The following is a 114,598-nucleotide window of genomic DNA, read 5'->3' as shown; positions in this document are numbered from 1 at the left end:
TTCGCGCTCGCCTTCCCGTCGGTGAACATCGCCGCCACCGACGGTGTGGCCGACGAGGAGCAGGGCCTGGCCTCCGGCCTGGTGAACACCGCGATCCAGGTCGGCACCGCGGTGGTGCTGGCGGGGGCGACGGCGATGATCACCGCAGGGAGCGCCGGGGGCGACAGCCCGCAGGCGCAGCTGGACGGCTACCGGCCGGCGCTGGTGTTCGTCACGGCGGTCGCGCTGCTGGGCTTCCTGATCGCCCTCGTGGGCGCCCTGCTGGACCGGCGAAGGAAGTCAATCACCGTTCCAGTAGCGGATTATGATTATCCGTCAGCCGGTCTCGACACCACCAGGGCGGAAGTTTTGACCAAGCGCTGACCGTTGACCCCGAGCCCTCGACCGACCCCTCGTCATCGGGCATTGGCGCCGGCTCCACCAAACCCCCGTGTTGGTGGAGCCGGCCGTCTTCGTACCGGCCGCCGTGCGGCGCCGCCGACCCGGTTCTGCGGATCGGCCACCGGCTCCGCCAGTATATTGGCCGGGAGCCAACGAACGTTCGGAGCAGACACGATGGCACCTCGCGGGGATTCGGTCAATGAGGAAATGCGCCAACGCTCGCGCCGGCGCATCATGCGGGCCACCGTCGAGCTGGTCGACCAGCACGGATACGCGGGCACCACGCTGACCGACATCGCCGAGCGAGCCGGCCTCGCCCGCGGGCTGCTGTCCTACTACTTCGACGGAAAACGGCTGCTCATGCAGTCCGCGACGCACCGGATGATGCACCAGTCGCTCAGCCGCGCGCTGGCCGAACTCGCCCCGGACGCCTCGCCGGAGGCCCGGCTGGCCCGCGCCATCGACGCCGTGCTCGGGCTCGCCCTCGACCACCCCCGGGTGATGCGCTCCCACCTCGCACTGATCCTCGACCCGGACACCGGCGCCTTCGTCCAGGATCCGGAGCAGCAGCAGCTCGGCGCGATCCTCCAGGGACTGCTGCGCGACTGGGGCGCGCCGGACCCGGTCGCGGAGCACGCGGTGCTGCGCAGCGCGCTCATGGGCGGCTGCATAGGCGTGCTGCTGCCGGGTGCCGAGCTGCCGCTGGCGCCGATCCGCGCCGACCTGTTCCGGCGCTACGAGTTGGCGTGGGAGCTGGGCTGCCCGCCGCAGCCGCTGCCGCCGGAACGCGAACGGCCGCCGGCCCGCGGCTGACAACGTGTGGGCGATGGCGGCAACCGAGGCCGTCCGACGGAGCGTTCAGGATCCACCGGGCAAGGGCTCAGCGTTCTCTCGGAGTTCAACCTCGCTTGTGAAGGTCGACGCCCGTTGAGAACTTCTACGCCCCTCGAGGAGTTCAGCGTTCCTTCAGGATCGAGGCGAGCAGGTCTATCGTGCGCTCGGGCGTGAGACTGTCCACGCAGAGCCGCTCCATGACCTGGATGTAGGCGTCGACGTCGTCCCGCTTGTCGAGGTAGAGCGCGCTGGTGAGCTGCTCCAGGTAGACCACGTCGGCGAGGTCCTGCTCGGGGAAGCGCAGAATGGTGAACGCGCCGGACTCGCCCGCGTGCGCACCGAAGCGGAACGGCATGACCTGGATGACGACGTTGGCCTGCTCGGCGACGTCGATCAGGTACTGCACCTGGCCGCGCATCACCTCGGGCCCGCCGACCGGGCGGCGCAGCGCGGCCTCGTCGATGACGGCCCACAGGCGGGGGCTGGTGCCCTCGGTCAGCAGCTTCTGGCGGCGCAGGCGGAGGCTGACCCTCCGCTCGACCTCCTCCTCGCTGATGACCGGCCGACTCTGGCCGAAAACGGCCCGCGCGTACTCCTCGGACTGCAGGAGTCCGGGGATGAACTGCACTTCGTACGTACGGATCAGCTGCGCGGCCTCCTCCAGGCCGACGTAGGTCTGGAACCAGCCCGGCAGCACGTCGTTGAAGCTGTGCCACCAGCCGGACTTGTTGGCCTCGCGGACCAGGCCGAGCAGGGCCTCCCGCTCCAGGCCGTCGTCGACGCCGTAGAGGCTGAGCAGATCGGCGACGTCGCGCTCCTTGAAGCTGACCCGGCCGAGCTCCATGCGGCTGATCTTGGACTCGGAGGCGCGGATCGCGTAGCCGGCGTCCTCGCGGGTGATGCCGCGCGCTTCACGCAGGCGGCGCAACTGTGAGCCGAGGAGGATCCGGCGGACCATCGAGCCGCCGCCCGGCTGAACTGTGGTCATGCGGTCGAAACCTCCACCTAGGGCAAACAGCGCACAGTCTGCCATCAGTTGAGCGCTCACGGTGCCGATACTGACGGATGTTCCTATCAGTTCTGCACTCCACACACCAGGATGCACGTGCATCCGGCGCTTGCATATGCCAATAGTGCGACTGCACGTGAATCGACTCTTGCATCTGCAGTGAGCGCAGAGGACCATGGTGCACGTGCACCTGCACACCCCTGGCAATCCCGCGGGCTCCGCGTCGACCCCACGCGCGACTCCGTGCACCAGCCCGGCAGCGCCCCCCGCGCCACCGGGCGTTTGTGCGCGCGCGCCTGGTCGCGGGGGCCGTGCGGCCGAGCGAGTCGGAGGTGACCGGCATGACCCCGGCGGGTCCAGCCGTGTCCGCCCCCTTATGGGAGGAGCTCTTCATGAGCACCGGTACGGCTTTGGCGGTTGACCCCCTTGTGGTCACCTGTACGCTCGCTCCTCGCTTCGAAGCCGTCAGAACAGCGCGCGACTTCGCCAGAACCGCTCTTCAGCGCTGGGGCCTGATGGAGTTGTTCGACGATGTCGCGCTGGTGGCGTCGGAGCTGGTGACCAACGCCCTGCGGCATGCGATCGGCGCACGGCCCGACCCGTCGGGCGGCGCCCTGGGCGAGTACGACTTTCCCACACACGCGAGCGCGGACGGCCGGCTACCGATCCGAATAAGCCTCGTGCACCGTGCGCCCCAGATCGTCTGCGCGGTCAGCGACCCGAGCAGCATCGGCCCGGTCGCCCGGGAGGCCGACTTCGTGGCCGAATCGGGCCGCGGGCTGCACCTGGTGGACTCGTTCAGCCGCTCCTGGGGCTGGCACCCGCTGGGCGGCGGCAAGGTGGTCTGGGCACTGTTCGAGGCCGAACCGGAGGCGGCGATCCCCGAACTCGGCGGCCGGCACCGGCGTTCCGCCTAGCACCGGGCGAGCGCATCCGCGCGGAGGGAGACCCCGGGAGGCCCCCTGGGCCCGGCGGCCCGGCACTCCTCTGCGACCCTGGCACTCCCCGGTGGGCATTCCTCAGCCCCGGCTCACCCCCGAAAGGCCGGCCCCGAGGACCGGGCCCGAAAGCCCGAAAGACAAAGGCCGTCGCGGTGTCGGCACCCACGACGGCCCCCCGATGGCGGAGCGAAGGCCGGTCAGACGGCCAGGTGGTCGAACTCCCCGTCCTTGACCCCCAGCAGCATGGCGGCGATCTCGGCCCGGGTGTAGATGAGCGCCGGACCGTCCGGGAAGCGCGAGTTGCGCATCGCCACGTCGCCCCCCGGCAGGGCGGCGAACTCGACGCAGTTCCCCTGGGAGTTGCTGTGCAGGCTCTTCTGCCAGACCACTCCCGTCAGATCGGCTGCGGCCATCCCGTTGTACGCGCCGTGCTCGCCATACGAACCGTACGAGCCGTGCGTGTCCTGCGAGTCGTGCATAGAAGTCTCCCGAAGAGCCCCGGAGTTGCGGTCCAGCGCGGCGCCCCCGGCAGCCGCCGAACAAACGGGCCGGCCCCGTACCAGCCCGGCACAACGCCTCACTTGACGCGATGATAGCTGCTGTGCACGTGCATCAGCACGAGACATTGCAGGTGCACGAGGCCTTTCAATACCCGGCCCGAACTCTTCACGGACCCTTCCCCGACGACACGTAAAGGGACATAGCAGACTGAATCGGCAGGCTCCCGATGACCCGCCGTGAGCGGCTCCCCGCTGAATGTTGATCTTCGAGAGCCGGGAGTCGCACTCTCGTGACGCTCCGTCAGTTCAGCCTCGGACTGTGAGACATCTCACGCGCCGCCGGTGCAACGCAACCCCTCGCCGGGTACGTCTTCAGGAGATACCGGTGGGCGCGCGGGGGTTGGGGCAGGTATGCCCGGAATGCAGTGAATCATCCCGTGCGTACGGCCCCCTCGCCCGGCGCGCACACCACGCTCGCGCGAAACCGGCACGGCAGCCGACTGCAGCCCTGACGGGCCGATGTCCTACGATCTCCGCCATGAGCACCGCAGCCATTCCGGGCGCGCCATTGCCCGTCCGCACTCCAGGCTCCCGTGCGCGGGGGCGCCATCGCCGCCCCGAGCGCCCTGAGATCCCGGCCGGTTCCCCGGCCCTGGTGCTCGCCGTACCCGCGACCGCGGGGCCCGAGTCCCGCTCGGTCGTCGAGGAGCTGCTGTCGATCGTCCGCAGTGAGCAGAACGGCGTGCAGACCGCGGCGGGTTACCTCCCCGGCGACGCGGACGAGGACGAGGGCGGCCACGAGCACACCGTCGCCGAGCTGCTGGCCGAGGCCGCCGAGGCCGGCCTGCCCGCGCCGATCCTGGTACCGCTGGTACCCGGCCCGCACGGCTTCCTGACCGAGCTTCACGCGCTCGCCGCCGAGGCCGGCGCCCAGGTCACCGATGCGCTGGGCCCGCACCCGCCTGCTCGCCGAGGCCGTCCACGTGCGCCTGTCCGAGGCCGGGCTGGCCCGCGCCGACCGTGCCCGGCTGTTCGCCATCGCGACCGCCGCGGACGGCGTCGTGCTGACCACCGTCGGCGGCGAGGACGCCGCCGCCGCGGCCGGGATCACCGGCGTGCTGCTGGCCGCCCGGCTGGCCGTCCCGGTCGTCGCCGCCGCGCTCGACGTGCCCGGCTCGGTGGCCGCGGCCGTCGCGCACCTCAAGGAGACCGGCTCGGAGCGTCCCGCGCTGGCCCCGCTGGTGATCGGCCCAGAGGCGGACGCCGAGCTGCTCGCCGCGGCCGCCGAGGAGACCGGCTGCCCGTCCGCCGCGCCGCTGGGCGCATACCCGACGGTGGGCCAGCTGATCGCGTCCACGTACCTCGCCGCGCTGCCGGCCCCGTCGCCCGAGGCGCTGGCCGCGCTGGCGGAGGCCGAGGCGGCGGCTGCCGCCGAGGCCGAGGCGGCCGCTGAGGCCGAGGCGGCCGCTGAGGCCGCTCAGGGCGCCGAGGAGACTGCCGGCGAGTAGCAGGCCCACGCACAGCCCGAAAGGGCCCGGAACGGTGGCGTTCCGGGCCCTTTCGGCTTGCGGCGTACGGGAGTTAAGAGCTTAATGCGCTAGATGTCCGTTCTGTCGATGTTTGCCCATGGATGTTCTTCGACAACGGGAGCGGGCGAATCGCCGCCGCGACGCCTCCCGGGCGCGCACGCCGGAGCGCGACTCGACGCGCCGTCACCCATCTCCTGAAGCACAGACAGTTGTGCGCATCCACAGGCAGATTCCCGAAAGACGATCATTTCCGATCATGATGAGCGGCAGTTTTGGCACTTCCCACCAATCGGTGATGCGCGTCACAGCTATTTGCAGTTTGAACTTAAGTCTGCTTAACGTGCTCCCCGTTCGTGACCACACGGACCCAGTTCATCCGCAACGCCGAGTCCTGCCGTCGGGTGCACTGGCAGCGCGAAAACGCACCACGGCAGGAGCGGGGGACCCACAGGTAAGTCGCCCCGGACCATTCCTCGGAACGGTCCAGGGCTAGGGGTGAAGCCGCGCCCACGCGCGGCCGGGCAACTCCGGCCCGAATCCGACAGCTCACCTCGCAGGCGTGGGAGAGGACCGCGTCTTCATGCTGCCCACCAACGGCACTCGCCTGTCCAACCGCGCCCGCCGCGCGATCGCCGCCCTCGGCGTCGCAGGCATCGGTCTCACGATCCCCTGCCTCACCTCCGGCACCGCCTCCGCCGCCACCGTCGCCACCTGGGACAAGGTCGCCCAGTGCGAGAGCAGCGGCAACTGGAGCATCAACACCGGCAACGGCTTCTACGGCGGCCTGCAGTTCACCAACAGCACCTGGGCCGCGTTCGGTGGCACCTCGTTCGCCCCGCGCGCCGACCTGGCCACCAAGGACCAGCAGATCGCGATCGCCGAGAAGGTGCTCGCCGTGCAGGGCCCCGGCGCCTGGCCGGTGTGCTCCATCCAGGCCGGCCTGACCAAGGGCGGCGCCCCGGCCGCCGTCAACACCTCCGCCGCCGCCGCCAAGCCGGCCGCGCAGACCCCCGCCCCGGCCGCCAAGCCGGCCGCCGCCCCGGCCAAGGCCCAGACCCCGGCTCAGGCCCCCGCCCAGGCCCAGGCGTCCGCCGACGCGGCCAAGGGCACCGGGTCGCAGAGCTGGCAGGGCAAGAGCCAGAGCGCCCAGGCCCAGGACTACACCGTCGTCGCCGGCGACTGGCTGTCCGCGATCGCCGACAAGCACCACGTCCAGGGCGGCTGGCAGAAGCTCTACGACCTCAACCGCAGCACCATGACCGAGGGCGCGGACCGCATCTACCCGGGCCAGCGTCTGCACCTCGCCGACTCCGCCCAGAGCTCCACGGACGGCCACGCCGGCCAGAGCTTCAACTGGTTCAACCGCTCCTCGCAGTCCGGCCAGACCGCCACTGCCACCGCCGCCAAGCCGGCCGCGCAGGTCCAGACCATCGCCGCGAAGTCCGCCGCCCCCACCCAGGCGCAGGTGCAGGCCGCGGCTCCGGCCGCCGCCGGCAGCATGGCCGCCGCGGTCGCCTTCGCCGAGTCGAAGGTCGGCCAGGCCTACGTCTACGGCGGCACCGGCAACGGTGGTTGGGACTGCTCCGGCCTGACCCAGGCCGCGCTGCGCGCCGCGGGCGTCAACATCCCGCGCGTCGCCGCCGACCAGGCCGCCGCCAGCACCCACGTCTCGCTGGACAGCCTGCAGCCGGGTGACCTGCTGTTCTGGTCCAACAACGGCAAGGACTCCGGCGTCTACCACGTCGCGATCTACGTCGGCGGCGGCAAGTACGTCGAGGCCGCCAACCCGAGCGCGGGCGTGCGGATGCAGACCATCGCCAACTTCGCGCCGGACTTCGCCGGCCGCGTCTGAGGACAGTCGGCGGGAGCCGTGGTCACGGGCGAGGTGACCGGCGACGGTGACGGGTCACCGGTCGCCAGGGACGGCTAACAGATGACAGCGAACAGCTGACAGATAACAGATGTTGAAATCTGTTATCTGTCAGCTGTCGTCTGCTAGCGGTCGCCCCGGGGAGAGGGCTGGTCGCTCCTCCCCGGGGCTTCGGCCTATCCGCGTGGTCAAACCTCCGCCCGACGGGCATGCTGCTGCTCTGCACCCGAGGAGGAGTCACCATGGCCCTGGTCACCGTCACGCTCGACGCGAACCTCGCGATCGACGCGATGATGCTCTCCGGTACCAAGAACCCGCAGGACGCCGTCGAACTGGTCCTGCGCGACTACCTGGCCCGCGGCCGCCGTACCGAGGCCCGTACCGGCGACGCCGCCGACAGCCAGCGGCTCACCGCCGACCGCCCGCCGGTCCAGGAGGGCTGAGCCGGCAACCCGACCGGACACGGCGAAGGGCCTGGAGAGCAACCGGCGGTTTCTAGTGGTCGTTGCAACACGTGGTCGGTTGTCTAGGCCGCGAGGAGTTTAGCCAGACGCTCGGCTGGGGTTTCCCAGCCGAGCGTTTTGCGTGGGCGGCGGTTGAGCTGGTCGGCGACGGCGGCCAGGTGCTCGGGCGTGTGGACCGACAGGTCGGTGCCCTTGGGGAAGTACTGCCGCAGCAGGCCGTTCGTGTTCTCGTTGGAGCCGCGCTGCCAGGGACTGGCCGGGTCGCAGAAGTAGACCGGGATGTCGGTGGCCAGGCTGAACTCCGCGTGCCTGGCCATCTCGCTGCCCTGGTCCCAGGTCAGGGACCGCTTCAGCTGGACCGGGAGTGTCCGGGCGGTGGCCACTAGGGCGTCGCGGACGGTCTCGGCGGTGTGGTCGCCGGGCAGGTGCAGCAGCATCACGTAGCGGGTCGAACGCTCGACCAGGGTGCCGATCGCGGACTTGTGCTCCTTGCCGAGGATCAGATCGCCCTCCCAGTGGCCGGGGACGGCCCAGTCCTCGGCCTCGGCGGGGCGCTCGCTGATCATGACCATCGGGTCGGTGAAGCGGGAACGCCGGCAGTTGGCCTGCCGCTGGGGCCTGCGGCGGGCCCGGCCTGAGCGCAGGGCACCGGCGAGCTCGCGCCGCAGCTCGCCGCGGCCCTGGACGTAGAGCGCCTGGTAGACGGTCTCGTGGACCACGTGCATCTCCGGCCGGTCGGGGAACTGTCGACGTAGAGCGTGGCAGATCTGCTCCGGGCTCCACTGCTCGTCCAGCATCGCCTGGACGGCGGCGTGCAGCTCGGGGTTCTCGGTGATCTTGCGGGCCTTGGGGCGGGGTCGGCGAGCGTCCGCCCTGGCCTGGGCGGCGTGCGGACGGTAGTGCCACTGCCCGCGAGTGCCCTCGGTGCGGTTGCGGCGGATCTCCCGGCTGATGGTGGACGGACTGCGGCCCAGCTCCGCGGCGATGGCCCGCACGGTGGCCTTCTCCCGCAGCCGGTCGGCGATGTGGATCCGCTCGTCCTCGCTCAGATACCGGGAGACACCGGAAGGCGGCACCACCATGCGAATCGGTGGTGCCGCCTTCTGCCGCTGCTCGGCTCCGCGGCCGTGACGCCACTTCTGGCCGGTCCGGCGGGCGATGCCGACGATCCGGCACGCCTCGGTGTTCGTGTAGCCCTGCTGCATGAGCCGGGAGTATGCCTCCCGTTCCCGGCGCAGCTTCACAGGCCCCTGGGCCGTCCGGTCCTTGCGGATCTCGAAGTCCAATGCATCCCCTGAACTGGGGTGTTGCAACGACTCCTAGAACCCAAGACCGCTCCCCAGGCCCTTCGAACAGCCCGCGTCAACCCGCGGCACCGACGACGGCCCGCGCTCAGCGAGCGCACGCCCCCGTGGACCCGCGCATGACCAGCTCCGGCTGGAACATGAACTCCCCGCGCTGGGCGGCGTTCCCGCCGACCTCCTCCAGCAGCGCGTCCACCGCCGCCGTCGCCATCGCCTCGACCGGCTGGCGGATCGTGGTCAACGGCGGCTCGGTGAAGGCGATCAGCGGCGAGTCGTCGAAGCCGACCACCGACACGTCGTGCGGCACCGACAGCCCGCGCTGGCGCACCGCCCGGATCGCGCCGAGCGCCATCATGTCGCTGCCGCACACGATAGCCGTGCACCCCTTGTCCAGCAGCGCGCCGGCCGCCGCGTGCCCGCCCTCCACGCTGAACAGCGTGTGGTGGACGAGGTCCTCGGCCTCCTCCTCCGTCCGCCCGAGGACGGACTGCATGGCCGCCGTGAAGCCCTCGATCTTGCGCAGCACCGGCACGTACCGCTTCTGCCCGACCGCCAGCCCGATCCGCTCGTGCCCGAGCTCGGCCAGGTGCTGGACGGCCATCCACATCGCGGCTCGGTCGTCCGGCGAGATGAACGGCGCGGAGATCCGCTCGCTGTAGCCGTTGATCAGGACGAACGGCACCCCGCGCCCGGCCAGCCGGGCGTACCGGTCGTGGTCGGCGGTGGTGTCGGCGTGCAGCCCGGAGACGAAGACGATGCCCGCCACTCCCCGGTCGACCAGCATCTCCACCAGTTCGTCCTCGGTGGACCCGCCGGGCGTCTGGGTGCACAGCACCGGGGTGTACCCGTGCCGGCTGAGCACCTGCTCGATGACCTGCGCGAGCGCGGGGAAGATCGGGTTGCTCAACTCCGGCGTGATCAGCCCGATCAGCCCGGCGCTGCGCTGGCGCAGCCGGGTGGGCCGCTCGTACCCGAGCACGTCGAGCGCCGCCAGCACGGTCTGCCGGGTGGCGGCCGAGACGTTCGCCTTGCCGTTGAGTACGCGGGAGACGGTGGCTTCGCTGACCCCCGCCTGCGCCGCGATGTCTGAGAGTCGCGCCGTAGTCACGTTCCCAGAGCCTATTGCAACCACGTCAGACCGCCCACCAGCCGGTGCTGTCCGGTGCGAGCACCGTCTCGCCGCCGTCGACGACGAGCTCCACGGAGGAGAGCAGCAACTTCCCGGGTGCGGGGATCCGCACCGGCTCGCCGGTGGTGTTCACCGTACAGACGAAGGAGCCGCGGCGGAACGCCAGGGTGCCCTCGCGCGCGTCCAGCCACTCGACCTCCGTGCCGGCGCCGAGGTCGGGCTGTGCCCGGCGGACGGCCAGCGCGCTGCGGTACAGCTCCAGCGTGGAGGTCGGGTCGCCGGCCTGCGCCTCGACGCTCAGCTCGGCCCACTCGGCCGGCTGCGGCAGCCAGGACGGGCCGCCCGCCACCGGGCCGAAGCCGTACGGGGCCTCGGTGCCGGACCACGGGATCGGGACGCGGCAGCCGTCACGGTAGCCGTCCTGACCGGCCTGGCGGAAGAAGGACGGGTCCTGGCGGACCTCGTCCGGCAGGTCGGTGACGTCCGGCAGGCCGAGCTCCTCGCCCTGGTAGATGTACGCGGAGCCGGGCAGCGCGAGCATCAGCAGGGTGGCGGCGCGGGCGCGGCGCAGGCCGAGTTCGCGGTCGCCGGAGGTGCGGATCTGGGTGCCGAGGCCGGGCGCGTTGGCGAACCGGGTGGCGTGCCGGGTGACGTCGTGGTTGGACAGCACCCAGGTGGTGGGGGCGTCGACCGGGCGCATCGAGTCGAGCGAGACGTCGATCACCTCGCGCAGCGCGGCGGCCTCCCAGTCGGTGCCCAGGTACTGGAAGTTGAAGGCCTGGTGCAGTTCGTCGGGGCGGACGTAGTTGGCGGTGCGCTGGACGGTCGGGGTCCAGGCCTCGGCGACGCCGATCCGCTGGCCCGGGTACTCGTCGAGGATCTTCCGCCAGCTGCGGTAGATCTCGTGCACGCCGTCCTGGTCGAAGAACGGCATGACGTCGTTGCCGAGCAGCTTGAGCTGGTCGGCGCCGCCGAGGTCGGGCAGGCCGGCGGCCTTGACCAGGCCGTGGGCGACGTCGATGCGGAAGCCGTCCACGCCCATGTCGAGCCAGAACCGCAGGATCGAGCGGAACTCGTCGGCGACGGCCGGGTTCTCCCAGTTGAAGTCGGGCTGCTCCGGGGCGAACAGGTGCAGGTACCAGTCGCCGGGGGTGCCGTCCGGGTTCTCGGTGCGCGTCCAGGCCGGGCCGCCGAAGATGGACTCCCAGTCGTTGGGCGGCAGTTCGCCGTTCTCGCCCTTGCCGGGGCGGAAGTGGTAGCGCTCTCGCAGCGGGGACGCAGGACCCTCGCGCAAGGCGCGCTGGAACCACTCGTGCTGGTCCGAGGAGTGGTTGGGGACGAGGTCGACGATGATCCGCAGGCCCAGCGCGTGCGCGTCGCGGATCAGCGCGTCGGCGTCCAGCAGGGTGCCGAACATCGGGTCCACCGCGCGGTAGTCGGCGACGTCGTAGCCGGCGTCGGCCTGCGGCGAGGCGTAGAACGGCGAGAGCCAGACGGCGTCCACGCCGAGGTCACGCAGGTAGGGCAGGCGGCTGCGGATGCCGGGCAGGTCTCCCATGCCATCGCCGTTGGAGTCGGCGAAGCTGCGCGGGTACACCTGATAGATGACCGCGTCCCGCCACCAGCCTCTGGACGCGCTGACGTTCGCCTCGTGAGCGGTGTCGGCGGCAGGCCGGGAGGTGTCGGCCAGGTTCTGGGTCATGGACGGTATCCCTCGGGGACTAGAGGAGCGCTGCGGGAGCGCCGGAGAGCGGGAAGCGCGGGGGCGTTACGACTTGGAGGCGCCGGCGGTCAGGCCGGTGACCAGGTGTCGCTGCACCAGGTAGAAGAAGGCCGCGGACGGGATCGCGATCAGTACGGCGGTCGCGGCCATCAGGTTCCACTGGGAATCGTGCTCGCTGACGAAGGTCTGCAGGCCGACGGCCAGCGTGTACTTGTCGGAGCTGAGCATGAAGGTGGAGGCGAAGGGCACCTCGGCCCAGTAGGTGAGGAAGGAGTAGAACGCGGCCACCGCCAGGCCCGGACGGGCCAGCGGCAGGACCAGCCGCCAGAAGGTACCGAACGGGCTGAGTCCGTCGACCCGGCCGGCCTCGTCGATCTCCACCGGGATGGTGTCGAAGTAGCCCTTGAGCAGCCAGCCGCAGTACGGCACGGTGGTGGTCGAGTAGACCAGGATCAGGCCGGTGTAGCTGTCCAGCAGGCCGAGTTCGGAGAGCATCGTGTACATCGGCACGATCAGCACCGCGATCGGGAACATCTGGGTGACCAGCAGCGACCACATCAGCGGCTTGTGCCCGGGGAACTTCATCCGGGAGACGGCGTAGCCGGTGGTGGCGGCGAGCATGACGCCGAACACCGTGGTGATGCCGGAGACCAGGAAGGCGTTGCCGAACCAGGTGAAGAAGCCGGTGTCGGACAGCACGTGCTGGTAGTTCGCCAGCGTGATCTTGCCGAGGATCCCGCCGGGGTGGAGGTAGTCGGTCTTGTCCGGGCCGAGCGAGATGTAGAGGATCCACACGACCGGGAACAGCGCGATCAGGCTGGCCAGGATCAGGGCGCCGTGCGACAGCGCCTTGGCCAGCGGGCCGCTCTCGCCGCGGGGGCGGACCTTGGCGGGCCGGGCGGCGGGGGCCACGGCTGCGGCCGCGGCGGGGCGTTCGGTGGTGGTGCTCATCGGGATTACCTGCCTTCGTGGGTCAACTGGGTCCGCGGCCTCAGCCGTTGGCCTGCTCGTTGCGGGCGAGCCAGCGCCGGTAGAAGGCGGTGAAGACGATCAGGATGGACAGCAGGATCACGCCGTACGCGGCCGACTGCGCGTAGTCGCGGGGCTGTTGGCCGAAGCCGAGCTTGTAGGCCCAGGTGACCAGGATCTGCGCGTCGGGCGCGCCGGTGCCGAACAGCAGGAAGATGACGCCGAACTGGTTGAAGGTCCAGATCACGCCGAGCAGCACCACGGTGGAGGAGACGGTGCGCAGCCCGGGCAGGGTGACGTACCGGAAGCGCTGCCAGGGGGTGGCACCGTCCATCTCGGCGGCCTCGTACAGCTCGGCCGGGATGGACTGGAGGCCGCCGAGCAGCGAGATCATCATGAACGGCACGCCGACCCAGGTGTTGACCAGGATCGCGGCGGCCTTCTGCGCCCACGGGTCGGTGAGCCAGCCGGGCTCGGGCAGGTGGAGGAAGGAGAGCAGGCCGTTGACGGCGCCGCCGTCGGAGAGCATCAGGCGCCAGGAGAAGACGGTGACGAAGGTCGGCACGGCCCAGGGCAGGATGAGCACCATCCGGTAGACGGCGCGTCCGCGCAGCTTCTTGTTGAGCAGCAGGGCGAGGCCGAGGCCGAGGGTGTAGTGCAGGACGACGCAGATCACGGTCCATGCGATGGTCCACACGAAGTGCGACCAGAAGCGGTCGTACGAGCCCGGGCCCCACAGGATGTCGGCGTAGTTGTCGAAGCCGACGAACTTGTAGCTGGCCGGGATGTGGTTGACGCCGATGGTCCGGGCGGAGTTGAGGCTGTTGGCGTTGGTCAGGGTGAGCCAGATGCCCTCGACGAGCGGGTAGAGCACCAGCACGCCGAGCACCAGCACGACCGGGGCGATCATCGCGTAGGCGTACCAGTGCTTGGCGTAGGAGCGCTTGACGCGTTCCACCAGGCCCGGACGCGATTCGCGCTCCCGGCTGCCCTTGCCGGTGGCGCCCTGCACGGCGACTGACATCGATTCACACCTTCTCGGGGAATTCTCGGGGGAAGCGGGTCCGGCCGCCGGGCCCGCCGGGGTGACGGATGACAGGTGACGGATGACAGACGACAGTGAACAGATGATGAAATCTGTCATCTGTTCGCTGTCATCCGTCCGCTGCCATCCGCCACCCGAGGTGGCGGGCCGGGCGGCTGGGGACTACTTGGCGAAGCCGGGGAGGAGCTTGGCGTAGTCCGTGGCAACGGTGTTCAGCGCGTCCTGGGTGCTGGTGCCCTGGACGGCCTTGCCGAGGTTCGTGCCGAGCGAGGCGAACAGCGAGCTGTACTCCGGCAGTTCGGGGCGCGGCTTGGCGCTGGGCAGCACGGCCTGGAAGCCGGCGATGCCCGGGTCGGCCTTGACGTCGGGGGTGAAGGCGTCGGAGCGGGTCGGCAGGGTGGAGTTCTTCTGCGCGATGAACGCCTGGCTCTCGGCCGAGGTCATGAAGGCGGCGAACTTCTCCGCGGCGGCCTTGTGGGCGGCGTCGGCGCCGGCGTAGACGGAGATGTTGTGGCCGCCGGTGGGGGCGCCGGCCTTGCCGCTGGAGCCGGCCGGAACGGCGGCGATGCCGAGGTTCTTCTTGTCCGCGAACGCGGAGCCCTTGTAGATGTTGGTGATCTCCCAGGGGCCCTGGATGATGGCCGCGACCTTGCCGCTGTTGAAGGCGTCCATCATGTGCGCGTAGGCGTCGGTGGTGACGTCGGCCTTGGCCATGCCGGGCGAGGTGAACATCGACTTGTAGGTCTCGATGCCCTTGGCGGCCTCGGGCGAGGTGATGGTGATCTTCTTGCCCGCGGCGTCGACGGTGTCGGTGCCCTCGCCGAACAGGAACGGCATCGCGTAGTAGCCGTCGGCGGCCTTCAACCAGAAGCCGTCCACGCCGGCCTTGTCCTTGATTGCGGCGGCGTCGGTCTTCAGCTCATCCCAGGTCTTGGGGGCGTCGGTGATCCCGGCCTTGGTGAACAGCTCCTTGTTGTAGAGCAGGCCGAGGGTGTCGGTGACCAGCGGGACGCCGTAGAGCTTGCCGTCGTACTTGGCCTGCTGGAGCAGGCTGGGCTGGAAGGCGGAGGTGTCGGCGGCGGCGGGGGTGCCGTCCAGCGGCTCCAGGTAGCCGGCCTTGGCGAAGGCGGCGGTCCAGCCGACCTCGGAGCGGAAGGCGTCCGGAGCGCCCTTGGCTCCCATGGCGGTCTGCAGCTTGTTCTGCGCCTGGTCGAACGGGACGTTGACGAAGTTGACCTTGATGTTCGGGTTGGCAGCCTCGAACTTCTTCACGAGTTCCTGGTAGTTCGGCGCCTCGTTGGTGGCGTTCGACGTGTCCCAGTAGGTGAGGGTGACCGGCCCGTCGGCCTTGCCGTCCGAGCTGGAGCCGCTGCTGCCACAGGCAGCCATCGAGACCGCGAGGGCCACAACGAGGGCAGAGGCCGCGATGCCACGCCGCATGAGAACTCCTTGGGAGGGTGGGGGTGCCCGAGATGTTCGGAGACAGGCGCATAATGGCTGCCTCGTGCCGACTGCACCTTCGCTGCCGTCGGGCTTGGGAAGGAAGTTAACAGCGGCGCAATCATCGCGGAAAGCCCTTGCAGAAAGTTTCTGCAAGAAATGCCGATCGTTACAGCCACGTGTCCTGGACGTAGCCGCTCGGTAGTCGACAGTGGCCGGCAATGCCCGGGTTTGCCTGTTTCTCTCCGGCGGTCTGTGGCCTGGAACACCACCGTGCGTGGTCGAAAGGCGCTTGCAGCGGACTGGCTGCAAGCGCCTCGGAGCCGCCGAAGGAGCACTGTCGCTGCTGCGCGGCTCGGAACGGGCCGCCGGGCGTACCGCGGGCCGCGTCCCGGCTCGGGACCTAGTTGGTCCCCATCCGCAGCACGGTCACCGAACGGAACTCCTCCCCCGGCCGCAGCACGGTGCTGGGGAAGTCCGGGTGGTTCGGGGAGTCAGGGAAGTGCTGGGTCTCCAGCGCGATACCGGCGAACGGCCCGTACGGCACGCCCCTCACGCCGGTGACCGCGCCCTGGAACTTGTTGGCGGTGTAGACCTGGATGCCGGGCTCGGTGGTCAGCACCTCCAGGGTGCGGCCGCTGACCGGTTCCTCCAGCAGCGCCGCCCGGGCCGGGGTGCCGTCGGCCGGGCGCGGGTGCAGCACCCAGTTGTGGTCGTAGCCGCCGGGCCCGGCCAGCTGCGGGTGGGCGTCGTGCACCGCCTTGCCGATGGGCGTGGCCGAGGTGAAGTCGAACGGCGTGCCGGCCACCGGCTCGGTCCGCCCGTTCGGGATCTGCCGCTCGTCGGCCGGGGTGTACGCGTCGGCGTCGAGGGTGAGCAGGTGGCCGAGGACGTCGCCGCTGCCTTCGCCCGCGAGGTTGAAGTACGCGTGGTTGGTGAGGTTGACGAGGGTCGGCTTGTTGGTGACGGCGCGGTAGGCGATCGTGAGGTCCCCGGCCGGGTCCAGGGTGTAGGTGACGGTGACGTCCAGCGTGCCGGGGAAGCCCTGGTCGCCGTCCGGGCTGTGCAGAAGCAGCCGCACGCCGCCGTCGGCCGCCTCGGCCTGCCACATTCGGTGGGAGAAGCCGTCCGGCCCGCCGTGGAGGGTCATGCCGCCGCCGGTCGGGGCGAGCCGGTACTCCTCCCCGTCGATGGTCACCTTGGAGCCGTCGATCCGGTTGGCGAACCGGCCGATCACGGTGCCGTAGTGCCGGGCGGGGCCGAGGATCTGGGCCAGCTGGTCGGTGGTGAGCAGGAGTTGGGCGGGGCGCCCGGAGCGGTCGGGCGCGGTCAGGGTGTGCAGGGTGGCGCCGAGGGTGAGCACGCTCGCCTCGTACGGGCCTGCGGTGAGCGTCCAGCGTTCGATCGCCGCACCCGCGCCGGAGGCTTCGAGGGGTTGGTGGCGCACGCTGGTGGCCTGGGTCGCCATGCCCTGCTCCTCACTGGCGGCCACGGCTTGCCGTGGTCGCCCCCGTTCCGGTCCGTCCGGGTCCGCCGCGGCGGCCCCCATGTCCGTCAGCCTAACGACGGCGACGGCCGCGGGGGCGCTCCCGAGCCCCCGCGCGCCGCCTGCGCACCACAGTCCGCCGGGCACGCACAACGGCCGTCGCGCCGAACGAAACCCCGCCACTTCCGGCAGCGCGCTCGCCGGGCGGCGGCTACTCGTCGCCGTCCTCCGTCTCGCGGCCTGGCCGGGTGGCCTGCCGCTGCTGCCCGGGCAGGCCGAGCGCGCTGGCGAGGCCGTCCGGGCCACTGCCCGCCTTGCGGTACACCGCGGCCAGCCGGCGGTTGACCAGGCTGAGCTGAACCCCGAGCTCCTCCGCGATCCGCTGCGGCGGTACGCCCCGCACGGCCAGCTTGGCGACGTCCCACTCGGACTGGCTGAGCGTCTCCCGGAAGTCCCCCAGCCGGTTGGGCCGCAGGCCGTAGTTGGCCAGCTCCCGCCGCGCCTGCTCGACCAGGCCCTCCGCCGAGCAGTGCTGGGCCAGCTCGATGCCCTGGTACAGGTACTCCTGGGCGTCCTCCAGCCGCCCGACCCTGCGCAGCGCCGCCCCGAGCTCGACCAGCGCGACGGCGTGCTCGTACCCGGCCGGGGACTGGCCGAGGTGCATCACGGCCTGTTCCAGCAGCTCGACGGCCTGCTGGCCGTCCTCGATCTGGGCCTGCAGACGCAGTGCGGTGCCGATCGCCGAGGCGGTGCCGAAGGTGCGCGCGTCCCGGACGGCCTTCTGCGCGTACTCGCGGGCGCGCTCGGGCTCGTCCTGGGCGATCGCGATGGCGAGGTGGCCGGCCCACGGCGCCCAGACGGTGTTGTGCCAGCCGCGAGCCTCCAGCTGGGCGCCGGCCTCGGTGAGCGCGGCGGCCGCGCCCGCGTAGCGCCGCTTGGCGACCAGCAGCTTGCCGTACAGCGAGGGTGCGTCCGGCAGCACCATCGCGGTGTCGTGGTAGGGCGGCTGGAAGCCGAAGCCGGTGGCGAGCTCCCAGGCCTCGTCGACCCGGCCTCGGGCGAGCATGGTGTCCACCAGCACGCCGACGGCGTCCCAGGCGAGCGGCAGCTTGGAACCGATCCGCTCGGAGAGCCGCAGGGCGCGGCGCAGGAAGTCCTCGGCCTCGGCGAGCAGGCCGCGGCGGAACCGGGCCAGGCCCATCAGGAAGTAGGCGAAGCCCCGGTGGGCTCCGCTCCACCCGGCCACCTCGAACTGGATGATGGCGTCCGCGAACAGCCGCTCGGCCTGGGCGATGCGGTCGTTGTAGGTGTAGGTGAGGCCGAGCATCGAGGGGAGTTCGAAGCCCCAGGTGCTGTCGGTCCAGCCGAGGCCCTTGGGCAGGCGGCCGGCCTCCAGGACGTCGTCCGCGTAGGCCAGCGCGTCGGCCGAGGGGGCGCCGCGCAGGGTGAGGTCCCAGGCGCGCATGGCGAGGACGGCCCGGTCGGCGGCCTCGCGGCCCGTGAGGCCGTCGCACAGCTCGCCGAGCCGCCGGGAGCGCCCGGGGCCGTCCTCCTCGGACCTGCGGAACGCGTGCCACATGAACGAGGCGGCCTGGAGCCGGAGTTTGCCGTCCCGGTCGCCGGTCACCGCGGCCTCCTCCTGGCAGACCAGCGCGGCCTTGCGGATCTCGCCGCTGTGCGCGAGCACTTCGGAGAGCCGGAAGGTGGCGTCGACCCGCAGCTCGGGGCGCAGCGGTCCCTCGTCCGGGTCGAGGGCGAGCTGCAGCTGGTTGACGGTGGCGCTCGGGTCGGTGAGCAGGGCGGAGCAGCCCAGTTCGTACAGCACCTCGGCGCGGATGTCGTCGGCGGGCGGCTCGTTGAGGGCGCGGTGCAGGCAGCGTTGGGCGGCCTCGGGGGCACCGATGAGCAGGTGTTCGGCGGCGGCCTTGCGGAGCTTGCGGACGGTACGGTCATCGCCCTCGCCCGAGAAGGTCTCGACCAGGTGGCGGGAGGCGGCCAGCAGGCCGAGTCCGGCGTTCTCGATCTCGGCGGCGGCGACACCGTGCATGCCGGTGCGGGTGGCCTCCGGCATGGTGTTGTAGATCGAGCTGGCGATCAGCGGGTGGACGAACTCCAGGTTCCCGTTTGGGGTCTGGGTCAGGACGCGCTGCTTGCGCAGTTGCTTGATGGACTCGCGGGCGCCCTCGGCGCTCTGGGTGGAGATCCGGGTGGCGAGGTCGATCCGGATATCGGTGCCGAGCATGGCGCAGGCCCAGGCGAAGCGCAGGGTGCTGGCGCCGAGCCGGTCGAGCCAGCTCTTGAGGGTCATCCCGTTGGCGTCGACGGCGAGTTCGCGCAGCTGGCGGGAGTTCTCCTCCAGCGGGTCGAGCTCCTGCTCACGGACCTGCTCCAGCAGGGCGACGGCCTCGTAGGGGTTGCCGTTGACGACGCTCCAGAACTCGTAGCAGAAGGCGTCCTCCGCCTTGTCGCCGAGTTCGGCGCGGATGATGTCGGTGATGGACACCAGGGAGAGCCGGTTGAGCTCGTGCTTGCGGGTGGCGAGCTTGAGCACGGCGCCGTGGTGCTGCCGGGCGTCGGTCTGCCAGTCGCTCTCGTCCTCGCGGAACGCGAGCACCAGCAGGACGGGCAGTTCGCGGGCACGGACGGCGAACTGGGTGAGCCAGGACAGGGATTCGAGGTCGGCCCAGTGCAGGTCGTCGACGATCATCACCATCGGGGCGCGGCGTGGCGCGAGCTGGGTGAGCACGTAGTCCAGGCCGTCGCGCACGCCCTGCGGGTCGAGGCGGCGGGCGCCCGCCTTGGGCTGCTTGAGGCCCATGGCCGGTCCGACGACCTCCTCCCAGGTGCCCATGACCTGGCGGAACTCGTCCGGTTGGAGGCTGGTGAGCGCGGGCTGGAGGAGCTGGCGCAGTACGTGGTACGGCTCCTTGATCTGCTGCTCGCCGCCGCGCGCGAACAACACGGTTGCGCCGTCGCGGAGTTTGGCGATCCGGCGGACCTCGTGCAGGAGGCTGGTCTTGCCGATGCCGGGGCGCCCGGAGAAGGTGAGCAGTTCGCCGATCTCGGTGCCGCCGGCGGCGAATTCGCGGCACAGCTTGTCAAGGGAGGTCACGGCGGAGCGCAGTTCCGCGTCGCGGTCGCGCAGCCTGACCCGTGGGGCGGCGCCGTCCCCGTCCCGGCCGGGGCCGGTTCCCGCCCGAAGTCCGATGCCCTGCTCGGTCACGTCGCGCCTCCGACTCGCTACTGCTCGCTGCTCGTGGAGCCGAGGTTAGCGCTGTCGGAGGCGTACCGTGCTGCATTCGCGCAGGCCGTGGCGGACGGTGAGGGTTTGGACGACTTGCCAGGGGCAGTTGCCGTATAAACCTAACGTCCGATCATTGCATCAGATACCCTACGGCCCGCGAGGCGAAGATGATCTTGCCCCGCCACCCTCACGCCAGAAGCCTCGCCGCGCCAACTCCCCCCGCACCTCGCGTTTCGAACCGCTGGCGCCCCCACCCTCCGCTGCACCGGGAGTCCGATGTCTGACGACACCTCACTTCAGATCCCGTTCCCGTACCGCCGCAGTCCGCACGGCCCCCGTGCGGCCGCCCTGCACCGCGACTGGCTGGGCCGGTACCCGCTGCTGCCCGACGTCGACCACCCCGGCTACACCCACTGGGAGGTCGTCGAACTCGCCGCACTCGGGTACCCCGACGCCGAACCGGACGAACTCGCCCTGGCCGCCGACCTGATGGGCTTCTACTTCCTGTTCGACGACCAGTTCGACGGCCCGCTCGGCCGCCGCCCCACCGAGGTCGCCCCGATCTGCAAGAGGCTGATCGCCATCCTGCACGGCGCCCGCCCCGACCGGAACTCCCCGGTCGAGACCGCATTCGCCGACCTCTGGGACCGCAGCGCGCTCGGCATGCCCGCCCGCTGGCAGGCCCGCGCCGCCTACAACTGGGAGTGGTACCTGGCCAGTCACCCCGCCGAGGCGGCCGGCCGGATCTCCGCCCGCCCCCCGGACCGGGACGGCTACCTCGTACTCAGACGGGGCACCGCCGCCATGGAGACGATCTTCGACATGGTCGAACGGCTCGGCCAGTTCGAGGTGCCCGCCGCCGTCCTGCACCACCCGGTCCTGCGTCAACTACGGCAGCTGGCAGCGGACATACCCTCGCTGAGCAACGACGTCCGGTCGTTCCCGCTGGAGGCCCTGCGCGGCGACGTCAACAACCTGGTGATGATCGTCCAGCGCGAGCGCCGCTGCTCGGCCGAGGAGGCGTGCGCCGTCGTCCTCGCCGAGGCACAGCTGATGGTCGAGCGCTGCTACGACCTCAACGAACAACTCCCCGAGGTCTACCGGGAGCTGGGCCTGTCCCGCGTCGAGCGGATCGTCGCCCAGCAGTACGCGGACGGGCTGCTCACCTGGCTGGCCGGCTACCTGCGCTGGGAGTCCCGCACCGGGCGGTACCACGCCGCCTGAAAGCGCGGCCTGAAACAAGGACCTGATAGTCCAACTGAATGACCGTTCGAGGCCGGTCTTCCTGGCCCCGGGCCCGACCGCCGGCCCCGGGAACGGCCGGAACGCGAACCCTCCGTACTCGGGTGACGTACGGACCGTAGCCGCGCCGCGCGTCCGCGGCTATCGTGCTCGACGGCGGGCGCCCCCGGCGGGGCGCCCGGTCCCAGTGCGTGTCCGTACCCTCCCGCCGGGCCGTCCGCGACCGGACGGCCCGGCGCGCCGCCCCAGGCCCACGGCCGGGCGGTGCCCGACGTCGCGAGGAGACACCAGAGCATGACGGTCTACCAGCCCCCCGGCTCCCCCGGCAGCATCGTCGCCTACCGCCACCGCTACGAACACTGGATCGGCGGCGGCTGGGTGCCGCCGGTGCACGGCGAGTATTTCGGGGACCCGACCCCGGTCACCGGCGAGATCTTCACCGAGGTCGCCCGCGGCACCGCCGAGGACATCGAGGCCGCGCTGGACGCCGCCCACGCCGCCGCCCCGGCCTGGGGCCGCACCCCGGCCGCCGAACGGGCCCAGGTGCTGCTGCGGATCGCCGACCGGATGGAGGCGAACCTGGAGCAGCTGGCCGTCGCGGAGAGCTGGGAGAACGGCAAGCCGGTGCGCGAGACACTGGCCGCCGACCTCCCGCTCGCCGTCGACCACCTGCGCTACTTCGCCGGCGCGCTGCGAGCCCAGGAGGGCGGCCTGTCCCAGCTGGACGAGGACACCGTGGCGTACCACTTCCACGAGCCGCTGGGCGTGGTCGGCCAGATCATCCCGTGGAACTTCCCGATCCTGATGGCGGTCTGGAAGCTCGCCCCGGCGCTCGCCGCCGGCAACGCGGTGGTCCTCAAGCCCGCCGAACAGACCCCAGCCTCGGTGCTGCTGCTCGCCGAGCTGACGGCCGACCTGCTGCCGCCCGGCGTGGTCAACATCGTGACCGGCTTCGGCGAGGAGGCCGGCGCCCCGCTGGCGTCCAGCAACCGGATCCGCAAGATCGCCTTCACCGGCGAGACCACCACCGGCCGGCTGATCGCGCGCTACGCCAGCGACAACCTGATCCCGGTCTCGCTGGAACTCGGCGGCAAGAGCCCCAACCTGTTCTTCGGCGACGTCGCCGACGCCCCGGACGCCTTCTACGACAAGGCCGTCGAGGGCTTCGCGATGTTCGCCCTCAACCAGGGCGAGGTGTGCACCTGCCCGAGCCGGGCGCTGATCCAGTCCTCGGTCTACGAGCGACTGCTCGCCGACGGCCTTGACCGGGTGACCGCGATGCGCCAGGGCGACCCGCTGGACACCGAGACCCAGGTCGGCGCCCAGGCCAGCGCCGAGCAGCTGAAGAAGATCCTCTCCTACTTCGAGATCGGCCGGGCCGAGGGCGCCAAGGTGCTGGCCGGCGGCGAGCAGGCCGACCTCGGCGGTGCCCTGTCCGGCGGGTACTACGTGACGCCGACGGTCTTCGAGGGCGACAACCGCATGCGGATCTTCCAGGAGGAGATCTTCGGCCCGGTCGTCTCGGTCACCCGCTTCGCCGACTTCGACGAGGCGGTCGCGCTCGCCAACGACACCCAGTACGGGCTCGGCGCGGGCGTCTGGACCCGGGACCTCAACACCGCCCACCGCGCCGGGCGGGCGATCCAGGCCGGGCGGGTGTGGACCAACTGCTACCACGCCTACCCCGCGCACGCCGCCTTCGGCGGCTACAAGAACTCCGGCATCGGCCGGGAGAACCACAAGGCACTACTGGAGCACTACCAGCAGACCAAGAACCTGCTGGTCAGCTACTCCCCCGACGCGGTCGGCTTCTTCTAGTGTCCTGCGCCGGAGATCCGTCGTTAGTTGTGTGTGAGCTCTTCTTCTCCTGATCTCCCGGTGCGCCGTCGTGGTCCCGCCTTGGAACCGTTGTTGCTGTCCGACGAGGAACGGGCCACGCTGACGTGGTGGGCCCGCAGAGCCTCGTCCGCCCAGGCGTTGGCTCTGCGGGCCCGGATCGTGCTGGCCTGCGACGGTCCTGATGTGCCGTCGATCGTCGGCGTGGCAAGGGAGTTGGGCATCACTGCGGACACGGTCCGCAAGTGGCGACGCCGGTTCCTCGCCGAGAGGCTGGACGGCCTGGTAGACGAACCCCGACCGGGCCGGCCGCCCACGATCGCGGTCGACGAGATCGAGGCGGTCGTCGTGGCGACGCTGGAGGAGATCCCGAAGAACGCGACACACTGGTCCCGGAGCTCGATGGCCGCCCGCAGCGGCCTCTCGAAGTCGACCGTCGGACGGATCTGGCGGAAGTTCCAGCTCAAGCCCCACCTGGTCGGCACCTTCAAGCTGTCCACCGACCCGCTCTTCATCGAGAAGGTCCACGACGTGATCGGCCTGTACTTCGACCCGCCCGAAGGTGCGGTGGTGCTGTCGGTCGACGAGAAGTCGCAGATCCAGGCCCTCGACCGCTCCCAGCCGGTCCTGCCCATGATGCCGGGCATGCCGGAGCGTCGAACCCACGACTACGTGCGCAACGGTCTGACCACCCTGTTCGCCGCGTTCGACACCAGCAGCGGGAAGGTCATCACTTCACTGCACCGCCGGCACCGTGCGGCGGAGTTCAAGAAGTTCCTCGTCAAGATCGACCGCGAGGTTCCCGACGGGCTCGACATCCACCTGATCTGCGACAATTACGGCACCCACAAGACCCCGGCCATCCGTGCCTGGCTGGCGCAACATCCCCGATTCCATATGCACTTCACCCCGACCGGGTCCTCGTGGATCAACCAGGTGGAGCGGTGGTTCGGCTTTCTCACCGACCAGATGATCCGACGTGGTGCCCACAAGAACGTTCAGGCCCTTGAGAGGGACATCCGCGCCTGGATCAAGAACTGGAACGAGGACCCCAAACCGTTCACCTGGACCAAGACCGCCAACGAGATCCTCGACTCCCTCGCCCGATTCTGCCGACGGATCTCCGGCGCAGGACACTAGCCCTTCTCCGGCCCTGTTTCCGGGCCTCATGGCGCAGCGGGAGGCCGGTCTCCGTCCTCCCGCTCCGCAGCACTCCCCCTGGCCCGCGTGCCGGTCCGGGCACACGAATGACCGATTTTCCGACGCGCCTTCTCCGACGCGCCCCCGACATGCCCGGACACGCCCGGTGGACGGCCTAGACAGGAGGTCCCGTCCCTTCCGACCCGGGAGTCCTCGATGACCATCGCCACCGCCAAGCTCTCCGACCCCGCCGTGCGCACCTTCGTCGCCGCGATCAACGCCGGCGACCGCGACGCCTTCCTCGCCGTCCTCACCCCAGACGCGACCATGTCCGACGACGGCTCCGACCGCGACCTCCGGGACTGGATCGACAAGGAGATCTTCACCGTCCGCGGCCGCATCGACGTCCAGACCGAGTCGGACGGCGGGCACGCGCTGATCGCCAACTTCACCAACGAGACCTGGGGCGAGATGCGCACCGCGTGGCGGTTCACCATCGACGGCGGGAAGATCAGCCGCTTCGACACCGGCCAGGCCTGACGCTACGCGGCCAACCCGAGACACCCGCGCACCGCGCGGATCAGGTTGCGCGAGCGGATGTCCCCGGTGACGCCCGGCTGCATCCCGTTGGTGACGTAGCCGAAGCCCAGCCCGAGGTCCGGGTCGGCGAAGCCCAGCGAGCCGCCCCGGCCCGGGTGGCCGAAGCTCGCCGGGGAGGCCATCGGCGCGGTCGGGCCGTGCCGCCAGAAGCCCAGGCCGAACGTGGAGTTGACGATCAGCACCCGGTCAGGCCCGTTCACCGCCGGCGTGACCGCCCGGGCCAGCACCTCCGGCCCCAGCAGCGGCGGCAGCGAGCCGCCCGACCCGTCCGACCGGTCGACGGCGCCGACCAGCGCCGCGTAGAACCGGGCCAGCGAGCGGGCCGTCCCGATGCCGCCCGCGCCGGGTATCTCGGCGGCCTGCACCGCCGGATCGTTGAGGTCCACCCCGGGGCGCACGGAGGCGAAGGAGCGGGCGGTCAGCGAGGCCGGGTCCTGGTAGGCGTCCCGGACGGACTGCTTGGGCCGCAGCCGCAGCCCGCTCGGCCCGGACCGGGCCTCCTCCGGGGCGGGCAGGTCGACCAGCCGCCCGACCCGGGACTCGGCGCCGGCCGGCAGCCCGATCCACAGGTCCAGGCCGAGCGGCCGGGCGATCTCCTCGGCGAAGTAGCGGCCGATCGTCCGCCCGCTCGCCCGCCGCACCACCTCGCCGACCAGCCAGCCGAAGGTGTACGGGTGGTAGCCGTGCGCGGTGCCGGGCTCCCAGGCGGGCGCCTGCGCGGCGACGGCGGCGGCCGCGCGCTCCCAGGTCAGCACGTCCTCCAGGCGCAGCGGCACGTCCAGCGCGGGCACCGCGGCCTGGTGCGAGAGCAGCCAGCGGACCGGCACCCCGCCCTTGCCGGCTGCCGCGAACTCGGGCCAGTAGGAGGCCACCGGCGCGTCCAGGTCGAGCTGCCCCTGTTCGGCCAGCAGCAGGGCGGCGGTGGCGGTCAGGCCCTTGGTGACCGAGCGCAGCACCTGCGCGGTCTCCGCCGTCCACGGGACGGCCGGCGCGGGCCGCCCACCGACCTCGGGCCGGGCTTCGCCGCCCCACAGGTCGACCACCTTGCGGCCGCGCACGTACAGCGCGAAGGCGGCGCCGAGCTCGCCGTAGTCGCGGAAGTTCCGCGCGAAGGCCGCCCGTACGGGCTCGAACCCCTCGGCCGTCTCGCCCCAGATCTCCACCATCGCGCGCCGCCCTCAGCCTCTCCCGGATCCGTCTTCGTCCACACCCGCCCGATCATCGTTCGACACGAGCCCGGAAACCCTAACCTGTCGGTCATGACCAACCCTGCCGAGGAACTGCTGGACGTCGTCGACGAGCACGACCACGTGATCGGGACCGCCGTGCGCGGGGAGGTGTACCGCCGGGGGCTGACCCATCGGTGCGTCTTCGTCCTGGTCCGCGACCCGGCCGGGCGGATCTTCGTCCACCGGCGCACCGACACCAAGCTCTTCGCCCCGGGCGCGTACGACATGTTCGTCGGCGGCGTCGTCGGCTCCGGCGAGACGTACGCCGCCGCGGCCGTCCGCGAGGCCGAGGAGGAGCTGGGGGTGAGCGGGATCGAGCCACGGCCGCTCTTCAAGTTCCTGTTCCGCCAGGACCACCTCTCGTGGTGGTGCGACCTGTACGAGGCCGAGTGGGACGGACCGGTCGCCCCTCAGGAGTCCGAGGTCGCCTGGCACGCCTGGCTCACCCCCGCCGAACTGGCCGACCGCCTCGCCCGCGACGACTTCGTCCCCGACGGCCGCGACGCCTACCGCCGCTACCTGGAGTTCCACGCCGGCCGGGGCACCGGCGCGGAGGCCGGATAGGGTGGCGCGCATGGCCTCCCGTACGCCGTCGCCGACGGCCGCCCGCCCCGAACGGAACCCCGCTCCGGGCCCGGCGGCCCCGGACCCGGCCGGCGCTTCCGCGAGCGAGCGTCCGCGCCGGCGGCTGAGCGTGGACGAGCGGCGCGAGCAGCTGATCGCCGTCGCGCTGGAGCTGTTCAGCCTGCGCCCGCCGGAGGAGGTGTCGATCGACGACATCGCCGCCGCCGCGGGCGCCTCCCGGCCGCTGGTCTACCACTACTTCCCGGGCAAGCAGGCGCTCTACGAGGAGTCGCTGCGGCGGGCCGGCCGCGAACTCGCCGGGCGGTTCGAGGAGCCGGCCGAAGGGCCCCTCTCCGAACGGCTCCACCGGGTGATGGGCCGCTACCTGGACTTCGTGCAGAGCCACGGGCCCGGCTTCGCGGCGCTGCTGCGCGGCGGCTCGGTGGCCGCCAGCGCGGGCACCTCGGCGGTGATCGACGAGGTCCGGCAGGCCGCCCACGAGCAGATCCTCAGCCACCTGGCCATCCCCGATCCGAGCCCCGGCCTGCGGCTGACCGTCCGGGCCTGGATCGCCAACGCCGAGATCACCTCGCTGGAGTGGCTGGCCGAGCGCTCGCTGCCGCTGGAGGAGCTGCAGCTGCACCTGGTGCAGGAGTTCGTCGCCTCGCTCGTCCTCACCGCCGCCCGCGAGCCCGCGCTGGCCGCCGAACTCGCCTCCTTCTTCGCGGACGAGCGGCCGGACGGGCCGACCGGGCGCCTCGTCCAGGACCTCGCCGGACTGCTCGCCGCCCCCGGGATCGCCGAAGCCGTCACGGCGCTCGCCACCCCGGCCCCGGGCGAGCCGTCACCGCAGGCCACGGATTGATCCACTAGGTTCTCACCGGGTCCTCACCAGGTGCTCTCCGGGTGATCCGCCGGTTCTGCGGTGACGGCGGGCTCTGATAGGAATGACCACGGATCTGACGGCGCGACGCCCGGTGCGTGCGCCCGGTCCCACCCGGACACGGACCGCAGACGGAGCAGAGCGGGGGGCTCATCAGTTGACCCAGGACGGCCAGTTCAACGCGGAGGCCAACCCCTTCGCAGCCGCCGAGCAGGTCAGTGCGACCCTCGGCACCCTCACCGACGCCCTCTTCGACGAGCACACCTCGCGCCACCCGGCGTCCTCGCTGAGCGCCCTGCGATCGGGCCCGGCAAGCCAACACCCCGCCGCCGAGGCGCTGTTCGGCCTACCGCTGGCCCCCAACGGACCGGTGCACGCGGCCGTCGACCGGCTCGGCACCGTCATCACCGCCGGCACGGCCCGCCCCGGCACCGGCGCCCCGCGCGCCGACCGGGCAGCCGCCGCGCTGCTCGCCCGCTACGGCGGCGGGTCGGTGCGCGGCGCGATCGCCGACCGGGGCACCACCTCGGCCGCACTCTTCCAACTGCCCGTCAGCGGCGAGATCGCCGACCCCAAGCTGCGCCCGCCGTTCGCGCCCGCGCTGGCCGCGCTGGCGGGCGGCCAGCAGACCCTCCAGCCGGTCGAACTGGCCACCGGCTCCGGCACCGAGGTCCGGCTGGTCGTCCCACCCGGCTTCCACCCGTTCACCTCCCCCGGCGGCCCGGCGGGCGTCTCCGCCCGTACGGTGCCCCCGCTGCCGGCCGGCGCGGACGGAGCCGACCCGGCCGCCGTCGCGGCCGCCGACGAACTGACCCGCCATCTGGCCGAAGTCGCCGAGGAGTTGTTCAGCGCCACCGGCCCGACCCCGCGCCGGGACTTCGCCGTCATCGCCGCCACCCTCGCCGACCTCGTCCACGCCTCGGGCACGGTCTACGCGGGCGTCTGCGCCCTGGAGGCCGACGGCCGGGCCACCGAGGCCACCCTCGTCGTCTCGCTCACCCGGCACCCGCTGCCCATCACCGCCCTCGCCACCGAACTCGCCACCGTCCGGCGGCACGCCGAGGTGTGGACGGTCCTGCTGCCGGCCGGGCCGGCTGCCGTCCTGGTCGAGGGCCGGACCGTTCCGGTGCCCGGGGCGCTGGCCGCGGACGGGCAGCGGCGCTGGGTGGTCACCTCGGTCGTCCAGGCGTTCGTCCCGCTGCCGGACGGCGTCTCGGTGCTGTGCGTCCAGCTCTCGACGGCGCAGCCGGAGGACTGGGAGCTGTACACGGAGGCGTTCGCGGAGCTGCTGAAGAGCGTCCAGTTCGGCTGGGACGGTGTGGCGGGCGTGCCCGCTCCTGTTTCGCCCCCTGCACAGGCTCATGCTCCGACTCCGACTCCCGCTCCGGTGGCGGAGCAGGTGCAGGAGGAGGCCCCGGAGGAGGCGCCGGTCCACCTGCGCGGCACGCCGGTGCGCGTCCCGCCCGCGGACTTCAACCCGTTCGCGCCGCTCGCCGACGCGCCCCCGGCCGAGGACCAGGAGCCGGCGCTCCGAGGCACGCCCGTGATGATCCCGCCGCCGGACTTCAACCCCTTCGCCCCCGAGAGCCTCCCGGCCCTCCCCGACGACGCGTCGACCGCGCCCGCCGGAGCCCCCGACCCGTTCGGGACGGCGACCCCGGCCGATCAGCCGAGCGATCCGTTCGGCACCACGCTCGCGTCACAGGGGCCGGCGATCCCTCCGCCGCCCTCGGTGCCGCCGCGCATCCCCGCCCCGGCCGATCCGGCACCGGAGGAGCCGCCGCTGCTCAAGGGCACGCCCGTGATGATCCCGCCGCCGGACTTCAACCCCTTCGCCCCCGAGAGCCTTCCGGCCCTCCCCGACGAGGCGCCGGCGGCCGATGCCCCGGCGGCCGCGGGCGCGGAGACCAGCCCGTTCGGCTGAGCCGCCTCCGCCGGCGGTGAGGCCGACGCCTCGACGAACAGATGACAGCAAACAGATAACAGCTAACAGACTTCAGATTCTGTTAGCTGTTATCTGTCATGTGTCTGCGGCCCGCCGAAGCCAGGCCCCCGCTCGATCGTCGCGTCAGCCCGGGCGCCGGGCCAGGTGCACCACGTCGGGCACGCCCCGGGCGACCGGGATCTCGTGCGTGACGACGTCCGAGAAGCCCGCCGCGCGCAGCGCCTCCTCGAAGTCCGGGGAGGGCTGCGCGCTCCACATCGCCAGCACGCCGCCCGGCTGCAGCCGGTGCCAGAGCACGGCGAGCCCGTCCGCGCCGTACAGCCCGGCGTTGGAGTCGGTGACGGTCCAGTCCGGGCCGTTGTCGATGTCCAGGCACAGCGCGTGGTAGCGCTCGCCGTCGGCCGCGGCCAGGTACTCCAGCAGGTCGGTGTGGAGCACCGCGACCCGCTCGTCCTCCAGCGCGCCGCCCGAGAACGCGCCCAGCGGCCCGGTCCGGTGCCAGTCGATGATCGCGGTCTCGCGCTCGACGATGGCGATCCGCCCCCAGCGCGGCTCGGCCACCGCGTACGCCAGCGAGAAGCCGACACCGAGGCCGCCGATCAGCACCGAGGGCCGCTCGACGGTGGTGCCGGTGCGGTCCAGCTCGTCCAGCGCGGCCTGGATCAGCAGCCGCTCCGAGCGGCCGTCGGCGGTGTCCATCAGGAAGCAGCCGTTGGCGATGATCTCGAAGTGAGGCCCGCGTTGCCGCAGTACCACCTCGCCGAACGGCCCCTCGCGCCGGTCGAGCGTCACGACGACCGCGCGGCCGTCCCGTTCGGGCAGTGCGGTGGACATGCGCATTCCTCGGCTAGCTCGGGTGCAGGACCAACGGACCGTCCCAAAAGACGGACACCCGGCCGACAATAGCGGACGCCGCACCCGCGCTCGTCACGTTGTGAGCAGCACCCCGGCGTACGAGACGCCCGCGACCATCACCCAGGATCCGAGCCCGAGCAGGGCGATCCGCCCGCCGGTGCGGACCATGGTCGGCAGGTGCACCGCGCTGCCGAGCCCGAACAACGCGGCGGCCAGCAACAGCTCCTGGGCGTCCCCGGCCAACGTGAGCGCACGCTCCGGCAGCACCCCGGTGGTCCGCAGAACGATCATTGCAAGGAATCCCGCCACGAACAGCGGGAGGATCGGAGGCCGACTGTCGCTTTTGACCGAACTTTTAGAGGTTCGTTCACCAATGTTCTTTTTCACCCACTGCTGGTTCCGCCGGACCGCGACCGCCACACCGGCGACCAGCGGCGCGAGCAGCACCACCCGCATCAGCTTGACCAGGACGGCCTCGCGAAGCGCCCCGGCCCCGCCGGTCTGCGCGGTGGCGACCACCTGCCCGACGTCGTGCACGCTCGCGCCGACCCAGCGTCCGAACTCCGCCCCGCCGAGGCCGAGCGGGTGCTGGAGCAGCGGCAGCACGGCGATCGCGAGCGTGCCGCAGAGCGTCACGAGAGCGACGGAGGCGGCGACGTCCTCCTCCTCGCTGCCCGCCGCCTGGCTGACCGCGCCGATCGCCGAGGCGCCGCAGATCGAGTACCCGGTGGCGACCAGCAGCGGCTGGTCCCCGGGCAGCCCGAGCCGCCGGCCCAGCCACAGCGTGCCCACGAAGGTCGCCGCGACCACGGCGAGCACCATGGCGACGGTCGCCCAGCCGAGGCCGAGCACGTCGTCCAGGCTGAGCTTCAGCCCGAGCAGCACGATCCCGAGCCGCATCAGCCGCTTCCCGGCCAGCGAGAGCCCGGGCCGGGCCACCCCGCGGACCACCGGGCGCAGCCCGGGCAGGTGGGCCGCCGCCATGCCGAGCACGACGGCGGCGGTGAGCTTGGGCACGGCCGGCACGGCCGCGTGGACGGCCAGCGCGGCGGCCACCCCGGCCGCGGCCAGCAGCAGGCCGGGGGCGTCTCCGCCGAGCGGGGGCAGCAGGCGGGTGCGGGCGCCGGTGCGCCGCTCTCGTACGGTCAGTGCCACGCCGCGCTCACCGCTGCTGGTCTGCGGGAAGCCGGTAGACCCGCCGGATGCTGGTGCCGAGCCGCGACACGTCGGCGCCGTACACGTGGATGGAGATGGCGGTGGTGCTGCACGCGTTGCGCACCAGGTGGATGTCGCCGGGCGGGGCGAAGGCGGCGACGGTCCCGGCCGGGCCGGCCACGTGCTCGGTCTCGACGAGCCGGGCGGCGCGTCCGTCGGAGACGAGCCGGTAGCGGGTCTCGCTCTCCTGGCCCTGGTGGACGCCGGCCACGCACCAGGAGACGTGGTCGTGGATCGGGGTCTGCTGGCCGGGCAGCCAGACCAGCGCGACGACGGAGAAGCTGCCGTCCTCCTCGGCGTGCACGACGTGCTGCCGGTAGCGCTGGGGATCGCCCTCGCGCTGGGCGGGGGTGAGCAGCGCGTCGGGCCCGTCGGGGTCGACCAGCAGGTGCGGGGCGAGGCGTTCGCCGACCAGGTAGGCGGTGAGTTCGGGCGGCAGTCCGCGGTCCACGACGGCACGGATCTCGCCGATCAGGGCGGTCATCCGCTGGGTGAGCCGGTCGCTGCCGACCGTGGCTGAGGGTGTCATGGCAGCAGGTTCGACCCAGCAGACCTATCACGTCCAACGAGGGTTCTTAAGCACTCTCCCAAAGTCCTCTTATGAGTCGGTCGCCGATCAGCTCAGCATGAAATCAGTTCAGCCTGAGGCCAGCTCCGCTTGAACAGGCTCAGCACCCCACCCGGCTCGCGGCCGCCTGCCGCAGGTGATCCAGGACGAGCGCCGTGGCCGGAATCCGCCGGTGCTCCCGCAGCACGTAAGCGCTCACCTGCCGCCGCAGGTGCGGCTCGACGGCCCGCCCGGTGACCTTGCGGTGGCACATGAAGGAGAGCACGAGCGCCGGCATCAGCGCGATCCCGACCCCGGCGGCGACGAGGCTCTGCACCGCGAGGTTGTCGTCCGTCGAGAACACGATGTCCGGCGCGAAGCCCTCCTCCGCGCAGACGTGCAGCAGGTTGGCGCGACAGCGCGGGCAGCCGGCGATCCAGCGCTCGCCGTCGAGATCGGCGAGCCGGACGGCGTGCCGGCGCCCGAGCGGGTGCCCGACCGGCAGCAGCACGGTGAGCAGGTCCTCCATCAGGGGGATCTCGTCCACCCCGTCCGGTACCTCGGTGGTGCCGCCGGGATAGCGGAAGGCCAGTGCGATGTCGCACTCCCCGCGCAGCAGCCGCTGGACGGAGTCCGGCGGCTCGGCCTCCAGCAGCTCGACCCGTACGCCGGGGTGCTCGGCGAGCAGCCGGGCCATCGCCTCGGGAATCAGGGTGGCGTTGGCGCTGGGGAAGGCGCAGACCCGGACGCGCCCGGCGCGCAGCCGGGCGAGTGCGGCGAGCTGCTGCTGGGCGGCGGACATGCTGCCGAGGATCAGCTCGGCGTGCCGGGAGAGCGCCTCGCCGGCCTCGGTGAGCCGCAGTCCGCGCCCGGCCCGGGTGAACAGCGGGACGCCGACGGTGCGTTCGAGCGCCTTCATCTGCTGGGTGATGGCGGGCTGGGTGTAGCCGAGTTCGCGGGCCGCCGCCGAGTAGGAGCCGGCCCGGACGACCTCGTGAAACGTCCTGATGTGCCGTGAGTCGAACACCGGCTCCATGGCCCCTCCGTCCGGTCGTCTGCCTCCAGCCCCCGCAATCATAAGAGGAAATTGGAGGTGCCGGATCTAACCTCACCCGCACCTATGGTTCAACGTCGAAACAACCTTCCCACCGCCGCGGCCGGATTCACCGCTGCGCCGATGACGACAGCCCACCCCGCTCGGAGGCGGTGCTCACCGGGTGCGCCGTCCCTTCAGCAGCCAGCCCAGCGCACCGCCCGCGACCAGGGTGGCCAGCAGGGCGATCCAGAGCGGCGTGGTGACGGTGAAGACCCAGAACTGGATCTTCACCTTGTCGAGGTTGGCGAACAGGAACCACACCGCGAGGATGACGATGACGCCGATCCCGATGTACCGGGTGGGGATCCCCCCGATCTCACTGCGCTTGGGGCCGGACGAGCGGTCTGAAGTCTTGGTCACCGGAGCAGTCTGCGGGCATGAGCACCGGTCTGCCCGGTTACGCGCCCTTCCACACCGGCGGAGCAACCCGCACGGGGCAATCACGCCTCGTGCGGGTTCAACTGTGACCGCCCTAAACCGTGACCGGCCTACCGCTCGTCCCGCCAGGAGCGCCAGAGCGCCGCGTACGGCCCACCCGCCGCGACCAGCTCCGGGTGGCTGCCGTACTCGCTGATCCGCCCGTCCTCGACCACCGCGATCACGTCGGCGTCGTGCGCGGTGTGCAGCCGGTGCGCGATGGCGATCACCGTCCGGCCCTCCAGCACGCGGGAGAGCGAGCGCTCCAGGTGCCGGGCGGCACGCGGGTCGAGCAGCGAGGTGGCCTCGTCCAGCACCAGAGTGTGCGGATCGGCCAGCACCAGCCGGGCCAGGGCTAGTTGCTGGGCCTGTGGCGGGGTCAGCGCGGCGCCGCCGGAACCGACCTCGGTGTCCAGGCCGTGCGGCAGCGCGGCCACCCAGTCCCCGGCGTCCACCGCGTCCAGCGCGGCCCGCAGTTCGGTGTCCCCCGCCCCGGGCGCTGCCAGCCGAAGGTTGTCCCGCAGGGTGCCGACGAACACGTGGTGCTCCTGATTGACAAGGGCGACCTCGGCCCGGACCCGCTCCGCCGGCATCCTCGCCAGCGCCGCCCCGCCGAGCGTCACGCTGCCCCGGCCGGGCGCGTAGATCCCGGCCAGCAGCCGCCCGAGGGTGGACTTCCCCGCCCCGGACGGCCCGACCAGCGCCACCCGGCTGCCGGGGGCGACGTCCAGGCTGATCCCGTGCAGGACGTCCGCGCCCTCGCGGTAGCCGAACCGCACGTCCCGGGCCTCGACCCGGCGGCCTGCCGGCCGGGTGGACTCGTCGCCCTCGTGCGCGGGCACCTCGCGGACGCCGACCAGCCGCGCCAGCGAGGCCTGCCCGATCTGGAGCTCGTCGTACCAGCGCAGGATCAGGTCGACCGGGCCGGTGAGCATCTGGGCGTACAGCACCCCGCTGGTCAACTGGCCGACCGTGATCCACCCGTGGAGCGCGAACAGGCCGCCGAGCACCAGGGTGGCCAGGACAGCCGCGGTGTAGACGGCGTCGATGGTCGGGAACCAGACCGACCGCAGCCACAGCGTGTACCGCTCCCAGGAGAGCCACTCGGCGAGCCGGCGGTCGGTGAGCCGGACCCGCTGCTCGCCCAGGCGCAGCGCCTCGACCGTCCGCCCGGCGTCCACCGTCTCGGCCAGCACGCCGTTCACGGCCGCGTCCGCCGCCGACTCGTTGCGGTACGACTGCGGCGCGCGCCGGAAGTACCAGCGGGAACTGACCAGCAGCAGCGGCAGACCGATCAGCGCGGTCAGCGCGAGCATCGGCGAGGTGACCACCAGCGCGCCCAGCACCAGCAGCAACGACACGACGGCTACGGCCAGTTCGGGCACGGCCTCGCGCACCGACTTGTCCAGCCGGTCGATGTCGGTGGTGCCCCGGGAGACCAGGTCCCCGGTGCCGGCCCGCTCCAGCACACCGGTCGGCAGCGCGACCGAGCGGACCAGGAAGTCCTCGCGCAGGTCGGCCAGCACCCGCTCGCCGAGCATGGCGCCGCGCATCCGCGACCACCAGGTGAACGCGGACTGCACCACCAGCGCCGCCAGATACCAGCCGACCGCCGCCGCGAGCGCGCCCTCGGCGGTGTCGGTGGCGAGCGACTCCACCAGGGTGCCGAGCACCCACGGCCCGACCAGCCCGGCCAGGGTCGCCACCGAGTGCAGCGTCACCACCGCGGCGAACCCGCTCCGGTGCCGCCGGGCGAGCAGCCGCAGGTACGCGCGTACGGCCGCCGGGGAGCCGACCGGCAGGGTGGTGGCCGGCCCCTGTTCATGATGGACGGGGGGCTTCATGTCCTGCTCCTCAACTCTCCTGGACGGCCGGACTTTCCTGCACGGTCGAAGTCTCCTGTGAAATACAGGAGTTGGGCCTTCATCCACCCTCCCCCACGACGGCCGGCTCCACGGCGCGGGTGACCACGGCGCGGTAGGCCGGTTCGGTGTCCATGAGTTCGCGGTGCCGCCCGGCGGCGACGGCCCGGCCCTCGTGGACCAGCACCACCCGGTCGGCCCGGTCGAGCAGCAGCGGGCTGGTCGCGAAGACCACGGTGGTCCGGCCCGCCCGGTTCTCCCGCAGCCCGGCGGCGATCCGCGCCTCGGTGTGGGCGTCCACCGCGCTGGTCGGCTCGTCCAGCACGAGCACGGGCGGGTCCGCGAGCAGCGAGCGGGCCAGCGCCAGCCGCTGCCGCTGGCCGCCGGAGAGCGAGCGGCCCCGCTCGGTGATCCGGGCCCGCATCACGTCCCCCGCGCAGTCCGGCGAGCCGTCCACCAGGGCCTCCAGCACGTCGTCGGCCCGGGCGGCGGCCAGCGCCTCGGCGGCCGCCACCCGGCCCGAGGCCGGGATGTCGAGCAGCCCGGCGAGGGTGCCGGAGAGCAGCACCGGCTCCTTGTCGTGGACCAGCACCGCCGCCCTGGCCTCGGCGAGCGGTACGGCGTCCAGCTCGGTGCCGCCGAGCCGGACGGAGGGCTGCGCCGGCTCGCCCTCGGTGCGCGGGACGTGCCCGCCGAGCCGCTCGGCGAGCGCCCCGGCGAAGTCCGGGTCCCCGCAGACCACGGCGGTCAGTTCGCCTGCCCGCGCGGTCAGCCCGGTCGCCGGGTCGTACAGGTCGCCGCGCTCGGCCCGGCCGAGTACCGACCCGGGCGAGTCACCGGCCACCGCCTCGTCCGCGCGGTCGAGCGAGAGCAGGCGGACGGCTCGCCCGCCGGAGACCCGCGCGACGCTCCACGCGTGCGCGGCCTCGCCCAGGATCCGCAGCGGCCCGGCCAGGTAGACCGTCGCCCCGTACACCGCGACCAGGGTGCCGACGGCGAGCCGCCCGTCGGCTGCCAGCCTGGCCCCGTACCACGTCACCCCGACCACGAACAGCCCGGGCAGCAGCACCTGCTGGGCCTGCATCAGCGACCAGATCCGGGCCGAGCGGACGGCCGCGGCCCGAACCTCCTGGGACGCGGCCCGGTAGCGGGCGAGGAACAGCTCCTCGCCACCGATCCCGCGCAGCACCCGCAGCCCGGCGACGGTGTCGGCGGCCAGCGTGGTGGCCTTGCCGCCCAGCGCCCGCTGCTCGTCGTAGCGCCGCTCGAACGGCCCGAGCAGCGGCCAGACGGACACCGCCAGCACCGGGACGCCGAGCAGCACGGCCAGGCCGAGCAGCGGCTCGACCACCAGGATCACCGCACCGACGGCCAGCCAGACGAGCACCGCGGCCCGCAGGCGTGCGGTCAGCTCGACGTACCAGCCGATCTTCGCGACGTCCCCGCTGCCGACCGCCACCACCTCACCGGTGGCGATCCGCCGGGACAGCGCGCCACCGAGCTGCGATGCCTGCCGGGCGACCGACTGCCGTACCTGGGTGACGGCGTGGAGCCAGTTCCAGACCGCCTGTCGGTGCAACAGCACGGTGGCGAGCGAGGTCACCGCGGCGAGCGCGATCACGGCGGCACCGGCCCGCCAGATCCCGGCCGCGTCGCCGTCCACGGCGGCCTGGACGCCGTACCCGAGCGGTATCGGCAGGGCGGCCTGACAGCCCATCTCCAGCAGCGCCCAGCAGGTGGAGAGCACCTGCCCGCGCCGCTGGCTTCGCCGAAGCCAGCGCAGGAAGGCCAACGATGAGGAGAGATCGGGACGGCCGGGATCGGCCAGGGGCAGGGACGCGAGCGGCATGACACTCCGATGCGTGGTTCGGGGTGGTTCGAGGTGGTTCGGGGCAACACGTGACACACAGCCACGCGGCAACGGGAACGCGTCCGGTGGAGGAAGCAGCGGAACCGGACGGACATGGGAAGGGCACGAAGGGCCCGGATCTCAGGAGGCCATGGCCGCGAGCCTGCCAACCGCAATGTGATCCACGCAACAGGTTTTCCGCGCTCCCGCCCGCGGACCCCGGCCAGGGCGACCCCGGCGCCCGCGAGATTCCCCCGAATGGCGGGAACAATCCCGCCCGAGCGCCAGTTGCCCCACTGGAACCCAAAGACGACCAGGAGGGCACCCCTTCTCGTGAGCAGCATCCCCAACGTGACGCTGAACGACGGCACGCAGATCCCGCAGCTCGGCTTCGGCGTGTGGCAGGTCCCGGACGGCGAGGCCACCCCCGCCGTCCGCACCGCGATCGAGGCCGGCTACCGCTCCATCGACACCGCGGCGATCTACGAGAACGAGGCGGGCACCGGCCAGGCGGTCGCCGAGGCGCTGGCGAACGGCGTGGCCCGCGAGGACCTCTACATCACCACCAAGCTGTGGAACTCCGGCACCCGCGACTGGTCCGGCGAGCAGGGCCGGGACGCGGTGCTGCGCGAGTTCGACGCCTCGCTGGCCAAGCTCGGCCTGGACTACATCGACCTCTACCTGATCCACTGGCCGCGCCCGATGCACGGCAGCTACCTGAACATCTGGAAGGCCTTCGAGCAGCTGCGCAAGGACGGCCGGGTCAGGTCCATCGGCGTCTCCAACTTCGGCCCCGAGCAGCTGACCCGCCTGATCGACGAGGCCTCGGTCGTCCCGGTGCTGAACCAGGTCGAGCTGCACCCGTACTTCCCGCAGGACGAGCTGCGCGCCTTCCACGCCCAGCACGGCATCGCCACCGAGGCGTGGAGCCCGCTGGGCCAGGGCAAGGAGCTGCTCGCCGAGCCGGCGCTGGCGAAGATCGCCGAGAAGCACGGCCGCATGGTCGCTCAGGTCGTGCTCCGCTGGCACCTGCAGAGCGGCGTGATCGCCATCCCGAAGTCGGTCACCCCATCCCGGATCCGGGAGAACCTGGACGTGACCGGCTTCGAGCTGGACGCGGACGACCTCGCCGCGATCGCCGGGATCGCCACCGGCAAGCGGATCGGACCGGACCCGCAGCACTTCGACTGGAACTGACGGCACCCGCCGTCCGGCTGTCTGACGGCCGGCCATGCAGAAGACCGCCCACCCCGTTCAGGGATGGGCGGTCTTCTGCGCGCCTCATGACACACGCGCCTCGATCACGCACACAGACGACACGCTCAACGGCGCGCCGCCTCTGGAACCAGCCGCCAGCACGATGCACCCGCCGTCCAGTACAAGGGCCTCAGCAGGCCTTCAGCATGGTGGCGAATCGTTTTGGCTGGATTTCAGAGAGCGAACCTACAGCCTGGCCGCCTTGGCGATGAGCGCAAGCGCGGGCTCGTGCTCGTGCTCCTCCAGTGGCGCCAGCAGCAGCCGCTGGACCTGGGCGACACCCGCGGCCGAGCGGTGCAGCAGATCCTGACCGGCCGGCGAGAGCGAGAGCAGGTTGCGCCGCCCGTCCGAGGGGTCCCGGCGGCGCTGCACAAGACCGCGGCGGACGAGACGGCTCACCATCTCGGCCATCGTCGCCTTGTCCAGCGAGGCCAGTTCACCGACCGTCCGCTGGTCGGCCCCGGGCTCCAGCTCCAGCGCGTCCAGCACCGCGTACTGGGGCGCCGTCAGCTCCGCGCCGACGTGCTCCGACCAGAGCTTGGTGTGCACCTGCTGGCTCACCCTGATCAGGTAACCGATCGCCCGCTGGGCGTCCAGTATCGGCCGCGAGTCGGTGAAAACGACCGCGGCTGGCTCCAGCCTGGCTATCTTGGCCATCACCCGGACGATCTCGACCTGCTCGTCCGCGCTCAGCGGCTCGAACAGGGTGCGCTGCACACGGACCACTCCGCCGGTGGCCTCGCGCACCGCCTGGGCCCCGCTCTGCGAGAGAGCGAGGAGCTTGCGCCGGCCGTCGGCCGGGTCACGCCTTCGCAGCACAAGGCCGCGGCGGACCAGCCGCGCGACCATCTCCGCCATCGTGGCCTTGTCCAGCGAGGCACGCTCGCCGACTGTCCGCTGGTCGGCGCCCGGTTCCAGGGCGAGGACCAGCAGTACGGCGAACTGCGGAGCCGTGAGATCGGCTCCCACGTGCTCCGACCACAGCCGGGTGTGAACCTGCTGTGCAACGCGAATGAGGTGGCCGGGCGACTGCTGCAGTCGCGCGGACACGCGGGTCGTCGGGATCTCCCCCAGCACCATGTATCCGTCCCGATGTCACACCCGGTGTGTGTGGGACACCCGGGTGGGGCAGTAACGGCGAGTGGGCGTCCCGCTATGAGGGAGGGCGCTCCAGCCGTGCAGCCGGTGGCTGCTGGCGGACACTATACAAACGGCAGGCCCTCGCTGGCAGGCAGGGGCGGATAGTAGACGCAGGTTCGGCAACATTGGCATATTTACGCGCCGCCACGCCTTCTCGGTAACCCGTTCTCCGCAGAAAGCCGACTGGTCGGTCCTTACCCACCGTCACCTGCGACTCTCCACTCTGGCCGCCCTCCCTACCCGCCGGTAGGGTGTGGCCACCGTCGCCCGGGGACGCCTTCCCTGGGAAATTCCTGTGAGAGAGACGAGAGCGAGCATGACCGAGCAGAGCACCCCCCGGGTCGCCGTCGTCACCGGCGCCGCACGCGGCCTCGGCGCCGCCACCGCCGTCCGGCTGGCCGCCGACGGCTACGCCGTCGCCGTCCTCGACCTCGACGAGGCGGCCGGCAAGGACACCGTCGACCGGATCACCGCGGCCGGCGGCAGGGCCGTGGCGATCGGCGCCGACGTCTCGGACGCCGAGCAGGTGCAGACCGCCGTGGACCGCGTCGTGGCCGAGCTCGGCGCCCCGGTCGTACTCGTCAACAACGCGGGCGTGCTCCGCGACAACCTGCTCTTCAAGATGTCCGAGTCCGACTGGGACACGGTCATGAACGTCCATCTTCGCGGCGCCTTCCTGATGACCCGCGCGGTGCAGAAGCACATGGTCGACGCCGGCTTCGGCCGAATCGTCAACCTGTCCTCCTCGTCCGCCCAGGGCAACCGCGGCCAGGCCAACTACTCCGCCGCCAAGGCCGGTCTCCAGGGCTTCACCAAGACTTTGGCCATCGAGCTCGGCAAGTTCGGCATCACCGCCAACGCGGTGGCCCCCGGGTTCATCGCCACGGACATGACGGCGGCCACCGCCGCCCGGGTCGGCATGGACTTCGAAGACTTCAAGCGGGCTGCGGCCTCTCAGATCCCGGTCCAGCGGGTCGGTCTGCCTGAGGATGTCGCCCACACCATCTCGTTCCTGGCGAGCGAGGGGGCCGGATTCGTCTCCGGCCAGGTGATCTACGTCGCCGGCGGCCCCCTCGACTGAGCACGGGACCTACACAGGGTTACCACGGAGTGGGGGGCCGGGCGGACCGGCCACCCGCTCCGTTCGCTTTACCGGGCCTTTTGGAGATTGATTCGAACACCACACGGACTTTCGATCAGGGAATAGCGGATACCATTCCCGCGACCGCCCTTCCGGGGCGGAATGTCGTTTCCTCGAAAATGGCAATTCCCGCGAGAACGGCCGTTTCAGCCCTCCCAGCTGCGCTCCACCACGCCGTCCCGCACCGCGAGGTTGAGCCGCCCCTCCCGGTGGTCCATGGTCATCATCGCCCCCGGCGCCAGCACCCGGACCGACGCCCACCCGTGCCGCCGGGCCAGCTCCTCGGCCCGTTCGACCCGCAGCCCCGCGTACCCTTCGGCGTCCCCCGCCGCGCCCGGCTGCGCCTCGTCGGTCCCAGCCATCGCCACCTCCCCGGCTCGACCCTCGGACGTACGCTGGAATCGTAGCCCGCACCGTGCGGCCGGGAGGTGAAGGCCATGCGCACCACGACCCCGCGACGCTGGCGCAGCGGTACCGAGCCCTCGAACGCCCGCAGCGACCTCAAGCTCCGCTACCTGCTGTCGCTGACCTTCACCCCGCTGTTCGCCCTGGCGACAGCGGCCTTCGCCGTCTGGGCGGCCAACTCCCCCGCGTACGGCGCTCCCAGCCGGGGCACCCTCACCGGCTTCGCCGTCGCGTGCGGCCTGCTCACCCTGTTCGCCGCCGTCGATCTCGTGGTGGTCATCCGGCGCCGCCGGACCGAGCTCTGACGCGGTGTCTCCCACGGCGTGGGAAGTCGGCCGGGCCGACTTCCCACGCCGCGCCACTCCAGTGACACTCCAGCGACACTCCGGGCAGGACCGCCTCAGCGGTTGCCGACCGCCTGCTTCACCAACGTCCGCCCGAAGTCCCACATCAGGCCGTTCCCCCGGTGCGCATCGTCCATGACCTCCGTGAAGGCGGCCACGAACCGGTCCACGTCCCGCTCGGTGATGATCAGCGGCGGGATCAGCTTGATCACCTCCAGGTGGTCGCCGGACACCTGGGTCAGGATCCGGTGCCGCTGGAGCAGCGGCACCACCACCATCTGGGCGAACAGCCCCTTGCGGGCCGCCTGGAGCGCGGTCCACCCGGTGCGCAGCTTGAGCGACTTCGGCCGGCCGAACTCGATGCCGATCATGAGTCCCTTGCCGCGCACCTGCGCCAACAGCTCGTACTTGTCGACCAGCGCGGCAAGCCGGTCCCGGAAGTGGTCGCCGACCCGGCGGGCGTTCTCGACCACCTTCTCGTCGCGCATCACCTCCAGGGTCGCCAGCCCGGCCGCCATCGCCTGGGCGTTGGAGCCGAAGCTGGCCGAGTGCACCAGCACCCGGTCCATCGAGGAGTACACCTTCTCGAAGATCCAGTTCTTGCCGAGCGTCGCCCCGACCGGCACGTACCCGCCCGAGAGGGCCTTGGCCGCGCAGACCAGGTCGGGCAGCACGCCCTCCTCGTACTGGTAGGCGAAGAACTCGCCGGTGCGGCCGATCCCGGTCTGCACCTCGTCGCAGATCAGCAGCGCCTTGTGCTCGTGCAGGAGATCCTGCGCGGCGCGCAGCCAGCCGGGCGGCGGTGCGTGCACGCCCTTGCCCTGGATCGGCTCGACGATCAGGGCCGCGACGTCGCCGCGCTTCAACTCCTTGGCCAGCGACGCGAGATCGCCGAGCGGGATGGGGGTGTCGGGCAGCAGCGGGTCGAAGCCCTTGCGGAAGCCGCTCTCCCCGTTGACGGAGAGCGAGCCGGCGGTCAGCCCGTGGAAGGCGTGGTCGGCGTAGAGGATCCGCTTGCGGCCGGTGGCGTAGCGGGCGAACTTGAGCGCGGTCTCGACCGCCTCGGTACCGCTGTTGCCGAAGAAAACCCGGTCCAACCCGGGGGCGTACGAGAGCAACCGTTCGGCGAGCAGGCCGGGCAGCGGCGAGCAGTCGAAGCGGACAAGGTCGGGCAGGTCGAGGTCCATCACCTGCCGGATCGCCGAACGCACCACCGGGTGGTGGCGGCCGAGTGCGAAGATCCCGAAGCCGGCCAGCATGTCGAGGTACTCGTTGCCCTCGGCGTCGTAGAAGTACGGGCCCTGGGCGCGCTCGTAGTACTTGTCGAAGCCGATGGTGTGCAGCATCCGCGGCAGCTGCGGGTTGAGGTAGCGGCCGTGCAGCTCGTACCGCTCGGCGCCGCGCTCGGCGATCAGCGCGGCGAGGTCGAAGCGGCCTTCAGAACGGTCGGGGTCAGCCGGCATGGTGCGGGTTCGCTCCTCGGGTCGGTAGCAGGTTCTTGGCGAAGACGGCGGTCTGGGCCGCGACCCCGGTGCCGGTCAGCCCGGTCTCCTCCAGGATCTCGCCGCGCGCTGCGTGGCCGAGGAACGCCTGCGGCAGGCCGAGCACCCGTACCGGCACGTCCACGTCGGCGTCGCGCAGCGCCTGGGCCACGGCGGCGCCGACGCCACCCACCCGGCCGTTGTCCTCGACGGTGACGACCAGAAGGTGCGCGGCGGCGAGCCCGGGCAGCGCCGGATCCACGGGCTTGACCCACCGCGGGTCGACGACGGTGGCGGTGAAGCCCTCGGCGAGCAGCAGCCGGGCGGCGTCCAGGCAGGCGGAGGCGGTGGTGCCGACCGCGACCAGCAGGATCTCCGGCAGTTCCCCGGTGCGCAGCAGGACGTCCACTCCGCCGATCCGCTCGACCGCCGGCACGGCGGGCCCGATGTTCGCCTTCGGGAAGCGGACGACGGTCGGGGCGTCGGCGACGTCGACGGCCTCGCGCAGCTGGGCGCGCAACTGGTCGGCGTCGCGCGGGGCGGCCAGCCGCAGGCCGGGGACGACCTGGAGGATCGACATGTCCCACATGCCGTTGTGCGAGGCGCCGTCCGGGCCGGTCACGCCGGAGCGGTCGAGGACGAAGGTGACGCCGAGCCTGTGCAGGGCGACGTCCATCAGGACCTGGTCGAAGGCTCGGTTGAGGAACGTCGCGTAGACCGCGACGACCGGGTGGAGGCCGCCGGTGGCCAGGCCGGCCGCGCTGGTGACGGCGTGCTGCTCGGCGATGCCGACGTCGAAGATGCGGGTCGGGTAGGCCTTGGCGAAGCGGGCCAGCCCGACCGGCTGGAGCATCGCCGCGGTGATCGCCACCAGGTCGGGCCGCTCCGCGCCGAGCGCCACCATCTCGTCGCCGAACACCGAGGTCCAGGAGACGCCGCCGGTGGGCGAGATCGGCAGGCAGGTGTACGGGTCGATCGGGTTGACGGCGTGGAAGCGGTCCGCCTCGTCCTGTTCGGCGGGGCGGTAGCCGCGCCCCTTGACGGTCAGGCAGTGCACGATGACCGGGCCGCCGAAGCCGCGAGCCTTGGTCAGTGCGGACTCCAGGGCGGTCAGGTCGTGGCCGTCGATCGGCCCGAGGTACTTCAGTCCGAGGTCCTCGAACATGCCCTGGGGGGCGAAGGCGTCCTTGAACCCCTTCTTGGCGCCGTGCAGCGCGTCGAAGATCGGCTGGCCGACGAGCGGGGTGCGTTGCAGCGCCTCCTTGCCGAGGGCGAGGAAGCGTTCGTAGCCCTGGGTGGTGCGCAGGGCGGCGAGGTGGTTGGCGAGACCGCCGATCGTCCTGGCGTAGGAGCGTTCGTTGTCGTTGACGACGATGACGACCGGGCGGTCCTTGGCGTCGGCGATGTTGTTGAGCGCCTCCCAGGCGAGCCCGCCGGTGAGCGCGCCGTCGCCGATGACCGCCACGATCCGCCGGTCGTGCTGGCCGAGCAGCTGGGCGGCCTTGGCGAGGCCGTCGGCGTAGGACAGGGCGGTGGAGGCGTGCGAGTTCTCGACCAGGTCGTGTTCGGACTCGGCGCGGGACGGGTAGCCGGACAAGCCGCCCTTCATCCGCAGCTTCGAGAAGTCCTGGCGGCCGGTGAGCAGTTTGTGGACGTAGCTCTGGTGGCCGGTGTCGAAGACGATCCGGTCGTAGGGGGAGTCGAAGACCCGGTGCAGCGCGATGGTCAGTTCCACCACGCCGAGGTTGGGGCCGAGGTGTCCGCCGGTCCGGGTGACGGCGTCGATCAGGAAGTCGCGGATCTCGTCGGCGAGCAGCGGCAGTTCGGCCGCCGGGAGCTTCCGCACGTCGGCCGGGGATGTGACGCTGGAGAGCAGTGACATGGGTACACCTCACGACTCGAAGTGGTGCGGTGGTGCTTCCGCCCGGTGGGGGCGGGCCGGCCCGGGCGTGCGGCCCGGGCCGGCGGGGGCTGCTGAAGGGGGCGCCACCTCCCCGCTCAGTGGCCGCGGTTGGCGGTGGCCGTCTCGGTGATCGCGCGCAGCGACTCCTTGAGCGAACCCATGGTGGCGAGCACCGCGGTCGGCTCGTAGCCGCAGTGGGCCATGCAGTTTTCGCAGCGCGGGTCCCGGCCGCGGCCGTACTTGCTCCAGTCGGTCTGCTCGACGAGCTCGCGGTAGGTGGGCACGTAGCCGTCGGCCATCAGGTAGCACGGCCGCTGCCAGCCGAACAGCGAGTAGTTGGGAATGCCCCAGGGGGTGCACTCGAAGTCCTTCTTGCCTTCCAGGAAGTCCAGGAAGAGCGGACTGTGGTTGAGCCGCCACCGCTTGCGGTTGCCGCCGGCGAAGGCCTTGCGGAAGAGGTCGCGGGTCTGCTCGACGCCGAGGAAGTGCTCCTGGTCGGGGGCCTTCTCGTAGGCATAGGCCGGGGAGATCATCATCTCGTCGACCTTGAGCTCGTCGTTGAGGTAGTCCAGGACCTCGATGACGGTCTGCGGGGTGTCGGTGTTGAAGAAGGTGCTGTTGGTGGTGACCCGGAAGCCTCGCTGCTTGGCCTCCTTGATCGCCGCCACCGCCTCGTCGAAGGTGCCCTCCTTGGCCACCGACTCGTCGTGCCGCTCGCGCAAGCCGTCGATGTGCACGGCGAAGGTGAAGTACGGCGAGGGGCGGAACTTGTCGATCTTCTTGCGCAGCAGCAGGGCGTTGGTGCAGAGGAAGACGTACTTGCGGCGCTCGACCAGCTGGCGGACGATCTCGTCGATCTGCGGGTGCATCAGCGGCTCGCCGCCGGCGATCGAGACCATCGGGGCGCCCGACTCCAGGACCGCGCCGACCGCCTGGGCGACCGGCATCCGCTGCTTCAGGACGCCCGCCGGGTGCTGGATCTTGCCGCAGCCCTCGCAGGCCAGATTGCAGGCGAACAGCGGTTCGAGCTCGACGATCAGCGGGAACTTGTCCCGCCGCTTGAGCAGCTTCTGCTGCATGAGGTAGGTGCCGACCCGCACGGTCTGGCGCAGCGGCATGGCCATGGCTAGCTCGCCTCCTGAGGGAGCGTCGAGGATGTGGGGTGGTTCGGGTCCGGGGCGACGGTCGGCAGCTCCTGCCGGTGCCAGTCGACGAGGGCGGGGACGGTCGCCCGCAGGGTCCGCCAGGCGCGCACCCCCGCGGGCAGGGTGCCGGGCCGCAGCAGCTCGCGCTCGGGGGTGTCCACCACGACGCGCAGGACGGCCGCGGGCAGCGCCGGCCGCAGCTCGCGCAGGGTGGCCAGGACGGCGGCGGCCTCCATGTCGACGGCGAGCGCGCCCTGCAGGTGCAGGGCCCGCCGTTCGAGGCCGCGGACCACGTGGTCGGCGGTGTGGTGCATCCCGGTGTGCGCGGTCAGGCCGTGCTCCTTGAGGGCCCGGACGAGCTCCGCGGCCGAGCCGACCGCGAAGAGGTTGCCCTCCGCGTCCCGTACGCCGTCGGCGACGATCACGTCGCCCGGGGCCATCCCGGGGGCGACGGACGCGCCGAAGCCGGCCACCACGACCGCGCCGTAGCCGCCCGGGGCGGAGCCGAGCAGCCGCCGCACGACGTGGGCGGCGCGCCGCCGGCCCACCCCGGTACGGACCAGCACCGGCGGCCCGCCCGAGGCGCCGCGCCAGTCCCCGCCGCGCAGGGCCCAGACCTCGGGACCCAGTGCGCAGAGCACCAGCAGGGGGGCGGTGGTCACCGCGCCGCCCCGATCGCCGGGGCGGCGCCGCTCTCCCGGCCGGCCGTGCGGCGGCCGCCCAGGTAGCGGCCGAGCGCGGTGACGGGGAAGACGAGCCGGTACAGGTGGTAGTTGATGGAGAAGTCCCACGGGAAGCCGGTGCCGGTGAACTGCGGCTCGTCCCAGGTGCCCTCGGGCAGCTGGGTGCGGACCAGCCAGTCCACCCCGCGCTCCACCGCCGGGTTGGCCCGACCGTCCGGCCCCTCGCCGGCCGCGAGCAGCGCCATCAGCGCCCACGCGGTCTGCGAGGCGGTGGACTCGCCGCGCCCGGCCCAGTGCGCCGGGTCGTCGTAGGAGCGCATGTCCTCGCCCCAGCCGCCGTCGCCGTTCTGCCGGTCCTCCAGCCAGCGCACGGCCTGGCGGATCGCCGGGTGCTCGTCCGGGACGCCGGCCGCGACCAGGGCGGGCAGCACCGAGCCGGTGCCGTAGATGTAGTTGGTGCCCCAGCGGCCGAACCAGGACCCGTCGGCCTCCTGGTTGCGCAGCAGCCACTCGACGCCGCGCTTGGTGCGCGGGTCCCCCGCCCAGCCCACCTCTGCGAGCATCTCCACCACGTGGGCGGTGACGTCGGCGGACGGCGGGTCGACCACCTCGCCGAAGTCGCAGAACGGCAGCTTGTTCGGCAGCGTGCTGGTGTTGTCGACGTCGAAGGCGCCCCAGGCGCCGTTCTTGGACTGCATGCCGAGGTTCCACAGGACCCCGCGGTCCACCGCCCCGCCGACCTTCTCCGGGTCGGGGTGGGCGACCCGGCACAGCGCGAGCACCACCTCGGCGGTGTCGTCGATGTCGGGGTAGGTGTCGTTCTCGAACTCGAAGGCCCAGCCGCCCGGGTCCAGCGAGGGGCGCCGCACCGCCCAGTCGCCGCGCTTTCGGATCTCCTCGCCGAGCATCCAGTCGACGGCGGAGACCAGCGCCGGGTGGTCGGCCGGCACCCCGGCGTCGACCAGGGCGATGGTGGCCAGGCAGGTGTCCCAGACCGGGGACTGGCAGGCCTCCAGCCAGCGCCGGCCGTCCTCGGTGTGCACCGTGAAGCGGTCGAAGGAGGCGAGCCCGGCCCGCATCACCGGATGCTCCAGCTCGTAGCCCTCCAGGTGCAGGGCGATCAGCGAGTAGACGGCCGGGGGCTGGATGCCGCCCCAGCAGCCGTCGGCCTCCTGCCGTTCGACGATCCAGCGGCGGGCCTGCGCGATGGCGTGTCGGCGCAGCGGGCGCAGCGCGCGGCGGCGATAGGCGTGCAGGACCTTGTCGAGCCGCTCGAAGAGACCGTCCCAGGTGGTGGCGGGGGCGAGCGGCCGGTCGGGGAAGGGGTGGTCCGGGTCGGTGTGCAGCTCGGTGAGCGCGAAGGGCGCGGGGCGTACCGGGCGGTGGGCCGAGACGATGGTCAGCGGGACGATGGTCTGGCGGGCCCAGCAGCCGAAGGCGTAGATGTTCAGCGGGAGCCACTTGGGCAGGAAGATGATCTCGGGCGGCATCTCCGGGAGCCGTTCCCAGGGCCACCAGCCGAAGAGCGCGAGCCAGATCCGGGTGAAGACCCGGGCGGCGGCGATGCCCCCGGCGGAGCGGACGTAGCGTGCGGCGGCCAGCATGTGCGGGGCGTTCGGGTCGTCGCCGGCGAGTTTGAGGGCGACGTACGCCTCGACCGTGGTGGACAGTTCGGGCGGCCCGCCGTGGAAGGTGGACCAGGTGCCGTCCTCGCGCTGCTGGGAGCGGATCCACTCGGCGCTGGCCTTGGTCTGTTCCTCGGTCCGGATTCCGAGGAACTGCCGGAGCAGTAAGTCCTCGGCGTCCATGGTGACGTTGGTCTCCAGGTCGCCCTTCCACCAGCCTTCGGGGCTCTGCAGCGCGAGCAGGTGGGTGGTGGCGCGGGCCAGGGCGTCCCGGGCGTCGGCCGCCGCGCGGTCCGCCTCGCCGCCCGGCCGCGGCGGGTCGGCGTCTTCCGGCCGCCACCGCCCGGCCTCCAGCAGCGCCGGGGGGCGGTCGCCCACCGCGACCGGCTCGGAATCGTACTCAGGGTCGAGCCGGCCGTCCGCGGTTGCTGTCAACGTAACGTCACCTCTCTCGTACCACCACGAATTCGGCGAGTGCGACGAAGTGCTCGCGCACCTCGTCGGACATGGGCACCTCGTCCAGGGCGGCGAGGGCAGTCGTGTGCTGGCGGCGGGCCTCCTCCTGGGTCCAGGCCCGGCCGCCGGCCTCCTCGATCAGCGCGGCGCGGGCGGCGAGTTCGGGCTCGCTCTCCTCGCCGCGGCCCTTCGGGTCGGCCAGCTCTTCGGCCAGCCTGCGGGAGGCGGCGCCGCCCTCGGCCAGGGCGGCGGCGACCGGCAGGGACTTCTTGCGCTGGCGCAGGTCGCCCCAGTGCGGCTTGCCGGTGACCTCGGTGGCGCCCCAGATGCCGAGCAGGTCGTCCACCGCCTGGAAGGCCAGGCCCAGGTGGTGGCCGTAGCGCTGGAGGGAGTCGGAGACCTTGTCGTCGGCCCCGGCCAGCACGGCGCCGATCGCCGAGGCGGCGGCGAGCAGGGCGCCGGTCTTGCCGCCCTCCATCTCCAGGCACTCGGCGACGGTGACGCTGTCCCGCTGCTCGAAGGCGACGTCCATGGCCTGGCCGTCGATGAGCCGGCGGGTGGCGGTGGTGAGCAGCCGGACGGCGCGCGCGGCGTCGGTGGCGCTCGCCCTGCCGGCCACGCCGGCGTCGAGCAGCACCTCCGTCCCGAGCGTCGCCAGGGCGTCGCCGACCAGGATCGCCTGGGCCGGGCCGAAGACCGTCCAGGCGGTGGCCCGGTGGCGCCGGGTCTCGTCACCGTCCATCAGATCATCATGGAGCAGGGAGAAGTTGTGCACCAGTTCAACGGCGACCCCACCGGCCACCCCGACCTCGGACGGCGCACCCGCCGCCCGGGCCGACAGCAGCGCCAGGGCCGGGCGGACGGCCTTGCCGCCGTCCCCCGTGACCGGGGTGCCGTCCCGGTCGATCCAGCCGAAGTGGTACGCCGCGACGGTGTCCATCGGTGCGGCCAAACGGGCGACGGCGGCGCGCAGCGGCGGGGTGCAGAGCGTGCGGCTGCGGGCGAGCAGCTCCGGCACCGAGACCGGTTCGGCGTGCGCCGTGCCTCCGACGGCGATGCCGGTGCGTGACTCCACGTGCGTTCCCTCTCCCTGAAGGTGCCGGACCACGCGGGCCGGCCGGATGCTTGCGATGTCGGTGCGGCCGAAGCGGCCGACGGTACGGCCGACGGCTCTCGCGGGGTCGCCGGCGGCGGGGCCGGTCGTCACCTCGGCCACCTCCCGTCGCCCCGGTCCACCGGGAGCCGGGTGCCGGCCGCGGCGAGCGCCGCGTCGGCCGCGGCGTGGCCGCTGCGCACGGCTCCCTCCATGGTCGCGGGCCAGCCGGTGGCCGTCCACGAACCGGCCAGCAGCAGGCCGGGCACGTTCGTCCGGGCCGACGGGCGCAGCGTCGCGCTGCCGGGGGCCGGGTCGAAGGTGGCGGTGCGCTCGCGGGTGACGAAGAAGTCCAGCACCTCGGCGCCGGCAGCGGCGGGCAGCAGCCGGGCGAGCTCCGGCAGGTAGCGGGCGCGCAGCTCGGCGACCGGAAGGTCGATCTCGTCCTGGACGGCGGACTGCGACAGCGCCAGGTACTGGGCGCCCGGGTACTCCCGGCCGAGGGCGGTACCGGCCAGGCCGGAGTGCGGGGTGCGGTCGAAGACCCACTGCACCGGGGAGTCGAGGGCCCCGAAGAACGGGCGGCGCAGCACCTTGCGGTCGTAGATCACGTGGACGTTGAGGATCGGCGAGGTGCCGAAGGCGGCCAGCCGGTCCTGTCCGGCAACGGCCTCGGGCGGCAGCAGCGCGGCGGCGCTGTCCTGGGCGCCGGCCAGGACGACGGTGTCGGCGGTGAGCAGCTCGTCGCCCTCCAGGCGGACGGCATGCTGGGGCGCGCCCGGCTTGAGCTCCGTCACGCGGGCGCGCAGCAGCACCGTCACGCCGGCGCGTTCCAGCTCGGCGAGCGCCCGGTCGTGGTGGATCGCGCCGAGCGGGACCGCGGCGATGCCGATGTCGGAGGCGCCCGGGTCGGAGAGCAGGCCGGTCTTGAAGACCATCGCGGCCAGGGCCAGCGACACCTGATCGGCCCGCGCGTTCAGGGTGGCGACGCCGACCAGGTCCCACAGGGCGGCGAGGGTCCGCTCGTTCTGGCCGTGGCGGCGCAGCCACGCGCCGAAGGAGACCCGGTCCAGCGCCGGGTCGGCGAGGTCCAGGTTCTGGAGGGCGAGCGCGCCGCGGACGACCCGGGCGCGGTCGGCCGGGCCGAGGTGCGGGTAGCGGGCGAGGCTGCAAGCCAGGTGCAGCGGAACGGGCAGGCCGGCCCGGCGCAGCCGGCCGAGGGTGCGCACGGGGGAGTCCGCGGGCCCGGCGACGGACAGCACCGGGACGTCCAGGCGGTCCTGGACGTGGACGAGCCGGGTGGCGCCGAGCCGGTCGAGCAGGCCGCGGTAGGCGGTGCAGCAGCGCAGGAAGACGTGCTGGCCGTTGTCGACGGTCAGCTCGCCGCGCCGGAAGGAGAAGGCCAGCCCGCCGAGGCGGGGCCGGCCCTCGGCCAGGGTGACCTTGTGACCGGCCTCGGCCAGCCGCAGCGCGGCGGTGATGCCGGCCAGGCCGCCGCCGACCACGACGGCGGCCGGGCGGGCGGCATCGACTCGCCCGGTCATCGGCCCTCCCCCTCGCAGTCGCTGGACCGCCCGGCGGCGGCTGCTGTGATCAGCACGGTCGTCGACAGCACGGCTCTACCCATAAGTGATTCACCGCTGACACAGCGTGACAGAAGCGCGGCGAGAATCAAGAACGCCCCCCGGCGAGCCCGGAAAGCGCCACGTACGCCTTCTCCCAGCCCGGCAGCGAGACCCGGCCGCGCAGCACCGACTCGGGGTCGGCGGCGATCCGGCCGAGCAGCCGGTGGTAGATGCCCGCCATCGCGGCGGTGCAGGCCCGGCTGCGGCGGTCGAGCATCGGCAGCAGTCGCAGGCCCTCCTCGAACGCGGCCTGGGCGCGGGCGGCCTCGAAGGCCACCAGGCCGGTGAAGTCGGCACCGGCGGGCGGCAGCGGCTGCGCGAAGCCCTGCTGGCAGCCGAATCGGACCAGGTCCTCGCCGGGCAGGTAGGTGCGGCCGTTCAGGGCGTCCTCGCGCAGGTCGCGCAGGATGTTGGTGAGCTGGAGAGCCAGGCCCAGGGTGTCGGCGTACTGCGCCCCGCGCTCCGGGTCGTCGCAGCCGTACACGCCGAGCGAGAGCCGGCCGATCGCGCCGGCCACGCACCGGCAGTAGACCTTCAGCTCCTCATACGTCTGGTACTCGGCGCCCTTGAGGTCCATCTCGACGCCGTCGATCAGCTCGTCGAAGCCGCCGAGCGGGATCGGGAAGCGCCGGGCCGCGTCCGCCAGGGCGACCTTGATCGGGTCGGTGTCGTCCTCGGCGACCGCGCCGGCGCGGATCCCGTCCAGCAGTTCCCGGGTGCGCAGCAGCGCCTCCGCCTTGCGGTCGGCGGGCAGGTCCCCGTCGCCGATGTCGTCCACCCGGCGGGCCAGGGCGTACAGGGCTGACATGGCCAGCCGCTTCGGCTCGGGCAGCAGGCGGATGCCGTAGCTGAAGTTGCGCGCCTGCAGCCCGGTGACTGCCTCGCAGTACCGGTACGCCGCCATGACCTGGGCCGACGCCAGTGGTGATGCCGCCACTCGGGCGTTCACCTTCCCTTCGCGAAGATGGCCGCCGCCTTCGCTGCGAGGCGGCGCTTGTGCGGCTTCGCCTGCTGGGCGAGAACGTCGTACCCGGCGTCCTCGACGGCCGCCAGGGCCGCGTATCCGCCTGCGGTGAATCCCGCCAGGAGCAGTCGAAGCCTCCCCCGAACCGTACCCACCAGCGGCGCACCGCGGTCGAGCAGGGTGCGGGCACGCTCCGCCTCGTACGCGATCAGCTCGCGGACCGGGCCGCTCGCGGAGGGGGCGGCGAGGTCGGCCTCGGTGACGCCGAAGCGTTCGAGGTCCTCGGCCGGCAGGTAGATCCGGCCGCGGGCCAGGTCCTCGGCGATGTCCTGCAGGTGTTCGACCAGCTGGAGGGCGGTGCAGATCGCGTCGGAGAGCTCGATCCGTTCGGGGGTGGCGACACCGGCGATGGCGAGCACCAGGCGGCCGACCGGATCGGCGGAGAGCGTGCAGTAGCCGACCAGGTCGTCGTAGGTGGCGTAGCGGGCGATGGTCTGGTCCACCCGGTTGGCCTCGATGAGCCGGCGGAACGGCTCCGGGGTGAGCCCGTGCCTGTCGACCAGCGGGACCAGCGGGTGCATCAGCGGGTGGCGCGGGCGGTCGGCGGTGTCCGGGTGAAGCGCCGCCTCGAACACCCGGTCGAGGTCGCGCTCCAGCCCGTCGAGCAGCGCCAGGCGGAAGGCGACCTCCTCCGGAGCGGGCGGGCCGGACTGGGCCGAAAGGGTGGTGGGGAGCTCGGCGTCGACGCCGAGCAGGCGGGCGGTGCCGACCGGGTCGGCCAGGTCGCCGTCGCCGGCGTCGTCGACCAGCCGGGCGAAGCCGTAGACCGCCATCAGGTCGCCGCGCCAGGCGGCGGGCAGGAAGAAGGGGGCGACCGGGAAGTTCTCCGCACTCGCCTTGTCCAGCGTCACCCCCGATGAACGGTCCACTGGCTCACTGCTGGGCTGGGCCGAAGCCGACACTGCTGTCACTCCCCCGTTCTACACCGATGGGCATCAACGGCCCGACTCGGACACGCGTCCGAGCACGGGCGACACATCCGGCACACCGCCCCCGCCCATACAGCCTGACACCACGGGCCGCGCCGGAGAAGGGCGCCCCGCCCGGCGCACGGGGCGCTCACCCCGCCGGCGGCAGGCCACCCGGGGTACCGGCGGGGGTGCACGACGAACCGGGACACGCAGCGGGGCCGGTTCCGGAAACTCCCCGGAACCGGCCCCCTGGGTGCCTGGGTACTACGGGCGCTCGCCGCGCTCGTAACGGCCGACGACCTCGTCGGTCGGACCGTCCATGACCAGCTCACCGGCCTCGATCCAGATGGTCCGCTCGCAGACCTCGCGGATCGAGTTGTTGTCGTGGCTGACCAGGAAGACCGTACCGGCGGAGCCGCGCAGCTCGTCGATGCGCCGCTTGCTGCGCTGCTGGAAGGCCTGGTCACCGGTGGCCAGGGCCTCGTCGATCAGCAGCACGTCGTGGGTCTTGGCGGCGGCGATCGAGAAGCGCAGGCGGGCGCCCATGCCGGAGGAGTAGGTGCGCATCGGCAGGGAGATGAAGTCGCCCTTGTCGTTGATGCCGGAGAAGTCGACGATCTCCTGGTAGCGCTCCTTCACCTGGGCCGGGGTCATGCCCATCGCCAGGCAGCCGAGGATGACGTTGCGCTCACCGGTGAGCTCGTTCATCAGGGCCGCGTTGACGCCCAGCAGCGAGGGCTGGCCGTTGGTGTAGATGCCGCCCCGCTCGGTCGGCAGCAGGCCCGCGATGGCGGCCAGCATGGTCGACTTGCCGGAGCCGTTGGAGCCGATCAGGCCGATGGCCTCACCCTTGTAGGCGGTGAAGCTGATGCCCTTCACGGCGTGCACCTCGCGCACGCCGGCCGCGCGCTTGCGGCTGATGATGCGGCTTATCGCCGAGGTGGCGCTGCCCTTGCCGGAGCCGGCGCCGTGCACCCGGTAGACGATGTGCACGTCGTCGACGACGACGGTGGGCTCGCGGGCCACCTTCACGGCGGGGACGGCGTCGCGCTTGCTCAGGTCGGTGTCAGCCACGGCCGTACTCCTCCTCGGCCTTCCAGAAGAAGACGTATCCGATGACGAACATCCCGACCGCCCAGGCGATGCCGTACGTCCACTGGTGCGGCGGCAGGGTCTGGTGCACGGGCTGGTGCTTGTTGTAGATGATCGGCGCGAAGGCGTGCCGGAGCAGGTCCATGTAGACCGAGGCCGGGTTGAGGGCCATCAGCGTCTGGATGTAGTGCGGCCAGGTCTGGATCTTGTCCTGGATGCTGAACATCACGCCGGACAGGAACATCCAGGCCCGCATCACGAAGGGGATCAGCTGGGAGATGTCACTGGTCTTGGAGCCGATCCGGGCGAAGACCAGGGAGACGCCGGTGTTGAACATGGTCTGCAGGAGCAGCGCCGGGAGGATCAGCAGCCAGGTCTTGCCCGGGGTGATGCCGGCGGCCAGCACGGTGATGACCAGCACGACCATCGAGATCAGCAGCTGCTGGAGCTGGATCACGGTGAAGGCGATCGGCAGGCTGGCGCGGGGGAAGTGCAGCGCCCGGATCAGGCCGAGGTTGTCGGAGATCGCCCGGGTGCCGGACTGCACCGCGTTCTGGGTGAACTGGAAGACGAAGACGCCGATGCAGAGCCAGGCGATGTAGGTGTTGCCCGGGAAGCCCTGCTTGCTCGCCAGGATCACGCCGAAGACCAGGTAGAACACGGCGCAGTTGAGCAGCGGGGTCACGACCTGCCACAGCTGCCCGAGCTTGGCGTCGGTGTACTGGGCCACCAGGCGGGCGGTGGCGAAGGCCCAGATGAAGTGGCGCCGGGCCCAGAGCTGCTTGGTGTAGGCGAACAGACCGGGCCGGGCGCCGCTCACCGACAGACCGTACTTGTCCGCAAGCTGCTTGGGGGTCAGGCCCGCGTCCGCCCCCCTGGGGGCTGAGAGGCTGACGGGTTCACTCACTGTCGACACATTCGTCCTTCACGCGGGATCGGTCGGGGCGGCCGGTCGGCGGGGGTCCGCCGGCCTTGCGCCGATGGGGATCCACTGGGATCACGGGAGAGTCCGGCCGGTGTGTGGTCACCGGCCGCAGCGATCGATCATTCGATCAGATGACCGGTGGCCGGCCCAGCCTGGTCAATCGCCAAACGGTACGCCATCGCATGGGCCGGCGCGGCCCCGAGGGTTCGCGCCAACCCGCCCGGAACCCGCCCCACCAGGCCTTCAGCGCCTCCGAGGAGGGGCGGCGGGCCAGGGTCAGCAGGAACCAGGTTCCCAGATAGAGAGGCATCAACAGGGCCGGAAGGTTCCGCCGCGCGAGCCAAACCCTGTTCCGGGCCACGTTGTGGAAGTACGTGGCGTGCCGGGCGGGTGAGGTCGTCGGGTGGTGCAGCACGACGTCCGCCCGGTAGTCGATGGCCCAGCCGGCGTCCAGCGCGCGCCACGCGAGGTCGGTCTCCTCGTGGGCGTAGAAGAACTCGGCGGGCAGCTGGCCGGCCTGCTCGAACACCGTGCAGCGCACGGCGCTGGCGCCGCCCAGGAAGGTGGTCACCCGGGACGAGCGCAGCGGGTCGCTGGCGCGCAGCCGGGGGACGTGCCGGCGCTGGGTGACACCGGTGTCGGGGTCGGCGATCCGGAAGGAAACGATGCCCAGCTCCGGATCGGCGCTGAAGGCCTCGCGCAGCAGGCGGGCCGAGTCGGTGCGCGGCAGGTGCCCGTCGTCGTCCAGGAAGAGGACGGCGTCGACGTCCCGGCCGTTGCGGCCGAACAGTTCGATGCCGACGTTGCGCCCGCCCGGGATGCCGAGGTTCTCCGGCAGCTCGACGGTGCGCACGCCCTCCGGCAGCGGCGGCAGCGGGGCGCCGTTGGCGACCACGGCCAGCTCGACCGTCGGGCCCTCCTGGGCGCGGACGGACTCGATCAGGGCGTTCAGCTCCTCGGGCCGGTTGCCCATGGTGATGATGACGGCGCCCAGCTTGAACGTGTCCGCGTTGACCGTGTCCGCGGCCGTGCCGTGCGCGGCGCTCACGCCGCTCCCCGCGCTCATCGCAGCCTGCTCGAGAGGACGATGCTGAGCAGGTGCAGCACGGTCTGCAGCATGGCGATCGCGGCCAGCACGACCACCGCGAGGCGGGTGAAGGTCAGCCCGCCGTGGACGGCGTCGGCGATCCCGGCGGCCAGGATGAACAGCGAGGCCTCGACCGCGCCCACCAGGCGGTGGAACTTGAGGAAGGAGGCCGCCCGGCGGGCCTTGGCCACCGAGGACGAGCGCGGCACCGAGGCGCTGTCCTCGACGGCGGTCATGCCGCTGCGGGCCCGGGCCACGTCCACCAGGTCCGTCTCGGACTTGATCAGGATCGCGCCGAGCGCGGCCAGCGTGCCGAGGAAGGCCCACTCCCAGTGGGAGCCGTGGCCGTCGCGGTGCAGCAGGTCGGTGGCGCGCAGGCCGAGGCCGGTGAGCAGCGCCGCCTCGGACATGTAGTGGCCGACCCGGTCCAGGTAGACGCCGGTGAGCGAGGTCTGCCGGCGCCAGCGGGCCACCTCGCCGTCCACGCAGTCCAGCAGCAGGTAGACCTGGATCAGCAGGGCGCCGAGGATCGCGCCGGTCAGGCCCGGCACCACCAGCGCGGCACCGGCCAGGATGCCGGTGAACATCATCAGGTACGTCAGGCCGTTGGGCGTGATCGCCGTCATGGTGGAGAGCACGCGGGTGATCCGCAGCGAGATCTTCCGCATGTAGAGGCGCCCGGCCCAGTGCTCGGCGCTGCGGCGCTGGAGCATGCCCTCGGGGTGGATCACCGCGCGCAGCTCCTCGATCGAGGGCCGGCGGGTCAGGTCCACCGGGGGCCGCTCGGCGCCCGCGGTGGAGGGGTCAGCTGTTGACGGCTTGGACATAGTCGGCGTACGCGTCCCTGATTGCTGAGGGGGAGAGGTCGAGGTGCTCGAGGATGGTGAAACGGCCCGGGCGGGTGTTTGGAGCGTAGTGCACCGCTTCGGTGAACTCAGCCTCGGTGAAGCCGATCTGAGCGGCGGTCACCGGCAGTCCGTGGCGCGCCAGGCGCTCCACGATCAGGCCGGTCAGCTCGCGCTCGCCCCGCAGGAAGCTGGCGAACGCCGCGCCGAGGCCGACCTGTTCGCCGTGCTGGGCGGACCGCTTGGGATACAGCACGTCCAGGGCATGCGAGATCTCGTGGCAGGCACCCGACGAGGGACGGGTGCTGCCCGCGATGTTCATCGCGATGCCGGACAGTACCAGGGCCTCCGCCAGCGCCGTCAGGAGGTCCCGGTCCCCGAGGCTCCCGGGGTGGCGCAGCAGGTTCTCGCCCGCCGAGCGGGCCATCGCCACAGCCAGTCCGTCCACCGGCTCGCCGGTGACCGCGTGCGACAGCTCCCAGTCCGCGCAGGCTGAGATGTTGGAGATGACGTCGCCGATGCCGGCCGCCACGAAGCGCGGCGGGGCCTGCCGGATCACGTCCAGGTCGACGACGATGCCGATCGGGCTGGGCACCCCGTAGGAGCCCCGGCCGGCGTCGTTGTCGAGCGTGGAGACCGGTGAGCAGATGCCGTCGTGGGCGAGGTTGGTGGCCACCGCGACCAGCGGCAGGCCGACCCGGGCCGCGGCGTACTTGGCGGCGTCGATGATCTTGCCGCCGCCGAGGCCCACGATCGCGTCGTAGTGCCCGCCGCGCATCGCCTCGGCCAGGCGCACCGCGCTGTCCAGGCTGCCGTCGTCCACGTTGTACCAGTCGGCGCCGGGCAGGGCCGGCTCCAGGCGCTCGCGCATCGCGGCGCCGGAGCCGTTGCTGATCGCCACCGCGATCCGGCCCGAGGCCGACAGCCGCTGGTCGGCGAGGATGCCGCCGAGCGCGTCCAGCGCGCCCGGGCGGATCTCGACGAAGAGCGGCGACGGGACCAGTCGGGTCAGTACCGGCACGCGATCTCCCGCGCCTTCGCCAGGTCGTCGTGGTTGTCGACCTCGACCCAGGACACCTCGCCGATCGGCTGCACGTCGATCCGCAGGCCCCGGTTGACCATCTCCTGGTAGCCGTCCTCGTAGTACAGCTGCGGGTCGCGCTCGTAGGTGGCGCGCAGGGCGTCGGTCAGGTCGACGGCGGCGGACGGGTTGATCACGGTGACGCCGATGTACTCGCCGGTCGCGTCGGCCGGGTCCATCAGCTTGGTGATGCGGCGCATGCCGGCGGCCGGGTCGACGACGACCTTCATCTCCTCGTCGGCGAGCTTCTTCACCGTGTCGAGGGCGAGCAGGATGCCGGGGGCCCGGCCGGCCTCGGTGAGGCGCTGGTTGCCCTCCAGCATGGTGCGCTGCACGGAGGCCGGGTGGACGGTGTCGCCGTTGGCCAGCAGCAGGCCCTCGGCGAAGAGGTCGCGGGCGCACCACAGGGAGTAGGCGTTGTTCCACTCCTCGGCCTTGTCGTTCTCGACCAGGTGGAGCTTGACGCCGTACTTGCCCTCCAGGGCGGCCTTGCGGTCGTACACGGCCTCCTTGCGGTAGCCGACGACGACCGCGGCCTCACGCAGCCCGACCTCGGCGAAGTTGCCGAGCGTGAGGTCCAGGACGGTCCGCTCCCCGTCGACCGGCACCAGCGCCTTGGGCAGTGTGTCGGTGTACGGGCGCAGCCGGCGGCCGGCGCCGGCTGCCAGAACGAGGCCGATCATGCGAGGTCTCCTGATCCGTCGTGCTGTGCGCGGGCGCGCCGGGGCGCCGGCACTCGTCGGCCGGGCCGCACAGCGGCGCGCCGGTGCCGGCGCAGATGCGGGCACCGTGTCGTAAGTGATGGTAGGCGACCGTGGCGACCAGCCCGAACGCGGCCGGGCAGCTGGGAGGTGACTGAGTGGTGGCCGGGAGTGGACCGGGAGCAGTGTGGGACGGGGCCGAACGCGCGTCGAACGACCTCCGAACTGACCTGCTACCTCCGTGACCCTTCCGGGGCCCTGTCGAGTCCTCCCGTGCCCGGAAAAGACCCCTGGAGAGTCATGATCCGCCCGGTTGTGCGTGGGACCGGTGCCTACCGCCACCCATACGGCAGACTGGAGCCCGACGCCGGCGCGGGTGCCCCCGCTGCGTCCGCTGCATCCGTGTACCGGACGCACCCGATGCTCCCGTCGCTCCCGCTCCCGAAAGAGGCCCCATGCCCCAGAGTCCGCCGACCAACCCGACGCACTTCACCTCAGAGGTCGACACCGGCCTCGACGTGGAGACCGACGTAGCGGCCGACCCGGGGGCCGCCGGCACCGACGAGATCCTGCTGGAACTGGTCGACGACGAGGGCGTCACGATCGGCACCGCCGAGAAGCTCTGGGCCCACCAGCAGCCGGGCCGGCTGCACCGGGCGTTCTCGGTCTTCCTCTTCGACCGCCAGGGGCGACTGCTGCTCCAGCGCCGCGCGCTCGGCAAGTACCACTCGCCTGGCGTCTGGTCGAACACCTGCTGCGGCCACCCGTACCCGGGCGAGGCGCCGTTCGTCGCCGCCGCCCGCCGCACCGCCGAGGAGCTGGGCGTCGCCCCGGCGCTGCTCTGCGAGGCCGGGAACGTCCGTTACGACCTGCCGGACGAGGCCTCCGGGCTGATCGAGCGGGAGTGGAACCACCTGTTCGTGGGCCTGGTCACCGCGCCGGTGCGGCCCGACCCGGACGAGGTGGACGACCACGCCTTCGTCACCGCGCAGGAGCTGCGGGAGCTGCGGGCCGAGCGGACGTTCTCGGTCTGGTTCGACACGGTCTTCGAGGCGGCCCTGCCCGGGATCCGGGAGATCGCCGGTCGGGACTGGTAGCCGCACGCCGGTGACGGGCCGGTCCCCGGTCAGTCGTCCTTCCGCGGGGGAATGGGCAGCGAGGCCCAGATGACCTTGCCGCCCTCCCTCGTCCGCTCCACGTCGCACATCCCGCCTGCCTGCAGGGTCACGCTCTTCACCAGCAGCAGGCCGCGCCCGCCGGTCCGCGCGGTGTCGCTCTCCAGCGCCTTCGGCCGGTACGGGTCGCCGTCCTCGACCGAGACCCGCACCCAGCCGCCGCGCACCGTCAGCTCGGTGGTCACCTCCGGTGACAGCTTGGCGGCGTGCGTCACGGCGTTGCTGACCAGCTCCGAGACGATCAGCAGCAGGTCGTCCACCAGCTCCTGGTACCGCACCGCGCCCATCCCCTGGGCCAGCAGCCGGTCCCGCACCGCGTGCCGGGTGCGCGGCACCGAGGACCCCGTGGCGGGCACCGGGAACCGCCAGGCGCCCTCGGCCGGCTCCGTCGCCGTGTGTCCCGGTCCGCGCGGGGCGCCGAGTCCGGCTCCGCGGTCGGCCTCGTGCCCGGCGCCGTCGCGTCTCGGCTCGGCCTTCGCCGCCCCGCTGATCTGCTCCACGTCCAGCCGCCCTTCGTCCGCGACCCGGGAATCAGGCGTTCCGCTCATGGCGCCCTCGGTGCACAGAGGCTAGGAGAGCGGCCCCCGGGACCGTGGCACCGTCGAGAATCTGCTCGTGTCGGACCACTCCCGACCGGCATCGATCGGCGCTCCCACCGGAGTCGACCGATTCGTTCGCGCTCGACGTCGCTTCGCCGCCGGTTCGCGCACCCTCGCGAGCCGTCCCAGCCAGCCCAGGCATCCCCGCCGGGGAAACGCAGGTGAGAAGCACTCCAGAACCCTGGTAATGTTCTCTCTGTCGCCGAGGGGGCGAGACAAACCCCGAAGCACACACCCCGTCCGGGTGGCGGAATGGCAGACGCGCTAGCTTGAGGTGCTAGTGCCCTTTATCGGGCGTGGGGGTTCAAGTCCCCCCTCGGACACAGCCGAATTCCCCGTGGGATCCGAAAGGAATCCCGCGGGGAATTTTCTTTTTTCACCGCCGAGGTGTCGGGGCCCCTGTCCCCGGCTTGCCTGGTTCCGGCGCGGAAGGCCTGGCCCGAGGGCCGCAGTGCTCCGGATAACGGACACGAGATGGCAACGATCGGACGGTTTGAGCTTCCTCTGAGGTATACGACCGATTTCGCCTCATAGGCTGCTGGGCGTTTGTCCGGAAAACACACGCAAAACCGCTGTAAACGAGGACACGACCCGATGACCCCGAGCGAGAGGACCGATACGTTGAGTGAGCAGGAGCAGTCGACGGCATCGCATCAGAACTACCGACGCTCGCTCGGCACCATCAGCCTCACCGCCGTCGGGCTGGGCTCGATCATCGGATCCGGGTGGCTGTTCGGCGCCGAGCGGGCCGCCCGCCTCGCCGGGCCCGCGTCGATCCTCGCCTGGGTGATCGGCGCCGCGGTGGCCCTCACCATCGCGCTGACCTACAGCGAGCTGGGCTCGATGTTCCCCAAGGCCGGCGGCATGGTCCGGTACGGCCAGTACTCGCACGGCTCGCTGGCCGGCTACCTCGCCGCCTGGGCCAACTGGATCGCCATCGTCTCGGTCATCCCCGGCGAGGCCACCGCGTCCGTCCAGTACATGAGCTCCTGGCACTTCGCCTGGGCGAAGGGCCTCTACGAGGGCAAGGAGCTGACCGTCAGCGGCGTGGCACTCGCCAGCGTGCTCCTGGTCGGCTACTTCGTCCTCAACTGGTTCGCGATCACGCTCTTCGCCAAGACCAACACGGCGATCACCGTCTTCAAGGTCGTCGTCCCGACGCTGACCGCCGGCGCCCTGCTGTTCGCCCACTTCGACACCGCCCACTTCACCGACCACGGCGGCTTCGCGCCGAACGGCTGGAGCGCGGTGTTCACCGCCGTCGCCGTCTCCGGCATCGTCTGGGCGTTCAACGGCTTCCAGTCCCCGCTCAACCTGGCGGCCGAGGCCAACAACCCCGGCAAGTCGCTGCCGAAGGCCGTCATCGGCTCGATCCTGATCGCCCTGGTGATCTACGTCGCGCTCCAGGTCGCCTTCATCGGCGCCATCCCGGCCGCCGACCTGTCGAAGGGCTGGAGCGGCCTCGGCTACACCTCGCCGCTGGCCGACCTGTCGATCGCCTGGGGCCTCAACTGGCTCGCCATGCTGCTGTACGCGGACGCGTTCATCTCCCCCAGCGGCACCGGCATGATCTACGCCGCCACCACCTCGCGCATGATCCACGGTGTGCAGGAGAACGGGCACCTGCCGCGGATCTTCGGCAAGGTCGACGCGCGGACCGGCATCCCCCGCCCGGCCCTGGTGCTCAACCTCGTCGTCGCGTTCCTCTTCCTCGCCGTCTTCCGCGGCTGGGGCTCGCTCGCCGAGATCGTCTCCGTGGCCACCGTCATCTCGTACATCACCGGCCCCGTCGCCGTGATGGCGCTGCGCCGCCTCGCCCCCGACCTGCCCCGGCCGGTCCGGCTGCGCGCGATGCCGGTCGTCGCTCCGGTCGCGATGGTGTTCGGCTCCCTGGTCCTGTACTGGGCCCGCTGGCCGCTCACCGGCAAGGTCATCCTGCTGATGGCCGCCGGCCTGCCGATCTGGGCCTGGTACGAGCTGCGCAAGCCGTGGGCCGAGCTGCGTCCGCACCTGCGGGCGGGTGCCTGGATGGTCGGGTACCTGTTCGTGATGGCCGCCGTCTCCTGGGCCGGCAGCACCGACTTCGGCGGGCAGGGCTACCTGCCCGAGGGCTGGGACCTGCTGATCGTCGCCGCCCTGGCGCTCGCCTTCTACTACTGGGGCGTCGCCAGCGCCTGGGCCAACCCGTCGCTGGCGGAGGTCCGCCGGGAGCTGGACGCGGAGGCCGTGCCGGCCGAGCAGGCTCCGGAGTCGCGGGAACCCTCTCGGGTCTGAGGCCCTGAAACGGTGAGAGTGCCGGTCGAGCGTGGCTCGACCGGCACTCTTGCGTTCTGGGTGGGGTGGGGCCGGGGTGTCGGGTGAGGTGCGCCGGGCGCCGGGCGAACAGATGACAGCGGACAGATTTCAAATGACAGATTTCAGATTCTGTCATCTGAAATCTGTCAGTTGTCGCTCGCCGCCGGCCGGCCTCAGCCGCGCCGGGCGCGGCGGATCGCCGAGGTGATCACCGGCGGGAGCAGATCCCGGGCGGCGCGCTTGGCGACGTTGACGGGGCGGCGCTGCTCAGCGGCGCGAGCGCGGCGGGCGGCGAGGTCGCGGGCGGCCTCCTCCTGCGCCTCCAGCAGGGCCCGGCGGGACTCCTCGGCCGCCTGGTCGGCGTCGCGGCGGGCGGCCTCGGTCGCCAGCCGGCGCTGGTGGCGGGACGGCCGGAACGACTCGATGCCGTCCGAGGTGCCGACCATCCGCAGCAGCTGCCGGCCGTTCAGGGTCTCGGTGGTCAGGAGGCAGCCCTCGGCGAGGTCCACCCGGTCCAGCAGGTCGCGCTGGAAGGGCTCCGGGTCCCCCCAGGTGCCGTAGAACTTGCACTCGGTCAGCATGATCGGCTTGAGTCCGTGGTTGAACACGGCCTCCCAGGTCGCGGCGGCGACACCCGGGGTGTGCTGGGAGCGGTAGTCGTCGAGCACCACGACGCCCTGGTCCTGCAGCGCGGTGCGGGCCACCTGGAGGTCGCCGACGACGTGCTCGTAGAGGTGCGAGGCGTCGATGTGGATGAACCGGAACGCTCCCGCCGGGATCCGCCCGCCCGCGAGCGACGAGGTCGGCGCCTGGATGATCTCCGGCAGCTCGTCGTGGAACGCGAGGTAGTTGGCCTCGAAGGCGGACCGGGTCAGGGTCTTCCGGTAGGAGATGTCCATCTCCGCCGCGTTCTCGTCGTCCGGCGCGTCCGAGTCGAAGAGGTCACAGACGGTGAACGTCTCGCCGGGCTGGAGGTGCTCGCCGATGACGATCGCACTGCGGCCCAGGTATGCGCCCATCTCCAGCAGATCACCGGTGACCCCGGCCTTCTCCTGCCGACCCAGGAACCACTCGAAAGAATGCCGATCGTGATCCCAGAACCAGCCCGGGACATCGTCCAGCGCAGCCGGCTCGGCGGGCCTCTGCTCCTCGGCAGTGAACGCGTCGGTCACGGGGAAGCTCCTTAGGCGGTACGGATGACCTGCGGGTCGAGCCAGACCTCAGAACGAGTGGGCGACAGCCGGGGCACCTTCGGGGCGCACGAAATACCGACGGTGCGCACACCACCTGCACCCGCCGCTAACACTAGCCCCCCGCAGCTGAGTTCGCTGCAATCTACAGCCGAGCCATCGGGCTTGAGGAGGTTTTCGCGCAATGGGTTTCGTGGACTGTCGCATCGGGGCCGGAGATGAACACGGCATGCTGACCACGTACATCCATTGTGCCCTCTCGAATCCGCAGAGTCACCATCCGCCGGAATGATCTTCGTTGCAGCTGCGGCACCTAGCCTGGTCGCGGGCGGCCCGCAGGGGCCCGGAGCGAGGAGCGGAGCGAGATGGCGACAACCGAGCAGGGCCGGACGGCACTGGCCGGGGAACTGGCGGCGATGATGGCCGAGGACGCCGCCGCGGCTCGGCTGGCCAACAGCCCCGACCTCGCCGATCAGGCGGTCTGGCGGCGGCTCACCACCCGGCACGGGGACCGGCTCGCCGAGATCATGGCGGTGCACGGCTGGCCGACCGAGGCGCTGGTCGGCCCGGACGCGGCGAAGGCGGCCTGGCTGGTCGCGCAACATGCGGACCGTCAACTCGACGTCCAGCGGCGGGCCGTGGAGCTGATGACCGCGGCCGTGTCGGACGGCGCGGCAAGTGCACGGGATCTGGCGTTCCTTCAGGACCGGCTCGCCGTCAACGAGGGCCGCGAGCAGCGGTACGGCACGCAGATCGGCGCGGTCACGGACGGCCGCCCGGTGCCGTGGCCGTGCGAAGAACCGGAGCGGCTGGACGAACGGCGCGCGGAGGTCGGGATCGAGCCGTTCGACGAGTACACCGCGCGGTTCGCACCGAGGTAGCAGGCGGGACAAATCGCTGCAGTACCAAGCCGGTCGGGGGCGAGGGTGCACACGTCTCGCCCCCGACCGTCAGTGGTCAGGCCAGGTCGACGCCCGGGTAGAGGGGGAACGGGGCGAGGAGATCGGCGGCGCGCTTGGCGATGCCGTCGCGGAGGGATTCGTCCAGGGTGTACTGGGCCCTGGAGGGAGCGCCGCCCGAGGTGGGGGCGGGGCTGGTGGCGCGCAGGACGGTGTCGATCAGGGCGGCGATCTCGTCCATCTCGGCGGCGCCCAGGCCCCGGGTCGTGAGCGCGGGGGTGCCGAGGCGGACGCCGGACGTGTACCAGGCGCCGTTCGGGTCCTGCGGGACGGAGTTGCGGTTGGTGACGATGCCCGAGTCGAGGAGCGCCGCCTCCGCCTGACGACCCGTCAGGCCGTAACCGGAGACGTCGGCGAGGACCAGGTGGTTGTCGGTGCCGCCGGTGACGAGCTTGCCACCGCGGCGCAGCAGGCCCTCGGCCAGCGCGCGGGCGTTGTCGACGACGGCGCGGGCGTAGGCCTGGAACTCGGGGCGGCGGGCCTCGGCGAAGGCGACCGCCTTCGCCGCCATGACGTGCGACAGCGGGCCGCCGAGGACCAACGGGCAGCCGCGGTCGACGTGTTCGGCGAGCTCGGCGGTGGACAGCACCATGCCGCCGCGCGGGCCGCGCAGCGACTTGTGGGTGGTCGTGGTGACGATCTGGGCGTGCGGCACCGGATCGTGGTCACCGGTGAACACCTTGCCCGCGACCAGGCCGGCGAAGTGCGCCATGTCGACCATCAGCGTCGCGCCGACCTCGTCCGCGATCTCGCGCATCTTGCGGAAGTTGACCCGCCGCGGGTAGGCCGAGTAGCCGGCCACCAGGATGAGCGGGCGGAACTCGCGGGCGGTCTCGCGCAGCGCGTCGTAGTCGATCAGGCCGGTGGCCGGGTCGGTGCCGTAGCTGCGCTGCTCGAACATCTTGCCGGAGATGTTGGGCCGGAAGCCGTGGGTGAGGTGGCCGCCGGTGTCCAGGGACATGCCGAGCATCCGCTGGTTGCCGAGCTCGTGGCGCAGCTGCGCCCAGTCCTGCTCGGTGAGGTCGTTGACGTTGCGCACCTTGGCGCGCTCCAGGGCCGGGCTCTCGACGCGCTGGGACAGGACGGCCCAGAAGGCGGTGAGGTTGGCGTCGATGCCGGAGTGCGGCTGGACGTAGGCGTGGTCGGCGCCGAAGAGGGCGCGGGCGTGCTCGGCGGCGAGGGTCTCGACGGTGTCGACGTTGCGGCAGCCGGCGTAGAAGCGGCGGCCGGCGGTGCCTTCGGCGTACTTGTCGCTGAGCCAGTTGCCCATGGCGAGCAGGACCGCCGGGGAGGCGTAGTTCTCGCTGGCGATCAGCTTGAGGGAGGCGCGCTGGTCTTCGATCTCCTGGCCGATGGCGGCGGCGATCCGGGGTTCGACGCCGGCGACGACGTCGAGGGCGTTGCGGAAGGCGGCGTTGGCGGCGTCGGTGGCGACGGTGTGCGGGGGCTGGTGGTGCAGGGGCTGCTGCTGCGGGGCCAAGGCGGTCTCCTCGTGGTGCACGGACGAGTTCGGACGGCCCAGGCGCTCGGCAACTTGACGTGGGGTGCCACGAAGCCGCTTCCCGATGGTTGATTCCATCCATGCGCGCCAGTCGCGGCTCATCGGGATCGTATCAACACCGGGCGGACCGCGCCGGGCTGTGGCGGAGATGATCGGAATGCGGAACGAGCGGCGAGCTGTTCGCCGCCGCGACGACCCCCGCGACCGCGTCCGCGGCCTGCTGGGCGAGGTCGGCGGTGTGCCGAGCGAGGTCGGCGGGCAGGAGTGCGTAGAGCGCCATGTCGCGGCGCTCGCCCGCGATCGTCCGATGGCTGCGCAGCAGGCCCTCGCGCCGGAAGCCGGCCCGCTCGGCCGTCCGGAGCGAGCCGACGTTCCAGGGCTCGATGTGCAACTCCAGCCGCGCCAGGCAGAGTTCGCCGAGCGCCCAGCCCGCCACCGCCCTCAGCGCGTGCCCGGCCACGCCCTGTCCGCGCGCCGAGGCGGCCGTCCAGTAGCCGATCGAGGCGCGGCCGTCGCCCTGCGGGAACAGCCCGACGAAGCCGACGGCCCGCTCGTCCGCGCGGCGCGCCACGGCGAACGAGTACCCGGAGCCGTTCGCGGCCTTGGCCCACTGCCGTTCGACGAACTCCCGTGCGGAGCCGGCGTCGTAGCGGCCCGGGACGGTGGTGACCAGCGGAATGTACGGGTCGGCGGCGGCCTCCCGGAGCAGGTCGGCGTCGCTGAGCCGCCAGGGGCGCACATCGAAGGGCCCGGCGTCGAGTGTCGGCACGAACAAGGATGGGCGGTCCATGCTCGTAGCCTGACACGAGTGACCAGGGAGTCCCACCGAATATGTCCACGCCGCACAGGCCGGAGCCGGACGGGTCCGAGTCGCAGAGGACCGAGCCGCAGAGGTCCGAGCCGCAGAAGGCCGCGCCGCAGAAGGCCGCGCCGCCCTCCCCCGCTCACCGGGAACTCCTCGACGCCGCCGAGGCCGTCGCCCGCCGCTTCGCCCGCGCGGACAACCACACCGTCGCCGCTGCCGCCCGCAACGCCGACGGGCGGATCGTCACGGCGCTGAACGCCTACCACTTCACGGGCGGGCCCTGCGCCGAGCTCGTCGTCCTCGGCGCGGCGGCCGGGCAGGGTGCGTACGACCTGACCGCGATCGTCGCCGTCGCGGACCGGGGCCGGGGCGTCATCCCGCCGTGCGGCCGGTGCCGGCAGGTGCTGCTCGACTACTTCCCGGAGATCGAGGTCCTCGTCGGCCGCGGCCCGCAGCTGCGGGCCGTGCCGGTCCGGGAGCTGCTCCCCGAGGCGTACGTGTGGGCCGGCCACCAGGACGGGTAGGCGCCACTTTCGGCGCGGGACGGCCCCCGCCGTTCGGGGCGGATCCCGCGGCACCGCCTCCGTCTGCCGGGTGACGCCCAAGTGCTCGGCGCTCTGCGAGAGTTCACCGGTCGTCGACGGTACGTGCTGCAGGTACGCGGCACGTGGCGCACGGTACGTGGCTCGTGATCGGCGTGGCGAGGAGAGCCCCAGGGTGAACGGGAAGCCGGGAATTCGGTGGCAACTGGTCGGCCTGGGCCTCGCGGTGATGGCGCTGGCGGGCGGCGCCGCCGGGAGCTGGCAGCTGTTCCACCGGGACGCGCCGTGCTGGGGCAAGGAGCCCGGTTGGCCGGCGCCCGCGCTCGGGGCGATCGGTCTGGCGGTCCTCGGGGCGATCGCGGCGGCGCTCTCCTGGGTGGCCGGGTGGTGGCGGCACTCGCGGACCGCGGGGGTCGCGGCCTGGGGGTTGGCGGCCGTCGCGGTGCTCTGCGCGATCGGGATGGTGTTGCTCGGCCGGTCCTCGCACTGCGACTGAGAGCACGGAAGTTCGCTTGCGACTCGCCGGTGCCGTCGCCCGTCGTTCGGCTGCGCGGCCGAGGTGCGAGGGGCTAGCGTGCAGGCGTCGTGTCGTGGAGATCACCCACCGGATCGCCACCAGATCACCACCGTATTGCCAACGGGACCGCCAACCGAGGGGACACATGTCGGACGAGCTGCTCATCGCGAAGATCAACCACGGGTTCCAGTACCTCGACGCCGACGGCGACGGACTGATCACCGAACGGGACCACGTCCTCATGGGCCACTCGGTGGCACGCTCGCTCGGCCACCGCGAGGGCTCGGAGGCCGAGGCGGTCATCGTCCGCGCGTATCTCACGATCTGGCACGACCTGCACCTCGCCCGGCTGCCGGTCGGGACCGAGTCGATCACCCGCGAGCAGTTCATCCGCTCGACGAGCTCCCTCGCCGACGACCCGGAGGCCGCCCTCGCCAGCCTCGGGGCGCTCGCCGAGGCGTTCCTCGCCGTGGCCGACGCGGACCGCAGCGGAACGGTGGACGCGGGCGAGTTCTTCGTGTTCCAGCGCGGCCACTTCGTCGGGCTCTCCCGCGACGACGCGGACGAGGCGTTCCGCAGGCTCGACCGCGACGGCGACGGCATGCTCTCCGCGGAGGAGTTCACCGCCGCGATCATCGAGTACTGGACCAGCCGCGACCCCGAGGCGCCCGGCAACTGGTGGACCGGCACGGCGCCGCACGAGCTCTGACGCTCCTCCGACGGCCCGTTCCGGTCCCTTCCCGCCTCTTCCGTTCGGCTGTGCAAGGGGCGCCGCGGTCAGGCGGCCGGGCGGCCCGTTCGACAACGGTGTCGATCATCGCGGCGAGGCCGTCCGCGCCCAACACCTCGGGCAGGGCGAGGTGTTCGAGCACGCTCGACCGACGTCGTCCTCACGTACGCGAGGACCGCCCCGACTTCCGGCTGACGCTCACCACCAGGCAGACGCCCGCCACCACGATCAGCCCGCCCGCGACGGTGGGGCCGGTCAGCGGCTCGGCCAGGATCAGCCAGCCCAGCAGCACCGCCACCACCGGGTTCACGTACGCGTAGGTCGCGACCAGGGTCAGCGGCGCGGACCGCAGCAGCCACGCGTAGGCGGTGAAGGCGAGCAGCGAACCGAACACCACCAGGTAGGCGAGGGCCAGCCAGGACCGGCCGGAGACCGCGCCCAGGTCCAGACCGTGCGTCTCGCCGCGCACCAGGCCGATCAGCAGGTCGGCGAGCCCGCCAGCGAGCATCTGGTAGCCGCTCGCGGCGAGGACGTTGCCCGGCATCGGGATGCGCTTGCTCGCGAACGAGCCGGCCGCCCAGGTCACCGTGGCGCAGATGATCACGACCACGCCGAGCGGCGCGATGTCCCCGCCGATCGCGGGGGCGGAGAGCACCGCCAGGCCGACCAGCCCTAGCACCACCCCGGCCACTTCGGCGCGCTTAGGGCGCTCGCCGCCGACGGCCGTGAGCAGGACCATCCACAGCGGGACGGCGGCGACCAGCAGAGCGGCCAGGCCGGACGGGACCGAGCGCTCGCCCAGCACCACGAGGCCGTTGCCGCCGGCCAGCAGCAGCACGCCGACCAGTGCGGCGGAGGCCAGCTGGCGCAGGCTCACCCGCAGGCCGGCCGGGCCCTGCCGGACGAGCACGTAACCGGTCAGCAGCAGGCCGGCGGTGAGGAAGCGTGCGGCGGCGGAGAGGAAGGACGGCATCGTCTCCACCGTGATCCGGATCGCCAGGTAGGTGGAGCCCCACACCACGTAGACCACGGCGAGTGCCAGCCACACCGCCCCGCCGAGCCGGGCCGGGCGGGAGGTGGGCAGGGCGGAAGTGGACGCGGCGGAGGCGTCGGCTGATCTGGAGGAGGTGGGCGCTGTCATGTGTGTCCCCCTTGGACGGTGCTGGCAAACACCTGCCATGACAGCGCATCGGAGACCCGGTGCGCCAGTCGGTATCACCACGTGGGCACGACGACGTACCGTGGGCCCTCCCCCAGCCAGGAGGTCGAATCCGTGTCCGACGAGGCGCTGCCGTTCTTCGTCTACGGCACCCTGCGCAGCAGCGGCCGCAACCACGCCGTCCACCTGGCCGGTCGCTGCGCCGACATCCGCCGCGCTGTCCTGAACGGCGCCGCGCTGCACGACGGACCCGGATTCCCGTACGCGGTGCCGGATCCGACGCCCGGGCGCCGGATCGTGGGTGAACTCGTCACCGTACGCCCCGGCGCGTACGCGGGTGCGCTCGCGGCGCTGGACGAGTTGGAGGGGTGCCGGGCCGACGGGACGGGGCTGTACGTGCGACGGCGGATGTCCGTGCGGACGGAGGCGGGCGAGACCCGGGAGGCGTGGGTGTACCTCGCCGGGCCGGCCGCGGCGGAGCGGCTGCGGGCGCGGCCGGCGCTCATCGCCTCCGGGGACTGGTCGGACAGGTGAAGGGCGGGGGCGGCCGGCGACAGACCGCCAGGTAGGCTGCCCCGGCTACTTCTGTTGCGTACTCACGGCCGCATACTGACGGCCGCCCACTCACGGCCGATCGCTCACGGCCCACCGAACCACGAGGAGCCACCCCGGTGCCCGAGCTGCCATCCCCGATCACCGTCGTCGGGATCGGGGCCGACGGCTGGCCCGGTCTCGCCGCCACCTCCCGGGCCGCGCTGCGGGCGGCCGAGGTCGTCGTCGGCGGCTCCCGGCAACTGGACCTCCTCCCCCGCGACGAAATCTCCGCCGAACGCGTGCCGTGGCCGTCCCCGCTGCGCCCGGCCGTCCCCGGGCTGCTCGCCGCGCACGCCGGCCGCCGGGTGGCTGTGCTCGCCAGCGGCGACCCGATGTTCCACGGCATCGGCCGCACCCTCGCCGAGACGGTCGGCGCCGAGCGGCTGCGCGTCCTGCCGCACCCGTCCTCCGTCTCCTACGCGTGCGCCCGCCTCGGCTGGCCGCTGGAGGCCACCGAGGTGGTCAGCCTGGTCGGCCGGCCGCTGGACACCCTCAACCTCGCCCTCCACCCCGGCCGCCGCCTGCTGGTGCTCAGCGCCGACGCCGCCACCCCGGCCGCCGTCGCCGCGCTGCTCACCGCCCGCGGGTACGGCGCCGCCCGCCTGCGGGTGCTCGAACAGCTCGGCGCCCCGACCGAACGGCAGCTCGACGGCCCGGCGGACGGCTGGCCGCACCCGCCCGGCGACCCGCTGAACCTCGTCGCGGTCGAACTCGGCGACGGCCCCCGCACCTCCCTCGTGCCAGGACTGCCCGACGCCGCGTACGAGAGCGACGGCCAGCTGACCAAGCGCCACGTGCGCGCCGCCACCCTCGCCACCCTCGCGCCCGCCCCCGGCGAGCTGCTCTGGGACGTCGGCGGCGGCTCGGGCTCGATCGCGATCGAGTGGCTGCGCGCCCACCGCGACTGCCAGGCCGTCAGCGTCGAGCGGGACCCCGTCCGGGCCGAGCGCATCGCCCGCAACGCCGCCGCGCTCGGTGTGCCCCGGCTGCGCGTCGTGACCGGCCCCGCCCCCGCCGCGCTCGCCGAACTGCCCACCCCCGACGCCGTGTTCATCGGCGGCGGACTCACCGCGCCCGGCCTGCTGGAGAGTTGCTGGGCGGCCCTGCCGCCGGGCGGCCGGCTGGTCGCCAACACCGTGACGCTGGAGTCCGAGGCCCTGCTCACCGACTGGTACCGGCGCCATGGCGGCGAGTTGCTGCGCCTCGCCGTCGCCCACGCCGTCCCGGTGGGCGGCTTCACCGGATGGCGCCAGGCCATGCCGGTCACCCAGTGGTCCGCCGTCAAGCCCGACACCCCCCAGGAGAACGCCTCGTGACCGTCCACTTCATCGGAGCCGGCCCGGGTGCGGCCGACCTGATCACCCTGCGCGGCCAGCGCATCCTCGCCCGCGCCGAGGTCTGCCTCTACGCCGGCAGCCTGGTGCCGCGCGAACTGCTCGACGAGTGCCCGGCCGGCGCCCGCCTCGTCGACACCGCCCAGCTCAACCTGGACCAGATCACCGCCGAACTGGTCCGCGCCCACGAGGCCGGACAGGACGTGGCACGCCTGCACTCCGGCGACCCGTCCGTCTTCTCCGCCGTCGCCGAGCAGATGCGCCGCCTGGACGCGGCCGGCGTGCCGTACGAGGTGGTCCCGGGCGTGCCCGCCTTCGCCGCAGCGGCGGCGGCGCTGAAGCGGGAGTTGACCGTGCCGACCGTCGGCCAGACCGTCATCCTCACCCGGATCGCCAAGCGCGCCACCCCCATGCCCGAGGGCGAGGACCTCGCCACCCTCGGCCGCAGCGGCGCGCTGCTGGTGCTGCACCTCGCCGCCGGCTACGTGGACGACGTCGTCGAGCAGCTGCTGCCGCACTACGGCGCCGACTGTCCGGCCGCCGTCGTCGCGATGGCCAGCCGACCCGACGAGCTGGTGCTGCGCGGCACGCTCGCCGACATCGCCGAGCAGGTCAAGGCGGCGGGCGTGGTGCGTACCGCGGTGATCATCGTCGGACGGACGCTGGCCGCTGAGCAGTTCCGCGACAGCCACCTCTACTCGGCGGACCGCGAGCGCCCGCACGAGCCCTGCGGGGCGTGACCGCGTGACTCCTGCGGGGCGCGACCGCACGGCCCGACACGTTCTGATCCTCGGCGGGACGACCGAGGGGCGGGCGCTCGCCGCCGAGCTCGCCGGCCAGACGCCGCTTCGCGTCACCAGCTCGCTGGCCGGCCGGGTCGCCCAACCCCGGCTGCCCGCCGGGGAGGTGAGGATCGGCGGCTTCGGCGGTCCGGACGGGCTCGCCGCCTGGCTGCGCGCCGAACGGGTGGCCGCGGTGGTGGACGCCACGCACCCGTTCGCCGCCGGCATGTCGCGCAACGCCGCCCTCGCGGCCGCCGCCACCGGCGTGCCGCTGCTGGCCCTGCGGCGGCCCGGCTGGACGCCGGTCCTCGGGGACCGCTGGCACCCCGTCCCCTCGCTCGCCGCGGCGGCCGAGCTGCTGCCCGGGCTCGGACGCCGGGTCTTCCTCACGACCGGGCGCCAGGGCATCGGCACCTTCGCCCACCTCGACGGGCTGCACTTCCTCGCCCGCTCCGTCGACCCGCCCGAGCCGCCGCTGCCGTCCGCGCTCGACGTCCTGCTGGACCGCGGCCCGTTCACCCTGGACGGCGAACGGGCGCTGCTGCGCGAGCACCGGATCGACGTCCTCGTCACCAAGGACAGCGGCGGCGCCGCCACCGCCCCCAAACTCACGGCCGCACGTGAACTCGGCCTGCCCGTGGTCGTCGTGGAGCGCCCGCCGGTACCGGACGGCGTACCGGTCGCCCCGGACGTGCAGGGCGCGGTCCACTGGCTCGCCGACCTGGGCGAACCGGCTTACTAGGAGTGGTGGCTTCGGCCGGTACCGGCCGTCAGATGTCGCGGAAGGTCTCGATCTGGGCGCCGATGGAGTTGAGGCGTTCGGCGAGGTCCTCGTAGCCGCGGTTGATGACGTAGACGTTGCGCAGGACGGAGGTGCCCTGGGCGGCGAGCATGGCGAGGAGGATGACCACGGCGGGGCGCAGGGCGGGCGGGCACATCATCTCGGCGGCGCGCCAGCGGGTGGGGCCCTGGACCAGGACGCGGTGCGGGTCGAGGAGCTTGACGTCCGCGCCGAGGCGGGTCAGCTCGGTGAGGTAGATCGCGCGGTTGTCGTAGACCCAGTCGTGGATCATCGTGGTGCCGTGGGCCGCCGCGGCGATGGCGGCGAAGAACGGCACGTTGTCGATGTTGATGCCGGGGAACGGCATCGGGTGGATGGTGTCGATCGGCGCGGTCAGCTTGGACGGACGCACGGTGAGGTCGACCAGGCGGGTGTGGCCGTTGTGGGCCCGGTACTCGGCGGTGCGGTCGTAGTCGAGGCCCATGCCCTCCAGGACCGCGAGCTCGATCTCCAGGAACTCGATCGGCACCCGGCGGATCGTCAGCTCGGAGGAGGTGACGACGGCGGCCGCGAGCAGGCTCATCGCCTCCACCGGGTCCTCGGCCGGGGTGTAGTCGACGTCGCAGGTGATCTCGGGCACGCCGTGCACGGTGAGGGTGGTGGTGCCGATGCCCTCGATCTTCACGCCCAGCTTCTCCAGGAAGAAGCAGAGGTCCTGGACCATGTAGTTGGGCGAGGCATTGCGGATCACGCTGACGCCGTCGTGCCGGGCGGCGGCGAGCAGGGCGTTCTCGGTGACGGTGTCGCCGCGCTCGGTCAGTACGATCGGGCGGTCCAGCGGGGCACCGGGCTCGACCGAGGCGTGGTAGGCGCCGCCGGTGGTGGCGACCTCCAGGCCGAAGCGGCGCAGCGCGGTCAGGTGCGGCTCGACGGTGCGGGTGCCGAGGTCGCAGCCCCCCGCGTAGGGGATGGCGAAGCGCTCGGCGCGGTGCATCAGCGGGCCGAGGAACATCAGCACGCTTCGGGTGCGGCGGGCGGCCTCGACGTCCATCGCGGCGAGGTCGAGCTCGGCGGGCGGGGTGAGTTCGAGGTCGCGGCCGTCGTTGATCCAGCGGCTCTTGACGCCGATGCTGGTGAGCACCTCGAGGATGCGGTAGACCTCCTCGATCCGGGCGACGCTGCGGATCGTGGTGCGGCCGGTGGTCAGCAGCGAGGCGCAGAGGATCGCGACGCAGGCGTTCTTGCTGCTGCGGACGTCGATGGCGCCGGAGAGGCGGGTGCCGCCGGCGACGCGCAGGTGCATCGGACCGGAGTAGCCGAGGGAGACGATCTCGCTGTCGAGGGCTTCGCCGATGCGAGCGATCATCTCAAGACTGACGTTCTGCTTGCCCTGCTCGATGCGGTTGACCGCGCTCTGGCTGGTGCCGAGGGCCTCGCCGAGCTGCGCCTGGGACCAGCCGCGGTGCTGGCGCGCGGTACGGATGAGGGTGCCGATACGGGTGAGGTAGTCGCCTGTCACCCGGCAGACCATATCTCATGGTTGAGATGGCGACAGAACCAGGCGTGGATTCACTACTCCTTTTGTCCGTTTCTCACCCCGTATGGGCGTCAGATCTTCACATCACCATGCGATATTGCTGAGCTTTCGCTGTGGCTCCGGTCGCCTGTCATCCGGTCATCCGGGTACGCCTCACGGTCCGAGCGGTTCCGCCCGCCCGACGATCGTGCCCGCACGGTCGATGCAGATGACGTCCACCGCCACCGGCGAACCCACCAGCACGCCGAGTGCCGTCGCCCGGGCCGCCTCGGCGACCAGGTCCCCCAGCGGCACGCCCGCCGCCCGGCACAGCTGCACCGCCTCCAGGCCGGTGTTGGCGGCGGCCACCGCCTCCGCCAGTGCCTCCCCCGCCCCGCCGCGCCGGGCTAGCTCCGCCAGGTACCCCTTGTCCACCTGCGAGCGCGCCGAGTGCAGGTCGAGGTGGCCGGCCGCGAGCTTGGACAGCTTCGCGAAGCCGCCCGCGATGGTCAGCCGGGGCACCGGGTGGCGCTTGAGGTACTTGAGGACGGCGCCGGCGAAGTCGCCCATGTCCAGCAGCGCGTCCTCGGGCAGCCCGTGCACGGCCACGGCGACCTTCTCCGACGTCGAGCCGGTGCAGCCGGCCACGTGCGTCCGCCCGGCCGCACGCGCCACGTCCACGCCACGGCGGATGGAGTCGATCCAGGCCGAGCAGGAGTAGGGGACGACGATGCCGGTGGTGCCCAGGATCGACAGGCCGCCGAGGATGCCCAGCCGGGGGTTCCAGGTGGAGCGGGCGATCTCCTCGCCGTGGTCGACGGAGATCTCCACGACGACGTCCCCGGTGCCGCCGTGCTCGGCGGCCACCTCGGCGACGGCGTCGCGGATCATCTGCCGGGGCACCGGGTTGATGGCGGGTTCACCGACGGGCAGCGGCAGGCCGGGCTTGGTGACCGTCCCGACCCCGGGACCGGCCCGGAACACCACCCCGGCACCGGGCTCGCCGGCCCGTACCGTCGAGCGGATCAGGGCGCCGTGGGTGACGTCGGGGTCGTCCCCGGCGTCCTTGACGACACCGGCCATGGCGCGGGGGGCGGTCCCCGCGACCGAGGTGGCCCCGTCGGCCGGCGTGAGCTCCTCGGCGGCCAGGGCGAAGGCGGGCTGCTGGCCCTTGGGAAGGGTGATGGTCACCGGGTCCGGGAACTCGCCGGTGAGCAGCGCGGTGTACGCGGCCTTGGTGGCGGCGGTGGCACAGGCGCCCGTCGTCCAGCCGTGCCGCAGACCGCTGCTCTTCAGCTGCCCGGCCCGGCCTCCCGGTTCGGCCACGTCCGCCTCGTTTCGCTGACCCGGGACGGGGCCTCCGGTCGTGCCGGGGCGGGCCGTCCGCTTCCGTTGCTGCTTCGGTACGGCCGCACCGGCCGTCCGTGCCGATTTTCCCCCACTGGCCCTGCTGCACCCCGACCGGGGCCCACGCGAAGGGATGGAACCGGGAGCGCGGCGGGAAGGCGCTGCCCCTCGTTCGCGAAAAGTTCTCTGCACGGGCCTCGCCCCTTGCACCTACCAGTGAGTAATCTGTCGCTCCGCCAGATGCGGGTTCATGACACGTGGTCCGATGACCGGGGCAGCCGGCCGGGCCATCAATTTATGGGGGTTTTTGTGGCTGGTTTGAGTCGGCGTACGTTCGTCACGGGTACGTCGGTGGCCGCCACCTGGGCGGCTCTGTCGCTGGGTGGCGCGCAGTTCGCCTCGGCGGCGGCGCGGGAGCGGGCGCTGGCGGCCACCGCGGCCAGAGCGGTGCAGGTGACCGGGACCACCCTCGACCAGGTGGCCACGCCGGTCGGCAGCGGGGCCTACAAGCGGCTGACGGCCGGACCGGGCTGGCCGCTGGTGGTGCGCGGCGACCTGGCGGCACCGGGCAGCGGCCGGGACGACCGTCGCACCGGGCTGGCCAGCTTCGTCCAGTTCTCCGACCTGCACCTGGTGGACACCGAGTCCCCCGTGCGCTTCGAGTACCTGGCCCGCTTCACCGGCGCCGCCTACCGGCCGCAGGAGACCCTGAACGCCCGCGGCGTGTCGGCCCTCGTCGAGCGCGTCAACTCGCTCCCCGGCGGCCCCTACACCGGGATGCCGTTCAGCATGGTGATGGCCACCGGCGACAACACCGACAACCACGAGCACGCCGAACTCGACTGGTACCTGACCGTGATGGGCGGCGGGCGCCTCGCCCAGAACACCGGCGACCCCGCCGCCTACGAGGGCGTGCAGAACTCCGGCAGCGGCATCTACTGGAACCCCGAACTCACCTTCCAGGACGAGTACAAGGCGAAGGGCTTCCCGCAGGTTCCCGGCTTCCTCACGGCCGCCGGCCGCCCCTTCGACGCCCCGGGCCTGCGCATGCCCTGGTACACGACGGTCGGCAACCACGATGACAGCCTCGAGGGTTCGCTGCCGGACTTCGGGCTGCTGAACGACCTCTACACCGGCGAGTACAAGCTGGAGGGCTGCAACGACGCCGAGGCCGCGCAGCTGATGGAGTCGCTGCGCCGCGACCCGGCGGGCGCCGCGCTGCTGCTCGGCAAGCTGCTGGCGACCGGCGACCTGGTACGGCAGATCACCCCGGACGAGCGCCGCCGGCCGTTCACGCTCAAGGAGTTCGCCAAGGCCCACCTGAACCCGGCTGTCACCGGCGCGGGCCCGTACGGGCACGGCTTCACCTCGGACATGGTGAGCAGCGGCAAGCTCTACTACACCTTCCGCATCTCGGAGAAGGTGGTCGGCATCAGCCTGGACACCACCAACCAGGCCGGGTTCGCCGACGGTTCGCTCGGCACCGCTCAACTGCGCTGGCTGGAGCAGCAGTTGAAGGCGCACAGCGGGCACTGGTACGACACCGACGGGCGGAAGGTGACGGGCGGCAGCACGGACGAGCTGATCCTCGTCTTCAGCCACCACACCAGCACCAGCATGGGCAACCTGCTGCCCGACCCGCGCAACATCTTCGAGAAGCGGCACGACGGCAACGAGCTGGTGGCGCTGCTCCAGCGCTACCCGAACGTCGTCGCGTGGGTGAACGGCCACACCCACGCGAACAAGATCACGGCGCACGGCCACGCGGTGCCGGAGCGGGCGTTCTGGGAGATCAACACCGCCTCGCACATCGACTACCCGCAGCACGGCCGCATCATCGAGATCGCGGACAACGGGGACGGCACGCTGTCCCTGTTCACCACGCTGATCGAGTCCGCCGCGCCGTACGGGACGGACTTCGGCAGCACCTCGGACACCAACCTGGCCGCGCTCTACCGCGAGCTGTCGTACAACGACCCCAACGGCCGGGTGTCGGCGCTGCTCGGCTCGGGGCAGGACCACAACACGGAGCTGCTGATCACGAAGCCGACGCGCTGACGGCGGGGGTCGTCGCTCGGCGACCGGGCGGCTGACGGATAGGCGACCGGGGGCGACGGATAACAGAAAACAGATGACAGCTGACAGCTGACAGCTGACAGCTGACGAAATCTGTCAGCTGTCATCTGTTACTGGTCAGTCCTCCGCGTCGTCCGGGTACCGCCGCGGCGTCCAGACGACCTCCACGCCGCCGCCGCGCTCGACCGCCCGGGTCTGCGAGGAGCCGATCAGCAGGATCGTCCGCATGTCGACCAGCGCCGGGTCGAGCTCGCCGAGCCGGACGATGCGCACCCGCTCCGTCGGCCCACCGACGTCACGCGCCATCACCACCGGCGTCTCGGGCGCGCGGTACTCCAGCAGCAGGTCGCGGGCGAGGCCCACCTGCGTCGTCCGGGACTTCGAGCCCGGGTTGTACAGGGCGAGCACCAGGTCCGCCTCGGCCGCCGCGCGGAGACGCCGGGCCACCGCGTCCCAGGGCTTGAGCCGGTCCGAGAGCGACACCACCGCGTAGTCGTGCCCCAGCGGGGCACCGGCCCGGGAGGCGGCCGCGTGGGCCGCGGTCATACCGGGCAGGACCCGCACCGGGACGTCCCGGTAGTCCTGCTCGCAGGCGACCTCCAGGACGGCCGTGGCCATCGCGAAGACACCCGGGTCGCCCGAGGACACCACCACGACCCGGTGCCCGCGCCGGGCCAGGTCGAGGGCGAACTCGGCGCGCTCCGACTCCACCTTGTTGTCCGAGCCGTGCCGCCGCTGCCCCGGCCGCTCCGGCACCCGGGCCAGGTAGGTGGTGTAGCCGACCAGGTCGGTGGCCTCGGCCAGCGCGCCGCGCGCCTCGGGGGTGAGCCAGAGCGGTCCGGCCGGTCCGGTGCCGACCACCGTCACGCTGCCCATGCCGTCCGCGACCCGCACGACCGGCTCCAGCGGCGCGACCTTGCTCGGCAGCACCGCGACCGAGAAGTACGGCACGGTCTCGCCGTCGATCTCGGCGAGCGGCGCGATGCGCTCCCCGTCCATGAACGCGCGCTCGACGTACTGCGCGTCCTCGAGGCGTCCCGCCCGCTCCAGCGCGCGCCGGACGGCCGGGAAGGTACGCCCGAGCTTCATGATCACGGCCGAGTCGGCGGACGCGATCCGCGCCGCCAGTTCCTCCTCGGGCAGCGTGCCCGGGATGACGGTGAGCGTCTCCTCGGCCTCGGTCAGCGGCTGCCCGAGCCGGGCCGCCGCGGCGCTGACCGAGGTCACGCCCGGCACCACCTCGGTCGGGTAGCGGTGCGCGAGGCGCTTGTGCATGTGCTGGTAGGAGCCGTAGAACAGCGGGTCGCCCTCGGCGAGCACCACGACGTCCCGGCCGGCGTCCAGGTGGGCCGCCAGCCGCGCGGCGGCCTCCTCGTAGAAGTCGTCCAGCGCGCCCCGGTAGCCGCCCGGGTGGTCGGTGGTCTCGACGGTGACCGGGTAGACGAGCTTCTCCTCGATCTGACCACCCGTCAGATAACGCTCGGCGATGGAGCGCGCGATGGACCGCCCGTGCCGGGCACTGTGGTACGCCACGACATCGGCCTTGCCGATGAGTTCGGCGGCGCGGACGGTCACCAGCGATGGGTCGCCCGGACCGAGCCCGACCCCGTACAGCCGCCCGACGCGCACGTCGCTAATCTGACGTTCCGTCACTCTTCCTCGCTCGCAATCGCGTTGATGGCAGCGGCGGCGATCGCGCTGCCGCCGCGCCGGCCGCGCACCACCAGGTGCTCCAGGCCGGACGGGTGCTCGGCCAGCGCCTGCTTCGACTCGGCGGCGCCGATGAAGCCGACCGGGACGCCGATCACCGCGGCCGGGCGCGGCGCGCCCGCCTCGATCATCTCCAGCAGCCGGAACAGCGAGGTCGGCGCGTTGCCGACGGCCACCACCGCGCCCTCCAGCCGGGGCAGCCACAGCTCCATGGCGGCGGCGCTGCGGGTGTTGCCCATCTTCCGGGCCAGTTCGGGGACCGCCGGGTCGGTGAGGGTGCAGATCACCTCGTTGTCGGCGGGCAGCCGCTTACGGGTGACGCCGCTCGCGACCATGTTGACGTCGCAGAGGATCGGCGCACCGGCGTGCAGCGCGGCGCGCGCGGAGGCGACCACGCCGGGCGAGTACACCAGGTCCTCGACCAGGTCGACCATCCCGCAGGCGTGGATCATCCGCACCGCGACCTGGGAGACGTCCGCCGGCAGGGCGGCCAGGTCGGCCTCCGCCCGGATGGTGGCAAAGGACTGGCGGTAGATCGACGCGCCGTCCTTCTCGTACTCGATCACTTCGTGGTCCTCCTGGCCTCGGCGACCGCCTCGGCCATCTCCTCGTTCGTCACATCCACGGACGACACATCCGCGGAAACCACGTCCACCGAAGCCGCTTCAACGGAAGCCGCACCCGCGGAAGACGCGTCCCCGGAAGCCGTGTCCACGGCCGTCCCGGCGGCTGCCGGACCGTTCACCGTCACCCGGTAGCCCTGCCCGGTGGCGAGCACGTCCACCCACCGTCCGGCCGGGTGGCCGCAGCGCCGTTCACAGCCCGACCAGTGCACGGGCAGGCCGCCGGCCGGCGCGGCGTCGAGTGCCCGCGCCGCGTCCGCCCGGACGTCGGCCAGGGACTTGGCGCACCCGGGCAGTCCGGTGCAGGCGGTGGCCCGCTCCCAGGGCGAGCCGGGCACCGTCCGGAACCCGGCCGCGGCCAGCGCCGGCAGGCGGTCGGCCGGGGCACCGGGCAGCACCGCGCCGCGCCAGGGCGTCAGCCGCAGCTCGCCGGCCGAGGCCGCCACCAGGGCACGCCACTGCGCGGCGCTCGCCCGGCCGAAGCGCATGCCCACCGAGAGCCCGCCGGGCAGTGCCCCGGCGGCGGGTGCGGCTGCGGCGAAGGCGGGCAGCGGCACCGGCCCGTCCGGCAGGAGCTCGGGTACTTCGCGCAGGTGCCAGGCCTTGCGGCCGCTCGCCCGCAGCGCGTCGAGGAAGGACCGGGCCGCGTCCAGCACGGCGGTCACCTCCTGCCCGGCCTCGACCGGACGCCCGTACGCGGCGCGCCCGAGGCGCAGCAGCCGGGTGCCGTCCGAGCCTGCGATCAATGTCACATCGGCGTCGAGGGTGGCGACGTCGCCCCGCCCGTCGTCCAGCGCGAAGAGGAACTTGCCGGAGAGTCCGGTCGCCCACGCACTCGCACACAACCGCGCGTCCAGCTCCCGCACCCAGGTCTGCACGTCGGCACGGTCGAGCCCGTCGAGCCCCGCGAGCGGTGAGGCGACGATGTTGCGCACCCGCTCGTGCGTGTCGGAGGGCAGCAGCCCGACGGCGCGCAGCCGTTCGGCGAGTTCCGCCCCGCAGTGCGAAGCCAGGCCGCGGAGTTGGACGTTGCCGCGCGAGGTGGTCTCCAGCTCGCCGTCGCCGAGGGCTTGCGCCGCCTCGGCCAGCGCGAGCGCCTGACGGTCCGTCAGCAGGCCGCCGGGCAGGCGGACCCGGGCCAGGGCGCCGTCGTCGGCGGTGTGCAGACGAAGCGCCCCTGGGCAGGCGTCCGCGCGCCCCCGGTCGGGCACCGCGGCGCCCGGCGCGGTGACGTCGGGTGTCGGTGGCATGGCGGCGAGCATACAGATGATCCGATCGCTTGCCTCCGTCCGTTGCCTCACACGTCGGCTCACACGCTGACTCACGCGCTGCCCCGCACGCCGCATCGCACCGCCGTCACTCCGTGCGTCTCCGGAGGATCACCCTCCCCCGGGTCAGCCGCACCCCGTACGATGCTGGCGGACGGTCCCCGCCGACCGTCCACGCCAGCGACGGCGCAGGGGAGGAAACCGGTGCAAGCCCGGTGCGGTCCCGCCACTGTGACCGCGGTTCACCGGGACACCCGGCGGCCGCGGAAGCCAGGAACTCCTGCCGTCCTCCACCGGCCCGGGGCGCGGACCCCGAGGAAGGCAGAAATGCACCAGCGCTGTCGCATGCCCGCGCCCGCGTCCCAGGCCACCACCGAGGCCGCCCTGGCCACCATCGAGGCCGGGAGGGCCTTCGCATGATCCTGCTGCTGTCGACGTCCGACACCGACCTGCTCAGCGCCCGCGCCTCGGCCGGCCCGGTCCCGTACCGGCTCGGCAACCCGGCCCGGCTCGCCCCCGAGGACCTGCCCGCGCTGCTGGAGGGCACCGACCTGGTCGTGGTCCGCCTGCTCGGCGGGCGCCGCGCCTGGCAGGAGGGCCTGGACGCGCTGCTGGCCGGCCCCCGCCCGGTGGTCGTGCTGACCGGTGAGCAGGCCCCGGACGCCCAGCTGATGGAGCTGTCCACCGTCCCGGCCGGCATCGCCGCCGAGGCGCACGCCTACCTCGCCCACGGCGGCGCGGCCAACCTCGCCGAACTGGGCGCCTTCCTCTCCGACACCGTGCTGCTCACCGGCCACGGCTTCGCCCCGCCCGCCTCCGCCCCGGCCTGGGGCCCGCTGGAGCGCGCTGCGAGGACGAACGAGGGCCCGACCGTCGCGGTGCTCTACTACCGCGCCCACCACATGAGCGGCAACACCGCCTTCGTCGAGACCCTGTGCCAGGCCATCGAGGACCAGGGCGCGCAGGCCAGGGCCTACTACTGCGCCTCGCTGCGCGGCGCCGAGCCCGAGCTGCTGGCCGCGCTCGGCGAGGCCGACGCGATCGTCACCACGGTGCTCGCCGCCGGCGGCACCCGCCCGGCCGACGCGCAGGCTGGCGGCGACGAGGAGGCCTGGGACGCGGGCGCGCTGGCCGCCCTGGACCGCCCGATCCTCCAGGCGCTCTGCCTCACCTGGTCGCGCGCCCAGTGGGAGGCCAGCGACGACGGCCTGTCCCCGCTGGACACCGCCACCCAGATCGCCGTGCCGGAGTTCGACGGCCGCCTGATCAGCGTCCCGTTCTCCTTCAAGGAGCTGGACGAGGACGGCCTCACCGTCTACGCGGCCGACCCGGAGCGCGCCGCCCGGGTGGCCGGCACCGCCGTCAAGCACGCCCGGCTGCGGCACGTCCCGGCCGCGGAGCGCCGCCTCGCGCTCGTGCTGTCCGCTTACCCGACCAAGCACGCCCGGGTCGGCAACGCCGTCGGCCTGGACACCCCGGCCAGCGCCGTCCGCCTGCTGCACCGGCTGCGCGAGGAGGGCATGGACCTCGGGGACGGCCTTCCCGGGCTGGAGGACGGCGAGGACAGCCACGAGGGCGACGCCCTCATCCACGCCCTCATCGCCGCCGGCGGCTACGACCAGGACTGGCTCACCGAGGACCAGCTGGCCCGCAACCCCGTCCGCATCCCCGCCGCCGACTACCGCCGCTGGTACGCCACCCTGCCCCAGGCGCTGCGCGAGCAGGTCGAGGAGCACTGGGGCCCGGCCCCCGGCGAGCTGTACGTCGACCGGTCGCAGAACCCGGACGGCGACATCGTGCTCGCCGCGATCCGCTCCGGGAACCTGCTCGTCCTGATCCAGCCGCCGCGCGGCTTCGGCGAGAACCCCGTCGCGATCTACCACGACCCCGACCTGCCGCCGAGCCACCACTACCTGGCCGCCTACCGCTGGATCGAGGCCGCGCAGGAGGACGGCGGCTTCGGCGCCCACGCCGTCATCCACCTCGGCAAGCACGGCAACCTGGAGTGGCTGCCCGGCAAGACCGCCGCGCTGTCCGCCGAGTGCGGCCCGGACGCCGTCCTCGGCGACCTCCCGCTGATCTACCCGTTCCTGGTCAACGACCCGGGCGAGGGCACCCAGGCCAAGCGCCGCGCCCACGCCACCCTCGTCGACCACCTGGTGCCGCCGATGGCGCGCGCCGACTCCTACGGCGACATCGCCCGCCTGGAGCAGCTGCTCGACGAGCACTCCAACATCGCCGCGATGGACCCGGCCAAGCTGCCCGCGATCCGCGCCCAGATCTGGACCCTCATCCAGGCCGCCAGGCTCGACCACGACCTCGGCCTGGACGAGCGTCCCGAGGACGACGGCTTCGACGACTTCCTGCTGCACGTCGACGGCTGGCTCTGCGAGGTGAAGGACGCCCAGATTCGCGACGGCCTGCACGTCCTCGGCCAGGCCCCGGTCGGCACCGACCGGGTCAACATCGTGCTCGCCATCCTGCGCGCGCGGCAGATCTGGGGCGGCGTCAGCGCGCTGCCCGGCCTGCGCGAGGCGCTCGGCCTGGACGAGGCCGCGCTCACCCTCGGCGCCACCGACGCCGCCGAGGCGCAGGCCCGCGCCCTGGTCGAGGCGATGGAGGCGGAGGGCTGGGCGCCCGAGGCGGTCGAGAAGGTCGCCGCCGGGCTGCCGGAGGCCGTCCGCGAGGTGCTCGGCTTCGCCGCCACCCAGGTGGTGCCGCGCCTGGCCGCCACCACCGACGAGCTGGACGCCGTCCTGCACGCGCTCCAGGGCGGCTTCGTCCCGGCCGGACCGTCCGGCTCCCCGCTGCGCGGCCTGGTCAACGTGCTGCCGACCGGCCGCAACTTCTACTCCGTCGACCCGAAGGCGGTGCCCAGCAAGCTCGCCTGGGAGACCGGCCAGGCGCTCGCCTCCTCGCTGATCGACCGCTACCGGGCCGACAACGACGGTGCCTACCCGCCCTCGGTCGGGCTCTCGCTCTGGGGCACCAGCGCGATGCGCACCGCGGGCGACGACATCGCCGAGGCCTTCGCGCTGCTCGGCGTCCGCCCGGTCTGGGACGACGCCTCGCGCCGGGTCACCGGCCTGGAGCCGATCCCGCTCGACGAGCTGGGCCGCCCGCGCATCGACGTCACCCTGCGCATCTCCGGCTTCTTCCGGGACGCCTTCCCGCACGTGGTCGCCCTGCTGGACGACGCGGTGCGCCTGGCCGCCGCCCAGGAGGAAGCCGAGGAGCAGAACTACGTCCGCGCCCACGTCCAGGCCGACCTCGCCGTGCACGGCGACGAGCGCAAGGCCACCGTCCGCGTCTTCGGCTCCCGCCCGGGCACGTACGGGGCGGGCCTGCTGCAGCTGATCGACAGCCGCGACTGGCGCACCGACGCCGACCTCGCCGAGGTGTACACGGTCTGGGGCGGCTACGCGTACGGGCGCGGCCTGGACGGGCGACCGGCCCGCGAGGAGATGGAGACCGCGTACAAGCGGATCACCGTCGCCGCGAAGAACACCGACACGCGCGAGCACGACATCGCCGACTCGGACGACTACTTCCAGTACCACGGCGGCATGGTGGCCACCGTCCGCGCGCTCACCGGCAAGGCGCCGACCGCCTACATCGGCGACTCGACCCGGCCGGAGACGGTGCGCACCCGGACGCTGACCGAGGAGGCCGCCCGCGTGTTCCGCGCCCGGGTGGTCAACCCGCGCTGGATCGAGGCGATGCGCCGGCACGGGTACAAGGGCGCGTTCGAGATGGCCGCGACCGTGGACTACCTGTTCGGCTACGACGCCACGACGGGTGTGGTCGCGGACTGGATGTACGAGAAGCTGACCCAGGAGTACGTGCTCGACCCGGTCAACCGGGAGTTCCTCGCCGGGGCCAACCCGTGGGCGCTGCACGGGATCAGCGAGCGGCTCCTGGAGGCGGCGAGCCGCGGGCTGTGGGAGCAGCCCGACCCGGAGCTGATCGAGCAGTTGCAGGCCGCGTTCCTGGAGACCGAGGGCGATCTGGAGGGCGGCGAGGGCTGAGCCCGCCCCTCCTCCTGCGGCCTGGGTTCCCGCCGCCGGTGTTCCCGCGTCCATTCGGGTGACGGGAACACTGGTGGCGCACCCCGCCCAAGCGGACAATACGGGGCATGTCACGCCGCCTGACCCTCACGCGCCCCGTCCTGCGCACCCCTGGCGTCCTGCGCACCCCTGGCGTCCTGCGCACCACTGACCCCGGCGGGCGGGCGGTGCCCGAGCACCGCTACCGGGCGCGCCTCGGCGCGCTGGTGGCCGGGGCGGTGCCGGTGCTCGCGTTCCCGGCGCCGGGGCTGGCGTGGCTGGCGTGGGTCTCGCTGGTGCCCGGGCTGCTGCTGATGCAGCGGGCGCCCGGGGGCCGGGAGGCGGCCCTGCGCGGGTGGTGGTTCGGCGCGGGCTTCATCCTGACGGCGATGTCCTGGCTGATCCCGTCGATCGGGCCGGCGCTGCTGCTGCTCGCTCTCGTGTTCGGGGCACTCCAGGCCGGCGTCGGCTACGGCGTGCACCGGCTGCTGCACCCGCCGCTGACCGCCCGTCGGGCGCTGCTCGCCCTGGTCGTGGTCCCCGCGCTCTGGCTGACCACCGAGTACGCGCGCTCCTGGCACGCGCTCGGCGGGCCGTGGGCACTGCTCGGCGCCACCCAGTGGCAGCACCCGGCGATCCTCGGTCTCGCCTCGACGGGCGGGATCTGGCTCGTCAGCGCGGCGGTCGTGGCGGTCAACACCGGGGTGCTGATCGTGCTCACCGCCGCCCCCTGGCGACCGCGCGCCGCTGCGGCGCTGACGACCGTGCTGGTACTGGCCGCCGGTCCGCTGCTGTTCGCGCTGCGCGACGCGCCCGCCCGGACCGAGGCCGTCACCGTCGCTCTCGTCCAGCCCGGCATCATCGACGAGCCGCAGGCGCGGTTCGAGGCCAGCGCCCGCGCCACGGCCGCGCTCGGCGGGCGGCCGGTGGACCTGATCGTCTGGGGCGAGAGCAGCACCGGCGCCGATCTGGACCGCGACCGGGCCGCACTGGAGCGGCTGCGCGAACTGTCCGCCGCCACCGGCGCGCAGATCGTGGCCGGGGAGGACGCGCGCAAGGCGGACGGGCGGATCTCCAAGGACGCGGTGCTCGTCTCCCCGGCGGGCGTGGTGGACCGGTACCGCAAGATCCGGCTGGTACCGTTCGGCGAGTACATCCCGCTGCGGTCCGTGCTCGGGTGGATCGCCGGGGTCAGCCGGGCGGCGGGCGAGAACCGGGCGCCCGGCATCACCTTCCACCTCCTGCCGGCCACCGACCAGGCAGGCGGCGCGCTGCCGGTCGGCGCGCTGATCTGCTTCGAGTCGACATTCCCCGACATGGCCCGCACGGCGGCGCGCGACGGCGCCCGGGTGCTGGTCTACCAGTCCTCGACCTCGACCTTCCAGCACACCTGGGCGCCCGAGCAGCACGTCTCGCTGGCGGCGATCCGGGCCGCCGAGACCGGCCGGCCGGCCGTGCAGGCCTCGCTGACGGGGGTCTCGGCGGCCTTCGACGCGCAGGGCCGCGAGCTCGCCCGGCTCGGCACCGACGGCACCGGCGCACTGACCGTCCGGCTGCCGCTCACCGCGCCGGGGACGCTGACCTGGTACGACCGGGTCGGCGACGTGGTGCCGCTGGCGGCACTGCTGGTGACGACGGGGTCGGCGGTCATGGTGCTGCGGCGCCGGTGGGTGTGACGTCGGTGAGTCCGACGTCGGTGGCTCTGACGCCGCCGAGCGTGACGCCACCGAGCCTGCCGCCGGTGAGCGTGAGCGGTCAGCCCTCGGCGCCGGCCAGGTAGACGCCGAACGCGGCGCCCTGGGGGTCGCGCAGGACGGCGATGCGCGGGCCGCCCGGCACGTCCGTGGGTGGCAGCAGCACGTCGGCGCCCAGTTTGGTGGCCCGGGCGACGGTGATGTCGACGTCGGCGACCGAGAAGTACGGCAGCCAGTGCGGCGGGACCTGCGGCGGGAAGCGGTCGTCCATCACCAGCATGCCGCCGAAGTCCTCGCCGTGCAGGCCCCACTGGGTGTACTGCTCGGAGGAGCTGACGGACCAGCCGAACACCGTCGGGTAGAAGGCGGCCGCGCCGGGCGCGTCGCGGGTGAGCAGCTCGACCCAGCCGAGCGCGCCGGGCTCGTTGAGCACGCCGACGCCCTGGAAGGCGCGGGCCTGCCAGAGTGAGAAGACGGCGCCGGACGGGTCGGCGACCACCGCGTACCGACCGAGGTCGAACACCTCGGCGGGCTCCATCAGGACGCTGCCGCCCGCGTCCTGGACCATCGCCACGGTGACGTCGGCGTCGGGGACGGCGAAGGACACCGTCCAGGCGGTCGGCTGCTGCGGGGTGTAGAGCGGGGTGACGGCGGCGGCGGGGGCGTCGCCGAGGAGCATCTGGGTGTAGCCGCCGGCCTCGGGGCGCGGGTCGGTCTCGGCCCGCCAGCCGAACAGCTCGCCGTAGAAGGACTTGGCGGCGGCGGGGTCGGAGGTGCCCAGCTCGACCCAGCAGGGGCCGTTGGTGGTCACGGAAGTCTGCTTCATGGCTCTCTCGGATCGTCGGGGTGTGGTTGACACGTGGTTGCCCACGTCGTGACTTCGGATCGTCAAATTCCCAGCGCGTCAGGCGACTTCGAGGACGAGCTTGCCTCGGACGTGGCCGGACTCCACGAGGGCCAGTGCCTCGGCGGCGTGGGTCAGCGGGTAGCGGCCGGTGACGTGCGGGTCCAGCTCGCCGACGGCGACCAGGGCGGCCAGCGCGGCGAGGGACTCGCGGGTGGTGGAGCGGGTGACGTAGCGGCCGCCGAGTTGGGCGGCGGCGACCGGGTCGGCGGTGCTGACCAGCTTCGAGCGGTCGGCGAGGGTGACGGCGGCGGCCCGCAGGGCGTCACCGCCGACCAGGTCGAGGATGCCGTCCACGCCGTCCGGCGCCGCCTTCGCGATCCGCTCGGCCACTCCGTCGCCGTACCGGATGTGGACGGCGCCGAGCGACTCCACGTGCTCGCGGTTGGCGTCGCTCGCGGTGCCCAGAACGCGGAGGCCGCGGCTGCGGGCGATCTGTGCCGCCGCGCTCCCGACGCCGCCCGCGATGCCGAGGATCAGCAGCGTCTGCCCGGAGCCGAGTCCCACGTCGCGGACGGCGTCGTCCGCGGTGGCCACCGAGACGGGCAGGGTGGCGGCCCGGTCGAAGTCGACGTTCGCGGGTTTGAGAGCGCTCATCCTGGCGAGCAGCAGCGTCTGTTCGGCGAAGCCGCCGGCGGCGGCGACGCCGAACACCTCGTCGCCCGGGGTGAAACCGGTCACCCCGGGGCCGACCTGCTGCACGACGCCCGCGGCCTCCTGGCCCATGACGGCGGGCAGTTGGCGTTCCCGGCCGAACAGGCCGCGCCGGATCTTCCAGTCCACCGGGTTCACGCCGGCCGCCCGGACGGTGATCGCCAGTTGACCCGGCCCGGCGGCGAGCACCGGCCGGTCCAGGAACTCCTGAGTCTCCGGCCCGCCGTAGTCGACGAACCCGAACGCCTTGGCCATCGTGATCCCACTCCTCGGGTAGCCGGCCTGCGATCCCCGTCCTCGGCCCCAGCATGCGGGGCGGGACCGGGTGGGGGCGGGCGCTGGTGGGCCGAACGGGGGCGGGGAACAAAAGACAGATGACAGATAACAGATTTCGAAATCTGTCACCTGTCATCTGTCAGCGGTGACCTGTCAGCTCCGCGCCACCCGCGTCACCGGGATCCACAGCTGTGCCTCGGCGTCGCCCGTCCCCGGGACGAAGCGGGTCCGCAGCAGCTCCGGGCCCGGCCGGGCCTCGTACGGGTTGGACGGGAACCACTGGCTCGCCGTGTCGCCCCACATGCGCTGGAGCGCCTGCGGGAACGGCCCGGTGCTGCTGAACACCGCCCAGGTGCCGGCCGGGACGTCGAGCACGTCCAGGTCGTCCGGCAGCTCGGCGTCCGGACGCGCCACCACCGCGTGCCAGTAGTCGACGTCGGACCCCTCCTCGCGGTTCTCCGACAGGCAGTCGGTCACCGAGATGATGCCGTCCGGATCCTGGTCGGAGAGCGCCGAGATCCGGGCGACGGTCTCCGTGCCGAGCCCCTTGATGAACTCGGCGATCGCCGGGTTCACCCCCTCGTAGATCAGGGTGACCCGGGCCCTCTTGCCGACGATCCGGAGCGCCGGCTTCTGCACGATGCGGTATTCCATGGTGCTGGTTCCTTCCACGACGAGTCGGAAGGACATCCGGGGCTGGGACTTGAGCACCGCGCCGTCGCGCCGGGCCTCTCCCGGCCCGACCCCGTGCATCGCCCGGAACGCCCGGGCGAACGCCTCCCCCGAGGTGTAGCCGTAGCGCACCGCGACATCGAGCAGCGTCCGCTCGCCGCCGAGCACTTCGGCACCCGCGACGGTCAGCCGCCGGCGCCGGACGTACTCCGACAGCGGTATCCCGGCGAGCATCGAGAACAGCCGCCGGAAGTGGTACTCCGACGTCATCGCGATCCGCGCCAGCTCGGCCACCTCGACCTCGTGGTCCAGGTTCCGCTCGATGTGCTCCATCGCGCGGTTCAGGTGCTCCAGCACTCCCGCCCCGTCCTTCCTTGTTGATCTTCACCGTAGGAGGGACCCACCTTGCCGCACCCGACAATCGGTGCCCGCTCCGGTCGGGTGCTCGTCGCAGATCCCCGAGCCGGATCGCCGCGCACAGGGTGCGGGAACAGCCGGGACGGGCGTGATGTTCTCCGCCTCCGTAGCCGTCCCTGGCACCGACCGCAGCCAGTTGTTCAAATTGGAACAACCGAGTACGGTCGTCGAAGTCCGGTTCACCCCCCTCGGTAACGGAGGCCCGCCCATGCCGCAGCCCGGCTCCGCCACGGTGCGCTCACGCGTGCGCATCCCGCTGACCTTCCCGGACGGCTACCGCGCCGACGCGGAGGTCTTCACCTTCCACGGACTGGCTGACGGCGCCGAGCACATCGCGCTCGCGTTCGGCGAGGTGCCGCAGGGCGGGACGCCGCTGGTGCGGCTGCACTCGGAGTGCCTGACCGGCGACGTGTTCGGCTCGGACCGCTGCGACTGCGGCCCGCAGCTGCGCGAGTCGGTCGAGCGGATCAGCGAGGCCGGCGGCTACCTGCTCTACCTGCGCCAGGAGGGCCGCGGCATCGGGCTCTACAACAAGCTCGACGCGTACGCCCTCCAGGACTCGGGCCTCGACACGTACGACGCCAACACCGCCCTCGGCCTCCCCGAGGACGGCCGCGACTACACCGCCGCCGCCCAGATGCTGACCGCCCTCGGCGCCGCGGGCATCGAGCTGCTGAGCAACAATCCGGACAAGGCGGCGCAGCTGGCCTGCCTCGGGATCACCGTGGAGCGCCGGACGCCGACCGGCGTCCACCTCTCGGCGAGCAATGTGCGGTACCTGCGCGCCAAGGTGGAGCGGACCGGGCACTCGATCGAGCTGTCCCGGCTGGTCGGCTGAGGCTGCCGACCGTCGGCTGCGGCGGAGGCCGGAGCGTCAGCGGCGGCCGGTGCGGCCGATGGTGCGCTGGATGCCGAGGCAGGCCAGGGGGAGGGCGATCAGGACGGCCGCCCAGAAGGCGCTGTGGCCCCAGAGCTCGGCGATGCCGCCGTAGAGCGGCTCGGCCACGGGGATGCGCAGGGCCTCCATCGGACCGAGCGGCGGGGGCCAGGCGCCGAGCAGCAGGGTGCCGAGGAGCCACAGGACGAACAGGCGGCGGGCGGCCCCGGGCCCGGCCAGGGTGGTGGCGGCGGACACCGTGGCCAGCAGGAGCGTGAAGCCGGCCTGGTAGGCGGCTCCGGCCTGGCCGGTGCCCCAGGACGCCGGGGTCGGGTGGTGGCCGGTGGCAGCCAGCCGGACCTCGACGGTCGCCCACAGCAGGACGACCAGGACGAAGCTGCTGCCGAGCACGAACAGGGCGCGGTCGCGCAGGCCGGGGGCGCCCGTCCGCCAGGCCGTCGCCGCAGGTCCCGGCCAGGACGCCTTGACCGCGGCCGCGGGGCGGGAAGCCCGTCGGCCGCCGCCGGAGGCCCGACGGCCCTCGGCCAGGCGCCGCCACTCCTCCACGGTCCGGCGCCGCGCGTCGTGGACCGGCCGGAGCAGCCTGGTGGCGCGCTCGACCAGGACCAGGGCCAGGACGACCCCGACGGTCGCCGCCACTGCGGCCCAACTGCCCATGCCGCCCTCGAACATGACCACCCGGTCGGCCAGCGCGGGCGGCGGCTTGAGCACCGTCATCGGCGGCCCCAGCCGCAGGTAGCCGATCGCGCCGGCGCCGGCGGCGGCCAGTGCGATCGTCCCCCGGCCGACCCGGGCGGGGAAGACCACCAAGGTGACGGCCGCCGCGAGGGCCGCGCCCAGCTGGGGCGCCACCGCTCGCGCCGCGTGCTCCCCGGCCGTTCGCAGGTGACCGCCGAAGAGGCTGTTGGGCAGGATCTTCAGCTGGTTCCCGGCGTCGACGCTGATCCGCGCGAGCGCGCCCGCCCAGAGCACCAGCGCGAGGGCGACGAGCAGCAGTAGCGCCGCCGCGGCCTGCCGGGGCAGCGCGGTACCGGTGTTCGCCCACCAGACCCGCACCCACGGCCGCCACACGACGGGCTCACGGGTGCGCCCGCCCGTCGCCGTCCGCCCCTGCGCCGTCCGTCCGCCGGCCGCGCGCCCGCACTCGGCGGGTGCGCGCCTGGCCCGCAGCGTCTCGGCGGCGACCAGCACCGCACAGCCGGGCACCGATCCGGGGTCGGCGCTCACGGCACGCCTGCGCAGAGCGGACCAGCGCCGGCGCACGCCGTCCACCGCGTCGCGGCGCACCGCGCTCCAGGCCGCCAGCACGACGTCCGCCACGACCGCCGCCACCACGGCCGTCACCGCCGACACCCGCCCGGACAGCGGCAGCCGGTACACCGCGGTGGGCAGCGGGGAGAGCCGGGCGAGCAGCCGGGCGTGCTCCTCGGGCCGGACGGTCAGCCACAGCGCCAGGCGGTACGCCTGGGCCCGTTCGTCGACGGTCAGCCCGTCGCCGGTGCGTCCGCCGCCGCCGAGCTCGCGGGCGGCGCGGTCCGTCTCGGTCACGGCCTGCGGCACGCGGGTGAGGGCGAGCAGCCGCCCGCAGTGCTCGCCGGAGCACTCGGGGTGGTCGCAGTCGTAGCGCGCGGCGACGGCCGGCACCGAGGCGGCGAGCAGCTCGTCGAGGAACGCGACGACGTCCGGCTCGGTGCCGATCCGGGTCAGGCCGGCGGTGTCGATCGGGCGTTCGCGGTAGTGCGGGGTGGCGGACGGCGCGAACGCGGCGCCGAGGGCGAGCACCGCGAGGGCCGCCGCGCGGGCCCGCCCGGCGCCCCGGGCGCGGTCGACGTCCCGGAGGTAGTGCAGGTCGAACACGGTGTCGCGGACGTCGTCGCGCAGCCAGGCCAGCAGCCTCTGCGCGCCGCCGTCGACCAGCCACTCGGCGGCCTCGCCGGAGCGGTTCAGCATCGTCCAGGCCAGGACGGACGGGGCGTGGTAGGGGTCGCCGAGGAAGGTGATCGGCCGGTGGGCATGGCCGCCCGTCGCGCCTGCCGCGGTCGCCTGGGGCCGGACGACCGCGGGGCTGCCGCCCGCCAGCCAGCTCCTGACCTGCTCGGCCTTCCAGCGCTGCGCCGGGTTCCTGGTGAACAGGCCCTGCAGGAGGAGCAGCCGGCGCGGATCGGTGACGGCGGAGAGGTCGACCTCCTCCGAGAAGACCAGGTCGTACTGCAGCACCTCGTCGCTGAGCAGCAGGCCGTCCTGGTCGAGGTAGCGGGGCCGGCCGGTGAACAGCTCGTACAGCACGTTGCCGAGCCCCCACCAGGGGCCGGCCGGGTGGTTGGAGCCGGCCAGCTGCTCGGGGGCCATGTAGGCGACGGTGACCTGCATCTCGGGCGAGAAGCTGCGGCTGGCGGTGAGCTTGGCGACGCCGCCGAAGTCCGCGATAACGAACTCGCCGGGGCCACCCGGGCTCCCGGGGCCACCGCCGGGGCGCACCAGGATGTTGGCGGGCTTGAAGTCGACCGGGTTGCGCTGGATCCGCCGCTGCCAGAAGTCGAGCATGGCGACGAGTTCGCGGACGATGGGTTCGGTCTCGCGCGGGTCTGCGTGCCGGCCGTCGCGGGTCAGGGCGGCGATGCGGTCGGCGAGGGTGACGGGCAGGTACTCCATCGCCACCCAGTCGCAGCCCACCCCGGCGTGCTCGACCTGGCCGTAGTCGGTGATCCGCGGCACGTGGCGGCGGTAGGCCTCGTCGCGCAGGTGCTCCAGCAGGTCGGTGTCCATGGCCTGGCCGGACCGGGTGACCTTCACCGCGGCGTCCCCGCCGCCGTCCGTCCGCCGGACGTGCCAGACGGTGCCCTCGGTGCCCGAACCGGCGACCTGGTACGGCTCGTAGCGGTTCAGCAGGGCCGCCGGGAAGGCACCCCCGAAGTGGCCGCCGCGCGCGGGCGCCGGGCGGCGGGTCTGTGTCGGCGGGGTGGCGGCGCGGGGTTTGACCCGGGTCGGCGCCTCCGGGTCGGCGCGCAGCCGCCGCAACCGCGTGGGCGGGTCCGGGATCCGGGTCAGGTCACGGCGGCCCCAGGGCCATCGGTCCACCCGCGTCCGCGGGACCGCATCCGTCGGCGTGCCGTCGGCCATCCTGTCGTTCTCCCCTTCAGCCGACCTGGTGTGACGCATCATCATGTGTCAAGAGGGGCAGCGGTGTTCCAGCTTTCGGCCACTCCCGTTTCCAAGCCGTTACGCAGCGCTGGAGCCGGTCGGTGACGGGCTCCGGCGCTGCCAGACCCGGACGTAGTCGAACGAGAGGGTGGCCGGCAGGGAGGTGGGGCCGCCGATGGCGGGCTGGACGGCGTTGTCGAGCATCAGCCACATGGGCGCGGAGGTGATGCCCTGGGTGAGGGTGGCGACGAGGATGCCGTCCCGGTAGTAGTCGACCCGGCCGTCCTGCCATTCGGCGCCGAAGACGTGCCAGCCGGTGAGGCCGGTGTCGGAGCAGCTGCCGGTGGAGGCGGCGGCGGAGTTGAAGTGGGCGCAGACGAGGCCGTGCAGCCCTTCCATGACGTCGTTCTCGCCGCCGTGGGGCCAGTCGGCGCCGACGGCCCAGAAGGCGGGCCAGTTGGCGACCACGCCGGGGGCGGCGGCGGGGACGTTGACCCGGGCCTCCAGCGCGCCGAAGGTGAAGGAGAACTTGTCCCTGCTGTTGACCATGCCGGAGACGTACGGGAGGGTCCGGTCGCCGCAGGTCTGCTGCCGCGCCTCGGCGGTGACGTGCAGCATGCCGTCGCGCACCGCGACCTGCGCGGCGTCGTAGCAGTCCAGTTCCTTGTCGTTGACGGGCGGGGCGATCGCCCCCGGGGCGAACGGGTTGCCGGTGGACCACTTGGCGGTGTCCAGCGAGGTGCCGTCGAACTCGTCCTCGAAGACCAGGTGCCAGTCGCCGGGGATGCCCAGCGGCATGACGCTGCGCGACGCCCGGGAGGAGGAGGCCGACGGGCGGGCGGAGCTCGCCGGCCCGCCGCCCGAACCCGAGCAGCCGGCCAGGGCGGTGAGCAGGAGGGCGAGCGCCCCGGCGGGCATGGCGCACCACGGGCTGCGGCGGAGTTCCATGACGCACCTACCTTCTTCGCCCGATCAGGGTTCCATCCGGGCGCGGTGCGCGCATCCGGTGCTGCGGCGATGGCAGCCGGCGGTCACGGTGCGGGCCGCCAGATGTCCCCGACGGCGGTGACGCCCGCGCTGGCTCCGACCGGGTGCAGGCCGTAGGCGTCCTCCAGTGTGCGCAGCAGCCGGTAGTGGTCGGTCCGCTCGTCATAAGTGCCGGGGTTGACCTGCTGCCCGACGACGACGGTCGGGATCCGGTTGTCCTGGCTGCCGTCGTCCTCGTCCCAGGTGATCACCAGCAGGCTGTTGTGGGTGCGCGCCCAGTCGGCGTAGCCGGCCAGGTTGTCCTTCAGCCAGGTGTCGCCCTGCGTCACGGAGCCGTCGTGCATGTCGTTGGTCAGGTTCGGCACGACGAAGGACACCGCCGGCAGCGCCGCGTAGTCGTGCGGGAAGGCCGAGAACGGCAGGTTCACGCCGGGCGGCAGGGCGCCGAAGTCCACCCACGGGTTGTGCTTGCGGGCGTATCCGCCGCTGCCGCAGCCGGTGTAGCCCGCGCCCGGCAGGTCCTCGGAGTAGCCGGCGAAGGTCAGGCCGGCGGCGAGCAGGGCGGAGCCGAGGTCGGGCGTCGAGAAGGCGTGCGGGCACGAGTCGTCGGTGACGCCCTGTACCGAACCGGAGAAGAGCGCCAGGTAGTTGGGCTGACTGGGGTGGGCGACGGCGAACGACCGGGTGAAGGACGCGCCCTGTGCCGCGAGAGTGTTGATGAACGGCGCCTCGGCCGTCCTGCCGATGACGTCGGCGTAGGACTTGTTCTCCTCGACCACCACCACGACGTGGTCGGGGCGGGGAACCGCGACCGCCGGGACCGGGGAGACCGGGGAGCTCCTGGTGCCGCTCCCGGCCGGTCCGGCTGGTGAGGCCGCACAACCCGCCACCAGCAGCACGAACGCGGCCGCCACCGCGCCGGCGGGCGCGCCCACTCGGCGACGCCGACCGGCGCCTCGGGCGTCCGCGCAGGTCACGCCGTCAATCCTGGCCGGTCCGGGTGGGGGCGGCAAATCGGGCGTGGCCACGTCGCGTTGACTGATGCCCACCCCACGTTGACTAATGCCCACAACGAGCGGAGGGTGGAAACGGCGACGCCCGCGCGGTGGGTGCCGGTGCCGAGAGGAGGATCCCGGCGTCCTGGGCGGGTGCGCGCCCGGACGGGAGCCGCCAGTGAGCGGCGCGGGGCGATCCGGACTTCCGGGGGGCTTCCAGGGGGAACAGCCTCACCACGGGAGATCACCTTGAGTCCTGGGTCACGTGTCACCGACCGGTCCGCCGCCGACCTCCATGCCGTCGACCTCCGTGCCGTCGACCTCCACGCCGATGTCCGCGAGCTGATGGCCCGCCTGACCGATGCCGTCGACGGATCCCGGTGGCTGGACGCCTTCCTCCTCGCGGCCGGGGCGGTTCAGGCCTCCGAGGACCGTCTCAGCGGCACCTGGCGGCCGTCACGCCGAGTGGTCGACTACCTGGACAGCCTGTCCGGCACCCGGTCGGCGGCACTGGCCGGGCCGGCCCGGACCGTTCTGGAGGCGTCGAGCGGGGCGATCCGGCGCGTGCCGCCCGCGCGCACGCTGGAACGCTGGACGGCCCGGGTCGAGACGGTCACCGGTCTGCTGGCGGACCTGGTGCTCGGGGCCCGCGACACGCACCGACCTCCGCCGGACCTGCACCGCGAGCTGCTTCGGGCGACCGACGCCCTGCGCCGCCCCTCGGCCGTCCGGCAGGTGCTCGGCCCGGCCGTGGTCCGCCCGCCGTCCTGCTTCTGCAACTTCGACCAGTACCCGGAGGACGTCGCCGAGCTGGTCCGGCGGTTCGCCGCGGAACACCCCGCCCATGACCGTCCGCTACTGGTCGTGGGTGTCCGGACCTCCGGGAGCTACCTCGCCCCGCTGGCCGGGGCCGCCCTGCGGCAGCAGGGCTACCGGCAGGTGACGGTCTGCACCGCCCGCCCCGGGGCGTCGCTGCTCCCCGGCCGAGCGGCAGAACTCCGGCGGCTGGTCCGGGGCGAGGGCCTGGTCCTGCTGCTGGACGACCCGCCGGCGTCCGGCAGGTCGCTGGCCCAGGTCGCCGCGGCGGCCGAGCGGGCGGGCTTCCCGGCCAGTTCGATCGTCCTGCTGCTCGCCGTCTGCGAGGACGAGCCCGTACTGCCCCGGCGACTCGACCGGTATCCCCGCGTGGTCCTGCCCGGGCCGGACTGGCACGTACGGGAGCTGCTGCGGCCGGCCGCGCTGGCCGAGCTGGTGCCGCGTCTGCTGCCCGACTTCCGGCCGCCCCTGGAGGTCGGTCCGCTCGGGCCGCAGACCCGGGGTGCGCATCTCGCGGTACCGGTGACGGCGCGGGTGGACGGCCGCACACTGCCGATGGTCGCCGAGTCGGCCGGCCTCGGTTTCCTCGGGCGGCGCGCGGTGGTCGTGGCCGACGCACTGGGCGAACTGGTGCCGCCGGTCTACGGCTTCGCCGACGGCGTGCTGCTCCGCGCCCGGCTGCCGGGCGAGCAGCGCGACCGGGCCGGCGAACGGGTCGCTCCGGCCGACGTCGCCCGGTACGTGGCGGCCCGTCAGCGACGGCTGGCCGTCGACGCCGACCGCAGCCTCAGGCTGACCGGCCGGGGACCGGTGTGGGAGGTCGCCTCCCGGCACCTGGCCCCGATCCTCGGACGGCCGGAGGTGCTGCTGCGGGCCGTCCTGCTCGACCCGCTGATGCACCGTCTGCTGACGTCCGGCCGGCCGTGCGTGGTCGACGGGCGCACCCTCGACCGCAACTGGGTCGCGGACGAGGACGGCCGCTGGGTCAAGACCGACTTCGCCGAGGGCGCGTTCAGCAACATGAACCTGACGAGCTACGACGCGGCGTACGATCTGGCGGGAGCCGCGGTGTCGCTCGACGGCCTCGACGGCCTCAACGACACCGAGGGCGAACTGCGTTCCCGCTACGAGGAGTTGAGCGGTGAACGGGTCTCGCCCGCGCGCTGGTGCGTGCTGTGCCTCGTCCAGGCCCTGGGCCTCGGGATGCCCCGGCCCGGCCACATGCGCGTCTCCTCGCGGGACCGCGCACGGTCCCGCCGTGCCCAGGCGCGCGCCGTCCAGCGGTTCCTGGCCGAGACGTACCTGTCCGACCTGACGGAGGCCGACCCCCGCGGGCCGTGGTGCGTCCTGGACGTCGACGGAGTGCTGGAGACCGATCCGCTCGACGTCCCCGCCGGGTCGCCGACGGGAATGCTCGCCCTGCGCGCGCTGCGGGCCCACGGCTACCGGGTGCTGCTCGCCACCGGCCGCTCCCTGCCGGAGATCCAGGACCGCTGCGCCGCGTACGGCCTCGCCGGTGGCGTGGCCGAGTACGGCACCGCCGTCCACCTGTCCGTGCCCGGAACCGTCGAGACCGTCCTGCCGGCCGGGTGGGAAGGACCGGACGCCGAACTCCGCCGCCGCCTCGCCCTCCTGCCGGAGGTCACGGTCGACCCGTTCTCCCGGCGGATCGTGCGCGCGTCGCTGGTGCACGACAGCCGCCGGACGGGACTGCCCGCCGCGACCGTCGCCGCGCTGCTCCACGACGGGACGGCCGGCGGCTTCGGGAGCCCGCTCGACGACCGGTTCGACGTGGTGCCCGGCGAGCGGCAGACCGACTTCGTCCCGCACGGGACGGACAAGGTCCACGGTGTGCGCGCCCTGCTCGCCCTCCTGGGCGCCGACGGCGCCGTCCCCGTCCTGGCCGTGGGCGACGGACCGGCCGACCTCGGCCTGCTCCGGTGGGCGCTGAACGGCGTGGCCCCGGCCAACGCATCGCCCGAGGTGCGCGCGGCGGGGGTACCGCTGACGCGAGGCGCCTACCAGGCCGGTCTCGCCGATGCCGTCGCGCGGCTCATCGGCCACCGCCCCGGGCGCTGCCCCACCTGCCGGCCGCCCCGAACCTCCGCGGAGACCCGCGCACTCCTGGCCGTGCTGGCGATTCCCGAGGCCGGTCCGCGGGGAATACCGCCGCGGCTGGCCCGGCTGGCCGGCGCGGATCTGGCGCTGAGCGTCAGGGGCATCGGGCGACACGGGGTGGACGCATGAGCGAGCGGATCATCGCGCTCCCCGGCCCGATCGCGTCCCTTCACCGGCCGCTGGCCGGACCTCTCGACGCGCTGACAGCGCGACGGCTCGCCCGCCAGCTGTGCCCGCACGACCCACCGGCACTCCAACGGCCGTCACCGGGCTACTCCGACGTGCTGGTGCTGCGCTGGGACGGCGAGGCCGGCCGCCCCCTGGCCGTCAAGCACCCGAGGAACCCCCGTGCGCTGGCCTCCCTCACCCAGGAGCGGGACGTCCTGCTGGAGCTGGCCCGGGACGAACGGCTGCGCGGCTGGCGCAGCCTGGTCCCCGAGTCCGTCGACTCCCGGCTCGACGCACCGCTGCCGGTCCTCCTCCAGGGCTGGCTCCCGGGCGCGCCCGCCGACGCACTGCTGAGCCGGTACCCCCAGAACGCCACCAGGGTCGCCGGGCTCTCCCTCGCCGCCATCCGGACACTGCACCGGGCCACCGGACGGATGGAGAACGCGGGCGACCGGATCGACGACTGGATCGGACCTCGGCTGGACGTCATCACCCGTCAGGTCCGCTGGTGCCGGCACGATCCCGGTGCGGCCGGGCTGGCCGCGGTGGAGCGGCGACTGCGCGAACGCCTGGCGCACCGCCCGATGCTGGTGGCGTGGATCCACGGGGACTTCGCGGCCAACAACGTCCTGCTGTCCCGGGACGGCGGCCGGGTCACCGGGCTGGTCGACTGGGCCGGCGCCTCCCCTGACGGGCCCTCGGAGGTCGACGTCTGCACCTTCGCCCTCGCACTGCGCTGGCTGCTCGACCGCCGGCCCTGGGGCCGGCAGGTCGTGGGCGCCCTGCGCACCGGATCGCTCGTGGTCGACGAGGTCGGCGCCGAGCAGCCGGCGGACATCGTGCTGCTGACCTGGCTCTGGCACGTGGCGGCCAACCTGGAGAAGTCACGGCAGTTCGCGAGGAACCGCGGCTGGCTGCTGTCGGTGGTGGTGCCGGTGCTGGAGGAGGCGGCGGGCTGGCCGTGAAACGGCGCGGGCCCGGCCCTCACGGAAGGATTTCCGCGAGGACCGGGCCACCTGTGGGCGCCGTCGGATCAGTGCTGCCAGACCCGCACGTAGTCGACCTGCGCGTCGGCCGGGGCGACGGCCGGGTTGTTGGAGTCGACCGCGTTGTTGAGGATCAGGTACATCGGCGAGGAGGTGATGCCGGTGGTGATCTGACCGACCTTCACACCGTCGTAGTAGTAGGTGACCGAGCCGGGCTCCCAGTCGGCACCGAAGGTGTGCCAGCCGCTGAAGTTGCCGGAGGCGCAGCCGCCGGGGCCGCCGGACGGGGAGTGGAAGTGGTAGCAGGCCTGGCCGCCGAGGCCCTCCATGACGTCCAGCTCACCATCGGTCGGCCAGCTCTGACCGTCCGTCCAGAACGCGGGCCAGTTGGCGACCTGCGAGCCGGAGGCCGGAAGGTACATCCGGGCCTCGAAGGCACCGTAGGTGAACGACGCCTTGCCGTTGCTGTTGATCAGGCCCGAGGTGTACGGGTAGGTCTTGCCGTTCACCGTGGCCGGCTTCTGCTCGGCCGTCAGGTGCAGGCTGCCGCCGCTCACCGAGACCTGCGACGGGGCGTACGCGGCGGACTCGGCGGTGTTAACCGGCGGGGTGGTGCAGGTGTCGCAGCCGAACCAGTTGGGGTTCCACTTGGTCGAGTCGAGCGAGCTGCCGTTGAACTCGTCCGCGAAGACCTGCCGCCAGGTGCCCGGGATGCCGGTGGGGCCCCCGGTGGAAGCGGCCGTCTGGGTGGGCGAGGCGGTGGCCGTGGCCGTGGCCGTCGGCGAAGCGGTGGCGGTCGGCGAGATCGCGGTCGGCGAAGCGGTGGCCGTCGCGGTCGGCGAGGCGGTGGCCGTCGGCGACGGGGTGGCGGTGGCCGTCTGCGTGGGCGAGGCGGTCGCCGTCGGCGAAGCCGTGGCCGTCGGCGTCTGCGTGGGAGACGCGGTGGCCGTGGCCGCCGGCGAGGCGGACGGGCTGGCCGTCGTCGCCGAACCGGCAGCCGCGGTGAAGGTGTTGACCGGCTTCAGGTTGTGCCAGTGGTGGTCGGTGCCCTTGTACGCCACGAAGTACGTGTAGTCGCCTGCCGGGAAGGTCCGGCTCCCCGAGGTGAAGGTGCTCTCCTGCGAGGTCAGCGTGGTCGCGATCGCGCCGGGGAAGTCGTAGTGGGTACCGCCGGCCGAGCGGACCGCGATGGTCAGCGCCGACGCCGACACCTGGCTGGTGGCGTGCAGCGTCGCGGTGGCCGTGACCGGAGCGTCGGCACCGGGAGCGGTCGGCGTGATCGTGAGCGAGTCGACGACGACCGGCTCGGTCTGGCCGGCGCTGGCCGGTACGGCCCAGGCGGCCGCGCCCGTCCCGACGGCGGCGAGTGCGAGGCCGACCGCGGCGAAGCGGTGGCGCGTGCTGAAGGTGCTGCGGCGGTGTTTCGAATGCTTGGGCATACGGAGGGAGACCTTTCGTTCCCCCCACTGCTGGACCCGGAGCAGCCTGAACGAAGGGATGGTCCGTATGCAAGCCCGATGCCGCGGCCTGAGCCGCGGCATCGATCATGTTCCCGCTGAAAACGCCTGGCAGGAGCAGGGTTGGAGGCGCCGTCACCGACTGGTTGTGATATGAGGCACAGGAGCCGGTCGTGCGGAGGGCGAGCGCCGCTGCGCCGAGGCGATCGACCGGCTGATCCGCCGGGCCGCGAACCCCGTGCCGCAGACGAAGCGCATCAGCGGTCCGAAGGTGTCGGCGGCGGACAGCCCGGTGAAGTAGAGACCGGGCACGGAGGACTCGAATCCGCTGGTCAGACGGGGTGCGCCGGCGTTCCGCCGGGCGACCGACCGGCGCAGGCCGGCGTCCAGGATGTCCAGCCGGTCGATGTCCACCCGGTACCCGGTGGCGGCGAGCACGTGATCGACCTCCAGGGCGCCGGTCGGTCCGCGCAGCCGGAGCCGGACCCGGCCGTCGGCCTCCACGGCGGAGACCGCCTCGTGACCGGTGAGCACCGGGAACCGGTCCTCCATGCGCTCGCGCAGCCACCATCCGCCCGACGGGCCGAGCACGGTGCGCACGAGACGGGCCCTGGTCCGGTCCGGCAGGTGGCGGAAGGCCCCGGTCGCGTTACTGAACGCGGCGAACGACCATCCGGGCCCGAGCGGCGTGGCCGGCTTCGCCAGCCGGACGGGCCACGGGCGGTCACGGTCCCAGTCGGTCGTGGGCGGGGTTCCGAAGATCAGGCGGTCCGTCCTCGCGATCAGGATCACGTCGGCGTCCGCCTCGTGCATCAGGGTGGCGCTCTCCAGCGCGGACTGCCCGGCACCGATCACCGCCACCCGCCGTCCGGCGAACGTCGCCAGGTCCGCGTGGTCCGAGGTGTGCGAGACCAGTCCTGCCTCCAGAAGCGGCCGCAGTTCGGCGGGGATGGTCGCGTACGGCGGAAAGCCGCTGGCCACGACGACGGCGCGAGCGGTGAACCGCTCGCCGGTGTCCAGCCGGAGCCGGAAGCCGTGCGAGTTCGGTTCGATCCGGACCACGGCAGCGCGCTCGACCTCGGGCACGCACCGCCGCTGGAACCACTCGCCGTAGCGGATGAACTCGTCGAGCGGAATCGCGTAGCGGTCGCCCACCCAGGGCAGGCCCTCGGTGGCCCGGAAGTCGTTGAGGCCGTGGCGGCCGGCGGGATCCGAGATCGAGGACGCCCGGGGTGTGGACTTGAGGAACATTCCCGCCGGCATCCGCGCCCGCCAACTTCCCATCGGCTGACCGAGGATACGCACGGGCACGTCGGCTGCCCTCAGGTGGGCCGCCACGGACAGTCCGTACGGACCGGCACCCACGATCGCGACGGGTACCTCAGTGGACGCAGTCATGTCTCAACCTCCAGGGGTGGAGCGGGTAGTCATCCGGTTCCATGCCTTCTGGGCCACCCACCTGGTCGCCTGGCCGCTGAAGCGGACCACCATGGCGGCGGCGGGCGCGACGTCGTCGCGGCAGAGCCAGGCGCGCTCGGTGGACCTGCGCGGCACCAGGTCGGGCAGGGGGCGGCGTTGCCGGCAGACCGCGACCGCGGCGGAGACCACGTCCAGCTGCCCGACGCCGTAGTAGCGGCTCAGCTGGGGCCCCTGCGGCACCGGGCGGCCGGTGAGCGACAGGTGCAGGGCACGGACCACGTCCACGCCGTCCACGGTTTCGAACAGGCGGAACTGGGCGCCGGTGCGGGGATTGAAGTCGAGGAGCTTGTAGCGGCCGTCGCGCAGGTCCAGCCGCCAGTCCAGGTCGGCGATGCCGCTGTAGCCGACCTTCCGGCAGAAGCCGGCGACCAGTTCGGCCAGTTCGGGATTGGGCAGGGAAACGGCCCGGGTGGTGAAGCCTCCGGTCGGCGGGTAGGAGCGCAGCTTCCGCCCGGTGAAGACGGCCAGCGGCTCGCCCTCCGGGCCGCAGCACAGGTGCGTGATCCAGTGTTCGGAGTACTCCTCCGGCAGGTACTCCTGGGCGAGGACGGAGAGTTGACCGCTCGGCGGGCACCTGGTCAGCAGCTCCCGCTCGTCGTGTATCAGGGTGGTGTGCCTGACCGCGGGACGGCTCAGCCTGGTGAACGCCTCCAGGTTCTTCAGCACCAGCGGATAGCCGCAGAGCCTGGCGGCCTCCAGCAGCCCGTCGGGTTCGCTCGGTATGACGGTGCGGGGTGCCGCGACACCGTGCTCCTCGCACATCGCGTACAGGGTGCCCTTGTTGGCCAGCCGGCGGGGCAGCGCCCCGGGCATCGGCGGCAGCAGGAAGTACGGGGTCAGCTCCTCGGCGTGCTCGGCGAGCAGGACGGCGGCCTCGTCGTCGGTGGGCAGGGCGACGCACCGGCGGCCGTTCTGCCAGCCGATCTCCCGGCCGATCTCCCGTACGATCGCGACCATCTGCTCGACGCGCTCGCAGCCCGTGGTGGGCCGGATGTAGGCGCGGGCCAGGTAGCGGGAGAACGCGGTCGGCGTCAGCGGGTCCTCCACGATCGCGAACACCGGGACCCCGACCCGGCCGAACGACCGGACCACGCCCACCGGGCCGTGCGCCAGCGGGTACCGCCCCACCTTGACCAGCAGGACGGGGGTTCGGCGGTCCAGATCGTTCAGAATCATGGCCATGGTGTCGTGCGTCCTTGCCTGGGAAGTCGCTCAGTGCTGCCAGACCGCGACCCAGTCGACCCGCAGCTGGGCGGAGTTGACGTCGGGTGGCGGTGTCTGCTGGTAGCCCACCGCGAGGTTGAGGAGCAGTTCCATCGCGGTGTGCGGGATCTCGGCCGGGTCGGTCACCTGGAGCTTCGGCACGCCGTCGACGTACCAGGTGACGGCCTGCGGCTGCCAGTCCATCGCGAAGACGTGGTAGTCCGCGGCGAAGTCCGTCGGGCCGCCCCAGCCGTGGACGTCGACGGGCTTGCCGTCCGGCGTCCGGTTGTGCAGGTTCAGGTCGGCGTACTGCCTGGTGTTGATGAACTCGGCGACGTCCAGCTCCGGCAGTCCGCCCCGGGTGTCCGCGGGGAGCAGCCAGAAGGCCGGGAACATGCCCACCGGGTCCATCGGGGCCTTCAGCGCCGCGACGAAGTAGCCGTACGTGAAGGTGTGGCGCGGGGGGTCGTCCCAGTGGTCGCGGCCGGTGGAGATCATCCCGGAGCGCCACGGGTAGGTCTTGCCGTCGGCGCCGGGCGTCGGCCGGCGTTCGGCGGTGAGTGTGAGCACGCCGTTCGCCACCTGGATCTGGCCCGGCTGGTACCACTCGAGCTCGTTGTTGCCCGCGTTGGTGCAGCCGCCGTCGTTCCAGTCGTAGCAGGTCGCCCATTTGGACCGGTCCAGGGACGAGCCGTTGAAGTCGTCCTTGAAGACGAGGTGCCAGGGCCCGGGGCCCGGAGGCTTCTCCAGCGACTCCGAGCCTGGAGAGATCGTGGCCGCGGCCCCTGAGCCCGACGGTGCGGACGCGGTGTGGCCGGCGGTGGTGCCGCAGGCGGCGGCGGCGAGCAGCAGGCCGGATCCCAGCCAGGTCCGCCAGTTCCTGCGGCGGCGGGGTGCCCCGGGCTCGCGCGCGGGCCCCGAGGGGCGCGGGAGCAGCACCAGCACCGTGGTGACCACGGCGAGGACGAGCACCGCGCGGGTGGTGGAGAAGGCGTGCGCGAAGAACAGCGCCTCGGCCGTCAGCGCCGTCATCGCGGCGCTCAGGGTCACGGCCAGGACGGCGGTGACCAGTCGGTCGGGCCGGCGGGCGAACCACGACGGGACGGTACGGCCCCACCCCACGGCCGCCGCACCCGGGCAGGTCAGCAGGAACGTTCCGGCCACGGCCACGCGCAGCGGGTTCCCGGCGGGGAGCAAGGTGGCCAGCAGGGCGATCCAGGCCCAGAGCGCCGGAAGAGCCCGCGGCACGGTCCACGAACGGGTGCTCATCGTGCGCTCCCTCCGCCGACGACCTGGTCAGGTGCCTGGGCGACGTACTGGTAGACCACCGCGTCGGAGTTCTTCAGCACGACGCGCAGGTCGGAGGCCCTCGCGGCCGCCGCCTCCACCTGCTCGACGGTGGATTGCGGCAGAAGCCCCGTCAGCTCGCAGTCCGCGGCCTGTGCCCTGGACAGGATCAGGTAGGTGGGTCCGGCCACGTCCCGGCGCTGCAGCACTCCCTGCAGGACGTGCTCAGGGTCTGCCACCAGCCGCTCCCGGTCCGGGACGGACGTGCCGGCCAGGACGAAGCGGTCGTGGCTGTCGTAGTTCAGCTCACCGCCCGGTTCGTTCGAGGTCAGCGAGACGATCATGGATCCCGGCGGGGTGTTGGTCACGTAGCGGACCGCCGCCACCTCCCCCGGCGGGAAGTAGTTCATCTTCTCCTTGCTGAAATAGCCGAAGAGAAAGCCACCGACCAGAGCGAGCAGTACGGCGCTCATGACGCCGGTCCGCAGCAGGCCGACCGGTCGCGTCCCCAACAGCAGGGTCGCGGCGAGGAAGGCGGCGGCCGGAAGGGCGAGCAGGTACGCCCGGAAGAGCATCTCGCCCTCGTAGGCGTTGGCGGGCAGCAGCACCAGCGGCGCCACCAGGAGCAGCGGCAGGCTCGTCCGGCGCACCCAGCGGTGGCGGACGGCGCCCGCCACCGCCAGCAGGAACACGGAGGCCGTCATCGCGCGGTCGACCCAGGACGCCAGCACCTGCCCGGGGGCGGCGTTGGACAGCTCGGCGAAGCCGGCCACCGCGTTGTGGTCCGGGGAGGTGAGCGCCGTGACCAGGCTGCCCACGTGCTCCGACATGAACGGCCGGGCGACGGTGGCATCCCACAGGAAGGTCAGTGCGACCGCCGCGGCCAGCAGCGGCAGGACGGTACGGCGGTTGCGCCGCGGCAGTGACAGCATCGCCAGGCAGGCGATCAGCATGATCGGGGTCAGCTGGTGGGAGGAGACGATCGCGGCGATCAGCACCAGCAGCAGCACGAACGGCACGGGTCGCCAGCCGCCGCGGCGCGACATCTCGCCGGCCGAGGACACGGCTCGCGCCCCGGACGCCCCCGGTCCGTCCTCCGCGAGTTCCCGCAGGGCTGCCAGCTGGCGCATCACCAGCGCGATCACGGTGACGAACAGGAGGTACGCGAAGGCCTGCGGTGAGAAGTAGTCCTGGCCGACCCAGGCCGCCGAGTAGTAGAGCCAGATCCCGGCCCAGATCAGTCGGCGGTCCTTGGTGAGGCTGCGGTAGAGCAGCAGCAGCGGGCCCATCAGCAGGACGTTGGCGATCACCGGGTACCAGGACGCGTAGCCGAGCGCGGAGGGCAGGCCGGTCACGCGCAGGAACAGCCCGTTGAGCTCGAAGAAGCCGGGCCACTGGTTGTAGACGTCGAGCTTGCCCGCGCCCTGCACCGTCCCGTGGTGGCGCAGCATGGCGTCGACGATGGCGATGTGCTTCCAGGCCCAGGCGTAGCGGAGGGTCGGGTAGAGGATGCTGGGCGTGGCGTGGATCAGCGTGATCAGGCCCAGGACGTAGGCGGCGAGCCAGCCCTGGCGGGTCCGCGGGTCACGCACCGCGACGACGAATCCGCAGGTGAGAACGGCGAGGGCGGCGAAGTAGAGCGGCGGCAGCGCTTGGAGCAGGCCGAGGTCGTCCATCCTGGAGAGCTGCACGCGGGGCAGTGCGAGCAGCCAGAGTGCCAGCGCCACCGGCAGGGCCCCCCGGACCACCCACACGGACCGGCCGGCCGTCGGGCGCCCCTCGGTGGACGTACGGTCGGCGGGCCGGGCGGCCTCGCGCTCCAGGGATTCCGTCACTGTGGTCGTCACTCCTGACACTGTGGTCACTCCTGCACGCTGGTCAGATCAGCACTTCGGCGGTCCGCCGACCGGGTGGCCCACCGCCGCGCGCAGGCGGCGGTAGGTGCGCCAGGCCCGGGTGGCGGCGCGTTCGCGGAAGGGCGCCACCGGGGCACCGCGTCCCTTGGTCCAGTCGTCGAACACCTGCGGTGGCGTGTCGCTGCGGACCATCAGCCGGGATATCCGCATCGGGTCGTCGGCCGCGGAGCTGAACGCGTTCCCGACGGAGGTGGCGGAGGTCCAGCCGGCCTGCATGACCCTCCGGCGCACCGCCGGGCTGGAGTACCCGTGCGGGTAGGAGAAGGAGGTGACCTCGTGGCCGAGGGCGTCCTCCAGCGCCTTCTTGCATCCGACGACCTCCTCGGTCAGCCGCCGGCCGTGGACCGTGTCCATCGGGACGTGCGTCTGGGAGTGGCCGCCGAGCTCGACGCCCAGCGCGTCCAGGTTGTTGACCTGGCGCCAGTTCAGCATCGGCGCCGGCGGGAGCAGGCTGCCCGCGCCCTGAGCGCCTGGCGGGTGGATCGCGCCGACGGTGAGGTAAAGGGTGGCCGGCAGGCCGCTCTCCGAGAGCATCGGCGCCACTGTCCAGTAGAAGTCGGCGTACCCGTCGTCGAAGGTCAGCACGGCCGCTCCGGCCGGCAGCGGTGGCCCGCCACGGACGGCCGAGACCAGCCTGCGCAGTGGCACCACCGACAGGCCGGCGTCCTTGATCCGCTCCAGCTGCTCGCGGAACGTCCTCGGTGTGACGGTGTACGGCGCGAGCCAGGACGGCGGATCGTCCGAGACCGAGTGGTACAGGAAGACGGGTACGGGAGTCATGATCGGCCTCTGATCGACTGCCCGACGGAAGCGGTCGGGGTGAGCGCGGATCCACGGGCCTGTCGGTATCCCGCCCACTGGCCGGCGAGGCCCGTGAGGTATCCGGCGACGGTCAGCCCCACGCCGGCGCACAGGGCGGCCGCCATGGACGCCTGACCGCTGCGCAGGCAGCGCAGCAGCGCGGCCGGCAGGGTGTGCCGCAGGTAGCCGCGTTCGCTGGCGAGGCCCGCGGCGGCGCCGCCGTGCCGGACCACCGCGGACTTGGAGCGGCCCTCGGCGAAGCATCGCGCGGCGAAGTAGGAGAGCGTGGCGCGGTGTCCCGGCACGCGGTGGTCGACCGCCGCGGCCGGCTCGTAGTGCAGTACGGCGCCGGGGTTCCGGGCGGCGAGCCGGATGCAGAGTTCGGTCTCCTCGCAGCCGAGCGGACGCCTGCCGACCCGGCCGAGATCGGTCCGGAAGCCGCCGACGGCCAGCACCGGGGCCCGCCGGAACGACATGTTGGCCCCGATGAAGTTCCGTACCGCGGCGCCGCGCTCCGGCAGCCCCTGGTACGAGCAGCCGACCACCCAGTCGAACTCGGGCGGGAACCAGCCGGGCCGGCCGGTCCGCCACCACGGCCGGACCAGGCCGCCGACGCCGAGTACCCCGGGGGTCCGGAATCCGGCCAGCAGGCGGGCCGTCCAGTCCGGGTCGGCCACCGCGTCGTCGTCCAGGAAGGCGATCAGGTCGCCGTGCGCCACGGCCAGGGCGGTGTTGCGGGCGCCGGAGAGTCCCCTCTGCTGGCCGTTGGCGACGATCCGTACGCCGGAGAACCTCTCCCGGGCGAGCCGGAGCAGCTCCGTGCAGTGGTCGATGACCAGCACCAGTTCGGCGGGCGGGTGGGTCTGCGTGCGCACCGACGCGACGGCGGCGCACAGGTCGTCCCACCGGTCGACGGTGTAGGCGCAGATCGCGACGGACAGGCTCGGGGCGGTCGGGCCGACGGTCCGGTCGACGGTCGGGTCAGCGGTCGGGTCAGCGGTCATGGGAATCACTCCGTTCCAGGGAACGCAGCCAGCGCCTGAGGACGAACAGCAGCGGCAGCGCCACCGCGCATTCGGCGATCAGCCAGGCCCAGCCGACTCCGGCCAGGCCGTACCGCGGCAGTAGCAGTGCCACCAGTGCAATGATCACGACGGAGAAGACCAGCCGCACGCCGATCATCCACGGCATCGACCGCCGCACGCGGGCCATCTGGATGACCACGTTCGGGACGACGTTCGGGATGGCGGAGAGCGCCATCAGTCGCATCACGGTGGTGCCGTGCGCGGCGTACTCGGGCCCGAAGAGGCCGAGGATCCAGGGCGCCAGGGCCACCACCAGCAGGGCCGCCGCGACCATCAGCAAGGCGGAGTGGCGCAGCATCCTCCGGGCGTGCTCGGCGAGCCGCCGGGGATCCCTGGCGCCCTCGACCACCAGCGAGTGGCCCATGCTGAACACCGCGACGTACAGGGTGGAGGCGATGACGAAGGCCAGCGAGTAGTAGGCGTTCACCCGCGCGCCGACCTCGTCCAGCACCAGCAGTGGCACCACGGTGTAGGTGGCGAAGCTGAACAGGTTGCCCACGTAGTCCGCGGTGGCCCAGCGCATCACCTTGTCCGGCGGCCGCTCGCGGGCGGGCGTCTCGGCCTGGTGGCCCGGCACCGCCCGGCGGAACAGCACCACGTTGGCCAGCACGATCGAGATGACCATCGCCGCGGCCCAGGACACGAGGATTCCGGTGCTCATCGCCAGGGCGGCGCAGCCGGCCAGCAGCCCGGCCTTCGCCACCGCGAAGACGGTGTTCTCGCCGACCACCCATCCGATGCGGCGCGTGCCGGTGAGTGCCCCGTCCTGGAGGACGAAGACCGAGTAGCCCGCGGTGGCGGCGATGAAGGAGACCGCGAGCACCGGCCCACGCAGGAATTCCAGGTCGTGGGCGACCAGTGGGATCAGCAGCAGGAAGGCGCCGGCGACCAGGGCGCTGCATCCGACGCTGATCGCGTAGCAGCGGAGCACCAGGCGCCGGGTGTGCTGCCCGGCGGCCGGGACGAACCGTACGAGGGCGTCGCCGAGGTTGAGGCTGCCGAGCGTGGACAGGAACATGGCCGCGGACAGCGCGGCGTAGCTGCGCCCGACGGTCTCGGCGCTGTAGTAGCGGGTGGCGAGGATCCAGAAGACCGATCCCAGCCCCGCCGCGATCACCGAACTCGCCGCCAGCAGATGGCCGTTGCGCAGGAGCGGTTCTCCGCTCGACCACCGGGAGGCCGACCTGAGCCGGGCCTTCAGCAGCGTGGTGTAGGAGCACTCGCAGGGCAGCGCCAGCGGGCAGGAGCACGGCCGCGGGGCCGTCGGACGCGACTTGGGGCGGGCGTACTTGAGGAGGGACATCACGGCCTCGCCGCCCTGGCCCGGGTTTGCAGCCGAGCGCTGCGGACGTAGCAGATCGGACCGTACAGCAGGCCGAGCAGTTCCCGCCGCCTGAGGTGTGCCATCAGCGGGTCGCGGGGGCCGACGACCGAATCGCCGCGGTGCAGGGTCTGCCAGATGCCGCGCGGCACCCGGGGGACGAGGGAGGCCAGCAGCCGCGGCTGGCGGGCCACGGCAGCCGTCAGGTAGGCGCCGAACCCGACCCCGAAGCCGAAGACCTGGGTCGTCAGGGAGTCCATGCCGCGGCGGTGGGGGTGCCAGACCAGCGCGTCCGGCCGGTACGCCACCTTGTGCCCCGCGGCCAGCACCTGGAGGAAGGACAGCAGGTCCTCCCCGCCCATCGCGGGGGTGCCCGTGCTCGTCGCCGGGTCGAAGCCGCCGATCGCGCGGAGCACGTCGGTGCGGAAGGCCATGTTGGCACCGGTGCCGAGTCGGCCGGTCGCGAAGGGGAAGAGCGGGTCGTCGGACCGGTCGCGCAGCGACCAGCTGCGGGCGGTGAAGCCCTTGGAGTATCCGGCGTAGCGCTCCAGCGCGATCTGCGCCTCGGTGTCCAGCTCGGCCGGCAGGACCAGCCCGGTCACGCAGCCCACTCGGTCGTCGGACCGGAAACCGTCGACGAGGGCGGGCACCCAGCCCGCGTCGAGGATGAGATCGTCGTCGGCGAAGGCGCAGATCTCGCCGCGCGCCGCGGCCAGTCCGCGGTTGCGGGCCCGGGCCAGGCCCGGCACCGGCTCGCGCACGTACCGGACGCGGCCGTGGTAGTGCAGCCGGACCAGCAGGTCCGTGGCCTGGTTCGCGGGTGCGCTGTCGACCACGATCACCTCGATGCGCGGATACGCGGTGCCCAGCAGGGCGTCCAGGGCCCGCGGCAGCAGATCCACCCGGTTGTGCGTGCAGACGACGACGCTGACGAGCGGGGGGTCGGCCGGTGGCCGCGGTGGCACGGTGTCCCGGTCGGCCAGGTCGAGTCGGCGGTAGGCCTCGGCGACCAGGGCCCGGCACAGTCCGTCCGGATCACCCGGTACGGCCTCGGCCGTGACCAGGCCGAGCGGGCGGCCCTGCCGGCGGATCAGCGCCAGCACCCGGCCACTGCGGAGGAGTACCTCGTCTCCCCCGGGCCGGAGCAGTGCGGTCGGCCGCTCCAGGTCGAGCTCGGCCACCTGGACGGGGGCCGACGGCAGGATGATCGTCTCCGGCATGGCGGCTAACCTCCGATCCGGGCGTGCCGTTGTTGCCAGACGGTGAACAGGTAGCAGAACGGCCCGTACAGCAGGCCCCGGCGTTCCATCCGTCGCAGGCCCCGCAGGGCGCTCCGCTCGGGCAGGGCCGCGCGGGAGCCGAGCCGGTGGCTCCGGTGCCACCGCCAGACGCCGTAGGGCAGGAGCCGCAGGAGGTCGGCGAGCTGGCGTGGCTGGTGGGCGATGGAGGCGGCCAGGTAGGCGCCGAAGCCGACGCCGAAGCCTCGCACCTGGACGTTGAGGTCGTCCATGGTCCGCCGGTGGCGGTGCCAGATCAGGGCGTCGGGCTGGTAGGCCACCGTGTGCCCCGCGGACAGCACCTGCTGGAAGGCCAGCAGGTCCTCCCCGCCCTTGGACGGTGTGCCGGGGCCGGTCGCCGGATCGAAGCCGCCGACCTCCCTCAGCACGTCGGTGCGGAACGCCATGTTGGCGCCCAGCCCGAACCAGCCGACCGAGAACTGGACCAGCGGGTCCTCCAGGGCTTCCAGCGACCAGGCGCGGGCGGTGAAGCCCCGGCCGGGGCCGCTGTACTCCTCCAGCAGGAGCTGTGCCTCGGTCTCCAGCTCGGCGGGCACCACCAGGCCCGTCACGCAGCCGATCCGCTCGTCGGACTGGAACGCCTCCACCACGGCCGTCACCCAGTGGGGATCGGCGATGGTGTCGTCGTCCGTGAAGGCGCAGATCGCGCCGCGGGCGTGGGCGAGGCCGCGGTTGCGGGCCCGCGAGCCGCCGGGCAGCGGCTCGCGCACGTACCGGACGCGGTCCCCGTACCGGGACCGGACCAGCACCTCGGTGGCGTCGGTCGCGGGCGCGTTGTCCACGAGGATCACCTCGACGTGCGGGTAGTCGGTCGCCAGCAGGGCGTCCAGGCAGCGCGGCAGCATCGCGGACCGGTCACGGGTCGGCACGATGACGCTGACCAGCGGCGGATCCGCAGGCACCCGGGCGCGGCCGACCCGACCAGGACGCGCCGCGGGTGTCGCGGTGGACAGGGCGGGAACGTACAGTTCCCGGTGGGCGGCGTCGACCAGCGCCCGGCTCAGCGTGGCACCGTCGCCTGCTGCTCCGGTGGCCGTGACCAAGCCGAGCGGGTGTCCGTGCAGCCGCACCAACGCCAACACGCGTCCGTCCGGGTCGACGGCGCCGAAGCCACCGGGCGAGCGCAGCTCGCTCGGCTCGTCCAGGTCCAGTTCGACGACCCTGACGGGGGTGTAGAGCGAGTCGCGGGCGGCAGGGCGCGAACAGGCAGCTGCGGTGCGCCGGTCGTAGCCATTCATCAGTTCTCCCCCGCGGGAGTGGCCGCCGAGGACCGGGCGCCGGGACGCTCGGTGATCAGGGTCCTCAGCACCCGGCGGCCGTCGGAGACGGCGTGGAGGTGGGAGCGACCACTGCGGCGGGGAAGT

At 72.7% G+C, this 114,598-nt stretch carries 93 protein-coding genes, 1 tRNA gene, 2 pseudogenes and 3 riboswitches (2 of these 99 only partly in view); of the genes and pseudogenes, 33 read left to right on the top strand and 63 right to left on the bottom strand.

What is annotated here, in order from left to right; translation table 11 throughout:
* Together F7Q99_RS24280 and F7Q99_RS24275 are read left to right on the top strand one after the other, a co-directional pair.
* Positions 1-363, top strand: the 3' portion of a protein-coding gene (locus F7Q99_RS24280; RefSeq protein ID WP_153464747.1) for an MFS transporter. 1,152 nt of this gene lie to the left of the window's left edge; 363 of the gene's 1,515 nt are visible here — the last part of the coding sequence; the start codon falls outside the window, past its left edge; its stop codon occupies positions 361-363.
* Positions 364-588: 225 nt separating this feature from the next.
* Positions 589-1,194: a TetR/AcrR family transcriptional regulator gene (locus F7Q99_RS24275; protein ID WP_230210309.1), complete on the top strand. Its 606-nt coding sequence runs from the start codon at positions 589-591 to the stop codon at positions 1,192-1,194.
* Between the two features lie 142 nt (positions 1,195-1,336).
* On the opposite strand, the gene F7Q99_RS24270 is transcribed toward F7Q99_RS24275, so the two are convergent.
* Positions 1,337-2,203 carry a helix-turn-helix domain-containing protein gene (locus F7Q99_RS24270; RefSeq protein WP_153464743.1) on the bottom strand — a complete coding sequence of 289 codons (867 nt, stop codon included), beginning with the start codon at positions 2,201-2,203 and terminating at the stop codon, positions 1,337-1,339.
* A 413-nt stretch (positions 2,204-2,616) separates the two neighbouring features.
* Here F7Q99_RS24270 and F7Q99_RS24265 point away from each other — a divergent pair, with 413 nt between their 5' ends.
* On the top strand, positions 2,617-3,141 hold the full coding sequence (locus F7Q99_RS24265) for an ATP-binding protein (protein ID WP_230210308.1): 525 nt from the start codon (positions 2,617-2,619) through the stop codon (positions 3,139-3,141).
* Positions 3,142-3,362: 221 nt separating this feature from the next.
* Here F7Q99_RS24265 and F7Q99_RS24260 read toward each other — a convergent pair whose 3' ends face one another.
* Positions 3,363-3,644 carry a DUF397 domain-containing protein gene (locus F7Q99_RS24260; protein WP_153464741.1) on the bottom strand — a complete coding sequence of 94 codons (282 nt, stop codon included), beginning with the start codon at positions 3,642-3,644 and terminating at the stop codon, positions 3,363-3,365.
* A 559-nt stretch (positions 3,645-4,203) separates the two neighbouring features.
* Here F7Q99_RS24260 and F7Q99_RS24255 point away from each other — a divergent pair.
* The 3 genes and pseudogenes from F7Q99_RS24255 to F7Q99_RS24245 all read left to right on the top strand — a co-directional run.
* A pseudogene (locus F7Q99_RS24255) lies at positions 4,204-5,068 on the top strand (hypothetical protein); the annotation flags it as partial.
* Positions 5,069-5,605: 537 nt separating this feature from the next.
* Positions 5,606-5,767: riboswitch (cyclic di-AMP (ydaO/yuaA leader) on the top strand.
* Entirely contained in the window at positions 5,754-7,046 is a 1,293-nt protein-coding gene (locus tag F7Q99_RS43230; protein WP_153464739.1) for a transglycosylase family protein, read from the top strand. Its footprint overlaps the riboswitch before it by 14 nt.
* 260 nt (positions 7,047-7,306) lie before the next feature.
* Positions 7,307-7,507, top strand: coding sequence for a hypothetical protein (locus tag F7Q99_RS24245; protein WP_153464737.1), 201 nt, complete (start codon positions 7,307-7,309; stop codon positions 7,505-7,507).
* A gap of 83 nt (positions 7,508-7,590) precedes the next feature.
* On the opposite strand, the gene F7Q99_RS24240 is transcribed toward F7Q99_RS24245, so the two are convergent.
* The 8 genes from F7Q99_RS24240 to F7Q99_RS24205 all read right to left on the bottom strand — a co-directional run bounded on the left by F7Q99_RS24240 (position 7,591) and on the right by F7Q99_RS24205 (position 19,847).
* The gene (locus tag F7Q99_RS24240) at positions 7,591-8,733 is read right to left on the bottom strand and encodes an IS30 family transposase (protein WP_407697848.1); all 1,143 of its coding nucleotides are present in this window, start codon (positions 8,731-8,733) and stop codon (positions 7,591-7,593) included.
* A gap of 187 nt (positions 8,734-8,920) precedes the next feature.
* Positions 8,921-9,940 (bottom strand): LacI family DNA-binding transcriptional regulator, encoded by a 1,020-nt coding sequence (locus tag F7Q99_RS24235; RefSeq protein WP_326847057.1) that lies wholly within the window; start codon positions 9,938-9,940, stop codon positions 8,921-8,923.
* Between the two features lie 25 nt (positions 9,941-9,965).
* Positions 9,966-11,663, bottom strand: coding sequence for a glycoside hydrolase family 13 protein (locus F7Q99_RS24230; protein ID WP_153464736.1), 1,698 nt, complete (start codon positions 11,661-11,663; stop codon positions 9,966-9,968).
* 66 nt (positions 11,664-11,729) lie between these two features.
* Positions 11,730-12,635, bottom strand: coding sequence for a sugar ABC transporter permease (locus F7Q99_RS24225; protein ID WP_153464734.1), 906 nt, complete (start codon positions 12,633-12,635; stop codon positions 11,730-11,732).
* 40 nt (positions 12,636-12,675) lie between these two features.
* The gene (locus tag F7Q99_RS24220) at positions 12,676-13,677 is read right to left on the bottom strand and encodes a carbohydrate ABC transporter permease (RefSeq protein ID WP_153464732.1); all 1,002 of its coding nucleotides are present in this window, start codon (positions 13,675-13,677) and stop codon (positions 12,676-12,678) included.
* A 183-nt stretch (positions 13,678-13,860) separates the two neighbouring features.
* Positions 13,861-15,138: an extracellular solute-binding protein gene (locus F7Q99_RS24215; protein WP_153464730.1), complete on the bottom strand. Its 1,278-nt coding sequence runs from the start codon at positions 15,136-15,138 to the stop codon at positions 13,861-13,863.
* A 403-nt stretch (positions 15,139-15,541) separates the two neighbouring features.
* Positions 15,542-16,606: an aldose epimerase family protein gene (locus F7Q99_RS24210; protein ID WP_153464728.1), complete on the bottom strand. Its 1,065-nt coding sequence runs from the start codon at positions 16,604-16,606 to the stop codon at positions 15,542-15,544.
* Between the two features lie 229 nt (positions 16,607-16,835).
* Positions 16,836-19,847, bottom strand: a complete 3,012-nt coding sequence (locus F7Q99_RS24205; RefSeq protein WP_326847056.1) for an ATP-binding protein — start codon at positions 19,845-19,847, stop codon at positions 16,836-16,838.
* Positions 19,848-20,144: 297 nt separating this feature from the next.
* Here F7Q99_RS24205 and F7Q99_RS24200 point away from each other — a divergent pair, with 297 nt between their 5' ends.
* From F7Q99_RS24200 to F7Q99_RS24185, 4 genes are all read left to right on the top strand, one after another.
* Positions 20,145-21,092, top strand: a complete 948-nt coding sequence (locus F7Q99_RS24200) for a terpene synthase family protein (RefSeq protein ID WP_153464726.1) — start codon at positions 20,145-20,147, stop codon at positions 21,090-21,092.
* Positions 21,093-21,404: 312 nt separating this feature from the next.
* Positions 21,405-22,928: an acetaldehyde dehydrogenase ExaC gene (exaC, locus tag F7Q99_RS24195; protein WP_153464724.1), complete on the top strand. Its 1,524-nt coding sequence runs from the start codon at positions 21,405-21,407 to the stop codon at positions 22,926-22,928.
* 60 nt (positions 22,929-22,988) lie between these two features.
* Entirely contained in the window at positions 22,989-24,086 is a 1,098-nt protein-coding gene (locus F7Q99_RS24190; protein WP_326847055.1) for an IS630 family transposase, read from the top strand.
* Between the two features lie 216 nt (positions 24,087-24,302).
* Positions 24,303-24,626: a nuclear transport factor 2-like protein gene (locus F7Q99_RS24185; protein WP_153464721.1), complete on the top strand. Its 324-nt coding sequence runs from the start codon at positions 24,303-24,305 to the stop codon at positions 24,624-24,626.
* Between the two features lie 2 nt (positions 24,627-24,628).
* Here the strand turns inward: F7Q99_RS24185 and F7Q99_RS24180 are convergent, their stop codons facing one another.
* On the bottom strand, positions 24,629-25,852 hold the full coding sequence (locus F7Q99_RS24180) for a serine hydrolase domain-containing protein (RefSeq protein WP_153464719.1): 1,224 nt from the start codon (positions 25,850-25,852) through the stop codon (positions 24,629-24,631).
* A 93-nt stretch (positions 25,853-25,945) separates the two neighbouring features.
* Here F7Q99_RS24180 and F7Q99_RS24175 point away from each other — a divergent pair, with 93 nt between their 5' ends.
* The 3 genes from F7Q99_RS24175 to F7Q99_RS24165 all read left to right on the top strand — a co-directional run bounded on the left by F7Q99_RS24175 (position 25,946) and on the right by F7Q99_RS24165 (position 29,286).
* Positions 25,946-26,479: an NUDIX hydrolase gene (locus F7Q99_RS24175; protein WP_153464717.1), complete on the top strand. Its 534-nt coding sequence runs from the start codon at positions 25,946-25,948 to the stop codon at positions 26,477-26,479.
* 10 nt (positions 26,480-26,489) lie between these two features.
* Positions 26,490-27,344, top strand: a complete 855-nt coding sequence (locus F7Q99_RS24170; protein ID WP_153464715.1) for a TetR/AcrR family transcriptional regulator — start codon at positions 26,490-26,492, stop codon at positions 27,342-27,344.
* A gap of 175 nt (positions 27,345-27,519) precedes the next feature.
* Entirely contained in the window at positions 27,520-29,286 is a 1,767-nt protein-coding gene (locus F7Q99_RS24165) for a hypothetical protein (RefSeq protein WP_153464713.1), read from the top strand.
* A gap of 144 nt (positions 29,287-29,430) precedes the next feature.
* Here the strand turns inward: F7Q99_RS24165 and F7Q99_RS24160 are convergent, their stop codons facing one another.
* The 7 genes from F7Q99_RS24160 to F7Q99_RS24130 form a co-directional block, all read right to left on the bottom strand.
* A complete protein-coding gene (locus F7Q99_RS24160) occupies positions 29,431-30,141 on the bottom strand; it encodes a spermidine synthase family protein (RefSeq protein ID WP_153464711.1) in 711 nt (236 codons plus the stop codon).
* A gap of 93 nt (positions 30,142-30,234) precedes the next feature.
* Positions 30,235-31,317, bottom strand: a complete 1,083-nt coding sequence (locus F7Q99_RS24155) for a YeiH family protein (RefSeq protein ID WP_407697824.1) — start codon at positions 31,315-31,317, stop codon at positions 30,235-30,237.
* Between the two features lie 7 nt (positions 31,318-31,324).
* Positions 31,325-31,906, bottom strand: coding sequence for a cysteine dioxygenase family protein (locus tag F7Q99_RS24150; protein ID WP_153464709.1), 582 nt, complete (start codon positions 31,904-31,906; stop codon positions 31,325-31,327).
* A 139-nt stretch (positions 31,907-32,045) separates the two neighbouring features.
* The gene (locus F7Q99_RS24145; protein ID WP_326847254.1) at positions 32,046-32,951 is read right to left on the bottom strand and encodes a LysR family transcriptional regulator; all 906 of its coding nucleotides are present in this window, start codon (positions 32,949-32,951) and stop codon (positions 32,046-32,048) included.
* Positions 32,952-33,134: 183 nt separating this feature from the next.
* Entirely contained in the window at positions 33,135-33,380 is a 246-nt protein-coding gene (locus F7Q99_RS24140) for a LapA family protein (protein WP_195911156.1), read from the bottom strand.
* Positions 33,381-33,508: 128 nt separating this feature from the next.
* Entirely contained in the window at positions 33,509-35,281 is a 1,773-nt protein-coding gene (locus F7Q99_RS24135; RefSeq protein WP_153464703.1) for an ABC transporter ATP-binding protein, read from the bottom strand.
* Between the two features lie 79 nt (positions 35,282-35,360).
* On the bottom strand, positions 35,361-37,148 hold the full coding sequence (locus F7Q99_RS24130; protein ID WP_153464701.1) for an ABC transporter transmembrane domain-containing protein: 1,788 nt from the start codon (positions 37,146-37,148) through the stop codon (positions 35,361-35,363).
* Between the two features lie 333 nt (positions 37,149-37,481).
* On the opposite strand from F7Q99_RS24130, the gene F7Q99_RS24125 reads away from it, so the two are divergent.
* Positions 37,482-38,345: an aldo/keto reductase gene (locus F7Q99_RS24125; RefSeq protein WP_326847054.1), complete on the top strand. Its 864-nt coding sequence runs from the start codon at positions 37,482-37,484 to the stop codon at positions 38,343-38,345.
* 246 nt (positions 38,346-38,591) lie between these two features.
* On the opposite strand, the gene F7Q99_RS41415 is transcribed toward F7Q99_RS24125, so the two are convergent.
* The gene (locus tag F7Q99_RS41415) at positions 38,592-39,374 is read right to left on the bottom strand and encodes a MarR family winged helix-turn-helix transcriptional regulator (protein ID WP_326847053.1); all 783 of its coding nucleotides are present in this window, start codon (positions 39,372-39,374) and stop codon (positions 38,592-38,594) included.
* Between the two features lie 487 nt (positions 39,375-39,861).
* Here F7Q99_RS41415 and fabG point away from each other — a divergent pair, with 487 nt between their 5' ends.
* Positions 39,862-40,626: a 3-oxoacyl-ACP reductase FabG gene (fabG, locus tag F7Q99_RS24115; protein WP_153464697.1), complete on the top strand. Its 765-nt coding sequence runs from the start codon at positions 39,862-39,864 to the stop codon at positions 40,624-40,626.
* A 206-nt stretch (positions 40,627-40,832) separates the two neighbouring features.
* Here fabG and F7Q99_RS24110 read toward each other — a convergent pair whose 3' ends face one another.
* Positions 40,833-41,048: an I78 family peptidase inhibitor gene (locus F7Q99_RS24110; RefSeq protein WP_153464695.1), complete on the bottom strand. Its 216-nt coding sequence runs from the start codon at positions 41,046-41,048 to the stop codon at positions 40,833-40,835.
* A 75-nt stretch (positions 41,049-41,123) separates the two neighbouring features.
* On the opposite strand from F7Q99_RS24110, the gene F7Q99_RS24105 reads away from it, so the two are divergent.
* Complete coding sequence (locus F7Q99_RS24105; protein WP_153464693.1) at positions 41,124-41,396, top strand: DUF6343 family protein; 273 nt, start codon at positions 41,124-41,126, stop codon at positions 41,394-41,396.
* 95 nt (positions 41,397-41,491) lie between these two features.
* Here the strand turns inward: F7Q99_RS24105 and F7Q99_RS24100 are convergent, their stop codons facing one another.
* The 16 genes and pseudogenes from F7Q99_RS24100 to F7Q99_RS41410 form a co-directional block, all read right to left on the bottom strand.
* On the bottom strand, positions 41,492-42,898 hold the full coding sequence (locus F7Q99_RS24100; protein ID WP_153464691.1) for an aspartate aminotransferase family protein: 1,407 nt from the start codon (positions 42,896-42,898) through the stop codon (positions 41,492-41,494).
* Positions 42,888-44,798 carry a 1-deoxy-D-xylulose-5-phosphate synthase gene (dxs, locus tag F7Q99_RS24095; RefSeq protein ID WP_153464689.1) on the bottom strand — a complete coding sequence of 637 codons (1,911 nt, stop codon included), beginning with the start codon at positions 44,796-44,798 and terminating at the stop codon, positions 42,888-42,890. Before dxs ends, F7Q99_RS24100 begins: the two co-directional genes overlap by 11 nt.
* A 116-nt stretch (positions 44,799-44,914) precedes the next feature.
* Entirely contained in the window at positions 44,915-45,943 is a 1,029-nt protein-coding gene (gene hpnH / locus F7Q99_RS24090) for an adenosyl-hopene transferase HpnH (RefSeq protein ID WP_153464687.1), read from the bottom strand.
* A gap of 2 nt (positions 45,944-45,945) precedes the next feature.
* Positions 45,946-46,626, bottom strand: coding sequence for a phosphorylase family protein (locus tag F7Q99_RS24085; protein WP_326847052.1), 681 nt, complete (start codon positions 46,624-46,626; stop codon positions 45,946-45,948).
* Positions 46,623-48,707, bottom strand: coding sequence for a squalene--hopene cyclase (shc, locus tag F7Q99_RS24080; protein WP_230210306.1), 2,085 nt, complete (start codon positions 48,705-48,707; stop codon positions 46,623-46,625). The genes F7Q99_RS24085 and shc overlap by 4 nt, the downstream gene beginning before the upstream one ends.
* Before the next feature lie 7 nt (positions 48,708-48,714).
* Entirely contained in the window at positions 48,715-49,803 is a 1,089-nt protein-coding gene (locus F7Q99_RS24075; protein ID WP_407697875.1) for a polyprenyl synthetase family protein, read from the bottom strand.
* A 128-nt stretch (positions 49,804-49,931) separates the two neighbouring features.
* Positions 49,932-51,365, bottom strand: coding sequence for a hydroxysqualene dehydroxylase HpnE (gene hpnE, locus F7Q99_RS24070; RefSeq protein ID WP_153464685.1), 1,434 nt, complete (start codon positions 51,363-51,365; stop codon positions 49,932-49,934).
* A gap of 127 nt (positions 51,366-51,492) precedes the next feature.
* The gene (gene hpnD, locus F7Q99_RS24065; protein ID WP_153466574.1) at positions 51,493-52,350 is read right to left on the bottom strand and encodes a presqualene diphosphate synthase HpnD; all 858 of its coding nucleotides are present in this window, start codon (positions 52,348-52,350) and stop codon (positions 51,493-51,495) included.
* A gap of 41 nt (positions 52,351-52,391) precedes the next feature.
* Positions 52,392-53,339, bottom strand: a complete 948-nt coding sequence (gene hpnC / locus F7Q99_RS24060) for a squalene synthase HpnC (protein WP_326847051.1) — start codon at positions 53,337-53,339, stop codon at positions 52,392-52,394.
* Between the two features lie 306 nt (positions 53,340-53,645).
* The gene (locus F7Q99_RS24055; protein WP_326847050.1) at positions 53,646-54,455 is read right to left on the bottom strand and encodes an ABC transporter ATP-binding protein; all 810 of its coding nucleotides are present in this window, start codon (positions 54,453-54,455) and stop codon (positions 53,646-53,648) included.
* Positions 54,448-55,389 (bottom strand): ABC transporter permease, encoded by a 942-nt coding sequence (locus F7Q99_RS24050; protein WP_326847049.1) that lies wholly within the window; start codon positions 55,387-55,389, stop codon positions 54,448-54,450. Before F7Q99_RS24050 ends, F7Q99_RS24055 begins: the two co-directional genes overlap by 8 nt.
* A gap of 136 nt (positions 55,390-55,525) precedes the next feature.
* On the bottom strand, positions 55,526-56,371 hold the full coding sequence (locus F7Q99_RS24045; protein WP_230210866.1) for a glycosyltransferase family 2 protein: 846 nt from the start codon (positions 56,369-56,371) through the stop codon (positions 55,526-55,528).
* Between the two features lie 89 nt (positions 56,372-56,460).
* On the bottom strand, positions 56,461-57,198 hold the full coding sequence (locus tag F7Q99_RS24040) for a CDP-alcohol phosphatidyltransferase family protein (RefSeq protein ID WP_195911254.1): 738 nt from the start codon (positions 57,196-57,198) through the stop codon (positions 56,461-56,463).
* A gap of 91 nt (positions 57,199-57,289) precedes the next feature.
* Positions 57,290-58,351 (bottom strand): iron-containing alcohol dehydrogenase family protein, encoded by a 1,062-nt coding sequence (locus F7Q99_RS24035; RefSeq protein WP_326847048.1) that lies wholly within the window; start codon positions 58,349-58,351, stop codon positions 57,290-57,292.
* Complete coding sequence (locus F7Q99_RS24030; RefSeq protein ID WP_153464681.1) at positions 58,339-59,094, bottom strand: phosphocholine cytidylyltransferase family protein; 756 nt, start codon at positions 59,092-59,094, stop codon at positions 58,339-58,341. Before F7Q99_RS24030 ends, F7Q99_RS24035 begins: the two co-directional genes overlap by 13 nt.
* An 85-nt stretch (positions 59,095-59,179) precedes the next feature.
* Positions 59,180-59,266, bottom strand: a pseudogene (locus tag F7Q99_RS41410) (hypothetical protein); the annotation flags it as partial.
* 301 nt (positions 59,267-59,567) lie between these two features.
* Here F7Q99_RS41410 and idi point away from each other — a divergent pair.
* A complete protein-coding gene (gene idi / locus F7Q99_RS24025) occupies positions 59,568-60,209 on the top strand; it encodes an isopentenyl-diphosphate Delta-isomerase (protein WP_153464679.1) in 642 nt (213 codons plus the stop codon).
* 29 nt (positions 60,210-60,238) lie between these two features.
* Here idi and F7Q99_RS24020 read toward each other — a convergent pair whose 3' ends face one another.
* A complete protein-coding gene (locus tag F7Q99_RS24020) occupies positions 60,239-60,835 on the bottom strand; it encodes an ATP-binding protein (protein ID WP_153464678.1) in 597 nt (198 codons plus the stop codon).
* 289 nt (positions 60,836-61,124) lie between these two features.
* Here F7Q99_RS24020 and F7Q99_RS24015 point away from each other — a divergent pair.
* Positions 61,125-61,209: transfer RNA gene (locus tag F7Q99_RS24015), tRNA-Leu, on the top strand.
* A gap of 271 nt (positions 61,210-61,480) precedes the next feature.
* Positions 61,481-63,160 (top strand): APC family permease, encoded by a 1,680-nt coding sequence (locus tag F7Q99_RS24010; protein WP_153464676.1) that lies wholly within the window; start codon positions 61,481-61,483, stop codon positions 63,158-63,160.
* A 194-nt stretch (positions 63,161-63,354) separates the two neighbouring features.
* Here the strand turns inward: F7Q99_RS24010 and F7Q99_RS24005 are convergent, their stop codons facing one another.
* Positions 63,355-64,353 (bottom strand): class I SAM-dependent methyltransferase, encoded by a 999-nt coding sequence (locus F7Q99_RS24005; protein WP_326847047.1) that lies wholly within the window; start codon positions 64,351-64,353, stop codon positions 63,355-63,357.
* Positions 64,354-64,736: 383 nt separating this feature from the next.
* Between F7Q99_RS24005 and F7Q99_RS24000 the strand changes: the two genes are divergently transcribed.
* Complete coding sequence (locus tag F7Q99_RS24000; protein ID WP_407697823.1) at positions 64,737-65,252, top strand: DUF6624 domain-containing protein; 516 nt, start codon at positions 64,737-64,739, stop codon at positions 65,250-65,252.
* Positions 65,253-65,328: 76 nt separating this feature from the next.
* Here the strand turns inward: F7Q99_RS24000 and F7Q99_RS23995 are convergent, their stop codons facing one another.
* Positions 65,329-66,789, bottom strand: coding sequence for a glycine hydroxymethyltransferase (locus F7Q99_RS23995; RefSeq protein ID WP_230210864.1), 1,461 nt, complete (start codon positions 66,787-66,789; stop codon positions 65,329-65,331).
* Between the two features lie 50 nt (positions 66,790-66,839).
* Positions 66,840-66,936: riboswitch (ZMP/ZTP riboswitch) on the bottom strand.
* 7 nt (positions 66,937-66,943) lie between these two features.
* Entirely contained in the window at positions 66,944-67,621 is a 678-nt protein-coding gene (locus tag F7Q99_RS23990) for a GNAT family N-acetyltransferase (protein WP_153464673.1), read from the bottom strand.
* Between the two features lie 41 nt (positions 67,622-67,662).
* Here F7Q99_RS23990 and F7Q99_RS23985 point away from each other — a divergent pair, with 41 nt between their 5' ends.
* From F7Q99_RS23985 to F7Q99_RS23975, 3 genes are all read left to right on the top strand, one after another.
* On the top strand, positions 67,663-68,160 hold the full coding sequence (locus F7Q99_RS23985; protein ID WP_153464672.1) for a cytidine deaminase family protein: 498 nt from the start codon (positions 67,663-67,665) through the stop codon (positions 68,158-68,160).
* Between the two features lie 193 nt (positions 68,161-68,353).
* Positions 68,354-68,674 carry a hypothetical protein gene (locus F7Q99_RS23980; protein ID WP_153464670.1) on the top strand — a complete coding sequence of 107 codons (321 nt, stop codon included), beginning with the start codon at positions 68,354-68,356 and terminating at the stop codon, positions 68,672-68,674.
* A 166-nt stretch (positions 68,675-68,840) separates the two neighbouring features.
* Positions 68,841-69,404: an EF-hand domain-containing protein gene (locus tag F7Q99_RS23975; RefSeq protein WP_153464668.1), complete on the top strand. Its 564-nt coding sequence runs from the start codon at positions 68,841-68,843 to the stop codon at positions 69,402-69,404.
* A gap of 181 nt (positions 69,405-69,585) precedes the next feature.
* On the opposite strand, the gene F7Q99_RS23970 is transcribed toward F7Q99_RS23975, so the two are convergent.
* Positions 69,586-70,566 (bottom strand): EamA family transporter, encoded by a 981-nt coding sequence (locus F7Q99_RS23970; RefSeq protein ID WP_153464666.1) that lies wholly within the window; start codon positions 70,564-70,566, stop codon positions 69,586-69,588.
* Positions 70,567-70,698: 132 nt separating this feature from the next.
* Between F7Q99_RS23970 and F7Q99_RS23965 the strand changes: the two genes are divergently transcribed.
* The 4 genes from F7Q99_RS23965 (at position 70,699) to F7Q99_RS23950 (ending at position 74,036) form a co-directional block, all read left to right on the top strand.
* On the top strand, positions 70,699-71,118 hold the full coding sequence (locus tag F7Q99_RS23965) for a gamma-glutamylcyclotransferase family protein (RefSeq protein ID WP_326847046.1): 420 nt from the start codon (positions 70,699-70,701) through the stop codon (positions 71,116-71,118).
* A gap of 137 nt (positions 71,119-71,255) precedes the next feature.
* Positions 71,256-72,494: a precorrin-6y C5,15-methyltransferase (decarboxylating) subunit CbiE gene (gene cbiE / locus F7Q99_RS23960; protein WP_326847045.1), complete on the top strand. Its 1,239-nt coding sequence runs from the start codon at positions 71,256-71,258 to the stop codon at positions 72,492-72,494.
* On the top strand, positions 72,491-73,252 hold the full coding sequence (gene cobM / locus F7Q99_RS23955) for a precorrin-4 C(11)-methyltransferase (protein ID WP_326847044.1): 762 nt from the start codon (positions 72,491-72,493) through the stop codon (positions 73,250-73,252). Before cbiE ends, cobM begins: the two co-directional genes overlap by 4 nt.
* Before the next feature lie 4 nt (positions 73,253-73,256).
* Positions 73,257-74,036 (top strand): cobalt-precorrin-6A reductase, encoded by a 780-nt coding sequence (locus tag F7Q99_RS23950; RefSeq protein ID WP_326847043.1) that lies wholly within the window; start codon positions 73,257-73,259, stop codon positions 74,034-74,036.
* Positions 74,037-74,064: 28 nt separating this feature from the next.
* Here F7Q99_RS23950 and F7Q99_RS23945 read toward each other — a convergent pair whose 3' ends face one another.
* Positions 74,065-75,594, bottom strand: coding sequence for a UDP-N-acetylglucosamine 1-carboxyvinyltransferase (locus F7Q99_RS23945; RefSeq protein ID WP_326847042.1), 1,530 nt, complete (start codon positions 75,592-75,594; stop codon positions 74,065-74,067).
* A gap of 171 nt (positions 75,595-75,765) precedes the next feature.
* On the bottom strand, positions 75,766-76,917 hold the full coding sequence (locus F7Q99_RS23940) for a cobalt-precorrin-5B (C(1))-methyltransferase (protein WP_326847041.1): 1,152 nt from the start codon (positions 76,915-76,917) through the stop codon (positions 75,766-75,768).
* A gap of 330 nt (positions 76,918-77,247) precedes the next feature.
* Between F7Q99_RS23940 and F7Q99_RS23935 the strand changes: the two genes are divergently transcribed.
* Entirely contained in the window at positions 77,248-78,996 is a 1,749-nt protein-coding gene (locus F7Q99_RS23935) for a TIGR03767 family metallophosphoesterase (RefSeq protein ID WP_326847040.1), read from the top strand.
* Between the two features lie 135 nt (positions 78,997-79,131).
* On the opposite strand, the gene F7Q99_RS23930 is transcribed toward F7Q99_RS23935, so the two are convergent.
* From F7Q99_RS23930 to F7Q99_RS23920, 3 genes are read right to left on the bottom strand one after another with little or no spacing between them, the layout of a single operon-like run.
* Entirely contained in the window at positions 79,132-80,667 is a 1,536-nt protein-coding gene (locus F7Q99_RS23930; RefSeq protein WP_407697822.1) for a precorrin-2 C(20)-methyltransferase, read from the bottom strand.
* Positions 80,664-81,290: a precorrin-8X methylmutase gene (locus F7Q99_RS23925; protein WP_326847039.1), complete on the bottom strand. Its 627-nt coding sequence runs from the start codon at positions 81,288-81,290 to the stop codon at positions 80,664-80,666. Before F7Q99_RS23925 ends, F7Q99_RS23930 begins: the two co-directional genes overlap by 4 nt.
* Positions 81,287-82,609: a cobalamin biosynthesis protein CobG gene (locus F7Q99_RS23920; RefSeq protein ID WP_153464660.1), complete on the bottom strand. Its 1,323-nt coding sequence runs from the start codon at positions 82,607-82,609 to the stop codon at positions 81,287-81,289. Before F7Q99_RS23920 ends, F7Q99_RS23925 begins: the two co-directional genes overlap by 4 nt.
* 144 nt (positions 82,610-82,753) lie before the next feature.
* A riboswitch (cobalamin riboswitch) is annotated at positions 82,754-82,917 on the top strand.
* A 114-nt stretch (positions 82,918-83,031) separates the two neighbouring features.
* Between F7Q99_RS23920 and cobN the strand changes: the two genes are divergently transcribed.
* A complete protein-coding gene (cobN, locus tag F7Q99_RS23915; RefSeq protein WP_153464658.1) occupies positions 83,032-86,643 on the top strand; it encodes a cobaltochelatase subunit CobN in 3,612 nt (1,203 codons plus the stop codon).
* A gap of 107 nt (positions 86,644-86,750) precedes the next feature.
* Positions 86,751-88,337, top strand: a complete 1,587-nt coding sequence (gene lnt, locus F7Q99_RS23910) for an apolipoprotein N-acyltransferase (protein WP_153464656.1) — start codon at positions 86,751-86,753, stop codon at positions 88,335-88,337.
* A 79-nt stretch (positions 88,338-88,416) separates the two neighbouring features.
* Here the strand turns inward: lnt and F7Q99_RS23905 are convergent, their stop codons facing one another.
* The 3 genes from F7Q99_RS23905 to F7Q99_RS23895 form a co-directional block, all read right to left on the bottom strand.
* Entirely contained in the window at positions 88,417-89,181 is a 765-nt protein-coding gene (locus F7Q99_RS23905; RefSeq protein WP_153464654.1) for a VOC family protein, read from the bottom strand.
* A 78-nt stretch (positions 89,182-89,259) separates the two neighbouring features.
* Positions 89,260-90,168 (bottom strand): NADP-dependent oxidoreductase, encoded by a 909-nt coding sequence (locus tag F7Q99_RS23900; RefSeq protein WP_153464652.1) that lies wholly within the window; start codon positions 90,166-90,168, stop codon positions 89,260-89,262.
* 174 nt (positions 90,169-90,342) lie between these two features.
* A complete protein-coding gene (locus F7Q99_RS23895; protein ID WP_326847038.1) occupies positions 90,343-91,218 on the bottom strand; it encodes an AraC family transcriptional regulator in 876 nt (291 codons plus the stop codon).
* Positions 91,219-91,486: 268 nt separating this feature from the next.
* Here F7Q99_RS23895 and F7Q99_RS23890 point away from each other — a divergent pair, with 268 nt between their 5' ends.
* Complete coding sequence (locus F7Q99_RS23890) at positions 91,487-92,116, top strand: GTP cyclohydrolase II (protein ID WP_153464635.1); 630 nt, start codon at positions 91,487-91,489, stop codon at positions 92,114-92,116.
* A 36-nt stretch (positions 92,117-92,152) separates the two neighbouring features.
* On the opposite strand, the gene F7Q99_RS23885 is transcribed toward F7Q99_RS23890, so the two are convergent.
* From F7Q99_RS23885 to F7Q99_RS23875, 3 genes are all read right to left on the bottom strand, one after another.
* Complete coding sequence (locus F7Q99_RS23885) at positions 92,153-95,296, bottom strand: protein kinase domain-containing protein (protein WP_195911155.1); 3,144 nt, start codon at positions 95,294-95,296, stop codon at positions 92,153-92,155.
* 99 nt (positions 95,297-95,395) lie between these two features.
* Positions 95,396-96,265: a glycoside hydrolase family 16 protein gene (locus F7Q99_RS23880; RefSeq protein WP_153464631.1), complete on the bottom strand. Its 870-nt coding sequence runs from the start codon at positions 96,263-96,265 to the stop codon at positions 95,396-95,398.
* An 83-nt stretch (positions 96,266-96,348) separates the two neighbouring features.
* A complete protein-coding gene (locus tag F7Q99_RS23875; RefSeq protein WP_326847037.1) occupies positions 96,349-97,281 on the bottom strand; it encodes an alkaline phosphatase family protein in 933 nt (310 codons plus the stop codon).
* A gap of 267 nt (positions 97,282-97,548) precedes the next feature.
* Here F7Q99_RS23875 and F7Q99_RS23870 point away from each other — a divergent pair, with 267 nt between their 5' ends.
* Positions 97,549-100,362 carry an HAD hydrolase family protein gene (locus F7Q99_RS23870; protein WP_153464629.1) on the top strand — a complete coding sequence of 938 codons (2,814 nt, stop codon included), beginning with the start codon at positions 97,549-97,551 and terminating at the stop codon, positions 100,360-100,362.
* Positions 100,359-101,366, top strand: a complete 1,008-nt coding sequence (locus F7Q99_RS23865) for a phosphotransferase family protein (protein WP_153464627.1) — start codon at positions 100,359-100,361, stop codon at positions 101,364-101,366. The genes F7Q99_RS23870 and F7Q99_RS23865 overlap by 4 nt, the downstream gene beginning before the upstream one ends.
* A gap of 68 nt (positions 101,367-101,434) precedes the next feature.
* Here F7Q99_RS23865 and F7Q99_RS42705 read toward each other — a convergent pair whose 3' ends face one another.
* The 11 genes from F7Q99_RS42705 to F7Q99_RS23810 all read right to left on the bottom strand — a co-directional run.
* The gene (locus F7Q99_RS42705; protein ID WP_195911154.1) at positions 101,435-102,826 is read right to left on the bottom strand and encodes a glycoside hydrolase family 16 protein; all 1,392 of its coding nucleotides are present in this window, start codon (positions 102,824-102,826) and stop codon (positions 101,435-101,437) included.
* Positions 102,827-102,979: 153 nt separating this feature from the next.
* On the bottom strand, positions 102,980-104,242 hold the full coding sequence (locus F7Q99_RS23855) for an FAD-dependent oxidoreductase (protein WP_153464622.1): 1,263 nt from the start codon (positions 104,240-104,242) through the stop codon (positions 102,980-102,982).
* A gap of 3 nt (positions 104,243-104,245) precedes the next feature.
* Complete coding sequence (locus tag F7Q99_RS23850; protein WP_153464620.1) at positions 104,246-105,505, bottom strand: carboxylate--amine ligase; 1,260 nt, start codon at positions 105,503-105,505, stop codon at positions 104,246-104,248.
* Between the two features lie 30 nt (positions 105,506-105,535).
* Positions 105,536-106,795 (bottom strand): glycoside hydrolase family 16 protein, encoded by a 1,260-nt coding sequence (locus F7Q99_RS23845; RefSeq protein WP_153464618.1) that lies wholly within the window; start codon positions 106,793-106,795, stop codon positions 105,536-105,538.
* Complete coding sequence (locus F7Q99_RS23840) at positions 106,792-108,660, bottom strand: glycosyltransferase (protein ID WP_153464616.1); 1,869 nt, start codon at positions 108,658-108,660, stop codon at positions 106,792-106,794. Before F7Q99_RS23840 ends, F7Q99_RS23845 begins: the two co-directional genes overlap by 4 nt.
* A gap of 36 nt (positions 108,661-108,696) precedes the next feature.
* Positions 108,697-109,509, bottom strand: a complete 813-nt coding sequence (locus tag F7Q99_RS23835) for a polysaccharide deacetylase family protein (RefSeq protein WP_153464614.1) — start codon at positions 109,507-109,509, stop codon at positions 108,697-108,699.
* On the bottom strand, positions 109,506-110,534 hold the full coding sequence (locus tag F7Q99_RS23830; RefSeq protein WP_153464612.1) for a glycosyltransferase family 2 protein: 1,029 nt from the start codon (positions 110,532-110,534) through the stop codon (positions 109,506-109,508). Before F7Q99_RS23830 ends, F7Q99_RS23835 begins: the two co-directional genes overlap by 4 nt.
* A complete protein-coding gene (locus F7Q99_RS23825; RefSeq protein ID WP_153464610.1) occupies positions 110,524-111,918 on the bottom strand; it encodes a lipopolysaccharide biosynthesis protein in 1,395 nt (464 codons plus the stop codon). The genes F7Q99_RS23830 and F7Q99_RS23825 overlap by 11 nt, the downstream gene beginning before the upstream one ends.
* Positions 111,918-113,156 carry a glycosyltransferase family 2 protein gene (locus F7Q99_RS23820; protein ID WP_153464608.1) on the bottom strand — a complete coding sequence of 413 codons (1,239 nt, stop codon included), beginning with the start codon at positions 113,154-113,156 and terminating at the stop codon, positions 111,918-111,920. The genes F7Q99_RS23825 and F7Q99_RS23820 overlap by 1 nt, the downstream gene beginning before the upstream one ends.
* A gap of 5 nt (positions 113,157-113,161) precedes the next feature.
* Positions 113,162-114,472 (bottom strand): glycosyltransferase, encoded by a 1,311-nt coding sequence (locus F7Q99_RS23815; RefSeq protein ID WP_153464606.1) that lies wholly within the window; start codon positions 114,470-114,472, stop codon positions 113,162-113,164.
* Positions 114,472-114,598, bottom strand: the final stretch of a protein-coding gene (locus tag F7Q99_RS23810) for a glycosyltransferase family 2 protein (protein ID WP_153464604.1). 722 nt of this gene lie beyond the right edge of the window; only the last 127 of its 849 coding nucleotides appear in the window; its start codon lies beyond the right edge, outside the window — the gene reads right to left on this strand; it ends in the stop codon at positions 114,472-114,474. The genes F7Q99_RS23815 and F7Q99_RS23810 overlap by 1 nt, the downstream gene beginning before the upstream one ends.

The sequence above is a fragment of the Streptomyces kaniharaensis genome (genome assembly GCF_009569385.1).
Classification (GTDB): Bacteria; Actinomycetota; Actinomycetes; order Streptomycetales; family Streptomycetaceae; genus Kitasatospora; species Kitasatospora kaniharaensis.
Note: the sequence above shows the minus strand (reverse complement) of the source record. Positions and strands in the feature narration are given on the sequence as shown.

What these genes read in the sequence shown, in the direction of transcription:
- F7Q99_RS24000 (WP_407697823.1), top strand. Translation starts at nt 64,737, where the DNA reads ATGGCGACAACCGAGCAGGGCCGGACGGCACTGGCCGGGGAACTGGCG.
- F7Q99_RS24100 (WP_153464691.1), bottom strand. Translation starts at nt 42,898, where the DNA reads ATGCCGGCTGACCCCGACCGTTCTGAAGGCCGCTTCGACCTCGCCGCG.
- hpnH (WP_153464687.1), bottom strand. Translation starts at nt 45,943, where the DNA reads ATGGCCATGCCGCTGCGCCAGACCGTGCGGGTCGGCACCTACCTCATG.
- F7Q99_RS23850 (WP_153464620.1), bottom strand. Translation starts at nt 105,505, where the DNA reads ATGGCCATGATTCTGAACGATCTGGACCGCCGAACCCCCGTCCTGCTG.
- F7Q99_RS23975 (WP_153464668.1), top strand. Translation starts at nt 68,841, where the DNA reads ATGTCGGACGAGCTGCTCATCGCGAAGATCAACCACGGGTTCCAGTAC.
- F7Q99_RS23820 (WP_153464608.1), bottom strand. Translation starts at nt 113,156, where the DNA reads ATGCCGGAGACGATCATCCTGCCGTCGGCCCCCGTCCAGGTGGCCGAG.
- hpnD (WP_153466574.1), bottom strand. Translation starts at nt 52,350, where the DNA reads ATGGCGGCGTACCGGTACTGCGAGGCAGTCACCGGGCTGCAGGCGCGC.
- F7Q99_RS23885 (WP_195911155.1), bottom strand. Translation starts at nt 95,296, where the DNA reads ATGGCCGACGGCACGCCGACGGATGCGGTCCCGCGGACGCGGGTGGAC.
- F7Q99_RS24185 (WP_153464721.1), top strand. Translation starts at nt 24,303, where the DNA reads ATGACCATCGCCACCGCCAAGCTCTCCGACCCCGCCGTGCGCACCTTC.
- F7Q99_RS42705 (WP_195911154.1), bottom strand. Translation starts at nt 102,826, where the DNA reads ATGCCCAAGCATTCGAAACACCGCCGCAGCACCTTCAGCACGCGCCAC.
- fabG (WP_153464697.1), top strand. Translation starts at nt 39,862, where the DNA reads ATGACCGAGCAGAGCACCCCCCGGGTCGCCGTCGTCACCGGCGCCGCA.
- F7Q99_RS24245 (WP_153464737.1), top strand. Translation starts at nt 7,307, where the DNA reads ATGGCCCTGGTCACCGTCACGCTCGACGCGAACCTCGCGATCGACGCG.
- F7Q99_RS24240 (WP_407697848.1), bottom strand. Translation starts at nt 8,733, where the DNA reads ATGCAGCAGGGCTACACGAACACCGAGGCGTGCCGGATCGTCGGCATC.
- F7Q99_RS24230 (WP_153464736.1), bottom strand. Translation starts at nt 11,663, where the DNA reads ATGACCCAGAACCTGGCCGACACCTCCCGGCCTGCCGCCGACACCGCT.
- F7Q99_RS23970 (WP_153464666.1), bottom strand. Translation starts at nt 70,566, where the DNA reads ATGACAGCGCCCACCTCCTCCAGATCAGCCGACGCCTCCGCCGCGTCC.
- F7Q99_RS24020 (WP_153464678.1), bottom strand. Translation starts at nt 60,835, where the DNA reads ATGAGCGGAACGCCTGATTCCCGGGTCGCGGACGAAGGGCGGCTGGAC.
- F7Q99_RS23880 (WP_153464631.1), bottom strand. Translation starts at nt 96,265, where the DNA reads ATGGAACTCCGCCGCAGCCCGTGGTGCGCCATGCCCGCCGGGGCGCTC.
- idi (WP_153464679.1), top strand. Translation starts at nt 59,568, where the DNA reads ATGCCCCAGAGTCCGCCGACCAACCCGACGCACTTCACCTCAGAGGTC.
- F7Q99_RS23815 (WP_153464606.1), bottom strand. Translation starts at nt 114,472, where the DNA reads ATGAATGGCTACGACCGGCGCACCGCAGCTGCCTGTTCGCGCCCTGCC.
- F7Q99_RS24220 (WP_153464732.1), bottom strand. Translation starts at nt 13,677, where the DNA reads ATGTCAGTCGCCGTGCAGGGCGCCACCGGCAAGGGCAGCCGGGAGCGC.
- hpnE (WP_153464685.1), bottom strand. Translation starts at nt 51,365, where the DNA reads ATGACCGGGCGAGTCGATGCCGCCCGCCCGGCCGCCGTCGTGGTCGGC.
- F7Q99_RS23830 (WP_153464612.1), bottom strand. Translation starts at nt 110,534, where the DNA reads ATGACCGCTGACCCGACCGCTGACCCGACCGTCGACCGGACCGTCGGC.
- dxs (WP_153464689.1), bottom strand. Translation starts at nt 44,798, where the DNA reads ATGTCACTGCTCTCCAGCGTCACATCCCCGGCCGACGTGCGGAAGCTC.
- exaC (WP_153464724.1), top strand. Translation starts at nt 21,405, where the DNA reads ATGACGGTCTACCAGCCCCCCGGCTCCCCCGGCAGCATCGTCGCCTAC.
- F7Q99_RS24040 (WP_195911254.1), bottom strand. Translation starts at nt 57,198, where the DNA reads ATGCTCCAGCGCCGCAGCGCCGAGCACTGGGCCGGGCGCCTCTACATG.
- F7Q99_RS24170 (WP_153464715.1), top strand. Translation starts at nt 26,490, where the DNA reads ATGGCCTCCCGTACGCCGTCGCCGACGGCCGCCCGCCCCGAACGGAAC.
- F7Q99_RS23900 (WP_153464652.1), bottom strand. Translation starts at nt 90,168, where the DNA reads ATGGCCAAGGCGTTCGGGTTCGTCGACTACGGCGGGCCGGAGACTCAG.
- F7Q99_RS24110 (WP_153464695.1), bottom strand. Translation starts at nt 41,048, where the DNA reads ATGGCTGGGACCGACGAGGCGCAGCCGGGCGCGGCGGGGGACGCCGAA.
- F7Q99_RS23890 (WP_153464635.1), top strand. Translation starts at nt 91,487, where the DNA reads ATGCCGCAGCCCGGCTCCGCCACGGTGCGCTCACGCGTGCGCATCCCG.
- F7Q99_RS23835 (WP_153464614.1), bottom strand. Translation starts at nt 109,509, where the DNA reads ATGACTCCCGTACCCGTCTTCCTGTACCACTCGGTCTCGGACGATCCG.
- F7Q99_RS23990 (WP_153464673.1), bottom strand. Translation starts at nt 67,621, where the DNA reads ATGGACCGCCCATCCTTGTTCGTGCCGACACTCGACGCCGGGCCCTTC.
- F7Q99_RS23855 (WP_153464622.1), bottom strand. Translation starts at nt 104,242, where the DNA reads ATGACTGCGTCCACTGAGGTACCCGTCGCGATCGTGGGTGCCGGTCCG.
- F7Q99_RS24150 (WP_153464709.1), bottom strand. Translation starts at nt 31,906, where the DNA reads ATGACACCCTCAGCCACGGTCGGCAGCGACCGGCTCACCCAGCGGATG.
- F7Q99_RS24225 (WP_153464734.1), bottom strand. Translation starts at nt 12,635, where the DNA reads ATGAGCACCACCACCGAACGCCCCGCCGCGGCCGCAGCCGTGGCCCCC.
- F7Q99_RS24175 (WP_153464717.1), top strand. Translation starts at nt 25,946, where the DNA reads ATGACCAACCCTGCCGAGGAACTGCTGGACGTCGTCGACGAGCACGAC.
- F7Q99_RS24030 (WP_153464681.1), bottom strand. Translation starts at nt 59,094, where the DNA reads ATGATCGGCCTCGTTCTGGCAGCCGGCGCCGGCCGCCGGCTGCGCCCG.
- F7Q99_RS24010 (WP_153464676.1), top strand. Translation starts at nt 61,481, where the DNA reads ATGACCCCGAGCGAGAGGACCGATACGTTGAGTGAGCAGGAGCAGTCG.
- F7Q99_RS24135 (WP_153464703.1), bottom strand. Translation starts at nt 35,281, where the DNA reads ATGAAGCCCCCCGTCCATCATGAACAGGGGCCGGCCACCACCCTGCCG.
- lnt (WP_153464656.1), top strand. Translation starts at nt 86,751, where the DNA reads ATGTCACGCCGCCTGACCCTCACGCGCCCCGTCCTGCGCACCCCTGGC.
- F7Q99_RS24210 (WP_153464728.1), bottom strand. Translation starts at nt 16,606, where the DNA reads ATGGCGACCCAGGCCACCAGCGTGCGCCACCAACCCCTCGAAGCCTCC.
- F7Q99_RS23920 (WP_153464660.1), bottom strand. Translation starts at nt 82,609, where the DNA reads ATGCTCGCCGCCATGCCACCGACACCCGACGTCACCGCGCCGGGCGCC.
- F7Q99_RS24260 (WP_153464741.1), bottom strand. Translation starts at nt 3,644, where the DNA reads ATGCACGACTCGCAGGACACGCACGGCTCGTACGGTTCGTATGGCGAG.
- F7Q99_RS23845 (WP_153464618.1), bottom strand. Translation starts at nt 106,795, where the DNA reads ATGAGCACCCGTTCGTGGACCGTGCCGCGGGCTCTTCCGGCGCTCTGG.
- F7Q99_RS24045 (WP_230210866.1), bottom strand. Translation starts at nt 56,371, where the DNA reads ATGGGCAACCGGCCCGAGGAGCTGAACGCCCTGATCGAGTCCGTCCGC.
- F7Q99_RS24160 (WP_153464711.1), bottom strand. Translation starts at nt 30,141, where the DNA reads ATGTCCACCGCACTGCCCGAACGGGACGGCCGCGCGGTCGTCGTGACG.
- cobN (WP_153464658.1), top strand. Translation starts at nt 83,032, where the DNA reads ATGATCCTGCTGCTGTCGACGTCCGACACCGACCTGCTCAGCGCCCGC.
- F7Q99_RS23905 (WP_153464654.1), bottom strand. Translation starts at nt 89,181, where the DNA reads ATGAAGCAGACTTCCGTGACCACCAACGGCCCCTGCTGGGTCGAGCTG.
- F7Q99_RS23865 (WP_153464627.1), top strand. Translation starts at nt 100,359, where the DNA reads ATGAGCGAGCGGATCATCGCGCTCCCCGGCCCGATCGCGTCCCTTCAC.
- F7Q99_RS24275 (WP_230210309.1), top strand. Translation starts at nt 589, where the DNA reads ATGCGCCAACGCTCGCGCCGGCGCATCATGCGGGCCACCGTCGAGCTG.
- F7Q99_RS24180 (WP_153464719.1), bottom strand. Translation starts at nt 25,852, where the DNA reads ATGGTGGAGATCTGGGGCGAGACGGCCGAGGGGTTCGAGCCCGTACGG.
- F7Q99_RS24200 (WP_153464726.1), top strand. Translation starts at nt 20,145, where the DNA reads ATGTCTGACGACACCTCACTTCAGATCCCGTTCCCGTACCGCCGCAGT.
- F7Q99_RS23985 (WP_153464672.1), top strand. Translation starts at nt 67,663, where the DNA reads ATGTCCACGCCGCACAGGCCGGAGCCGGACGGGTCCGAGTCGCAGAGG.
- F7Q99_RS23825 (WP_153464610.1), bottom strand. Translation starts at nt 111,918, where the DNA reads ATGTCCCTCCTCAAGTACGCCCGCCCCAAGTCGCGTCCGACGGCCCCG.
- F7Q99_RS24105 (WP_153464693.1), top strand. Translation starts at nt 41,124, where the DNA reads ATGCGCACCACGACCCCGCGACGCTGGCGCAGCGGTACCGAGCCCTCG.
- F7Q99_RS24265 (WP_230210308.1), top strand. Translation starts at nt 2,617, where the DNA reads ATGAGCACCGGTACGGCTTTGGCGGTTGACCCCCTTGTGGTCACCTGT.
- F7Q99_RS24130 (WP_153464701.1), bottom strand. Translation starts at nt 37,148, where the DNA reads ATGCCGCTCGCGTCCCTGCCCCTGGCCGATCCCGGCCGTCCCGATCTC.
- F7Q99_RS24215 (WP_153464730.1), bottom strand. Translation starts at nt 15,138, where the DNA reads ATGCGGCGTGGCATCGCGGCCTCTGCCCTCGTTGTGGCCCTCGCGGTC.
- F7Q99_RS24270 (WP_153464743.1), bottom strand. Translation starts at nt 2,203, where the DNA reads ATGACCACAGTTCAGCCGGGCGGCGGCTCGATGGTCCGCCGGATCCTC.